General features: G+C 51.0%; 87 protein-coding genes and 1 tRNA gene (1 of these 88 cut by a window edge). 43 read left to right on the top strand and 45 right to left on the bottom strand.

Features of this window, described 5'->3' with window-relative positions:
• Both H6G21_RS15840 and H6G21_RS15835 read right to left on the bottom strand, forming a co-directional pair.
• The coding region (locus H6G21_RS15840) for a Uma2 family endonuclease (protein ID WP_190574390.1) at positions 1–568 on the bottom strand (568 nt) is incomplete at its 3' end.
• Between the two features lie 151 nt (positions 569–719).
• Complete coding sequence (locus H6G21_RS15835; protein WP_190574389.1) at positions 720–1,628, bottom strand: alpha/beta fold hydrolase; 909 nt, start codon at positions 1,626–1,628, stop codon at positions 720–722.
• A 195-nt stretch (positions 1,629–1,823) separates the two neighbouring features.
• On the opposite strand from H6G21_RS15835, the gene H6G21_RS15830 reads away from it, so the two are divergent.
• Together H6G21_RS15830 and H6G21_RS15825 are read left to right on the top strand one after the other, a co-directional pair.
• The gene (locus H6G21_RS15830) at positions 1,824–3,338 is read left to right on the top strand and encodes a bifunctional pantoate--beta-alanine ligase/(d)CMP kinase (RefSeq protein ID WP_190574388.1); all 1,515 of its coding nucleotides are present in this window, start codon (positions 1,824–1,826) and stop codon (positions 3,336–3,338) included.
• 269 nt (positions 3,339–3,607) lie between these two features.
• Positions 3,608–3,835, top strand: coding sequence for a DUF4327 family protein (locus tag H6G21_RS15825; RefSeq protein ID WP_190574387.1), 228 nt, complete (start codon positions 3,608–3,610; stop codon positions 3,833–3,835).
• Positions 3,836–4,135: 300 nt separating this feature from the next.
• Here the strand turns inward: H6G21_RS15825 and H6G21_RS15820 are convergent, their stop codons facing one another.
• The gene (locus H6G21_RS15820; protein WP_190574386.1) at positions 4,136–5,161 is read right to left on the bottom strand and encodes a serine/threonine phosphatase; all 1,026 of its coding nucleotides are present in this window, start codon (positions 5,159–5,161) and stop codon (positions 4,136–4,138) included.
• A gap of 905 nt (positions 5,162–6,066) precedes the next feature.
• On the opposite strand from H6G21_RS15820, the gene gatB reads away from it, so the two are divergent.
• Positions 6,067–7,557, top strand: a complete 1,491-nt coding sequence (gene gatB / locus H6G21_RS15815) for an Asp-tRNA(Asn)/Glu-tRNA(Gln) amidotransferase subunit GatB (protein WP_190574385.1) — start codon at positions 6,067–6,069, stop codon at positions 7,555–7,557.
• Positions 7,558–7,737: 180 nt separating this feature from the next.
• Here gatB and H6G21_RS15810 read toward each other — a convergent pair whose 3' ends face one another.
• Entirely contained in the window at positions 7,738–8,871 is a 1,134-nt protein-coding gene (locus tag H6G21_RS15810; RefSeq protein WP_190574384.1) for a hybrid sensor histidine kinase/response regulator, read from the bottom strand.
• 430 nt (positions 8,872–9,301) lie between these two features.
• Here H6G21_RS15810 and ruvC point away from each other — a divergent pair, with 430 nt between their 5' ends.
• Complete coding sequence (ruvC, locus tag H6G21_RS15805; RefSeq protein ID WP_190574383.1) at positions 9,302–9,820, top strand: crossover junction endodeoxyribonuclease RuvC; 519 nt, start codon at positions 9,302–9,304, stop codon at positions 9,818–9,820.
• Positions 9,821–9,967: 147 nt separating this feature from the next.
• Here the strand turns inward: ruvC and H6G21_RS15800 are convergent, their stop codons facing one another.
• Entirely contained in the window at positions 9,968–11,296 is a 1,329-nt protein-coding gene (locus tag H6G21_RS15800) for an outer membrane beta-barrel protein (RefSeq protein ID WP_242041858.1), read from the bottom strand.
• Positions 11,297–11,433: 137 nt separating this feature from the next.
• Positions 11,434–12,537, bottom strand: coding sequence for a hypothetical protein (locus H6G21_RS15795; RefSeq protein WP_190574382.1), 1,104 nt, complete (start codon positions 12,535–12,537; stop codon positions 11,434–11,436).
• Positions 12,538–12,965: 428 nt separating this feature from the next.
• On the opposite strand from H6G21_RS15795, the gene H6G21_RS15790 reads away from it, so the two are divergent.
• From H6G21_RS15790 to H6G21_RS15780, 3 genes are all read left to right on the top strand, one after another.
• The gene (locus H6G21_RS15790) at positions 12,966–13,526 is read left to right on the top strand and encodes a pyridoxamine 5'-phosphate oxidase family protein (protein ID WP_190574381.1); all 561 of its coding nucleotides are present in this window, start codon (positions 12,966–12,968) and stop codon (positions 13,524–13,526) included.
• 403 nt (positions 13,527–13,929) lie between these two features.
• Positions 13,930–14,178: a hypothetical protein gene (locus H6G21_RS15785; RefSeq protein ID WP_190574380.1), complete on the top strand. Its 249-nt coding sequence runs from the start codon at positions 13,930–13,932 to the stop codon at positions 14,176–14,178.
• Positions 14,179–14,510: 332 nt separating this feature from the next.
• Positions 14,511–15,110 (top strand): collagen-like protein, encoded by a 600-nt coding sequence (locus tag H6G21_RS15780; protein ID WP_199307243.1) that lies wholly within the window; start codon positions 14,511–14,513, stop codon positions 15,108–15,110.
• On the opposite strand, the gene H6G21_RS15775 is transcribed toward H6G21_RS15780, so the two are convergent.
• The 3 genes from H6G21_RS15775 to H6G21_RS15765 form a co-directional block, all read right to left on the bottom strand.
• Positions 15,095–15,844, bottom strand: a complete 750-nt coding sequence (locus H6G21_RS15775; RefSeq protein WP_190574379.1) for a TIGR04283 family arsenosugar biosynthesis glycosyltransferase — start codon at positions 15,842–15,844, stop codon at positions 15,095–15,097. The two genes, H6G21_RS15780 and H6G21_RS15775, sit on opposite strands and share 16 nt — an antisense overlap.
• 11 nt (positions 15,845–15,855) lie before the next feature.
• The gene (locus H6G21_RS15770; RefSeq protein WP_190574378.1) at positions 15,856–16,611 is read right to left on the bottom strand and encodes a type 1 glutamine amidotransferase; all 756 of its coding nucleotides are present in this window, start codon (positions 16,609–16,611) and stop codon (positions 15,856–15,858) included.
• A gap of 188 nt (positions 16,612–16,799) precedes the next feature.
• Entirely contained in the window at positions 16,800–17,357 is a 558-nt protein-coding gene (locus tag H6G21_RS15765; RefSeq protein ID WP_190574377.1) for a hypothetical protein, read from the bottom strand.
• A gap of 278 nt (positions 17,358–17,635) precedes the next feature.
• On the opposite strand from H6G21_RS15765, the gene H6G21_RS15760 reads away from it, so the two are divergent.
• The 3 genes from H6G21_RS15760 to H6G21_RS15750 all read left to right on the top strand — a co-directional run bounded on the left by H6G21_RS15760 (position 17,636) and on the right by H6G21_RS15750 (position 19,523).
• Complete coding sequence (locus H6G21_RS15760; protein WP_190574376.1) at positions 17,636–18,052, top strand: BlaI/MecI/CopY family transcriptional regulator; 417 nt, start codon at positions 17,636–17,638, stop codon at positions 18,050–18,052.
• Positions 18,053–18,054: 2 nt separating this feature from the next.
• Entirely contained in the window at positions 18,055–18,894 is an 840-nt protein-coding gene (locus tag H6G21_RS15755; protein WP_190574375.1) for a M56 family metallopeptidase, read from the top strand.
• Between the two features lie 65 nt (positions 18,895–18,959).
• Positions 18,960–19,523, top strand: a complete 564-nt coding sequence (locus tag H6G21_RS15750; protein WP_190574374.1) for a hypothetical protein — start codon at positions 18,960–18,962, stop codon at positions 19,521–19,523.
• Here the strand turns inward: H6G21_RS15750 and dcm are convergent.
• Positions 19,447–20,667, bottom strand: a complete 1,221-nt coding sequence (dcm, locus tag H6G21_RS15745; protein ID WP_190574373.1) for a DNA (cytosine-5-)-methyltransferase — start codon at positions 20,665–20,667, stop codon at positions 19,447–19,449. The genes H6G21_RS15750 and dcm overlap by 77 nt on opposite strands.
• A 456-nt stretch (positions 20,668–21,123) precedes the next feature.
• On the opposite strand from dcm, the gene hpnH reads away from it, so the two are divergent.
• Positions 21,124–22,143, top strand: a complete 1,020-nt coding sequence (gene hpnH, locus H6G21_RS15740) for an adenosyl-hopene transferase HpnH (protein WP_190574372.1) — start codon at positions 21,124–21,126, stop codon at positions 22,141–22,143.
• Between the two features lie 193 nt (positions 22,144–22,336).
• On the opposite strand, the gene purH is transcribed toward hpnH, so the two are convergent.
• Complete coding sequence (gene purH / locus H6G21_RS15735) at positions 22,337–23,890, bottom strand: bifunctional phosphoribosylaminoimidazolecarboxamide formyltransferase/IMP cyclohydrolase (RefSeq protein WP_190574371.1); 1,554 nt, start codon at positions 23,888–23,890, stop codon at positions 22,337–22,339.
• A gap of 98 nt (positions 23,891–23,988) precedes the next feature.
• Positions 23,989–24,240, bottom strand: coding sequence for a hypothetical protein (locus H6G21_RS15730; protein WP_190574370.1), 252 nt, complete (start codon positions 24,238–24,240; stop codon positions 23,989–23,991).
• Positions 24,241–24,505: 265 nt separating this feature from the next.
• Here H6G21_RS15730 and H6G21_RS15725 point away from each other — a divergent pair, with 265 nt between their 5' ends.
• The 4 genes from H6G21_RS15725 (at position 24,506) to coaBC (ending at position 27,822) form a co-directional block, all read left to right on the top strand.
• Positions 24,506–25,216 (top strand): glutamine amidotransferase, encoded by a 711-nt coding sequence (locus H6G21_RS15725; protein ID WP_190574369.1) that lies wholly within the window; start codon positions 24,506–24,508, stop codon positions 25,214–25,216.
• A gap of 100 nt (positions 25,217–25,316) precedes the next feature.
• Complete coding sequence (locus H6G21_RS15720) at positions 25,317–25,955, top strand: alpha/beta hydrolase (RefSeq protein WP_190574368.1); 639 nt, start codon at positions 25,317–25,319, stop codon at positions 25,953–25,955.
• Between the two features lie 173 nt (positions 25,956–26,128).
• Positions 26,129–26,341, top strand: coding sequence for a DUF2555 domain-containing protein (locus H6G21_RS15715; protein ID WP_190574403.1), 213 nt, complete (start codon positions 26,129–26,131; stop codon positions 26,339–26,341).
• A gap of 266 nt (positions 26,342–26,607) precedes the next feature.
• Positions 26,608–27,822, top strand: coding sequence for a bifunctional phosphopantothenoylcysteine decarboxylase/phosphopantothenate--cysteine ligase CoaBC (coaBC, locus tag H6G21_RS15710; protein ID WP_190574367.1), 1,215 nt, complete (start codon positions 26,608–26,610; stop codon positions 27,820–27,822).
• Positions 27,823–28,120: 298 nt separating this feature from the next.
• Here the strand turns inward: coaBC and speA are convergent, their stop codons facing one another.
• Positions 28,121–30,238, bottom strand: coding sequence for a biosynthetic arginine decarboxylase (gene speA / locus H6G21_RS15705; protein ID WP_242041857.1), 2,118 nt, complete (start codon positions 30,236–30,238; stop codon positions 28,121–28,123).
• A 188-nt stretch (positions 30,239–30,426) separates the two neighbouring features.
• On the opposite strand from speA, the gene ndk reads away from it, so the two are divergent.
• Positions 30,427–30,876 (top strand): nucleoside-diphosphate kinase, encoded by a 450-nt coding sequence (ndk, locus tag H6G21_RS15700; RefSeq protein ID WP_190574366.1) that lies wholly within the window; start codon positions 30,427–30,429, stop codon positions 30,874–30,876.
• Between the two features lie 213 nt (positions 30,877–31,089).
• Here the strand turns inward: ndk and H6G21_RS15695 are convergent, their stop codons facing one another.
• Positions 31,090–31,950: a DUF475 domain-containing protein gene (locus H6G21_RS15695; protein WP_190574365.1), complete on the bottom strand. Its 861-nt coding sequence runs from the start codon at positions 31,948–31,950 to the stop codon at positions 31,090–31,092.
• 578 nt (positions 31,951–32,528) lie between these two features.
• Between H6G21_RS15695 and psaM the strand changes: the two genes are divergently transcribed.
• The 3 genes from psaM to H6G21_RS15680 all read left to right on the top strand — a co-directional run bounded on the left by psaM (position 32,529) and on the right by H6G21_RS15680 (position 34,668).
• Positions 32,529–32,627, top strand: a complete 99-nt coding sequence (gene psaM, locus H6G21_RS15690; RefSeq protein ID WP_190574401.1) for a photosystem I reaction center subunit XII — start codon at positions 32,529–32,531, stop codon at positions 32,625–32,627.
• 383 nt (positions 32,628–33,010) lie between these two features.
• Complete coding sequence (locus H6G21_RS15685) at positions 33,011–33,433, top strand: hypothetical protein (RefSeq protein WP_190574364.1); 423 nt, start codon at positions 33,011–33,013, stop codon at positions 33,431–33,433.
• 467 nt (positions 33,434–33,900) lie between these two features.
• Entirely contained in the window at positions 33,901–34,668 is a 768-nt protein-coding gene (locus tag H6G21_RS15680; protein WP_190574363.1) for a hypothetical protein, read from the top strand.
• Positions 34,669–34,678: 10 nt separating this feature from the next.
• On the opposite strand, the gene H6G21_RS15675 is transcribed toward H6G21_RS15680, so the two are convergent.
• The gene (locus H6G21_RS15675; protein WP_190574362.1) at positions 34,679–35,761 is read right to left on the bottom strand and encodes an ATP-binding protein; all 1,083 of its coding nucleotides are present in this window, start codon (positions 35,759–35,761) and stop codon (positions 34,679–34,681) included.
• A gap of 672 nt (positions 35,762–36,433) precedes the next feature.
• Here H6G21_RS15675 and H6G21_RS15670 point away from each other — a divergent pair.
• Genes H6G21_RS15670 through H6G21_RS15660 form a run of 3 tightly spaced genes read left to right on the top strand, consistent with a single transcriptional unit; the run spans position 36,434 to position 39,955 of the window.
• Positions 36,434–36,685 (top strand): hypothetical protein, encoded by a 252-nt coding sequence (locus tag H6G21_RS15670; RefSeq protein ID WP_190574361.1) that lies wholly within the window; start codon positions 36,434–36,436, stop codon positions 36,683–36,685.
• Between the two features lie 23 nt (positions 36,686–36,708).
• Complete coding sequence (locus H6G21_RS15665) at positions 36,709–38,070, top strand: MltA domain-containing protein (RefSeq protein ID WP_347278032.1); 1,362 nt, start codon at positions 36,709–36,711, stop codon at positions 38,068–38,070.
• A gap of 10 nt (positions 38,071–38,080) precedes the next feature.
• On the top strand, positions 38,081–39,955 hold the full coding sequence (locus tag H6G21_RS15660) for a sodium:proton antiporter (protein ID WP_190574360.1): 1,875 nt from the start codon (positions 38,081–38,083) through the stop codon (positions 39,953–39,955).
• Between the two features lie 157 nt (positions 39,956–40,112).
• Here the strand turns inward: H6G21_RS15660 and H6G21_RS15655 are convergent, their stop codons facing one another.
• The 4 genes from H6G21_RS15655 to rpmI form a co-directional block, all read right to left on the bottom strand.
• Positions 40,113–40,640: a tetratricopeptide repeat protein gene (locus tag H6G21_RS15655; RefSeq protein WP_190574359.1), complete on the bottom strand. Its 528-nt coding sequence runs from the start codon at positions 40,638–40,640 to the stop codon at positions 40,113–40,115.
• 125 nt (positions 40,641–40,765) lie between these two features.
• Entirely contained in the window at positions 40,766–41,575 is an 810-nt protein-coding gene (locus tag H6G21_RS15650; RefSeq protein WP_190574358.1) for a transporter substrate-binding domain-containing protein, read from the bottom strand.
• Between the two features lie 249 nt (positions 41,576–41,824).
• Positions 41,825–42,178: a 50S ribosomal protein L20 gene (gene rplT / locus H6G21_RS15645; RefSeq protein WP_190574357.1), complete on the bottom strand. Its 354-nt coding sequence runs from the start codon at positions 42,176–42,178 to the stop codon at positions 41,825–41,827.
• Between the two features lie 227 nt (positions 42,179–42,405).
• Positions 42,406–42,603 carry a 50S ribosomal protein L35 gene (gene rpmI / locus H6G21_RS15640; protein ID WP_190574356.1) on the bottom strand — a complete coding sequence of 66 codons (198 nt, stop codon included), beginning with the start codon at positions 42,601–42,603 and terminating at the stop codon, positions 42,406–42,408.
• 218 nt (positions 42,604–42,821) lie between these two features.
• Between rpmI and rimP the strand changes: the two genes are divergently transcribed.
• The 5 genes from rimP (at position 42,822) to H6G21_RS15615 (ending at position 50,382) form a co-directional block, all read left to right on the top strand.
• A complete protein-coding gene (gene rimP / locus H6G21_RS15635; RefSeq protein ID WP_190574355.1) occupies positions 42,822–43,289 on the top strand; it encodes a ribosome maturation factor RimP in 468 nt (155 codons plus the stop codon).
• Positions 43,290–43,498: 209 nt separating this feature from the next.
• Positions 43,499–44,818 carry a transcription termination factor NusA gene (nusA, locus tag H6G21_RS15630; RefSeq protein WP_190574354.1) on the top strand — a complete coding sequence of 440 codons (1,320 nt, stop codon included), beginning with the start codon at positions 43,499–43,501 and terminating at the stop codon, positions 44,816–44,818.
• 97 nt (positions 44,819–44,915) lie between these two features.
• Positions 44,916–45,182, top strand: a complete 267-nt coding sequence (locus H6G21_RS15625) for a YlxR family protein (protein ID WP_190574353.1) — start codon at positions 44,916–44,918, stop codon at positions 45,180–45,182.
• 554 nt (positions 45,183–45,736) lie between these two features.
• Positions 45,737–49,042 (top strand): translation initiation factor IF-2, encoded by a 3,306-nt coding sequence (gene infB / locus H6G21_RS15620; RefSeq protein ID WP_190574352.1) that lies wholly within the window; start codon positions 45,737–45,739, stop codon positions 49,040–49,042.
• A gap of 173 nt (positions 49,043–49,215) precedes the next feature.
• Entirely contained in the window at positions 49,216–50,382 is a 1,167-nt protein-coding gene (locus H6G21_RS15615; protein WP_190574351.1) for an aldo/keto reductase, read from the top strand.
• Here the strand turns inward: H6G21_RS15615 and H6G21_RS15610 are convergent.
• On the bottom strand, positions 50,379–50,864 hold the full coding sequence (locus tag H6G21_RS15610) for a hypothetical protein (protein WP_190574350.1): 486 nt from the start codon (positions 50,862–50,864) through the stop codon (positions 50,379–50,381). The genes H6G21_RS15615 and H6G21_RS15610 overlap by 4 nt on opposite strands.
• Positions 50,865–51,238: 374 nt before the next feature.
• Between H6G21_RS15610 and H6G21_RS15605 the strand changes: the two genes are divergently transcribed.
• A complete protein-coding gene (locus H6G21_RS15605; RefSeq protein ID WP_190574349.1) occupies positions 51,239–52,036 on the top strand; it encodes a hypothetical protein in 798 nt (265 codons plus the stop codon).
• On the opposite strand, the gene H6G21_RS15600 is transcribed toward H6G21_RS15605, so the two are convergent.
• Both H6G21_RS15600 and H6G21_RS15595 read right to left on the bottom strand, forming a co-directional pair.
• Positions 51,984–53,210, bottom strand: coding sequence for an extracellular solute-binding protein (locus H6G21_RS15600; protein ID WP_190574348.1), 1,227 nt, complete (start codon positions 53,208–53,210; stop codon positions 51,984–51,986). The genes H6G21_RS15605 and H6G21_RS15600 overlap by 53 nt on opposite strands.
• 106 nt (positions 53,211–53,316) lie before the next feature.
• Positions 53,317–53,946, bottom strand: a complete 630-nt coding sequence (locus tag H6G21_RS15595; RefSeq protein WP_190574347.1) for a phycobiliprotein lyase — start codon at positions 53,944–53,946, stop codon at positions 53,317–53,319.
• Positions 53,947–54,525: 579 nt separating this feature from the next.
• Here H6G21_RS15595 and H6G21_RS15590 point away from each other — a divergent pair.
• Positions 54,526–54,882: a hypothetical protein gene (locus tag H6G21_RS15590; protein ID WP_190574346.1), complete on the top strand. Its 357-nt coding sequence runs from the start codon at positions 54,526–54,528 to the stop codon at positions 54,880–54,882.
• 36 nt (positions 54,883–54,918) lie between these two features.
• Here the strand turns inward: H6G21_RS15590 and cobT are convergent, their stop codons facing one another.
• The 3 genes from cobT to purT form a co-directional block, all read right to left on the bottom strand.
• Positions 54,919–56,112: a nicotinate mononucleotide-dependent phosphoribosyltransferase CobT gene (gene cobT / locus H6G21_RS15585; RefSeq protein ID WP_190574345.1), complete on the bottom strand. Its 1,194-nt coding sequence runs from the start codon at positions 56,110–56,112 to the stop codon at positions 54,919–54,921.
• Positions 56,113–56,193: 81 nt separating this feature from the next.
• A complete protein-coding gene (locus tag H6G21_RS15580) occupies positions 56,194–56,928 on the bottom strand; it encodes a DUF2232 domain-containing protein (protein WP_190574344.1) in 735 nt (244 codons plus the stop codon).
• Positions 56,929–57,042: 114 nt separating this feature from the next.
• Positions 57,043–58,275, bottom strand: a complete 1,233-nt coding sequence (gene purT / locus H6G21_RS15575) for a formate-dependent phosphoribosylglycinamide formyltransferase (RefSeq protein WP_190574343.1) — start codon at positions 58,273–58,275, stop codon at positions 57,043–57,045.
• Positions 58,276–58,492: 217 nt separating this feature from the next.
• On the opposite strand from purT, the gene petJ reads away from it, so the two are divergent.
• From petJ to H6G21_RS15560, 3 genes are all read left to right on the top strand, one after another.
• Positions 58,493–58,828: a cytochrome c6 PetJ gene (petJ, locus tag H6G21_RS15570; protein ID WP_190574342.1), complete on the top strand. Its 336-nt coding sequence runs from the start codon at positions 58,493–58,495 to the stop codon at positions 58,826–58,828.
• A gap of 543 nt (positions 58,829–59,371) precedes the next feature.
• A complete protein-coding gene (locus tag H6G21_RS15565; RefSeq protein WP_190574341.1) occupies positions 59,372–60,190 on the top strand; it encodes a hypothetical protein in 819 nt (272 codons plus the stop codon).
• 37 nt (positions 60,191–60,227) lie between these two features.
• On the top strand, positions 60,228–60,650 hold the full coding sequence (locus H6G21_RS15560) for a surface-adhesin E family protein (RefSeq protein ID WP_242041856.1): 423 nt from the start codon (positions 60,228–60,230) through the stop codon (positions 60,648–60,650).
• A gap of 268 nt (positions 60,651–60,918) precedes the next feature.
• Here H6G21_RS15560 and H6G21_RS15555 read toward each other — a convergent pair whose 3' ends face one another.
• From H6G21_RS15555 to H6G21_RS15545, 3 genes are all read right to left on the bottom strand, one after another.
• Complete coding sequence (locus tag H6G21_RS15555) at positions 60,919–61,389, bottom strand: hypothetical protein (protein ID WP_190574340.1); 471 nt, start codon at positions 61,387–61,389, stop codon at positions 60,919–60,921.
• A 111-nt stretch (positions 61,390–61,500) separates the two neighbouring features.
• Positions 61,501–62,034 (bottom strand): hypothetical protein, encoded by a 534-nt coding sequence (locus tag H6G21_RS15550; RefSeq protein ID WP_242041855.1) that lies wholly within the window; start codon positions 62,032–62,034, stop codon positions 61,501–61,503.
• Positions 62,035–62,036: 2 nt separating this feature from the next.
• Complete coding sequence (locus H6G21_RS15545; RefSeq protein WP_190574339.1) at positions 62,037–63,314, bottom strand: FGGY-family carbohydrate kinase; 1,278 nt, start codon at positions 63,312–63,314, stop codon at positions 62,037–62,039.
• 265 nt (positions 63,315–63,579) lie between these two features.
• On the opposite strand from H6G21_RS15545, the gene H6G21_RS15540 reads away from it, so the two are divergent.
• On the top strand, positions 63,580–63,924 hold the full coding sequence (locus H6G21_RS15540; RefSeq protein WP_190574338.1) for a hypothetical protein: 345 nt from the start codon (positions 63,580–63,582) through the stop codon (positions 63,922–63,924).
• 139 nt (positions 63,925–64,063) lie between these two features.
• On the opposite strand, the gene H6G21_RS26260 is transcribed toward H6G21_RS15540, so the two are convergent.
• From H6G21_RS26260 to H6G21_RS15525, 3 genes are all read right to left on the bottom strand, one after another.
• Entirely contained in the window at positions 64,064–65,455 is a 1,392-nt protein-coding gene (locus H6G21_RS26260; protein WP_347278031.1) for an ATP-binding protein, read from the bottom strand.
• Between the two features lie 912 nt (positions 65,456–66,367).
• Positions 66,368–66,586 carry a hypothetical protein gene (locus H6G21_RS15530; RefSeq protein ID WP_190574336.1) on the bottom strand — a complete coding sequence of 73 codons (219 nt, stop codon included), beginning with the start codon at positions 66,584–66,586 and terminating at the stop codon, positions 66,368–66,370.
• Between the two features lie 564 nt (positions 66,587–67,150).
• The gene (locus H6G21_RS15525) at positions 67,151–68,092 is read right to left on the bottom strand and encodes a ParA family protein (protein WP_190574335.1); all 942 of its coding nucleotides are present in this window, start codon (positions 68,090–68,092) and stop codon (positions 67,151–67,153) included.
• Positions 68,093–68,332: 240 nt separating this feature from the next.
• Between H6G21_RS15525 and H6G21_RS15520 the strand changes: the two genes are divergently transcribed.
• Together H6G21_RS15520 and H6G21_RS15515 are read left to right on the top strand one after the other, a co-directional pair.
• The gene (locus tag H6G21_RS15520; protein WP_190574334.1) at positions 68,333–69,823 is read left to right on the top strand and encodes a DUF3370 domain-containing protein; all 1,491 of its coding nucleotides are present in this window, start codon (positions 68,333–68,335) and stop codon (positions 69,821–69,823) included.
• 199 nt (positions 69,824–70,022) lie between these two features.
• Positions 70,023–71,990, top strand: coding sequence for a hypothetical protein (locus tag H6G21_RS15515; protein ID WP_190574333.1), 1,968 nt, complete (start codon positions 70,023–70,025; stop codon positions 71,988–71,990).
• Positions 71,991–72,008: 18 nt separating this feature from the next.
• On the opposite strand, the gene H6G21_RS15510 is transcribed toward H6G21_RS15515, so the two are convergent.
• Positions 72,009–72,593: a Uma2 family endonuclease gene (locus H6G21_RS15510; protein ID WP_190574397.1), complete on the bottom strand. Its 585-nt coding sequence runs from the start codon at positions 72,591–72,593 to the stop codon at positions 72,009–72,011.
• Positions 72,594–72,947: 354 nt separating this feature from the next.
• Between H6G21_RS15510 and H6G21_RS15505 the strand changes: the two genes are divergently transcribed.
• Entirely contained in the window at positions 72,948–73,442 is a 495-nt protein-coding gene (locus H6G21_RS15505) for a hypothetical protein (RefSeq protein WP_190574332.1), read from the top strand.
• 171 nt (positions 73,443–73,613) lie between these two features.
• Here H6G21_RS15505 and ilvD read toward each other — a convergent pair whose 3' ends face one another.
• The 4 genes from ilvD to H6G21_RS15485 all read right to left on the bottom strand — a co-directional run bounded on the left by ilvD (position 73,614) and on the right by H6G21_RS15485 (position 78,401).
• A complete protein-coding gene (ilvD, locus tag H6G21_RS15500) occupies positions 73,614–75,314 on the bottom strand; it encodes a dihydroxy-acid dehydratase (protein ID WP_190574331.1) in 1,701 nt (566 codons plus the stop codon).
• A gap of 218 nt (positions 75,315–75,532) precedes the next feature.
• On the bottom strand, positions 75,533–76,351 hold the full coding sequence (locus H6G21_RS15495) for a hypothetical protein (protein WP_190574330.1): 819 nt from the start codon (positions 76,349–76,351) through the stop codon (positions 75,533–75,535).
• A 168-nt stretch (positions 76,352–76,519) separates the two neighbouring features.
• On the bottom strand, positions 76,520–77,743 hold the full coding sequence (locus H6G21_RS15490; protein ID WP_190574329.1) for a PD-(D/E)XK nuclease family protein: 1,224 nt from the start codon (positions 77,741–77,743) through the stop codon (positions 76,520–76,522).
• A gap of 58 nt (positions 77,744–77,801) precedes the next feature.
• A complete protein-coding gene (locus tag H6G21_RS15485) occupies positions 77,802–78,401 on the bottom strand; it encodes a hypothetical protein (RefSeq protein WP_190574328.1) in 600 nt (199 codons plus the stop codon).
• Positions 78,402–78,648: 247 nt separating this feature from the next.
• Between H6G21_RS15485 and H6G21_RS15480 the strand changes: the two genes are divergently transcribed.
• Both H6G21_RS15480 and H6G21_RS15475 read left to right on the top strand, forming a co-directional pair.
• The gene (locus H6G21_RS15480) at positions 78,649–79,824 is read left to right on the top strand and encodes an L-dopachrome tautomerase-related protein (RefSeq protein WP_190574327.1); all 1,176 of its coding nucleotides are present in this window, start codon (positions 78,649–78,651) and stop codon (positions 79,822–79,824) included.
• A 144-nt stretch (positions 79,825–79,968) separates the two neighbouring features.
• Positions 79,969–80,655, top strand: a complete 687-nt coding sequence (locus tag H6G21_RS15475) for a hypothetical protein (RefSeq protein WP_190574326.1) — start codon at positions 79,969–79,971, stop codon at positions 80,653–80,655.
• A 57-nt stretch (positions 80,656–80,712) separates the two neighbouring features.
• Here the strand turns inward: H6G21_RS15475 and H6G21_RS15470 are convergent, their stop codons facing one another.
• Complete coding sequence (locus H6G21_RS15470) at positions 80,713–82,233, bottom strand: pitrilysin family protein (RefSeq protein ID WP_190574325.1); 1,521 nt, start codon at positions 82,231–82,233, stop codon at positions 80,713–80,715.
• Positions 82,234–82,585: 352 nt separating this feature from the next.
• Here H6G21_RS15470 and H6G21_RS15465 point away from each other — a divergent pair, with 352 nt between their 5' ends.
• Complete coding sequence (locus H6G21_RS15465) at positions 82,586–83,698, top strand: hypothetical protein (RefSeq protein ID WP_190574324.1); 1,113 nt, start codon at positions 82,586–82,588, stop codon at positions 83,696–83,698.
• Positions 83,699–83,808: 110 nt separating this feature from the next.
• Here the strand turns inward: H6G21_RS15465 and H6G21_RS15460 are convergent, their stop codons facing one another.
• Positions 83,809–84,861, bottom strand: a complete 1,053-nt coding sequence (locus tag H6G21_RS15460; RefSeq protein WP_242041852.1) for a tetratricopeptide repeat protein — start codon at positions 84,859–84,861, stop codon at positions 83,809–83,811.
• 613 nt (positions 84,862–85,474) lie between these two features.
• Here H6G21_RS15460 and H6G21_RS15455 point away from each other — a divergent pair.
• On the top strand, positions 85,475–86,674 hold the full coding sequence (locus tag H6G21_RS15455) for a M23 family metallopeptidase (RefSeq protein WP_190574322.1): 1,200 nt from the start codon (positions 85,475–85,477) through the stop codon (positions 86,672–86,674).
• Between the two features lie 50 nt (positions 86,675–86,724).
• Positions 86,725–86,797: transfer RNA gene (locus tag H6G21_RS15450), tRNA-Arg, on the top strand.
• A gap of 227 nt (positions 86,798–87,024) precedes the next feature.
• Here the strand turns inward: H6G21_RS15450 and psb29 are convergent.
• The 3 genes from psb29 to H6G21_RS15435 form a co-directional block, all read right to left on the bottom strand.
• Positions 87,025–87,747 (bottom strand): photosystem II biogenesis protein Psp29, encoded by a 723-nt coding sequence (psb29, locus tag H6G21_RS15445; RefSeq protein WP_190574321.1) that lies wholly within the window; start codon positions 87,745–87,747, stop codon positions 87,025–87,027.
• Positions 87,748–87,875: 128 nt separating this feature from the next.
• A complete protein-coding gene (gene grxC / locus H6G21_RS15440) occupies positions 87,876–88,184 on the bottom strand; it encodes a glutaredoxin 3 (protein WP_190574320.1) in 309 nt (102 codons plus the stop codon).
• A gap of 372 nt (positions 88,185–88,556) precedes the next feature.
• On the bottom strand, positions 88,557–89,027 hold the full coding sequence (locus H6G21_RS15435) for a tetratricopeptide repeat protein (protein WP_190574319.1): 471 nt from the start codon (positions 89,025–89,027) through the stop codon (positions 88,557–88,559).
• Positions 89,028–89,483: 456 nt separating this feature from the next.
• Between H6G21_RS15435 and H6G21_RS15430 the strand changes: the two genes are divergently transcribed.
• Positions 89,484–90,125, top strand: coding sequence for a hypothetical protein (locus H6G21_RS15430; RefSeq protein ID WP_190574318.1), 642 nt, complete (start codon positions 89,484–89,486; stop codon positions 90,123–90,125).
• 366 nt (positions 90,126–90,491) lie between these two features.
• On the opposite strand, the gene H6G21_RS15425 is transcribed toward H6G21_RS15430, so the two are convergent.
• The 3 genes from H6G21_RS15425 to def form a co-directional block, all read right to left on the bottom strand.
• Positions 90,492–91,898, bottom strand: a complete 1,407-nt coding sequence (locus H6G21_RS15425) for a PrsW family glutamic-type intramembrane protease (RefSeq protein ID WP_190574317.1) — start codon at positions 91,896–91,898, stop codon at positions 90,492–90,494.
• A 326-nt stretch (positions 91,899–92,224) separates the two neighbouring features.
• A complete protein-coding gene (locus H6G21_RS15420) occupies positions 92,225–92,422 on the bottom strand; it encodes a hypothetical protein (RefSeq protein WP_190574396.1) in 198 nt (65 codons plus the stop codon).
• 117 nt (positions 92,423–92,539) lie between these two features.
• Positions 92,540–93,109, bottom strand: a complete 570-nt coding sequence (gene def, locus H6G21_RS15415) for a peptide deformylase (RefSeq protein WP_190574316.1) — start codon at positions 93,107–93,109, stop codon at positions 92,540–92,542.
• A 357-nt stretch (positions 93,110–93,466) separates the two neighbouring features.
• On the opposite strand from def, the gene H6G21_RS15410 reads away from it, so the two are divergent.
• Entirely contained in the window at positions 93,467–94,366 is a 900-nt protein-coding gene (locus tag H6G21_RS15410) for an ABC transporter permease (protein WP_190574395.1), read from the top strand.
• 146 nt (positions 94,367–94,512) lie between these two features.
• Here H6G21_RS15410 and H6G21_RS15405 read toward each other — a convergent pair whose 3' ends face one another.
• On the bottom strand, positions 94,513–95,499 hold the 3' portion of the coding sequence (locus tag H6G21_RS15405; protein WP_347278030.1) for an LCP family protein. Its footprint extends 402 nt past the window's final position; 987 of the gene's 1,389 nt are visible here — the last part of the coding sequence; the start codon falls outside the window, past its right edge; its stop codon occupies positions 94,513–94,515.

Genomic DNA, 95,499 nt, shown 5'->3' with positions numbered 1-95,499 from the left:
AAATCAGCGGATTTTGAGGCGCGATCGCTTGTTCGGCATAACGTCCATCAACTAATCGGAAATACCGTAATCGTCGATCGGTTTCGTTAAACACCAAGTAATTAGGAATTTGCAGAATTTGCTCGTAGACGGTGAATTTGCTGGGTGGTTTGCCGGGTTGGGTCGGTGGTAGGGGTTTGGGTGCAAACGGCCCCAGGTCTTCTGCTTCGGTTCCGGGCGACAGAAATTCGATCGCCATCACCGGATTGACTTGCTCGTCCCAGGTCACATAGCTAGAACGGGTGGTTTTCCCCTGATACAGACGGGGGACGCCGACAACGAGGAACCAGTCGGGGCGCTTGTACCAGCCCGTATTATTCGGGTCGTAGTAGAGATTCAGGTCGAAGGCGTAAAATACTTCACTTTCAGCGTAATCCGTCAGATGTAACGTTTCTGCTAACAATTGCGGCTGTAAGCCATGAAATTCGTCGGGCAAACCGGGCTCCAAGGGGTCGTCGCTAGGAAGGTCATGCATGGTTGGCAAGGTATCCATGCAAGGCAGCGAGGTGGTAGCGATGGGTTGGTTCATGGGCGAACGGCTCCTGGGCTGCAATACCGCAATTCTAGCATCTTGCCCAATTGCCCATAGGGATGCGTTCCTCTAACACTATTGTTAACCAGCGGTGTTAAACAATATTGTGTATGTTATTTGCACTCACGATCGCGCACAACTGCGTCCTCTAAAACGTTGCCAACAGCCATTCCCGAATCTTTTGGTTCACCAATTCCGGCGCATCATCGTGGGGACAGTGACCAGCCGGAATAAAATCCTGCCGAGCCTCAGGATAATATTTGCTAAACTTGGCTCCCCGCTGCCGAGCATTCCCCACCCAAGGATCTTGCTCACCCCACAGTAAATAAAGCGGTTGAGTCAGCTTTTGCAACAGAGAATCATTCGATTCTCCCTTCGGTGCACGAAATACTAACGCAAACACCTTAGCTGCACCCCGATCGCAGGAAGGACGATAGATATCTTCCACCAACTCATCGGTAACTTCCGACTGATTCACATACACTTGCTTGAGGGTTTTACGAATAAACGCTTTATTTTGCACATATTTGAAAATAAACCAACTGAACCAGTCTTGATTGAGCAGCGTTTTAAACGTCGTGCCCATTAGCTTTTGTAAGGGAGTCGGCTGGGGACGATTCTGCAAATCCTCGCTAAATCCACCGGCAGGATTCAATAAAATAGCGCCCTTAGCCACTTCTGGAAAACGAGCCGTGGTTGCCAAAGCCACATACCCGCCGATCGAATTCCCTGCAATCACCGTCGGCTTCCCAATGACCTCTTGGATGAAATCATAGAGTTGATCGGCCCAAAGATCTCCACCATACTGCGTTTCAGCCTTATCCGATCGTCCAAAACCCAACAGATCGATCGCATAAACTTCAAACTCCTGTTGTAACCCCGCAATGTTCTTCTTCCAGTGATCCGTCGAAGCCCCAAACCCATGGACTAACAACAACGCAGGCCGACTAGTCTGAGACTCTCCTGCTCGCCCACCCGCCTTGACATAGTAAATTTTGAATCCTCGCCAAGACCAATATTGACCCGGCACAGCGACAACAGGGGAGGCAATGGTCATGATTGCAGGACTGTAAAGAACAGTAACGTAGTATGTCCCATTGTAAAGCTTCTCTGCCCAGAACGGACTATCCACTTTGCCGAAGTCACCCCCGACAACCTAGCCCAGCAATTGCGCCTTGGCTGCATTCCGATACACTTGAAGAGGTCTTTTTGTCGTCCACCTTACCAAAATCCTACCAAGAGGGGGTTCTCTGTGCGCCTGTTTACGACCGTTGCTGCGCTTCGTTGTTACTTAGCCCAATGCCGCAAACTGGAGGGAACCGTGGGTTTGGTCCCAACCATGGGGGCGCTCCATGCTGGACACCAAAGCTTGATCGATCGTGCCCGTCAGGAAAACCAATGGGTGGTGGTGACGATTTTCGTCAATCCTTTGCAATTTGGCCCCAACGAAGATTTTGACCGTTATCCCCGCACCCTAGAAGCCGATCGCGCCCTGTGCGAAGCCGCTGGCGTGGATGTAATTTTTGCGCCCCCGCCGTCGGAATTAGGCATTATTCCAGCGGCCAACGCAGAAGTGACCCAAATCGTGCCCCCGGCTGCAATGCAGTCAGGACTCTGTGGGGCATCCCGACCGGGACACTTTAACGGTGTTGCCACGATCGTCACCAAATTACTCAACCTCGTACAGCCCGATCGTGCTTACTTTGGCCAAAAGGATGCCCAACAATTGGCGATTATTCAGCAACTGGTTGCGGATCTGAATCTGTCCGTGGAAATTGTTGCCTGTCCCATCGTCCGGGAACCCAGTGGCCTTGCCCTCAGCTCCAGAAATCAATACCTCAGTCCCGCAGAAAAACAAGAAGCTGTCACCCTTTCCCAGGGACTCATGGCAGCGCAACAGGAATTTCGTCGAGGGGAACGCCAGCGATCGCTCTTAATCGATCGAGTCAAAGCCCAACTGGCCACTGCCCCAAACCTTCAGCCTGAATACATCGAATTAGTTGATCCAACAACACTAACCCCATTGACAGAAGTTGCAGAAACTGGATTGCTAACGATCGCGGCTCGATTAGGCAAAACACGACTGATCGACAATGTATTATTGCGCACCCGTAAACCCATTGTGGCGATCGATGGCCCCGCCGGGGCGGGCAAATCCACGGTGACTAAACAGGTGGCCCAAGCCTTGGAATTGTTTTACCTAGATACCGGAGCCATGTATCGTGCCATTACCTGGCTAGTGCTGCAATCGGGAATTTCCGTAACCGATGAACCCGCGATCGCAGAACTGGTATTTCAATGTCACATTACCCTGACGGACGATCGGGTGGAAGTCAACGGTCAAGAAGTGACCCAAGCCATCCGTACCCCAGAAGTCACCAGCCAAGTGTCCACGATCGCAGCTCAAACCGCAGTGCGCCAAGCCCTGGTCAAGCAGCAACGGGAATACGGCAAACGGGGGGGAGTGGTCCTGGAAGGACGGGATATCGGCACCCACGTTTTCCCGGATGCTGAACTAAAGATTTTTCTCACAGCCACGGTGGCAGAACGGGCACGACGACGGCAAAAGGATTTGGAACGGCTGGGCCAACCTGTGCCGGATCTGGAGGAATTGGTGCAATTAATTGCCGAACGAGATGCCAAGGACAGCACCCGATCGCTGGCTCCCCTCTGCCAAGCGATCGATGCAGTGGAACTCGTCACCGATGGCATGACGATCGAAACCGTTGTCAATCAGATCATCACCCTCTACCACAATCGCCCATAACGCGCTAGGCTAGTCATGGCAAGCGCACCCTGAAGAGCTTAGCAATCAAGACATCTTCTGGAATTCGGTGGCTAGCTTACAAAAACTGTGACGGTTTGTAATTGCCTGCACAATTAATCTGTAACTGCTGTCGGAAATGCGTTATCATACACGCCGAGCACTGAAATCACTGACTGAAATCACTGATCCTTGTGCCAAGAGGCAGGCATTGCAACATTGCTGAGCGTTGCTGACCTGATTTTTTAGAATTTACCCAGTTTGAACAACCTATGACTACTCAACAAGTCGCTTATCCGATGGAAAAGCTCCAGCGACAAGTACGATCGCTGGTGGACAAGAAGCTGTTGAAACCCAGTGATAGCCTCTGGAAAATTGCTTTACTTTACGGGGATGAATGGGCTTACTGGAAACAGGAGTTGTTATCCTTCGACTTTTCGATGCAGGATCCCGTGAGTGAGTTCCTTGCCGTGGAAACGTGGGAAGAAGATGAAGACTAGTATTGATGCAGGCTAGTCTGAGCGAGGACTCATGTTTTCGCTGGCCAATCAACTCCATCAATTTAATTTCATAAAGGCAAGCCAACCGAAGGGCGAGCTAACCGAAAACAGTCATTGGGGGGCGTAGATGGGCACCCCTAATCTTTCTCTACATCAACAATTTCTCTCCCCCATTCACCGCCTGTTGATCGCCCCCCATAATCAGGCTCTACCCATCTCTCCCAGCTAAGTCTAGCCAAATAAAACTTGGCTAAATAAAACTTAGGTGGGTTAGTCTTGGTGAGTTTTGGCCGCAGTGGGTTAAAACCGAATCGACTCTAGGTTAGGACGTACCTTGGCGCGAATCACGATCGCAGTAATGTTATCGTGCCCGTTGTATTCATTCGCCAAACTAATTAGCTCCCGTACCCCTTGATCAAGATTGGCTTGAGAGCTGATGAGGGGAGCCACATAATCCTTGTGATACTCTTCCAATAATTGATTATCCGTCAGCCCATCGGACGCCAGTAAAAACAGCGTGTCTTCGTTGATTTCGATGAACTGGATATCCGGCTCCACAAATTCATCATCCCGTGGCCCAAGCGCTTGGGTCAGTTGGTAGGCATCGGGACGAGCATAGGCGATTTCGGGTAGTACGCCTCGCTTGATCTCACGCTGGCCCACCTCATGATCACAGGTGATTTGCTCTAGGCCGTGTTTCCGGGTATAGCGGTAGAGGCGACTATCCCCAACATGGGCGACTGCCACCGTCGTATTGCTCACAATCGCCATGACAAGGGTGGTTCCCATGCGGGCACTGCCTATACGTTCTTCGGCTTGGTTACGATCGAAGATCACCTGATTGGCCAACAAAACGCCCTCTCGGATGACTTGACTGGGCGGCAGCTTAGCAGAAGTGGCATTACTGGCACGTTGCGATCGCCAATAGTCCTGAAAAAAGTTTTGCAGCGTCTCCACCGCCAATTGGCTGGCCACCTCCCCCCCCGCATGGCCACCCATCCCATCACAGAGGATGTAAATGCCCTGGGCTTGCACCGAGCCCCCAGAAGGCTTTTTAACTTGTTGAATTTCAGCCGCAATACCGTAATAGTCTTCGTTATGCTCCCGTTGCAAACCCACATCTGTTTTGGCCGCATCGTCCAGGTTAGAAAGATGCATCGGTAGCACGATCGTCGGCATATCGTCGGCTTCGTCGGTCGCCGCATCACTGTCTTCCCAAACTTCGATCTGAGTCACCGCCTCTGTAAGGGCTATATCCACGATCGGGAGATTTTGCGCAGGATTGTTAGAATTCCCGGGTTGCAGATTCTGGGGATCAGGTGCCATAGCAGATGTCAAAAAACAATGGGTGAACAGTGAGGGAAAGATAGAAAAACTGGGATCAAAGCGAACAGCGATCGTGTCTAGTCTGAGGGTGTCTAGTCAATGGGAAGGCCCCCAAATTTGCATCAATGGCTCCATACAGAAGACTCCTACTGCTCAAAATATTACGAAATGAACCGTGGCAAATCCGTTAACTCCAATAATTTCTTGATTTTAAATAGGGTGATGGATCACTGGGTAGGCGGATTGCGACCCTACGGGAATGTTCGTTACCCCTTAGGTATCACTTATAGGTATCACTGAGGTATCGCGACTTGAGTGTAGTTTGAGTGGTCTTTGCCTGAGTGTGGTCTTTGCCTGAGTACTGTCACCGAAAAGCTTAGCACCGGAAAACTTGAGTCACTGAAAAGTGTAGCCACTGAAAAGTGTAGTCACCGGAGTCCGTTGCCTTACCAGTTGCCTTATTACTAGTTGCCTTAGTTACCTTAATACAAAGTTGGATGAAGGCGTCTTAGATTTAAGGTGTCTTAGATTAAGAAGTGGTAGGGTAAACATACCACTTCAGCGGGGGAGTGCCGATGCAAGACCCTAACATTAGCAATCCCTAACCAATGTACAAATCAACCAAAATCGACTCGGGCAGGAATTACATCCGGAAAAACAGAAAACTATCCTAGGGGTCTCCGGGTAATGCTTCAACCATGCGGTTCAAACGTTATGTTTCAACCATACTAGACAGAATTCCTCAAAACGGTTGACTTCCTAGAAAAGTACCGATCTAGAAAAGTACCGATGACTGGCGCAGTTCTCGTTCGTCACGTAACCCCAACTTGGTGGGTGAGTTTTACCGCTTGGGAAGTGGAGGGAGGCGTTACAATGGGATACGTCAGAATTAGGACAGGAACTGTATGACGGCTGCGACTCCGGTGAAGACTCAGTACGAAGCCATTATTGGTCTGGAAACCCACTGTCAATTGAGTACGGAAACCAAGATTTTTTCCGATAGCTCGACGGTGTTTGGTGCGCCGCCGAATACCCACATCGATCCCGTATGCATGGGATTACCGGGAGTGCTGCCAGTGCTGAACCAAAAGGTACTGGAATATGCGGTCAAGGCGGGTTTGGCACTCAATTGCACGATCGCGCCCTACAGTAAGTTCGATCGCAAACAGTATTTCTATCCTGACCTGCCGAAGAACTATCAAATTTCCCAGTACGATCTCCCCATTGCAGAACATGGCTGGATCGAGATTGAACTCTACGACAAAAAATCCGGTACCTCTACCCGCAAAAAAATCGGGGTTACCCGTCTGCACATGGAAGAAGACGCCGGAAAGTTGGTCCATGGGGGCAGCGATCGGCTGGCAGGGTCAACGTTTTCTCTAGTGGACTACAACCGGGCTGGGGTGCCGTTGATTGAGATTGTCTCGGAGCCGGATATCCGATCGGGCCAAGAAGCGGCGGAATATGCCCAAGAGATCCGGCGGATTGTCCGCTATCTCGGCGTTAGCGACGGCAACATGCAGGAAGGATCCCTGCGGTGCGATGTCAACATCTCCATCCGACCTGTGGGCAGTACAACCTTCGGCACCAAGGTCGAGATTAAAAACATGAACTCCTTCAACGCCATCCAACGGGCGATCGACTATGAGATCGAACGGCAAATTGCGGCGGTGGAAGCGGGAGAACCGATTATCCAAGAAACGCGGCTGTGGGATGAAGGATCCCAAGCCACCCGCACCATGCGCGTCAAGGAAGGATCGAGCGACTATCGCTACTTCCCAGAACCCGATTTAGGGCCGATCGAAGTCGCTGACACCCAGCGGGAGCATTGGCGATCGGAACTGCCGGAACTCCCTGTGCAAAAGCGGCATCGCTATCAGGAAGATCTGGGACTCTCCCCCTACGACACCCGCGTGTTGACGGATGACCAGTCCATTGCCACTTACTTTGAGCAAACCGTGGCTGCGGGAGCCCCTGCAAAACCAGCCGCCAACTGGATTATGGGAGATATCAGTGCTTACCTGAACGCCAATACGGGGATGACGATCGCGGATCTGAAGCTTGCACCGCAGGACTTGGCGGAACTGGTTAACTTGATTGAAGGTGGTACCATCAGCAACAAGATTGGGAAGGACATCCTGCCGGAACTGCTGGAAAACGGTGGGTCTCCCAAGGCGCTGGTTGAGAAAAAAGGCTTGATCCAAATTTCCGATCCAGCGGTGATTGAAGCCGCGATCGATGAAGTGATTGCAGCCTTCCCCAACGAACTGGAGCAATACAAGGGCGGTAAGACCAAAATGCTGGGCTTCTTTGTCGGCCAGGTGCTGAAAAAGACTGGCGGGAAAGCTGATCCCAAGCTCACCAACCAATTGGTCGCGAAAAAGCTAAACAGCTAACCCGGTTGAAGGGCGAACTCGACCGCGCCTGGGGACGCACCGTTTATCTAACCCATCAGTTTATCTCTAAGTTCATCTCAATGCCTCCAGCGTTCTTTCAAGCACAGAAAGCCGGAGGCATTTTTTTATGGAAGGATAGCCATCTAAAGGCAGGAAGTAGTCTCATAGGCGGGAAGCAATCTAATAAGCGGGAAGCAGTACCGTAAACACACTGCCTTGGCCTACCTGAGATTTCACCTTAATCTGGCCTTGATGGGCTTCCACAATTCGCCGCGTCAGGTGCAGTCCCAAGCCACTACCCGATTTTTTGTGTTTGCCTTGCACAAAACTTTCAAAGAGTGAAGCCTGTTCTTCCGGCGGGATCCCTTGGCCGGTATCCTCCACTGCCACTTGAATCATGGGACGCAGCCCATCTGTGGAAAGGGGCGCAGCTGGGGTTACTGTAACGGTCACTTTGACGGAGCCAGCATCGGTAAATTTGATGGCATTGCCAATTAGATTCGTCAAAACTCGATACAGTTCTAGTCGATCGCCCTTGACTAAGAGCATGGCATCCTGGTCAGGAATCTCTGTGGTATCCAGATGCAACCCTTTATCGATCGCCAGAGGTGACAGCTCCTTAACCACATCTTGAGCTAACCCCGGCAAGTCCACCGGGGAAAAGTTTAAGGTTTTGCGACCCGCCTCATAGCGATAGACTTCTAAAAGAGTGTTGACTAGCGTCAGCAAGTTATTGTTGCTGCGACTCATGATCTCGATCGCTTCCAAGATATCCGGGGACAACTCCCCCATAACCCCTTGGGACAGCAAACTCAACATGCGATCGGCAGCCACCAAGGGCGTGCGCAAATCGTGGGTCAGCCGCGACACAAAGTCCTCCCGCTGACGGGCAATTTGATCCCGCTCATCTACACTGTGCTTCAAGCGCAGCAGCGATCGCACCCGCGCCAGCAGTTCATCAAATTCTACGGGCTTCCGAATAAAATCATCCGCTCCAATATCCAAGCCCCGTGCCACACTGAGTTGATCGTAGGCCGTAATTAACAAAATGGGAATAAACGGCAAAGCCGTATTCTGCCGAACGCGACGGGTCACTTCATAGCCATCCATCACGGGCATCATGACATCTAAAAGAATCAGATCGGGTTGCCAAGTCTCAATTTTGAGCAGCGCTTCCTGTCCGTTTTCTGCGATATCAATGTGATAGCCTTCTTCTTGCAGCAAACTCTGAATCAGAAAACTGTTATCCGCAGAGTCATCTACGACGAGGATGCGATCGACCTTGGTGGGTTTAGCAAAAGGTGAGTGATTCATGCAATCTCACAAAGCAGGGTGTCGCGATGAGACAAGCAGGACGAAAAACAGGAATGATAATTAGATTCAATCTTGAGCCAGTCAGCAGTTATGAGAAACAGAAAGATAAGGAACGTTAATCAATTAATACATAAATAGTTATCAGTTTAGGAAGAAATCACTATAAAAAATAGATCAATAGAGTCATCAATTGAAACCTGAGTGAATTTAACTTCATTAACTGTTTAATTCAGCAGTGGTGGAAGTTAACATCCAACGGAACTTTAGGCGAAGAAAACATGGAATAGACCGCAGCTTTAAGTCTTATGTCTGAGCCTTACCAATGATCTTGTCAGGTCAAGCACGCATCAGCAAGTCTTTTAAGATGCACTATCCCTTCTAATGTTACTCATTCAACTCCCTATTCGATCAAAAGAGCAAAATTTATTCCATGGCGCAATCGGCAACGACAAACTCGGCAACACAACGGATCCTAGGTTTGGATCCTGGATTAGCAACCTTAGGATTTGGAGCCTTGGACTGCCAACCCGCCTATCAACGCCAAGCAGCCGTCGTCACGGTCGTGGACTATGGGGTTGTACGCACCACGGCGGGACAGGAACTCGGACAACGACTAATTACGTTGTATGACGATCTGCATCTGTTAATCGACGCGATGCAACCCGATTTAGTGGCGATCGAAAAACTGTTTTTCTACAAGATGGGCAACACCATCCTTGTCGCCCAAGCACGGGGCGTCATTTTATTAGTGTTGGCGCAACACAATCTACCTTTGGTGGAATTTACACCTGCGCAAATCAAGCAAGCACTAACGGGTTATGGGAACGCCGAGAAGTATGCTGTCCAGGAAGCCGTAGCCAGGGAACTCCAGCTAGAAACCATTCCGAAACCGGATGATGCTGCCGACGGATTGGCCGTTGCCCTGACGGCTTGGTATCAGAATCTGTAGCGATCGAATGCGATCACGATCGGAACCTATCGTTCAATACAGCTAGTTCAATGCGGCTAGTTCAATGCAGCTAGATAAACGATAAATGCGCAAGCACAAGATTGCGATGGAAACATTGACGTTGATTGAAGCCGTCAGGACAATCCGTTAAAACAGTGGAATGTTAACACCCAAACTAACGCCAATGGAGAGGTTATTGGGATTGTTATCAGAGTTCGACGATCGACCAAATAAATAAGACACATTCCCTGCAACAAACACATCCCGACTCAGGTTGTAAATCGCCATGGCACTGACTTGATGCTCTGTGTCAAAACGATCGACCTGGGTATAGTCTTTGAAGCTGAGGCGATAGTCCAAAGCACCTTGTAACTGGGGAGTGATGTCATAACGGAGTCTAGCCCCCAAGGTATGGTTTAGCCGACTTTGATCATCCGGATCGGCAAAGCTAGCCCGCAATTCGTAGGAGGTATCTAGCCGCAATTTTTTCCCGATTTGACTTTGGTTGCCCAGGATGAATTGCAGGGAGTTATCCCGCAGCAGCCGATCGCCCCCGTCCGATCTATACAACTTCTCCTGTACCCAGCCCAATTGACCGTAGGTTCCTGGCGCTAGACGTTGCTGAATCGCGACATTGAAATTAACGCTGTTGTAATTGGAATCGCCTCGATTGGCAAACCGCACTAAATTACCCCCCGCTAAGGCAATCAAACGGGTAGAGTCACCTAATTTTGGCGTTGCCAGCAGCATTGCACCATTGACAAACACGGTATCGCTGGGTGCAAAATCCCGCAACGAAGTGATGTTGGAACTGGTGAACGCCGACGATCGCAGCAAGAGTTGTACCGTGGGTTGCTTCCGAGGGGATGGGGTTGGTTTTGCCGGTTGGGTCGGTTGGAGGGGCTGAATGTCTCCAAGTTCCGATCGCACATCCGATTCATCCAACGGTTGCAAATCCTCTTCCTCCGGACGGGTTGGATTGGTCGGATCGACGGCCTGGGCAACCACCTCCGATTTTTCGAAAGATGACTTTTCAAGCAATAACTTTTCTGACAAAAACTTTTCAGTGGGCAATTCTTCAGATGACCACTCTTCAGATGACAATTTTTGGGAGGCAACCGGCGGCTGGGGCAAAGGCGTACCCCCTGATGGCCTGATACCTGATGGCCTGATACCTGATGGCCTGATACCTGATGACGTAATACTGGATGGTGTAATCCCTGATGGCGTTGTCGGTTTAACCGGTTCTGGCGCGATCGCTTGGATTTCAGGTTGTGCGATCGATCGGGCAAGGACGATCGGTTTAGCAGATGAAAGCGCGATCGGATCGGGCACGGGTGAAGAATTAACCGTCTCAGGGGTAGGCGGGAGGGAATCGGCTTCCTGGGCACCCGCAGCCGCAGGCATTACAGCAACAGCTAGGCCATTCACAGCCCAAACACTCAGCAACGAGGAAATCAAAGTAAAGGGGCGCATAGGTCAGAGCCATCAAAGAGGGGCAGAGGCAGGACTGAAATTGAGACTGGTATTGAGAACTGGTATTGAGACTGGTATTGAGCAGTGAACAAGAGGACTCCGCGTGGGGGCAGGAGGGCAAAGCAACCCACTGCGAACTAGCGAATGACTGGAGTTTGGTTATTGGTATTGTTCGTCGGCTGGGGTTGCGGCACCAGAATCACCGTTACGTTGGGATTAGTCGTGGGGGGAGTGGTGGGCGGCGTGATGGGCGGTGTGACGGGCGGTATCGTCGGGGGAGTAGTAGGCGGCGTTGGCGGGGGTTGATCGATGACCGGAGGCTGTTCGCGAGGGGGGGGATCGGTGGTCACATCCCGATTATTTTGGTAGGTCGAGAGGGGATCATCGGTGGTGGTTGTGATGCAGTTGGTGGCTAGGGTACTGGCATTGCCCCGAGCGTTTAACGTACACAAGCCTTCAATTTGCGATTTCGCCACTGCGGCCTGTCGCCGTAAAACCGCCAAGGTGGAAGGCCGAATTAAGTTCAACGTCTTCTGAATTTCCAACGCTTCAGCCGCGATCGCCGTGGTATGACGATCGCCTTCGCCCAAACCTAAGGCCAAATTCGTCGAGCCATACAACAGCTTGAGATTAATCGTCGTAATTGGGCTGAAATTGCCGTTGGTAATCATCAGCATTTCACCGCCCTTGAGGATGATGGTTTCCCCTTTAATATTGGTAATTTTTAGATCAATATCTGCCAAAGCAAGAATTTGGACTTTGGGATTTTCCGGATTAGAGCCATCCACCACCATCAGCATGGCCATTTGCAGTTGGTCAGGTGATACGGCGGTGCCATCCCCAGGGGGCAAGGTAGCCACTGTGCCTCCAGGAAATTCCACCTGGGTAGCCGCTGCGATCGACTGGGATGGGCTGAGAATAAGCGCAGTGCCATGGCGCAGATAAAAACTACGCATTCCCGGTGTAAATCGGAAGATTGAGTTTGAACCGATGCGAGCGAGGGATCCTTCGTTAAATAGCAACTCCGATCGAGACTGGTTTCCCGTTTTGACGGCATCCCGAGGGGCCAGCACATCCCGAAGCGAGGCTTTGCGGGCGGGACGATTGTTGGGCAACAACTGCACCGTGTTGACGACTTTGTAGACTTCACCCCGCCGCAACAGATCCGACTGAGCCAAGGCAGGCGCTATCCACGGAACTACGGCTCCGACCAGGCAAATTGCAACGAATGGCATTTTCATAAATCGCATGTCCATGACTCGCATTTTCAGAAGAACGCAACGCCTAATTAATTAACAGCCAAGCCTCAAGGTGCGTGATCGTAGGATTCGGTCTCATTTCCATTAGAGCTAGGGAGGCGTCTTTATGCAAATTTTCAACTAGAAATTTTCAACTAGACACTTTCAACTAGACACTTTCAAGCTTGAGTTTGTCAGCAGATTCTTTTTGATCGGTCAATTAAATCTCTGAGGACAATTATTTGAAGGTAAATAATTGTTATGGAAAGCGTTGTCACTGCGGCCTTACCGATCTAATCTCAGTAGATCTACGATGCTTTTACGATTCATAGCGGTCGATCGCCCATCCGGACGATCGGGCCATCTCTGGCAAATTTCTGCTTGTACCACGCTCCATTACGCTTATACTCTGCACTTCCAACCTCTTGACCATGGCAAAGTTTTATCCCGAGCTGACTGAAGAACTGCAAGATTTTATTCAGCAACAGCATCTTTTTTTCACAGCGACAGCTCCTCACCAAGGCCGAATTAATCTCTCTCCCAAGGGGATTGATACTTTTCGGATTCTGGATGCCCACACCGTAGCCTATCTAGATGTCACAGGCAGCGGCAACGAAACCAGCGCCCACCTGATTGAAAATGGGCGCATGACCATCATGTTTTGCAGTTTTACTGAAAAGCCGTGGATTTTGCGCCTGTATGGCACGGGGCAGGTGGTACGACCTCGGGATGCCCATTGGCCGAGGCTGATGGAGCATTTCCCCACCGTTCCCGGCACCCGGCAGATTATTCAATTGACGATCGAGTCTGTGCAAACTTCCTGCGGCATGGGTGTCCCGTTGTATGAGTACCAGGGAGAGCGCCAGTCCTTAATCCATTGGGCTGAGAAAAAAGGAACAGAGGGTTTACATCAGTACTGGACAGAGAAAAATCAGCGGACGATCGATGGTTTGCCGACCTATCTTTTAGATCCCGAGCCCACAGACAAATAATATCGGTTAGTGAATGAGGGCGCGTTGGGCAATTGGGTTAAACCATCGATGGGAAGTGATGGAGTAAGGCTAATTTTTAATCTAGGACGACTGACTTTTCCCGTCACTACATTACTGAATGCGTTTATAACAGTTCGTTAATCCCACCACAGTTCCGAAAGCAGGGTTTGTATGATAAGAGAAATTCCCCGATCGGGTACTGTGGAATTTACGGAATTGTCCCTAGGATTGATGTAGTTAGGGGTGCTGGACGGTTCCAGGCTGGCTTCACCTAGAATTCCGCCTCATCATTCCAGCAAAAATCACAGTGAAATCTGCATAATTTTAAGCTCAGAAACCTAAATCTATTCTAAGCAAACCTAATCTAACTCTAACCTAAATATCTATCTGGAGGGTCACTGGTATGTCGTCCCACCCTAAGCCCCATTCCCAAACTGCAAACAATGTTGATGGGGACGTGACCCAAGTGGGTCATGACTATATTCAAAACACCCAAAAGTCTACTCAGTTCAATGTGGTACTGCTTGTGTTTGAAATTATCGCATTGGGTGGGCTAGCCTTGGGGGTTTATATGGGAGTCTTCCCGAAATCTAACAATACCCCAACCGCGCCTGCCAATCCATCGCCCACCGCGATCGAGCAGGGGAAATAGTTGAAATGAAAAGCGTGAAGCTGGCAGCAGCTGAACCGCGATCGTATCCTAATCACTTAACTCCAATATTTCGTAACTCTTTCTTAACTCTAATCTCTCTAAACTCTAAGCTCTATCTACGCAAAACGGTAATCTGTTCTAGTTCTTGGCTGACTGACAACTCTGTTCGCCGGTCAAGCAATTCACTAAAAATAGATCATGCAAGGAAAATCAGCGGTAGAGGTGCCAATCTGAAGTACCTCTACCCAATTCTTAGCTAAGAGAGTTCTTAATTAAGAGAATTCTTAACCTATGGAATCGCTAATTATAAATTAATCTAACGGGAGTCAGTCATGAATGACAACAATCCCCCCAATGCTAATCATAACGAACCTGATAACCTATCTAAAACAAATCAATCTGGTTCAGCAGGCCATGATTTGATTCAAGTGGGTCGAGATTATGTGCAATACCTCAACTATCACGTCGAACAAGGACACTGGGGTACTCTTATCGCAAATTTTGCAGTCGTAGGCGTAATGGCCTATGGGTTACTCAATGGATTACTGGGTAGTGCAGCCGTGGCAACACAGATATTCAGTAAATCATCCACCCATCCTTTAGCCATGCGGGAAACCACCTGCGATCGCATCACAGCGGAATTCAATGCACTAAGCAACAAGCTCACTCAACTGGAAACTACAATTCAGACAACCCCTACCGCAAAAGGGGAAAAGGGTGAGAAAGGGGATCCGGGACCTCGGGGGCCAAAGGGCGATCGGGGCCAACCCGGAGTCAAGGGTGAGAAGGGCGATCCGGGCACCCAAGGGATCCAAGGGCCTCCTGGTGAGAAAGGGGATCCCGGCGTCCAAGGCCCACCCGGTGAAAAGGGGGATAAAGGGGATCCGGGTCAGGATGCACCTCAAGTTAGAACCGTTCAGCCCCCCGGATGATCTGCATCGCGCCGGGATCGATCGCGTCGATACCAAGCTTTCAGGCGTTCCGGCGGAATGCCTAGATAAAAGCCCAGAATCATGACTTGATTCCAGAGCGTTGTTTGAAGAATGCCAAGGGTCTGCCAGCGGCGGCCTGAGGTAAGCACAGATGCGGGGACGATCGCGAGCCGTCCTCGCTTTCTTAATTGCCGCACCAAGACAAAATCTTCCATAATGGGCAACGCTGGAAAGCCTCCCAGATTACGGAAAAGGTCAGCCCGGAGAAACAGCGCTTGATCACCATAGGGCAGTTGAAACATGGACGATCGCCATTTCACCCCCCATTCCACCCAGCGCAGCCCCCACTGTGATCCCTCAATTTTCAACTCAAAGGCTCCAGCAATCACAGATTTTCGATCGAGGGTTTCGCAGATGAGGCGATCGAACTGTTGCGGCAATTGAGTATCGCCATGGAGAAATAACAAAATTTCTCCGGATGCCTGCGCGGCTCCCATATTCATTTGTTGTGCCCGTCCAGGAGTCGATCGAATCACCTTGCAACCCGCTGCCTGAGCGATTTCCACCGTACGATCGGTGCTCCCCCCATCAACCACAATGACTTCGATATCCTGAGTCGAAGCTGCTTGTAGAATCTCTAACGTTTTGCCCAAACAAACGGCTTCATTGAGCGTTGGAATAATCACCGAGATGCGCTCAGACGTTGGCTGCAAACCTTGCTCGAAAAGACTCATCGCAAACTGCCTTAATGCCCCGATCGATCCAACAGGATGCGATCGACAAACTTCGCCAAAAAGTCGTTAGAATCCGGCGTTTCCACCGCGCTATCCAGCACCTGTTGTAGGTGATCATCATTGTCCGTATAGGCTTGCTTGTAGATCGTTAGTCGCTGCACCAACGTCGCCCGATCGACCTCTGGATGAAACTGAAAGGCCCAAAACGGCTTGCCCTCCACTCGAAAGGCATGGCAACAGGCGGACGTATAGGCCAGCGGCTGACAACCTTCCGGAGCCACGATCGCCCGTTCTCGATGCACCGCCACGGCCATAAAGGGATCGGGAGCATCGTGAAATAGTGGATCCTGGGAAGCTGTCTCGGTTAATTGAATCGGAATCGTTCCCATCTCAAAATCCCGATCGTCCCGGATAATCGTCCCACCCAGGGCCACCGTTGCTAACTGAAACCCAAAACAGGAGGCAAAAACGGGCATTTCGATTTCTAAGCAGCGCAGCAATAACTGCTGGCTCGGTTGTAAAAATCGATAGATTTCCGGCTCCAACACACTGGCCTCACTCGCCCCACCGACAAATAACCCATCGTAGCCATCGGCAGCACTGGCAGGAAACTCCGGCGTATCAAAGACATTCAAAATATCAATCTGGCTCTGTTCTAGCCCGGTATAGCGCGCAAAACTAGCAATTTCTTCCGCCCGCACCCGTGGCTGATCTCGAATTTGTAATAACAAAAGGCGAAGCTGCTGACGTTGCTGCTGACGTTCCATGGGTGCCATCCAAGACTAACTTCCCATTGTAGAAGCTGGGGTTACAGTAAAAGCTAGGGTCACAGCCCCTAGAACGCTTGCAGCAAAAACAGGGCATCGATCGCTCCGATACCCTGTTCATGACGCCATGATCTAGCGCTTTTTCCTACCTCCCGTAGGCAAGTGCTGCCACAGATCTCTTGACAAGCCTATTTACAAGCTTCGAAGTTCTTAAACGGTGCCCCCGTAAACCCTTCGGAGACCCAGCCTTCGAGGGGCTTCACAATCTTCACCCAAGTCCGACCATCGCTGGCCTCTTTCATTTCCGCAGGGCTGGCAAGGGTAATTTTTTCATTCATGGCAACCCCGCCCACCACATCGGCAGACATGGGTTCTTTCCGGACAATGAGACCCAGCTTTTGGGTCACCACCCGGCAGGAACCCTCGACGGGCTTGACGGGAGGCTTACCAGGACACATTTTGAGGTTAGCAGTTTGCACAAAGCCTTTCGTCGGTGCGCTGACGGCAATTAAACCATCCTGCGCTGCATCTTCAGCTAACGTGACTTTGGCATCGGCCTTGAGAATGACAAGGGCCGCACTGGTCGAAGAGCGATCTTTAAAAACGGCAGTTTGTTGTTTGATGGCTCGGCATTGTCCTGAAATTCCTTGAGCCTGAGCCGAGGGGGCAAAACTCGTAGACGCTAGGGTCACCGCCACGATCGCCATTGCGGACTGGCCCCAACGAAATAGATGGTTCATTGACATTTTATCAAGCTCCTCAAACAAATAAGCAAGGGGGGTAAATGCTTGGATTATGGCATGGGATTAGCGGAAACCTGGGGGTTCCTAAAGGGATTCTTAACGACTCTGCTTGAGATCTTGAGATATTCTAAAAAGAAGCTATCACTCCGCTGGATTCCGAGCCAAACCTTACGTAGCCCAATTGATTGATTCACCCATGATTGACGATCGATAAATGATTGAATGTCCAATTGCATTCACTCCCGAACGACCCCTAAACCAAACTACCCCTGAACAAAGTTATGACGGGTTTGCCCAATTACCGACCTCGCCAACTGTCCCTCGGCCCACTGGAACAAGAGATCCTCAATATTGTTTGGGATTTGGGGACGGCAACGGTTAAAGATGTGCATCAACGCATCTTGAAGGACCCCGATCGCGAATTGGCCTACACCTCCGTCACGACGGTACTGAAACGACTGACCAATAAAGGTTGGCTGACCTGCAAAAAAGACAACAAAATTCACGTCTGGTCAGCCCTAATTACCCGAGAGCAGGCCCGATCGCTGCAAGCCTACGAGCAACTCAACCGCTTCCTCTCCGTGGGCAATGTGGATATGGTGGCGGCCTTTGCTGACGAACTGGATCAAACCAGCTTGGAAAAGCTGGATGCGATCGCCCAACGGCTGCGGGAAATTCGGCAACAACGGGAGGGATAGTCATGCATGAACTTTTGTTGGGGGCAACGCTCACCAGTGCTGTACTCATCCGCCTGTGCTGGCAACCCACCGCCCAGTTAAGCGACTACCGTTGGCATCGTTCCCTAGTAGCGTTCCTGCTGCCACCGCTGCTGCTGCTCAGTAGTGCGATCGCCATTCTCTGGATGGGGCCATTCGGATCCATGATGCACCACCAGGAAAGCTGGGTCAGCTATGCGATCGCGGTGGGATTTGGACTAGCCGCGATCGCGATCATGCTGGCTCTCTGGATCAATGCCCAGCGCACGCTGCATAACCTACGGCAAAACCAACCCACCACGGTGCACGATCGGCCCGCGTGGCTGTTGGAAACCCCTTTGCCGTTCATTGCCCAAATTGGCCTATGGAATCCTGAACTCGTGGTGAGCCAAGGGATTTTAGCCACGTTGGATGCGGAGCACTTAGAAGCGGTTCTGACCCACGAACAGGCCCACCATCACTACCGCGACACCTTTTGGTTCTTTTGGCTGGGTTGGTTACGGCGACTAACGATTTGGTTGCCCAAGACCCAGGAATTGTGGCTGGAACTGCTGACGCTGCGGGAATTGCGAGCCGATGCCTGGGCGGCGCAACAGGTGGATCCTTTACTGTTGGCAGAATCATTGGTCACTCTGGTGCGAGCCCCGATGGAGCAGCCAGAATTTGGCGCAGCCTTGAATGGCGAAATTCTGCACGATCGCTTGAGTGAACGGATTGAGGCACTCTTTAGCCCTTCGGTCGATCTTCTGGGTTGGGATTGGCAATCGCTAGGTTGGACGATCGTCTGTCTCATGCCGTTATTGTTAATTCCCTTCCATCACTAGTGCTTTGATTACTTTTCACGATTGAACCCAGCGTTCAGCGTTGAATTTTCTTTCATTGTTCTGTTGTGCTAAGTTTGCATCCCCAAAACGCCTACCAGTTCTATCGCACCTTCATTCTTCAATCCAGTCAGAAAAAGGCTAAGGTTTACAAAACCTATGGATTTACGATGCAAGGGAGCGTGAGTTCCAAGGATTGGGAAGTGTTTGCAGCCATTCTCCTGAACGATCGGGCCAACGGAACCGGCGGCGCGGATTTGATGCATTACGAAGTCAAGTCTGCGGTCATTGGGGGCAATTTTGAATACCAATACCATCGCCACCAGGGTTTAAATAAACTGGCGAATGATCAAGCAGTGGATCATGTGTTTGTGACGAGAAATGAAGCCTATACGCAGGTCGAAGTGTGGCTGGTCTCCCAGGGCAAGCTGCAAGCTACCTTCGATCGCTGGTTACCGGAACTACAACAAAACTATCAAACGGCAGGTCGGCAACGCTTTCGCCGTTCCGTTACCTATAGCTTTGTCAAAACCCAGGGGACTCTCCTGCTCACCATCATGGCAGGTAAACTGGCGTATGCACCGACATCGATCGAACTAGCGGATTCAGAATATTTGCAGCAATCCACGTAATCACTGGCACACAGACCGCATCCCCAAAGCCCGTCAAGGCCCGATTACTTTGTCGTGGTAAGGGATAGCTGTCGGGAACCCCCTGCAACCGGGCATATTCCCGCACGGTCATCACTCGCATTTTAATATTTCCCTGCCCTGCCCGTACCAGCATTTGCCGACTGCTACCGCCGCGAATCGTGCGCAGACAGCCTGCCAGCCCGTCTTTACGCAGTTCCGCCCGCTGATGGCCCTTGCGCACCCGCCGATACATCGCGCAGTAGGAATAATCCGGCCCATTCTGTAAGTGCCGTAGATAGTCTAAATTCAGCGGTGACATCATTTTTAAATGCCGTTGCACTTCCGTCGGGTTCCACCAACGATCGTCCGCCTCGGATAACAGTTCCACGACAGAACTTAACCCCGTCATCACCCGTTCGGGCAGGGCAGGCACCTCCAGAAAATGCCACTGTAGATCTCGGTTGGCCACGATCGCCCGATCGAGGGCCAGGGTGCGCAACGAAGGCGATCGTCGGATAAACGTCCCCAGGTTAGCATTGCCAGCCCCCCGCTCCCCCACATACATCCCAACCACAAAAACACGGGGCCGACTCTGGGGTAAAAAATGGGCCGCATCGATCGCATACACATCACAGGCATAGCCCAACTGATTCAACTCCTGAATCGTCGCCCGAAAGTCCTTGCCTCCGTTGGCAATCAACCAACCCATGACATTTTCCAACAGCACTAAGCGGGGCCGCTGGACTTGCTGTCGGAGAATCCGCGTAAACCCCCAAAATGCACTGGAGTAGGGGCCGCGAATACCCTTCAGTTTTCCTGCGATCGACAAGTCACTACAGGGAAAGGATGCCGTTGCGAGCACCGTACTGGGAATCTCAGAATGGCACACGGAAAAAATGTCTTGTACCCGGTAATGGTGACTGGCTTCTCCAAAAAACGCCGAATACATCTCAAACTTATCCGGGGCGCAATCGTTGGCAAATACCACCTTCCAGCCCGCCCGCTCCAGACCCAATCGCACCAAGCCAATTCCTGCAAAATACTCTGCACAGGTTAGAGGGTTGGTTAGAGGATGGGTTAGAGGACTGACAGCAGCATCCTTTCCGAAGGTTCGCGTTGTCCATTGTGTGACTGGAAAATTCATACTGCTCACACCATGCGGTTTAACGGCTGCTCCTTTTCCCAATGGCCGATCGAACCCTGTCTTCCATCCCATGTTTCATGGAGTAGAAGCTGATCCTCCCCTTCTGCCGCTAAAGATTGTCTCACATTTGCAGTAGATTTTGCAGTAATTTTTAACGGCGATCCAACCGCTTGAATCGGCCTGATCAACGATTTTCGATAATTTGTAGGCATCTATGGCGAAAATAAAGGAATTCTGATGCACGAACCCAAACATTCAGCCAATTTTTCAAGAATCCAAAATCCCTGCCTGGATCCCTGAGGAAATCGCGTAGACTGGATCTTATCGAAATGATCTCCGCCCTTCGTTGTATGAGTTCCTCTTAAAGGATTGCAGCGTTTTGGCGTTGCATGACTAGGGAAATCGACGCGCTAGGTACTAGAGGTCAACCCGTGAGGAGAACCAGACAAAATCCCTATGGCTATTCAACTGCAACAAGCGATCGCGGTCGGGTCGTATCTCGTAAAACAACGACTCTCAGGACGGAAGCGGTTTCCACTCGTGCTGATGCTGGAGCCGCTTTTTCGGTGCAATCTTGCCTGCTCTGGATGCGGGAAAATCCAACATCCTGCTCATATTTTGAAGCAAAATCTTTCTCCAGAGGAATGTTTTGCCGCAGTTGACGAATGTGGTGCCCCGGTGGTTTCCATTCCCGGTGGTGAACCGTTGCTCCATCCCCAAATCGATGAAATTGTCCGGGGTCTGGTGGCCCGCAAGAAGTTTGTCTATCTCTGCACCAACGGCATTTTGTTGGAAAAAAGCCTGGATAAATTTACCCCGTCTCCCTATCTGACCTTCAGCGTGCACCTGGATGGCCTGCGGGATCTCCACGATAAATGCGTCGATCGCAAGGGCGTCTTTGACACTGCCGTTGCTGCCATCAAAGCGGCCAAGCGCAAAGGCTTCCGCGTCACCACGAACACCACGGTGTTTGAAGGGACTAATCCCCCGGAAATGCACGCCTTTTTTGACTTCCTGAGCGACCTGAACATCGATGGCATGATGATTTCACCGGGCTATAGCTACGAGTGGGCACCGGATCAGGAACACTTCCTCAAACGGGAACAAACCAAGGCGCTTTTCCGGGAAATCCTTGCGCCGTACAAAACGGGCAAAAAGCCGAAGTGGAGCTTCAATCTGAGTCCGCTCTTTTTGGATTTCCTAACTGGGGAAAAGGACTACGCTTGTACGCCTTGGGGTAGCCCGAGCTACAGCGTTTTGGGCTGGCAGAAACCCTGTTATCTGCTGAATGAAGGTCATGTCAAAACCTTTAAGGAATTGATCGAGACAACGGACTGGGATCAGTACGGGAACAAGAGCAACAATCCCAAATGCCAAGATTGCATGGTACATTGCGGTTTTGAACCGACTGCCGCTTTGGATGCGATGCAGCCCTCTAATATGGGCAAATCGATCGGGGCACTTTTTGGTGCATAGATATTGGCAGTTCGCAAAAATTAGATAAAAAATTGAGCCACTCTGCTGACAAAATCTGCGGAGTGGCTCAATTGCTGATGGAGTTGTTGATTGGATTGCCTACAGGACTAGGAGATTGATGCTTTTAGCGATGTGCTAAGCAATAGCGTAGTAACCTCCAGTGCATCAAGAGTAGTGCATGAGTGCATCAAGACTAGTGCATGAAGTGGCGAATTCCCGTGAGCACCATAACAATCCCTAACTCATTAGCAGCATTGATCGAATCCTGATCGCGCATACTGCCCCCCGGCTGCACGATCGCCGTAATGCCTGCCGCTGCCGCCGTGCGCACGGAATCATCAAAGGGGAAGAATCCATCACTCGCCAACACAGCACCCTGGACTTTATTAGCCGCCTGTTCTAGGGCAATTTTTGCGGAGCCGACGCGATTCATTTGCCCCGCGCCCACTCCGATCGTGGTGCGATCCTTGGCAACGACGATCGCATTGGACTTAACATGCTTACAAATCTTCCAGGCAAAGAGCAACTCTTGCAGTTCCGCTTCCGTGGGTTGTTTGTCCGTCACGATTTTCCAGTCAGCGGGATTGGCCACGATCGTGTCAGCCGCTTGGACTAGGAAACCACCCGCAATATCTTTCACCAGATAGTCCGAACCACCCCGCAGATCGGGTAGGACAAGAACGCGCACATTTCCCTTTTTCGCTAGAATCTCCTGGGCATCGGCATCACAACCCGGAGCAACAACGCATTCGAGAAAGGTTTTCGTCAATTCGTTAGCCGTAGCAGCATCGATCGAACGATTCAGCGCAACAATACCACCAAAAGCAGAGGTGGAATCCGCATTAAAGGCTTTGGTGTAGGCTTCGAGAATCGTAGAGCCCATGGCTGAACCACAGGGGTTCGTGTGTTTAATAATCGTTGCCGCAGGATCGGCATCCACGAATTCAGTAATGATCCGACGAGCCGCTTCTAGATCAACTAAATTGTTGTAACTCAGTTCCTTCCCTTGTAACTTAGTAGCCGCTGCCCAGCCCGTTGCGGTTGCTCCGGTTTGATACCAGGCGGCGGGTTGGTGGGGATTTTCGCCGTAGCGGAGGGCTTGGAGTTGCTGCCCTGCGATCGCGAAGGTTTGTGGCAACGGCGATTCGCTCGCTTCGGTAATTTGCTGCTCTAGGTAGGTGGAAATGGCGCGATCGTAGGCAGCGGTGTGTTGGAAGGCTGCGAGGGCTGATTTTTGGCGGAATTGCAGGGAGACGTTGCCCTGGCTGCTGCGGAATTCTTCTAAATAGGTAGCGTACTGGGCCGGATTGGTCAAAATCGTCAGGTGGGCGTGGTTTTTCGCCGATGCCCGCACCATTGCAGGGCCACCGATGTCAATCTGTTCGATCGCATCTTCCAGCGTGACGCCGGGTTTCGCGATCGTTTGTTCAAAGGGATAGAGGTTAACCACCACAAGGTCGATCGGGCGAATGCCATTAGCCTCCAAATCCGCAACATGATCGGACAAATCCCGTCGAGCCAGGATGCCGCCGTGAATTTTAGGATGGAGAGTTTTCACCCGCCCCCCCAAAATTTCCGGCGACCCTGTGTAATCAGACACTTTCGTAACCGGCAGTCCAGCCTCCTTCAAGGTTTTCGCAGTGCCACCACTACTGATGATATCGAAACCAAATTCGTTCACCAATTGGGTCGCAAACTCAACCAGCCCGGTTTTATCCGAGACACTCAAGAGGGCCAGACGTGCCATGATGGGTTCCTTTCATTGCAGGTTCAACAAGGAACTAGGGTACAGGGTTTGGGGAACGGGGGGAAGGGTTGATGGGTTGATTCGTTCATCAGTGGCTTCTAGTCCTGCGGCTCTTGCTTGAGGTTGAAATTCCCCACGATCGACAGCACCGTGCCAATAACCGCCATCAGTCCACCGACCCCGATCGCCAGGTTGGGATAGTACCCCCCCCGTTGCAGCGTCCCCATCCAAGTGGCTGTCAGTTCCGACTGGGTAAGGTTGTGGGCGATCACGGGAGAGAGGTAAATCAAGGCTGCCCCCACAATGAGCCAAGAGGCCATGGAAGCCAACAGAAAAACGGATTTCAGCATAAAACTTTTCGCCCAGGATTTTTTTAAGACAGGAGGAAATAGGGATTCTGGTCAATCTGCATTTCATCCTACCAAACCCGATCGTAGAAATACGTTACTCTAGTGGCCTATCAGCTTTTCAGCCTTGACTGGACAGAGGGGACAGGGTCGAACAGGCGATCCAACCGACTCAGCCCATTCCTTGCAACCTGATGGATCAGCCTGAGGGTGTGCAGTTAATGGAGTATGAAGTCCATAGCATGTGAAGTCAATTCGGATAAGAGCAATGTCCAAACTGTTGGTGATTAAGACAGGAACCACAATGGCCGATCTGCGGGAGCAGCGGGGAGACTTTGAACAATGGATTATTGATGCCATGGGAATGGCTAACCACGAAGTCATCGTCGTCGATGTGAGTCAGGGGGAGGAATTGCCTGAATACCATCAGATTAATGGCGTTGCGATTACTGGATCCCATGCAATGGTCACAGAACATCGCGACTGGAGCGAATACACCGCAGAATGGCTACAAATCGTAGCCGAAAAGCAAATTCCCACGATCGGGATTTGCTACGGCCATCAATTGCTTGCCTATGCCCTGGGCGGGAAAGTTGATTTTAATCCGAAGGGTCGGGAAGTGGGCACGATCGCGGTGACCTTACAACCCGCCGCGCAGACTGATCCCTTATTCCGGGGTTTACCGGACACGATCGCGGTACAACTGAGTCACCGTCAAGCGGTTTTGGAACTGCCGGAGCAGGTGGAATGGTTAGCTTCCAGCGCCATGGCAGAGAATCAAGCCTTCCGCTACGGGGAAGTGGTATGGGGCACCCAATTTCATCCGGAATTCGATCGTCACATTACCCAAGCCTACACAGAATACGCCCGAGAAGGACTCCAAGCAGAAGGATTTAACGCCGATGAGATTTACCACAGCATCCAGGAAACGCCGATCGGCCTAGAGATCATGCAGCGGTTTGCCGCGATCGTTCGATAATTCGAAAGTGTGATTGAATGAATGGGGCCGGTCATTCTCTGCAAGAACACCTGCCGCCAGACTCGCCATTCCTATTTGACTTAATTATTTGACTCCGGTTATGACCCTAAAAGTCATTACAATTCCACCCAAGTCGGGACAATCCCCTACAGGCACGATCGTGGTGCTGCACGGTTGGGGAGCCAACGCCGAAGATGCCGCCTACTTTACCAGCCTGCTGGACATTCCCAACTATCAACTGCTGCTGCCCGATGCGCCCTTTCCCCATCCCTTCAATCCCGTTGGCAAGATGTGGTACGGCTTTCCTGAAACCTTTAATTTCACCGGAGAATGGGCGCATTTAGCCGACCTGCAAAACAGCCGATCGCGCCTATTGAACTGGCTGCAAACCTTACCCACCACCACCGGGGTCCCCCTAGAACGCACGATTTTGGGTGGCTTTTCCCAGGGGGGAGCCATGACGATCGAAGTTGGTTTGGAGTTGCCGCTCGCAGGGTGTATGGTTCTCAGCGGCTATCGCCACGGCCCCATTCCTACGCTAACCCATCCGCCTAAAACCTTGATGGTGCACGGTCAGATGGACAACGTCGTCCCCCTTGCCGCTGCCCAGGAAACCCGCGATCGCCTACTGGAAGCAGGGGTCAAGTTACAGTACGAAGAATTTGCCACGATGGGGCACGAAGTGTCCAATCCAGTCCTCGATCGGATGCAAACCTTTATTCAGCAAATTCTGGGTTAGGGCTGGGGAGCGATCTCCCAATTCCCACACGATCGTTGAGTAACCATTTATCAACCTTCCGTTAAAGTTCACCAGGATACAAAAACATCGCATAAAATTTACTCAGAGGGGTAATGCCGATAACCCTTGGGTTGGTTAACGTAGAGGCATCGGTTGCGAGGGAGGTGACGGCAATGGCGACGGTCAATTTCGAAACAATGGATGTCACCCAGTTGACAGAAGAAGATGTAGCAGAACTGGCAGTGCGACTGGAACAGGATGATTACGAAAGTGTGTTTGATTGCCTGAATGATTGGCATCTCATGCGCGCGATCGCCTTCCAAAAACCGGAGCTAGTGGAACCCTATATGTATTTGCTGGATCTGGAAGCCTTTGATGAGTCCTAGTCATTGACTGGTGTTCGATCGGTTTCCAATATTCAATTAATTCGTAATTGCAAGCCAGAACGATCCCCCTAAATCCCCCTTAATAAGGGGGACTTTGAAAAATTAAGGGGGACTTTGAAAAAAACTGGCTGAATTCCCCCCTTAATAAGGGGGGCTAGGGGGATCGAATCTATAGCATTGATCGATCAATTTGGTATAACCCATCAAGATTAAAAGGTTTACAGAAAGGGTGTGCGTAACACCCTTTTGTTTTGGGAGAAAACCTCATGCTGGCTGGAAAGCATATTCTCATTGGTATTGGTGGCGGGATTGCTGCCTACAAAGCTTGCCAAGTTGTTTCTCATTTAGCCCAAGCTGGGGCAGAGGTGCGCGTCATCCTCACCGAAGCAGCCCAGCAGTTTGTCACGCCCCTCACTTTTGCCACCCTGAGCCGCCATCCCGCCTATACCGATCGCGACTTCTGGCAACCCAACCAGGGCCGCCCCTTACATATCGAATTGGGCGAGTGGGCCGATCTGTTTGTCCTGATGCCGCTGACGGCCAATACCTTGGGCAAGCTCACCTACGGACTGGCGGATAACTTACTGACCAATACCGTTTTGGCCTCGACCTGTCCTGTGCTGCTGGCTCCGGCGATGAATACGGATATGTGGGAACAACGGGCAGTCCAACGCAACTGGCAGCAACTCTTCCAAGATCCCCGCTACCATGCCGCCAATCCGGGGGCGGGACTGCTGGCCTGCGATCGGGTGGGCATGGGGCGCATGGCGGAACCGGAGGAACTGTTACCCCAGATCCAATCCTTGCTGTATACCCGAGGTCGGTGCGATTTATCGGGTAAGCGAATTTTAATCAGTGCAGGGGGGACGCGGGAATTCCTCGATCCCGTCAGGTTCTTGGGAAATCCTTCCACGGGAAAAATGGGAGCCGCCTTAGCCTTGGCCGCCCTCCATCGCGGTGCCCAGGTCACCTTTGTCTACGGTTCCGGCACGGTCAATCTGGTGTTGCTGAAATCGGCCAAGGTGTTAGTGACGCCCTCCGCAGCAGAAATGGAAGCCGTCATGCAGCAGGAACTGCCCCAGGCCGATTGGATTATTCTTTGTGCAGCGGTTGCTGATATGAAACCTGCGGAGTACCGAGATTACAAACTCCCCAAGGCCGAGTTACCCAAGGCCATTCCCACGATCGCAGTACCGGACATTGCCGCCGGGTTAGCCCAACGGAAACAACCCCAGCAACGCCTGATCGGCTTTGCGGCTCAGACGGGAGATTACGTCACCCCCGCCTTGGAAAAATTGCACCGCAAAGGACTCGACGCGATCGTCGCCAACCCGATCGATCAACCCAATAGCGGCTTTGGCACAGACCAAAATCAAGCCGTCATCTGCGATCGATCGGGCCACCAAGTCGCGATCGAACCGTGCAGCAAATTAGAAATGGCCCACAAAGTTTTCGATTTCCTGCAAGCAGGCAAAGTCTGATGATGGGAGTGCAATCAACAAACCTGTCACTCACAGATCCCCTGTCCGTAAAATGGAGAATTCACTTTCGGGGGGTGTCGGGGGAGTAGAGTCCCCTGACATGTCAGGGGGCAAGGTAGTTTCTCTGACGCTCTGCCAGAGCAAACTGCCTTGAGGGGAGAAGTTCCCCGATCTTCGCTGCGAAGCAGCCCCGACGATCGCGCCACATCACAAATCCATGCTGCGAAGCAGCCCCGACGATCGCGCCACACCCCGAACCCCAATTGGTACACCACCCTCTCCGTGCAGGAAAACCCAACTACAACGAAGACAAATAGGTATACCCACTCAAACACCGCTCATAATGCTGCAACAGCATTTGCGATTCCTGAAGGGAAATCTTGCCATCTTCCATCGCCACCTCCGTTTGCTGGCGGATACTTTCAATCAGATCCTCACTGTCGTACTGCACATAGCCCAACACCTCCTTCATCGTGTCACCCTTCACCACATGCTCGATCGTGAACCCCTTAGGGGTGAGTTGGATATGCACCGCGTTCGTATCCCCAAACAGGTTGTGCAGGTTACCCATGATTTCCTGGTAGGCTCCGTTCAGGAACATGCCTAGGTAATAGGGCTGCTCCGGTTGCAACTGGTGAAGTTCCAACACCGACTTCACATCCCGCAGATCAATAAATTGGTCAATCTTGCCATCGCTATCACAGGTCAAATCCGCCAACGTTGCCCGTTTAGTCGGTTCCTCCGTCAAGCGGTGGATCGGCATGATGGGAAACAGTTGATCGATCGCCCAACTATCCGGGGCCGATTGGAACACAGACAGATTGATGTAGTAGATGGAAGCCATAATTTTTTCCAGGTCTTCCAACTCCTCCGGCACAAACTCCAACTGGTGCATCAGAGTTTGAATCTTATGACAGCAGGACCAATACAGCCGTTCCGCCCGCGCCCGTTCCGGCAAACTGAGGTAGCCAAAGCCAAACAGACTCACCGCCTCTTCTTTGAACTGGGTGGCGTCGTTGTAGGCTTCTTGCAAGTTGTCTAGGGAAATGGATTCGTAGGTTTCAAACAAGTTGCGAACGATTAAATGTTCACTTTCTTGCACCGGATCGACAACGTCCATGCCCGGAGCATCACTGGATCCCAGCACATCAAACACCAGTACCGATTGATGGGAGGCGATCGCACGGCCACTTTCACTGACGATCGTTGGAACTGGAATATTCGCTTGGGTGCAGGCATCCTTCATGGCCGCCACTACGTCATTGGCATAGTTCTGCATGTTGTAGTTTTTGGAGGCGTGGAAGTTCGTCTTGGAGCCGTCGTAATCCACCCCGAGGCCACCGCCCACATCGATGTAACGCATTGGTGCCCCCAAACGCGCCAGTTCCACATAGATCTGCCCCGCTTCCCGAAAGGCTTCCTTCAGGACACTAATCGCTGAAATCTGGGAGCCAATGTGGAAATGCAGCAGTTGCAACGATTCCAGTAACCCCGCTTCCCGCAACTGTTCCACGGCGGTTAACACTTCCGGGATCGTTAAGCCAAATTTGGCCCGATCGCCCGCCGAGGTGCCCCAACGCCCAATCCCCTTCGCACTCAGTTTGGCCCGCACGCCGACGATCGGCTTGATCCCCAGCCTGTGGCTAGCTTCAATTACGCAGGCCACTTCTTCCAACTGTTCCAGCACGATAATGGCCGTTTTACCCAGCTTTTGCGCCAAGATAGCGGTTTCGATATATTCCCGATCCTTATAACCGTTACAGATCACCAAAGCTCCCGGCGTATTCAAGGAAGCCAAGGCAATTAAGAGTTCCGGCTTGGATCCCGCTTCCAGGCCAAATTGATAGGGCTTGCCATACTTCACCAACGTTTCCACTAGGTGGCGCTGTTGGTTGCACTTCACCGGAAACACACCTTTGTACACACCGGGATAGCTATACCGGGCGATCGCCTTAGCAAAGCAGCCGTTGAGTCGCTCAATTCGATCTTCCAAAATGTCAGAAAAGCGAATGAGTAAAGGCAATTCCAAATTCCGCTGCTGTAAGGAATTAACCAAGTCAAATAAGTCCAGCGATCCCCCCCGCATTCCCTTGGGCGACACCACCACATGGCCAGCGGCATTAATCGAAAAATACGGCTCTCCCCAGCCCTGGATTCGATAGAGTTCCTCACTGTCTTCGATCGTCCAAGCCTCTGCATTTGTTGGGAGTTGCGGTTCTGGCACAGATGGGTGGGACTTTAGCGAAGTGGAGAGAGCCACAGGTTGAGCCATGGACGGGGAACTAGTTTGAGCACTCGGTTGAGACACGGTCGGTTGAGACACGGTCGATTGAGACACGGTCGATTGAGACAGTGGCTGAGTCGCCTGTTCTGTCAGTTCCTGTGGTTCAGTGGAGGATGCCGCAAATCCTGTCATGGTTATTCCTTCTGCCCTAAACGACCCGTTGAACCAATCAGTCTATCGCATTTGACTTGGGCGTCACTGTATCCAACTAAGTTGATTTAAGACCACGGAAAATCTGGGTTAATCCTGATCCCTTCCCACTCAAGCTGCTAATCTGTTTTAGGAAATAATTGATTCCTTCAATTGCTTGGGAGACGCAGATGGAAAGAACATTTGTCGCGGTTAAACCCGATGGCGTACAACGCGGCCTCGTGTCGGAAATTATCGGTCGCTTTGAAAAAAAAGGATTTAAGCTCGTTGGGCTCAAGCTGATGAGCGTCAGCAAGGAACTGGCAGAAAGTCACTATGATGTGCACAGAGAGCGCCCCTTCTTTGCAGGCTTAGTCGAATTCATCACCTCTGGCCCGATCGTAGCGATCGTGTTGGAAGGGGATGGCGTTGTTGCAGCGGCTCGGAAGATCATTGGTGCCACCAACCCCTTGACGGCTGAACCGGGTACCCTTCGTGGGGACTTTGGGGTCAACATTGGCCGTAACATCATCCACGGTTCCGACGCGATCGAAACCGCTCAGCGGGAAATCGCCCTGTGGTTTAAGGAAGAAGAACTGGTTTCCTGGACACCTACCATTTCGCCTTGGTTGTATGAATAGATGAATGACGGCCTTTGACTAGTGGTCTTTGACTAGTGGTCTTTGACTAGTGGTCTTTGACTAGTGGTCTTTGACTAGTGGTCTTTGACTAACAGTCTGGGCTGTTAGCATACAACCGCTATTGGCCTACAAACAAAAAGCGATCGCGGTTTTCGCGATCGCTTTTTTGCTAAAGCAGACAATCTGATCGAACTGAAAGCGATCGCTTGCCCCCTAAGAAGTTTCCGAAGGTTCCTTCTCCGTTCCACCGGGGATCGCAACCTTTTCAATTTCAGGATTGGGCAGCCCTTGAGCCAGATCCTTAGCAAGACCTTCCCCAGGCAAACTCTCCGTAGATACATTTCCCGTAGATCCCCCTGTAGATCCAGCCTCTGTGACTGACGGCTGCAAATCTCCATGGGCTGGATGCTTTTTCTCCGAAAATCCCCAGGCGAATAGCACTGCGATCGCGGCAACCATAATCCATTCCGGGGGAACTAAACTGTCATTCACCACCCGCAGCAATAGGCGAATCCCCACAAAGGCTACGGTGATGTAACCTGCATTTTCCAGATGGGTATATTCTTCCAGCCACTTGATAAATAATCCCGCCATGAAGCGCAGGGCAATGATCCCGATCGTACCTCCCAGCAGAATCACCCAAGTATCTTGCGCAACGGCGATCGCGGTAGTCACGCTATCCAGGGAAAAGGCTAAATCCGTAAAAGCAATCACGGGGATCGCTTGCCAAAGATTTTGGAAGCGTGGCCCATGGTGCTCACCCTCTTCATCCTCTGGGGACGTGAAAAATTGGTAGACCAACCACAACAGATACAGCGCCCCTGCCAGTTCAAATTGCCACTGGTTCACCACCTGGGATGCCACCAAAATCAAACTCATCCGCAACACATAGGCCAAAATTAGACCAATGTTCAGGGCACGACGTTCCAACTTTGGATCCTGCAATCCTTGGGTCAGAGCCGCAAGCGCGATCGCATTATCAGCAGACAGAACCGCTTCCAACACCACCAACACGGGTAGTAAAGCTAGTGTTTGCAAACTAAAATGCGACGGAAAGTCTAAAAAATCCAACATTGCCCGCTCTTTGACCTACAGGATTATACGTTTTAGATAGGATTAGCCAAGTGCCAGTGACAGGGAGTTGATCCCGCCCAAGGGGAGGCTTTGCCTCTTCATCTTGCCACCTTCCTTGCCTAGAACACCTGTCTTGCCTAGTAAAACTTGTCTTGCCTAGTAAAACTTATCTAGTCAAAGTACCTAGCAGCAACTTTTTAGTCATACTTCTTAGCCATACTTCCCACTCATACTTCCAACGATTGCGGGATCATAATGTTGCGGGATCAACAGGGATCAACGTAGTAGGGATCAACGGATTATTGTCCCTACAGCTTAGTATTGTCCCTACAGCTTAACATTCTCCCAGGCTCGACCATGACGCGGACGATCCTAGGCCAGTCTCGGAGATAGAGTGAATTCTTCAAAATGCCCTTCTTCTTAGGCTCGAAGGGACTCGGTCAAACTGGCCCCTCTCACCGGAATATATTGGGTTGGCTTCCCCTAAGTTTTGCCTTTTGTTACAAACACTTTCCCCTGACCCTAACCCTTAGGGTTTAATCAACTGTGAGGAATTATCCCAATCCTGATAAGGAGTTATAGCAATGTCTGAATCTCAAGTATTGATGGCACTGTTCATTGCCTTGATCCCCGGTATCTTGGCATTCCGCCTCTCTACTGAACTCTATAAAAACTAAAATCATTCACCACAGGACAGCAAAAATTGGTGTAATCACTGATTTTTTCAGCGTTCTAGGTTGATTGATACTTTTTCTCCTGTCTCGGTAATTTAGTCGTCGATTTTCGCAAAATTTCACCCTCAAACTTGGGCGATCATTTTGGAAGAACTAGGCTAAACTATCGAGACAGGTTTTTTGTTCCCTTGCTTGTAACGACCAGCAAGTTGAGTGGATATACGGATGATTTGACCGAAAGAATTTGATTTTCTAGTCAGACATCTATGCATCTACTCGGATGATCAGCTGGGGCGATTGCAGGGATCCTGAGGGGTTCAGGTTCTCCATAAAAGTGCATCCAGCCTGAAAGTCGTCTGCTTACCTGAAAGGAATTTGTTTGGTTTATGAGCGCACTGCACCAATTATCTCAACCCTCTCCTCGGCGATCGCCCGATCGCGCCCGTCGTCCTAACCCTCAAGCTCGACAACGGCAGCAACAGCGGATGTACCGCTTGATGGCAGCAGAGACGCTGATTAAGCTATCAGTGAATGTTGGGATCTCGGCAGTTGCGATTACATCCTTATTTCAGTTACTTCCCTATCGCAGCGTCCAGCAAGCCAAGCTCCAGGAAGTTCAGGCGGAATTGAAATCCACGGAAACGCGAGTCGCCCAACTACAAGCCCAATTCAGCCGAACCTTTGATCCCAACGAGACCAAAGCAATTCTTCAGGAACAAACTCACTTAGTGGATCCCACTGAAAAGGTGGTTGTCTTTGACGATCGGGCTGATTTAGAACCGCAGAAGACAGCCAGCAACCCTGAGTAGGGCGTCCTCATTGTCTGCCACAAGGGTCTGTCCAAGAGCAAGCATTGGGTGGCTCAATCTAAACAAGTGCTGCCAGTGACACTTACACTAGTGACACTTACAAAGGTTGATCCAGCTTTATCAGTGGCTCCGTTTTGCATTAGTGAATCTTCATCAGTAAATAGAAGTTAGGTTCCCCATTCTCCCAATGAACTTGATGGAGAGATGGGGAGTTTTTTTTTGAGAGTCATCCCGAGTTGCAACGGCTGAATAATACGCCTGCACCTATAATATATTTGTACTTATAATATATCTGTGCGATTTGAGCAAGCCTATATACAATGACCAAACAGAATCACCTAACTCACCTGTGATACCACCTGTGATGCGACCTGTGATCTAACCTGTGATCCAACGATTCCTGCCGTAGCAGTCCTGTCCGATCCCCTCTTTGCACCCGCCACTTTACTTCTAAGAGACATAAATCAATGGCGATTATTGCCCTCAAAGCTTGGTATCTCCAGGAATACGAACCCATTAAGCAGCTAGAAAAGCGGCCCCATGATTTGCGCCTTAGTAAAAATAGTTTGCTGAAGTCAGGACTGCGGGCCGATTTCTTGGATGATGCAGCGGAGGTGAAAAACGCAGTTTGGTTTCAGCGCTATTTGGAAGGAGAAGCGGTTGAGTTTTACATCGAAGGCAGTGGAGGCTACGCGATCGCCAACATTGACCTGAGTAGCCATGAAATTTACTTCACAAAGCGAGAAGTGATGGCAGGACTGGAACCTACGATTTTTCTTTGCTATCAGCAGGAATTTCCAGAATCCAGCCAGCTTCTGCGGGATGAACTCAACGCCCTTCTAGAAACCATTAATCGCAAATCCCGCATTACCCTGACGCTCAAGGAATCCCATCGGCTGAGCGATGGCCCAGTGCGCCTTAACAGTTCACTGATGCGATCGATTCGCCAAAGCTTGCTGTTCATTGCGGATGGAACTTCGATCTCGCAGATTGATACGGCCACACCACCCCTGTTGATTCCCAGTCCTAAGGTTTGTGTGGAAGTGGGTTATGCCCTTCAAAGTAAGCGATCGGAGCAAATTTTACTGACTCAGATGGAACGACCTGATATGCCAGGCCAGTTCCCCTTCGATATCTCTTTGAACAACCGCTTGATGTTTAAAGACAAAGCGCAGTTGCGTAAATTCCTACCCAAGGCGATCGAGGCTCAGTTACAGCAATTTAGTTTGTTCTAGTGAGCGGGTTCTAATGAGCGGGTTCTGAGTCGCTCTGCGCTGATAGCTGAGCGATCGGGAGTGTGATGATGAACTGGGTACCTTGGTTGGGCCTAAATTGGTACTTTAAAGTCCCCCGATGTCGTTCGGTGACAATTTGTTGGCTAATAGCAAGTCCCATCCCACTGCCTTTCCCCGCAGGCTTGGTTGTCCAAAAGGGATTAAAAATCTGGGTCTGAGCCTCGGCGGGAATCCCACAACCATTGTCGGTAATGCAGATAGACACAGCGCCATTACTGTCCAGATGGGTTCGAATGCGAATTTCTGGGTCGTAATCTGCCATTGGAGCGGATTCTGCGGTATTCAACACCTGTTCGATCGCCTCGATCGCGTTACACAGCAGGTGCATAAAAGCTTGATTGAGTTCACTGGCACAGCATGGCACCGCAGGAATTTCGCCGTAGGCTTTGACCAGCCGAATCGCTGGACGTTCATACTGGGCCGCCAGCCGATGTTGGAGCAGCATGATCGTACTATCTAGGCCCGCATGGAGATCCGTTGCCTTCCATTCAGTTTCGTCTTGGCGGGAAAAGGTACGGAGCGACTGTACCACTTGGCTCATGCGATCGGCTCCAACCCGCATAGAAGTTTGTAACTTCTGGATATCAGCAACAACGAAGTCGAGATCTAGATCGTCCAAGCGCGCTTGGATTTCAGGTACAGGCTCAGGATAGTGATGGCGATAGCATTCAATCAAGTCAATCAATTGACTGACATAATCCTCGGCATACTTTAAATTACCGGCAATGAAATTCACTGGATTGTTAATTTCATGGGAGATCCCCGCAACCACCTGACTGGTGCTGGACATTTTTTCTTGATGGATCAGGTCAGCAGATGCACTGCAACAGCCTGCACTTCTAGAGCAAGTATCAGGCAAGGATCCAGAATTCGGTGAGGGAGCCTCAGGGGGAGTGGCCTCCAAACCGCACAGGGGAGAGCTGTTGCGATCGGTGGCTGTTTCTCGGATGACAAGGGCAGGAGGATACCCTCTGTGATCTCGGATAGGCATGGATGTGAGTTGAAAAAAAGGGTGCTTCCCAGATTCAGTCATGATTGACACCTCTGGTGGATTGAGGGAACACAGACACAAACAGATGACAAGACACAAACAGTAGGGAACAGGAACTGGCCACAGTGCGGCTAGCTAACCCAACGTAGATAGCTAACCCACAAGGACATCAACAAACGAAACAATAAACAACACAAAAAACACAATGGGAGTGGGTCAATATCAAGAACTTCAGGGAGGAACACAGACTGGCACCAGGCTCCCAACCCCCAATTGCATTATTTTTGCGTTTGTGTGATCTAGATCACTTGGTGGTGTGACTTAACCACTTGTGCACTAGCTTATCCGCCTTGATAACAGACGTAATCCGTTAAAACCACGAAGGAACCTGATTAATAGGGAATCCCGTTATCTTGCTGAAGTGACTCAAGCCATTATGCGGACGTGATCTAATCGGTTCTACTAATGTGATCTCAGCGAAAGCCTGTTGTGACGTAGATCACTTTTAATCAGGGGACTTCCTTCAGAAAATTTTGTGCCTTTCACCCACCCCCACGGCATTGAACGATCGCGCGTTTGAATCTTTGTCAGTTCCTTAAATGCACGGTTGACAGCGATCATCGCCACGCCTATTCGTCCGGATCGATTAGGTTATCCGTTACTTCCGTGCCAATCCAGCCCATAATGATGTTCGATAGGTTATGAGAAGCAGCTATGCCTAGAACGCCGAGCGAATACGCAGTTCATCTGCTGATGGAAGGGGGACATCGAGAGGAAGTTCGTTTTCCCTCCATCCAAGACTTTCAGAAGTGGTACAGCACTGACCTCGTTCCCAAGTCCACTTCCACCGAATTTATTCAAGTGCCGATTAAAAACATCCAAGGGGAATACATGGTCGTTCGCCCCAGTTGCATTTTGGGTATCCGGGTAGAACCTGTGTTCTCCGGTAGTGTCGATCGCTATTAATTCAACCACTGAGGGCAGGGGAAGTGAGTCAGCGTCAGAGCTATAAGAAGCAACGCAGCCAGGGATGTCGCATCCTAGCAATCCTGGGAGGGCTCACGATCGCCCCTGCCCTCAGTCCATGGAGTCTCCTCGCCCAAACGGCTCCCCAGCCCTCTCCCGCACCTACGACGTATCCATCGTCCCTTCCCGCTGGAAATCATTCCTCCCTTGGATCGTCCCGACCGACAGCGTCTCCCAAGACCACAGCGTCTCCTAAACCGACAGCGTCTCCCAAACCGACAATGACGCCAGCGCCTAGCCCAGTTCCGCTCCGTCGGACACAAGAGGTCCCTGCGGAAGCGAGTCTGGATTCTCTACTGGCGGAAAAGCCAATCATGAGTCAGGTGCCTGGATTAATCCGATCGATCGATCACAGTTTGCGCTATCTCCAGTCCGATGCCTCAGCGGCAGACTATTTGCGGCTTCGGATTCCAGGAATTACGCGCGATCGGGTCAAGCGGAGTCTCCAACGTTTCCGCGCGTTGTTACTGGCCGCCGAGACGCCACAACAACTGCAAGCCAGTGTCCGCAAAGAATTTGAGTTCTACACCACCGTAGGCAAGGATGGTCAGGGCACCGTCGATTTTACGGGGTACTTTGAACCTGTCTATCCCGCAAGCCGTACCCCCACAGCAGAATTTCGGTATCCGATTTATCAACGCCCGCGCACCTTTGCCCAATGGCCCAAGCCCCACCCCAGCCGCGCTGAACTAGAAGGGAAGGATGGACTACAAGGTAGCAAGGGTTTGTTGAAAGGCTCAGAATTGGTGTGGCTGAGAGATCGCCTAGATGCGTTTTTAATCCAAGTGCAGGGATCAGCCCAACTGCGCTTTGCCGATGGCTCGAAGATGACGATCGGCTATGCCGGCCATACCCAGCACCCCTACGTGGGCATTGGGCGTGAATTGGTCAAGGACGGCAAACTGAAGCTCGAAGAACTCAGTCTCCCTAAGGTGGTTGCATACTTTCAGCAACGCCCGGAGGCCCTGGATGAGTATCTGCCCCGGAACCAACGATTCGTCTTTTTCAAAAACACAGAGGGATCCCCCGCCTTGGGCAGCCTTGGCGTTCCAGTGACGGCAGAACGATCGATCGCGACCGATAAAAAGTTGATGCCCCCCGGCGCGCTGGCGATTATCCAAACGCAATTGCCGAACGCGAAACTACAACAAGAATCTGTGAGTCGATTTGTCCTGGATCAAGATACGGGTGGGGCGATTATCGGCCCAGGGCGGGTGGATATTTTTATGGGTACGGGAGATGGGGCGCGCGATCGGGCCGGACTGATTCACTCGACCGGCAAGCTTTACTATCTTCTGCTCAAAGACGATCGCAAAGGACGATAAACTGGAGACTATGAGTACCCCGCTCCAGCTAACCCTGCAAATCATCTTTACAGTCCTCGCAGGGATTAGCGCTCAGGTACTGGCAGAATTTCTCAAAATTCCAGGGATTGTTCTCTTACTGCTCTTTGGGATCGCCCTCGGGCCGAGTGGGCTTAGCATCATTCACCCCAGCAGCCTCGGGGATGGCCTAGAGGTGATTGTTGCGTTGCTAGTCGCCATCATCCTGTTCGAAGGGGGGTTTAACCTGCGATTGCAGGATATCGATCGGGTTTCCAGCAGCCTGCGGAATTTAGTCACCTTGGGGACTCTCATTACCCTCCTGGGGGGAGGCATGGCGGCTCACTGGCTGGGCGAGTTTCCTTGGTCGATTTCTTTTCTCTATGCCTCACTGGTCGTAGTGACTGGGCCGACGGTGATTAACTCGCTCCTGAAACAGGTGGAAGTCGATCGCCAGGTGTCTACATTGCTGGAAGGGGAAGGGGTCTTAATTGATCCCGTCGGGGCGATCCTGTCCGTCGTGGTGCTGAATGTGGTGCTAAGCGGCGGCAATCCAGAGCCCTTGGTGGTTTTGAATGATTTACTGCTGCGGGTGGGGATTGGAGCGGCGATCGGGGTCTCTGGAGGCTGGCTGATGGGGGTTCTCCTCAAGCAAGCAACCTTTTTATCAGAGGAACTCAAAACCCTAGTGGTTTTAGCAGGGGTCTGGGGCTGGTTTGGGTTAGCCCAGTTGCTGCGGAGTGAAGCGGGCCTGATGGCAGCGGTGACTTCAGGGATCGTCTTGCGGGCCTTAGAGGTACCCCAGGAAAGACTGCTCAAACGCTTCAAAAGCCAGCTTACGGTGCTGTCTGTTTCAGTCTTATTTATTCTACTGTCAGCCGATTTATCGATCGCGGGGGTCTTTGCCCTGGGTTGGGGCGGCGTCTTCACCGTGTTGGCGCTGATGTTTATTGTCCGTCCGATCGGCATTTGGCTCTGCACCTGGCAGGATGACCTGAACTGGCGGCAAAAATTGTTTATGTCCTGGATTGCCCCTCGGGGAATTGTTTCGGCGTCTGTGGCCTCCCTATTTTCCATCCTGCTGACCCAAGGGGGGATTAATGGGGGGGACTCGGTCAAAGCCTTAGTATTTTTGACCATCATCCTCACTGTATTTTTGCAGTCCCTCACCGCTCAACCAATCGCGAAGCTGTTGGGGATCACGTCTCAGGAAGTGACAGGCGCGGTCATTGTGGGTAGTCATCCCCTCAGTGCATTGTTGGCTCGATTTTTTCTAGAACGGGGAGAAACTGTCACTGTAATTGATACAGCCCCGGATCCGACGCTCTTCCCTCCGCAGGAGAATCTGAAACTCTTAACCAGCACAGCCTTGGATACCGCAGTGTTGGAAGAAGCGGGGCTAGCGGCGATCGGGACTTTTTTAGCCATGACCGACAATGGTGAAGTCAATGCTGTATTGGCACAACGGGCAGCGGAGGAATTTCAGCCCCCCCGGGTTTTAGCGGTCTTTCCCCGCGAGGGCACAACCGCCAATGGTCAGGTCAGCCAAGCCTTTTCAACCCAGGCATCCTTGAAAACTTGGAATGAGTACCTGCAAAACGATGCCGTTCGTTTAGGCGAAACTATCCTCCACGAAGGCGATTTCGAGGGGCAACGGCTGCGGCTACTGAAGTTGATTGGCCAAGGAGAATTGCTGCCTCTCCTGCTCGATCGCAAAGCCTGTCTGCAAGTCATCCCTGCGGAACTGGAGTTTAAGGTGGGCGATCGCATCACTTACTTGTTGCACGATCCCCGCCCTAAATTACTCAAACGCCTCTCAGGTGCCACCCAACCTCGCCTCATGGTGGAAAAACTACCGGACGTGGAAGGGAGTATCCAATCGGCTTAACTTCCCTTGACGGTTCCAGTCCTTTTGGGGTTCTAGGCCGTTCTGGGAGCGCATTGCTAGGATTGCAGCCTTGACTTCAAGCTTAACTGCAATCCCAACACCCGATGGGCATCTTAGGCAAACACAACGGGGCAGCAGGTCTGGATCGAGAACTGGTTTAGGCAGAGGGTACCATCCGTTTCTTCAGCGAAGTCAAACGCCGCTGAGCAGTCTCATTCTTGGGCTCGTAGGTTAACGCTTGCTCGTAGGCTTCCAGCGCTTTGTTATCCAAGTTTTTGCGCTCGTAGGCGTGGCCTAGGTTATTCCAGGCCGTGGGATATTCCTCATAGGCCTTCAGCGCATCCTTATAGGTGCGGATAGACAAATCGTATTGTTCCTGAGCAAAGTAGGCATATCCCAAGGCATTACAGACAGCAGCAAGGTCTTGGCCTTCTAGCTGATTGGCTTTAATTGCCTTTTGGAGCTGGGTTACCGCCTGGGCAAATAATCGCTTATCGAGATAAATACTTCCGAGTTCGTAGTGCTCTTGAGCCGTTCCCTTGCCTTGGGCTAATTTGCTTTGCAAACGGGACAAGGCTTTTTCGAGTTTGCGTGTTTTGATGACCTGAAGTAACACGAACACGCCCGCCACCACCAGGATGACAAGCAAAATGCTGATGTAAAAAATAGGTAAGTTATCCTGCATACCGTAGCGATACCAAACAGTGTTTTGAGTTCAGGGTTATTTTCCCATTTCCCGATCGCTCCTATCCAGGAAAGGGGCGGAAGATTTTTGAACGGGAGTGGGGTTTTGACGCTGAGTTGTAACGCTTAACGGATCGTTGTAACGCTTAACGGATCTTCGAGCCCCCAATGGCGTAGCCGATCGCCCACCCACCCCTGCTGTTTAAGGTTCTGGAGCGCTTGATTGACCCGATTACGGAATTCGGCAAATTGTAGCCCTCGGGGCATAGCAATGCCTAGGGGATACCGACCAAGGGGGTCGGGCAGAATTCGATCGCGGGGAGATTGCCGCAGCCAAGCCAGGGCGGTTGTGAAATCCAAGGCCATCACAGCAATTTTGCCGGAGGCTAACTGGTCTTGGCCCACGGCATAGGAGGGCAGTTCGACGACAACGGACTGGGGAAACTGGGCTTTGAGCAGGGCGATCGCACTGGATTGGGGCAGAACGCCAATGGAAAGACTCGTAGATTGGGGCAGTCGGGAAAGATCGGGCTGATTCGTCAACAGAACTGTGCGGTTGTAGTAGTAGGGGGGGCTGAACTCAACCACACGCCGCCGCGAAGCCGTTGCGGTGACTTGGGCGATCGCCAGATCAGCTCGATCGTCCATGACCGCTTGCAAGCGATCGCGCGATCGCACCACTTGAAATCGCACAGCCTCCGATTTCCCCAAAAGCGCCTGGGCCAACTGTCGAGCTAGGTCAACTTCAAACCCTTGGAGCTGCCCTGCCTCATCCCGAAAGGCCAGGGGAAACGCGTTGTCCGCCACCGCAACCTTCAAGTAGCCTCGTTTTTGAATGGTGGGCCAATCCGCAGCCCAGGTAGGGCCGATCACAACATTAGCCCCCATCAGGCCAGCAAGAGCCGCGATCGTAACCCGTAAGGTTGTTCCCATCATGGTCTTCGCCTGAACGTTTTGCCCTAATGTTTCCCTTCAAGCTGAAAAGGGTGAACCAGAACGGCTTCTTGGTCTGACTCCCATCAAAACCCAGAGACCTTCATGATTCACCCTTCCAATAATCGCATTGACTGAGTTAGCAATTTGGCTGAGCAACCGGTGGATTGTCTATGCAACCCCAGAGATTTTTTACAATCTCTCAACCGTATTCTCTAACCTTTCTCTAACCCAAGGGGCTAACCCCTCTGCCTAGCTAGCGTTCTTCGCAAGTTCAACCACTTGGGCAAATCCTGCGGGATCCAGAACAGCTAGTTGAGCCAGCATTTTGCGGTTGATTTGGATATCAGCCTTCTTCAGCTTACCGATCAGTTGGCTGTAGCTAATTCCATGCATCCGAGCTGCGGCGTTAATCCGGGCAATCCACAGACGACGGAAGTCGCGCTTTTTCTTACGACGATCGCGGTAGGCATTGCGCAATGCCTTCATGACTTGCTGGTTAGCAGTCCGGAACAGCCGAGAGTGAGAACCCCGGAAGCCCTTGGCCAGCTTTAAAATCTTCTTACGACGCTTGCGGGCAACATTCCCGCGTTTTACACGTGCCATGAGTAACCTCTACTTTAGGGTATGGGTGAAAATTGTGACCGGGAACCAGGCAGTAGAAAGCCCTAGCCCAAGTCTCAGAGCAGCGATCTGAATCAAGATCAAGTCTTCATTCAGTCAATCTGCCTAGGAAGCGAGTCTTCAGATTTCATCTTACTCGTCCCATCGTTCTACTCGTCCTAAATGGACTTAGTCAGATCAGCCAGATCTGCCTTGGACGAAAACCTACCTTAGAGGTAGGGCAGCATCTTCCGAACGTTTTCGGCATCCCGCTCATTCACAACCGTCATACCAGCAAGACGACGCTTGCGGCTGGGGCTCTTGTGTTCCAATAAGTGGGCGCGCGAGGTCTTGCGACGCAGAATCTTGCCACTGCCGCTGGCTTTAAAGCGCCGAGCCGCAGATTTCCGTGATTTCAGCTTAGGCATGGATGAAAATCCAAATCGACACAGTCTCTAATCCTACTGTGGTTTTTGGCCAGAAAGCAATAGGTGATCCGATCGGATGCACAATTTCTCCACTTCTGAGAGAATCCGCTAAACTAAATAGCAAGACGAACAGACATCTGTTCACGACCAGACTCCATGAAACCTATTTAGTTCATGAGAAGTGGGCCAAGCCCCACTTTTTTTATTGCCATCGTCCTATGACCCATCCTCTCATCCCTCAAGTAATCGACCTTGCTGCACCCGTTGCCGCTGAACTCGGGTTAGAAGTGGTCTCAGCGGTATTCCGGACAAACCAAACCCCACCAGTGCTGCGGGTGGATGTGCGAAATCTGCAACAAGATACGGGCTTAGACGATTGTGAGCGCATGAGTCGCGCGTTTGAGGCAGTTCTTGATGAGGTGGGCATTATTCCCGATGCCTATGTTTTAGAAGTTTCTAGTCCTGGAATTTCTCGGGTACTGAAGACCGATCGTGAATTTATCTCTTTTAAAGGCTTTCCTGTCATAGTCACCCTAGATGGCCCGTTAGATGGCAAAGCCGAATGGGTGGGTAACTTAGTGGGACGAGATGACGGGTTTGTTTACCTGAATCAAAAGGGCCGCACGATGAACTTGCCGCGCGATCGGGTCACCCAGGTGCAACTGGATGAGCGGAAGAAACGCTAGTGGGCTCCGCGATCTCTCTGAGGGGGAGATGCAACTACCTGCCTGCTCCAGATAGCCCGCTTGCTTTAGATGCCTGCCTGCTCCAAATAGTGAGCCTACATTTTCTGAGTATTTCATCCCCTACTAAATCATTAATTTCTTCTTAAATTAGCCCTTTGAAGTTCAGGCTCTGAGTCTACATTGTTCTTCCCAATTACTGGAGATTCCCCATGTCAAGTATTCCTCTGCCCGGTCTGAAAGAAATGATTGATGGCATCAGCCGAGAGCGGAACTTACCCAAGGTGGCCGTGCAGGAAGCTCTGCGCGAAGCCTTAATGAAAGGGTATGAGCGGTTTCGACGGACCCAGAAAATGGATGCTTTCGACGAAGAATATTTCAATCGCTTTGAAGTAGAGCTAGACATCGATGAAGAAAGTTTCCGGGTGCTAGCCACAAAAACGATCGTTGCGGAAGTGACCAATACGGATCATCAAATCGGCCTCTCGGAAGTCCAAGATGCGGGGCTGCAAGAAGCGAGGGAAGGAGAAGAGGTGCTGGTGGATGTGACGCCCGACCAAGGGGAATTTGGTCGGATGGCCGCGATCCAGACAAAGCAAGTCTTGGCACAAAAGCTACGGGATCAGCAGCGTAAATTGATTCAGGAAGAATTCCAGGAACTGGAAAATACCATCCTGCAAGCCAGGGTACTCCGATTTGAGCGTCAGTCGGTCATCATGGCGGTCAACAGTGGCTTTGGCCAGCCGGAAGTCGAAGCTGAGTTACTGAAGCGGGATCAATTACCGAATGACAATTACCGGGCCAATGCCACCTTTAAGGTCTATTTGAAAAAAGTGAGTGAGGGAGCCCACCGGGGCCCCCAGCTTTTGGTATCCCGTGCGGATGCGGGTCTCGTGGTTTATTTGTTCGAAAATGAAGTCCCAGAAATTCAAGACGATGTCGTCCGCATCGTTGCCGTCGCGCGGGAAGCCAATCCCCCCTCTCGGTTTGTCGGCCCCCGAACCAAAATTGCGGTAGATACCCTAGAGCGCGATGTTGATCCCGTAGGTGCTTGCATCGGTGCGCGGGGTTCTCGGATCCAAGCTGTTGTGAACGAACTACGCGGCGAAAAAATTGATGTGATCCGCTGGTCCCCCGATCCTGCCACCTATATTGCCAATGCGCTCAGTCCTGCTCGGGTCGATGAAGTTCGTCTAATGGATCCCGAAGGTCGTCAAGCCCATGTTCTAGTGGCTGAAGATCAGCTGAGCCTCGCGATCGGCAAAGAGGGCCAAAACGTTCGATTAGCCGCTCGCCTCACAGGTTGGAAAATCGACATCAAAGATGGGGCGAAGTACGATCGAGCGGCTGAAGATGCCAAAATTGCGGTCGAACTGAAGCAACGGGCTGACGCGGCGGCAGCGGCAGCAGCTGAAGAGGAAGCCGATGAGGAAGATTTCGAAGAAGAACCCCTAGAAGAAGTCACCGCTGGGGCCGATCGGGAGGCCGAACAACCGGAAACCGACGAGCAAGCAGATAGTGCAGAGGAATAATGCCCAGCAATCATGCCCAAAAAGGGGGTGAATGGAGCCTTGCGATCGGGAATCGCCTGTCATGTCTAGTCCCTGTGATAGAGGTCCCTTGTAATCTATGGAACCCAACTACCGTCGATGTGTGAGTTGTCGGAAAATTGCTCCCAAAACTGATTTTTGGCGGGTTGTTCGCACATTTCCCGATCAAGCCGTGCAAGTGGATGGGGGGATGGGCCGATCGGCCTATCTCTGCCCCAATGCAACTTGCTTGCGGGATGCGGAACGCAAGGATCGCCTAGGTCGATCCTTGAAGGTACCGATCTCAAAAACGATCTATCAAACCCTCTGGAGCCGTCTTACCGAAGTCTCAACCCTCTCAAACTAGGAACAGTTAGATTCAGAGTCTTATACCATCCAGCTATTTGAGGTTCCATCGGTTAGACTCTGGTCGTGAGACTGGGAGATGTTTAACCTGAAAACTTGAGATTTCCTCGATTGGACTGTCCCAACCGGGTCAGTCCAGCAATAGAATGATAAGAGTCAGGGGAAATTTAGTCTTCTAAACAAGTTGACAAGCCGCTGTTTGCGCTCTAGGCTAAAGCGACTTCCGATCGTTTAGCAACAGCAGTGATTCTCCCCTCTGCCTAGTGATGCCTAATGATCAAGAAACAGGCTTCCCGGTCAATTTTCGCTTAAGGTCTAGCTACCCCTAGCAAAGCCGAGGAGTTCTAGAGCGTACCTTCAGCGTAGGCCGATTGTATTTATGCTTCGCCCGTGATTATGCTGGTAAAGGTTGAACGGAAAAGGTCAGTTGAACTGAAGAGTTCAATGGGAGCCTAATCGACTTAGCGGAAGCGCTGAGGTTCGGCCTGAGTAGTAGTTCTAGTCAAGTACAGAAGGCGACTTATGTGAAATCTGGATTGAACGAGGGATTAGTGGATGAACAACGGAAAAGTGAGAATTTACGAACTATCAAAGGAACTAAACTTAGAGAACAAAGACATTTTGGCGATTTGTGATCAATTGCAGATTGCATACAAGAGCCACAGTAGTACGATTACAGAAGCAGAGGCAGAAGGCATTCGCAGCGCAGCGCAGCAATATTCATCCACTCAGGTCAATCCCTCGACAGCGTCTCCTGTCCGTAAATCCAGTGCGCCCACCGTTAAACCTAGGAACAACACGCCCTTGAATAGTCAGAAAAAGCAACAAATTTTGGAAATTCGTCGCCCTGTTACGCGGTCTGACGCTTCTGGTAGTGAGAAGCCTGAACTGCTAGGGCCACCCGCCTTGCAAACTTCCCTGACCTCGGAAGCCACGATTGCAGGGATGCCAACGGAGCTAGAACCTTCCGATCGAGTTGCCATCGCTGCACCAACGGCGGATGCACCTCTTACGGTCAAGCCTGCGTCTTCTCGAGGAGATCAGGGGGAACTCAATGCGACTGAACCAATTGCTCCAGTCGTCCCGGCCAAGCCACTGCACCCTTCCAAGGCAGAGCCTAGCCAGTCGGCTGATCATCCCGTGGCTGAGGATGCAGCTAAGTCCATAGAAGTCAAACCGGCGGCAGTCAAGCCAGCAGAAGCGAAGCCAACAGAAGCGAAGCCGACAGAAGCAAAGTCAGCAGAAGCAAAGCCTGTAGTTGCAGCAAAACCCCCAACGCTGAACGCAGGCCCGGTGGGTGGTACCACCACTGCTAGCAAGCCAGAGGCTAGCAAACCGGAGGCTAGTAAGGCAGATGCGGTTAAATCGGAGAGTCCGAGTAAATCCAACAGTGGCCCCAAGCCAGAAGCCCCTGCTAAACCGGCTACTCCTGCACGGCCTGTGCTGAACAGCAAACCCATTCTCAAAACCAAGGCAGCTAGCAGTGGGGAAAAGGCAGCCCCTGCCTCCCCCGGTAAGCCTTCTGGGGATGGGAAACGATCGGGAGATCGCCGTCCCGCAGCACCGAGCAAAGCACCGATCGCCCCTGCTAATAAACCGCAGATTGTTGAACTCAAACGGCCCAAGCCGATCGCACCTACTGAAGAGGGAGCGGCAGAAGAACCCACAAGAGAGCAACCTGTTCTAAAAGGTCGGCCCAGCCGCAATGCAACTCCCGAAAAAGAAGCGGGATCCACCGTTGAACTACTCGCGAAGCCAACTCCCCCCAAGGCTCGACGGAAGGTGTGGGAGGACGAGGACGAAGAAAGCGCAGAAAAGGCTAAGGTTGGGCCAAAAGCCAAGCGTCGCGGGCCTCGCATTGAAGAAGATGATGATGAAGACTTTGATCTGCTAGACGACGATGATTCCGCCGTCACCCCCGCGCAGGTCAGTCTGTCCTTGGCACGACCTCCCAAGCCGAAGTCTGCCAGTGCAGCGAAGCCGGTTGCCACTTCAACGCCAACCAGTCAACCTAAGCGACGCCAGTTTACCCGTCGCGATCGGCGAGATCAGAACTCCAGCAAGGTTGAGAAGCCGGAAATTATCACTTTGACAGGGGGCGTTACCGTCCAAGAATTGGCTCAAATGATGGCGGTTTCCGATACTGAAATCATTCGGAACCTCTTCATGAAGGGAATTGCGGCAACGGTGACCCAAACCCTCGATGTGTCGACAGCAACGATGGTCGCCGAAGAGATGGGTGTCTTGGTGGATCAGGCCGAGAAGGAATCGGAAGCCAAGAAAGTAATCGAAATGATCTCCGAGGAAGATCTGGAGAATCTCCAGCGCCGTCCGCCGGTGGTCACCATTATGGGTCACGTCGATCACGGGAAAACAACACTGCTCGATTCGATTCGCAAGACCAAAGTGGCAGCGGGCGAAGCGGGCGGGATTACCCAGCACATTGGGGCTTACCACGTCGATGTGGAACACAATGGCGAAATGCAGCAGGTCGTCTTCCTGGATACCCCCGGTCACGAAGCCTTTACCGCAATGCGGGCACGGGGCGCACGGGTGACGGACGTGGCAATCCTGGTGGTAGCCGCCGATGATGGGGTGCGTCCGCAGACAATTGAAGCAATCAGCCACGCGAAAGCCGCAGGTGTGCCGATCGTGGTTGCGATCAACAAGGTCGATAAGGAAGAAGCCCAACCCGATCGGGTGAAGCAAGAACTCACCGAGTTTGAGCTGGTACCGGAAGAGTGGGGCGGCAGCACCGTCATGGTACCTGTGAGTGCAATGACAGGGCAAAACTTGGATACCCTTCTGGAAATGATTCTCCTGGTATCCGAGGTCGAGGATCTCCATGCCAACCCGAATCGCCTTGCGAAGGGTACCGTCATTGAAGCCAACCTCGACAAGGCGAAGGGCCCGGTTGCAACCCTTCTGGTACAAAATGGCACCTTACATGTGGGCGATATTATCGTCGCAGGCTCCGCACTGGGTAAAGTGCGCGCCATGGTGGACGATCGGGGTCGTCGCGTCAAGGAAGCCAGCCCATCCTTTGCCGTAGAAGTTCTGGGCTTAGGTGACGTACCCGCCGCTGGGGACGAATTTGAAGTCTATAAGGACGAAAAAGAAGCCCGCGCTGTCGCAGATAGCCGTGCGGAAGCGAAACGTCAGTCGCGCTTGATGGCGGCAATGTCCTCCCGTCGGGTCAGCTTGAATACCTTGTCCAGCAAGGCTCAAGAGGGTGAACTCAAGGAACTCAACATTGTCATGAAGGCGGACGTTCAAGGGTCTGTCGAAGCCATTTTGGGATCCCTGAAGCAGTTGCCCCAGAACGAAGTGCAAGTCCGGGTTCTGTTTGCAGCCCCTGGGGAAATTTCCGAAACAGATGTGGACTTGGCTGCCGCATCGGAAGCGGTTCTGATTGGCTTCAACACCACACTGGCAACGGGGGCTCGTCAAGCCGCCGATCGGGCCGGGGTCGATGTCCGGGAGTACAACATCATCTACAACTTGCTGGATGATATCCAAGCTGCCATGGAAGGTCTGCTGGAGCCAGAACTGGTGGAAGAACCGCTGGGTCAAGTGGAAGTCCGGGCCGTCTTCCCAGTGGGCAAGGGCGCTGTGGCGGGTTGCTACATTCAGTCCGGTAAAGCGATTCGGAACTGTAAGATTCGCGTTAAGCGGCGCGGCAACCTGATCTTCGAAGGTAACCTGGACTCCCTGAAACGGATGAAGGAAGATACCAAAGAAGTCAATGCTGGGTATGAGTGCGGGATCGGGATTGACAACTTCAATGCCTGGGAAGAGGGCGATATTATCGAAACCTTCCGCATGGTCACGAAGCGCCGTACCTTGACGCCTTCTCGCTAGGAATCGGACTCCTGGAAGTACGCTCTAGCTAGCTGACTTTTAGAGACATCCAATCTACATAGGACTTAAAAGAGCAGGTGTCTATCCCTGCTCTTTTGTTTTGAAAACTTTGGGGAGTTCTCAGATTGGGGGAGCTCTCAGATCCCTGTCCCTCGTGATTCCACAGTCGCGCTATGCAGTATCGTCGGTTTGGCAAAACTCAGCTTCAGATGTCCGTAGCCTCCCTAGGCACGATGCGGTGTTTAGCGTCGCAAGCGGTGATGGAGCAAACGGTGCAGACCGCGATCGCGGCGGGGATCAATCATCTGGAAACGGCCCAAGGCTATGGCAGCAGTGAGCGCTTTCTGGGACAAGCCTTGCAACAGGGAAACTGGCCGCGATCGGACTTGATTTTGACCACCAAACTCACGCCCACTCCAGATGCAGCGGCCATGGAACGGGCCCTTGATCAATCCCTAGAAAGACTGCAAACCGACTACCTCGACTGTTTAGCGATCCATGGGATCAATACCGTAACCCACCTCGACTGGATTCGGTCTGCAACGGGTTGTATGCAGGCGGTGCAGCGGGCGATCGCCGATGGACGAGTGCGACATGTCGGTTTTTCAACCCATGGATCCTTAGAGGTGATTCTGGGGGCGATCGGGACGGAGCAATTCTCCTTTGTAAATTTGCACTATGGCCTCTTTTTCCAACGGAACCGGGCGGCGATCGCCCAAGCCCAAGCGCAGGACATGGGGGTATTTATTATTTCTCCTGGAGATAAAGGTGGAATGCTCTACACCCCTCCGGAGACCCTCAAGCAGCTTTGCCAGCCTTGGTCACCCTTGGCGGCGAACTATGGCTTTTTACTCACGGATCCTAGAATTACGACCCTGAGCCTAGGCCCTGCCAATCCCCAGGAACTTCAGGCAGCTCTGGAACAATTAGACATTGCAACGGGAGAGCAGGATGGAGCCCTAGGCCATCCCCCAACAATCGCTCCCACCCTTGCCACCACGATCGCCCAGCGACTAGAAAGCCATCAACAACAAGCCTTAGGGGACGATCGCTGTAGCCAATGCTATAAATGCTTACCCTGTCCTGAGGAGATCAATATTCCCGAAGTGTTGCGATTACGGAACCTGGCTGTAGCCTATGACATGCAGCAGTTTGGCGAATATCGCTATGGCATGTTTGAAAATGCAGGGCATTGGTTCCCTGGCAAAAAAGCGAGTCGTTGCACCGATTGTGGGGATTGTTTGCCACGCTGTCCCGAACAGCTCGAAATTCCTAAATTACTGCGCGAGACCCACGATCGCTTAGCCGGTAAACCCCGCCGCAGACTCTGGGGCGACTAACGCCAGTACCGACCGCCCTTAATAAAGATCCCCACTGTCCAACCAAGAATATCCTCCAGAGTCAGGGAATTCTTTACCTGCCCCAACAAAACCTTCAAGTTGATGGTCTGCGCGACAAAAACTTGCAGCACCCCCCTTGGGGTAATCGGCAGAATTTCCTTAAGGATCCAAGCCAAGAGCAAGCAGGGAACTAATCCCCACAAAATTTGCGTCGTAATGCTCAATCGCCAAAAGCGCTGATGTTCCAGGATGAAAACGGCCAATGCACCGATCGCCAGGGCGATCGCAAAGGGCACAATTCCAACCAAGGGAGACTTCAAAACAAGGTTGAGTAAACTTCCTAACAAATTAGGCCATAGCATCAAACCGATAAAAAACAGCCATTCCAGCACAACCACTCCCAGGATCGTCAACAATGCGACCCCTAGCAGGGCATCCCAGGGTAAATAACGTAAAGGCCCCCACGGGCTTCGTCTCAGCACAATATCAATTCTCCGTGTAAGCTGAATTTACCCAGATCAGCTAGCGCTGTGACCATGGGCAATCAGGGTTTGGGGATCAAGATTGGGGATGAAGATTGCGTAATCAGGATGTTAGAGGATTGTAAACGATGGGCTTGATGGACTCCAAATGCCAACCTTGTTCTCTCGGGATTACTCTTGGGATTGCTCTCGGGATTACTAGTTTCCCCCCGCACCACACTCAGCCTAGGAGTTCGATCGACTGGGCCATCCAGTTAGGTATCAAGTTGAGATTCATCAATATCAAATCGGGATCCAATCAGCGTCGATCGGCGAATTGTGCTTCTTTCAAGGGCAGTATTGACAGCAGCATTAACAGCAGTATTGACAAACGAATGTGGCAAAGACTTGCGATCGCAGGTGCCTTTTTAGGGGTAATGGGCTTAGGTGTGCGCCCAGCGATCTCTGAACCTCTGCCCCAGAGCCCCAAAATTGAACCCACCATTGCGCCCGAGGCGAATTCAGTGGCCGATCCCTTTCATCCCCCTATAAATAATTCGGATCCATCGTCTCCCAATCAACTAACGAATAAAAGCGATAGCAAAGGCGATAGCAAAGCGATCTTGCCGAATAAAGCAACAAATCCGGCAAATGAGAGCAATTCCATTGCTGCACTCCAGCCCGATGTCACACCTTTCAACATTAAGCAACTGAATCAGGGGTTATGCGAATCCTCCATCCCTGGTGTCCGGGATCTCATTGATTTCCAGCCCAACCTGAGTCTGCCTAGCCTTTGGTTAGCGCGAGATCAATTTGCGGCCCAAGCCAAGTTTGGTAGCAAGCTCCTAGAGGGGTGGCTCGCCTGCCCCAGAAACGCGATCGCCCAGCCTAAAGTCAGTGTCATCATCAATGAGCAGCTTTGGAGCCTCCTGGATTATTTGGAGCGCTACCAATTCCTCAACCAATTTGGCACCGCTGCCCAACAAGAAGGCTTTAATCTACGCCTCTTCAGCCGTCAAGGGAACTTGTTAGCAGCCTACACCTGTGCGGTACCCGGTCGCACTGAACCCACAAGCGATGGCCAACGCCCCTGCGCCATGCAACTGGATGCCTTAGGTCGGGGTAGTGTTCGGGGTCGGTCTAACGGTCTTTTCGGATCGATTCCCACATCTGGCGGTATTGCTCAGCCGTAGCAGGAGAGAGGGGCTGGAGAAATTCACTTTTGCTAAACCGATCGCGATCGGGGTATAGCAATGGATTCCGCCGCAGCGCTTCTGGGAGATCGTCCGGGTTCAGGGTCAGCAAACTGGGGGAAGTACCTTGACTGATCAACGTGAACTGGGGGGCCAGTTTTGCTTGTAACCCCAAAGTCGTCCATTGGGCAATGAGGCGATCGACATTGGAATTGGCCGGGGCTGGCTGGGCTAGAGCAGGTTGTACCCAAAGATCGGCCCAGAGCACCGTACCAGAGGCCGGAAAAACAGCGGCAAGGTTGGGATTACGGCGCAGTTGGGTCATCATTTCGCTAGAGGAACCTACCGCAATCCAGGTATCGCCTAGGATTAACGCCTGTAGATAGTGCTGAGAACTATAAAACTTGACATTATTTTGTAGCCCTTGCAATTCTGACCTGAGATTAGGAATTTTCTGGAGATCAACGGGATTACAGGATTGCCCCAGTTTTTTCAAAACTAGGCCAATGACCTCGCGGGGCTGATCCGGGAGGGAGAGGTGTCCCTGAAACTCCGATCGCCACAGATCGGCCCAATCCGTCGGGGGGGTAATGCCTTTTTGTGCTAGCAGATCCTTGCGATAGACGATCGCCAAACTCCCCCAACGGTAGGGAATGGCCCAGATTTGCCGATTGCCTTCATTCATCCCGTCATCGTTACGCCGCACCAGATCCTGGAAGAGGCTGGGTAAGCTGTTCCAAGCATTCCAGGCTTCAGGTGCAGCATTTTTCCAACCGTCCACCACGATCGGTTGAATCAATTTTTGCCGAATGGCCACGGCGAGCCAAGGATCCCCTAAGCTGATTAAATTAGCGGCCTGCTGGTTGGGGGACGTCCCAATCCAAGGAATCGGCAACGGCACGATCGGCTTCGGAGTCGGGATTTCGCCCGTAGCTTGGCGCTTCCAGCGTTGGAGGAGATCAAATAGATCCTGCAACTGTGCCTCTGGTCGGACATCCAAATGGATCGAATTCCCTTGGCCGAACTGCTGGCGAAACTCTTTGGTCAGTAATGCAGGCACCGAGCCCCGCAGAAGCCGAATGCGCAAAGCGGATTGTTGCGTTGACTGGCAGCCACTCAGAACCGTGCCCAGCGCTAGGGCAGTCGTGCTCGACAGAAAAGTTCGACGATCCATGTTTCAAGGGGGAGGCATTTCATGCCGTTGCAGCATCCAGCATTTTAACTGTTGTTTTTGCTGAATTGCGCTGAATTGGCGATCCCCCTCCTGCCCATTGTTGCCCTCACCCCGCTGGGAGCGGTTGTTTATGTTCCACACCAAAGCCCACTAAAAGAATCTCCGACGGGGGAACCGCTGTGGTGGGCCGTCGATAGGTGACGATCGTGCGCAACCGAGTCTCCGGGCTGATGAAGCGCATCTGATCCACTGCAACCGATTTCCGATAGAACGTCGTCATTTCCAAAATCTGGCGGCTGGGTTGGTAGGTGAAGCGCCCCGCGATCGATCCCCCTTCGGAATAGCCTTCATCCCGAAGGTAGAAGCCGCGAATAATCGAGGCATCCTGGTCTGCGGTGGCCGCTACCACTGGGATCGGTAACTCACCCGGAAGTTGATCGGTATTGAGGAGCGTTTCTGGGACAAATAGAGCTTTGAGACTCATCTCCACCCGATCGCCCTTTTCAGACAAGGTATCAAAGTGGATGGAAAATCCTGGACAGGCGTGGGGAGCATCATTTTGAGCCTGATCCGACAAAACGGTTTTCAATAATTTCTGCTTGGTTAAATCATCGAGAGGGTTGGCTTGGAACTCAGTGTGCGATCGCTCGATTTCATTGTCCGCAAAATAATGATAGGTACGCTCTGTGACCCAACGCCCTGCACAGGCTGCAAAAAACGCTTGAAAACTCAGCATTCACGATCCAAAAACTCAACTAGGCTGATCCTAGAAGATCGCTCTAGGAGAAAGCAAATCACACGCACCCAACTTCCGTCGCGGAGATTGTAACGACAAGTTGCTATTTGGTTAAAAATTCTTGCGTTGTATGCGAGTTCCGTAGACAAGCAATCCCAACCTAATCAAAATATAGACATAACACAGTCTTAAAATAATCCAGACAATTAGTATTGTTCTAGTATTGCTCCAAAGCCCTCAGGATCATTAGCTTGATGGCATTTACAGCAAAAAGTGGTACTACGGAAAGTGGTACTACGGCGAAACAAGTGGTACTACGGCGAAACCACTAGTCCGGTGAAACATGGTTCGAGTCGTTAGATCGATTGAGTTGTTTGACTGATTCTTAATTTGACTGATTCTTAATTTTTGATTCCTGCCTGATTAATACTTAGATTAAATATTTCACAACGTAAACTTGGTTTTGCGTTTTGGGTAACGATTTTTCCATAAAACGTTAAATGATTCCGCAGGAAATCCACCTTCGCTTGAATCCCTTCCTAAGATGGGGGGTATTACACGGAGCATGGGGTCGATCGCATGGACACGCTACATACCCAAGTTACGTTGCTCAATCAAAAAATGGATGCATTATTCCAGGCGATTGAAGAACTAAGTCGTCAGGTTTCTAATGCACTCGGAGAGATGCGAGCAGCAACACATACGCATTCGCGCCCTTATGGTAGCGAAACACATCATCACCATCATGTCCTTGATGATCTTTCTGACCATAAAGATATCCTGGTTGATAGTTACGGCATGGAAACGATGACGAGCAGTAATGATCGAATCATGTCGCCGGAGCTACAAATTCAACGGCTCACGGCACAACTAACCGCCGCTTACAACCGGATTGCGGCCTTGGAAGAACAATTACTCGCCCGTCGAATTTCCTAATCATTTTTCCGAATCCTTGAATAGGCTGCAAACAGGCTAAAAGCGGTCTAAAAGCTGTTCAATGGCCTCTAGGAATTGTTGATTATTCCACTGACGGTACAGGTGAGCTGCGATCGCGCAGCCTCCTGCCCCAACCCCTTCTTTGACAAATCCCTGTTCATAGACTTGCAATTGGGGATAACGGGATTGGGTAAAATCTAGGGCTGTCGCTATCAGCGGCACCTTGCCAATACTGGAACTCAAGCCGATCGTATCACCCGTCGGATCTTCAGCGACCCAGCGCGTGGTTCCAATGATAATGTTGTCAGGGTTCCAGACAGGGTTATCAGGGTTCCAAGCAGGTTTCTGAAGATTCCGTCCAGCCTCCTCCTCGGTTCCACCTACCGCGATCGCCCCTGTTGTGATCGTCGATGTAAGATATTGAGCCTGAACGTGTTGAATGCGTTGAGCGAGGACGTAGACGGCCAGCATTTGTGTGCCTCCCGCCAACAAGACACCACAGTACTGACTGGCAGCAATCATCATTCCCGCCACCACCGGTTGCATAGGATCGCCGATCGCCGCCAACAGTTGTAGGGGATCTGGAGCATCGCTAGTCGATAATGGAAGAGATTGCAGCGCAGATAGCACCAGTTGTTGCTTTTGATCATGGTTACAGGTGGGGTGGCTACTATTGACCTTGCCTAGGGCTGGAATCCCTAAGCCCAACAGTAATGCCAATGCAGTCGTCGTTCCACCGACAACGCATTCTCCAATAATCAAGTAACGGTTTTTAAGTTTTTGGCCGAATTGCTGCCCTAACTGAAGACCCGCCTGAAATAATTGCTGCACGGTCGCGAGATCCATGGCTTGGCCCGTACTGAGGCAGCGAGCTGCTTGGCCCCCACAGTCAATACAGGGAACGGGGGGAGTTTCTAGCAGTCCTGCATTCACTAAATGGGTCGGAATGGAGAGCTGTTCAACGATCGCGCGGGAAATCAAGGCTGGTGAAGCCCCAGCCACGAGCGGTGGCAGCGGATAGCGGGGTTGGGCTTGCACACCGTAGTACAGAAATTCAGCATCCGCAAGCGCCGTTTGACGGCGATCGTCGGGAGTGGCTCCGGCGGCAGAAATGCCTGGAATCAGTCCCGTTTCCGTAAAACCTAGCACACAGACAAATTCTGGTGATTGCCCTCGATAGCGTTGCAGCCAACGTTCTGCCTGCGATCGTTGGGTGTAGATGTTAATCATCTAGTACTCATCATCTAATCTCATCATCCAGTCCTGATCATCCATGCATTCATCAACGGCTGAAACCAGCTGGATAGACAACTACTCATCCATTAACACTTGTATCCACTTAGGCGGATCGGGAATGGGATTCCCTAGGCGATTGCATAGAATGTAAGCAACCACGTGCACTAAACCAACGTAGACAATATTCTTGACCACGATCGCGGCCACCGTAATCCCCTGCACTAAGCTCAGACTAGGCTGTTGCAGAATTCCGAGGAAGTTGAAAATCCATTCCACGAAACCCGTCACCTGAATCGTGGCATAGAGCCAGAGGTCATCCCCTAGCAAGATTGAGACCAGCCAAATCCGGAAAAACGTACCAAAGGTCATCAGTACAGTTCCAATGAAAATGGCTCCGCTCCATCCACTGCGCCGCGACCACAAACTCCCCAACGTCCAGCCCAAGACGCCATAGGGCACCAAAAACTGAATCGCCCGCACCGGTCCCATCAATACACTCAACAGCAACGATGCGACAAGCACGCCCATGCCTGCCGCCCGATTGCCCCAGCGCAGATAGACGATCGCAATGGGTAACGGGAAAAAGATCAGCATGGGGCCGAGGGGAAAGTAAAAATTCACCAACCACAGCAACCCAGCCGCACTGGCAAGGAATGCCGTTTCCACCATGACGATCGGGCTGTGAGGATCAACCCCCTGCCGTTTAGTTTCGGGGGATTTTTCCAAATTAGGGACAATATCGTCCAGCCAGCCACGATCGTCGTCAGCGTCAGGAGAACCTTGAGAGTTGTTGGGGATAGGAGCAGTCATGCCAGCGGCTTGAGATTCAACAGATCTACTGTAACGTTAGTTCGAAATTGTCACATTCGTAAAAAAAATAACGTCCCCTCCTACCCGTTCTACCCTCCTACCCGTTCTACCCTCCTACCCCTTGACCACCTGCACCTGTGCCGCACAAGCCTTAGCCCGATCGCGGGCTTCTTCGATCGTGGATCCTAGGGCCAGTGCTACCCCCATACGACGGTTGGCATAGCTTTTGGGTTTACCAAAGAGCCGTAACTTACTCGTGGGAACCTGTAAAGCGTCTGCTACGCCCGTAAATTGCGGATTCTCCGTCGGTTCCGTGCCCAGAATCACCGCCGAGGCACCGGGTTTAATCAGGTCAATCTCGCCGATCGGCAAACCCGCGATCGCCCGCACATGTAACTCAAACTCGGACATGTTTTGGCTAATCATCGTCACCATGCCCGTATCGTGGGGGCGGGGGCTGACCTCGCTGAAGTAAACCGTTTGTTCCCCAGCGGGATCCCCTTCGATGAACAATTCCACCCCAAAGAGGCCCCATCCGCCCAAGGCTTCCGTGATTGTGGCCGCGATCGCCTGACATTTGGCGAGGGTAGCTTCTGACAGCGGGCAAGGTTGCCAAGATTCGCGATAATCGCCGCTGATCTGGACATGGCCGATCGGCGGACAGAAATGGGTGCCATCGATCGCCCGCACGGTCAGCAATGTAATCTCAGTGTGGAAATTGACGAAGCCTTCGATAATCACCCGATCGTTCTGCGTCCGGCCCTTAGCGTGGGCATAGTCCCAAGCAGGCAAAATATCCGCCTCTGTTTTCACGGTACTTTGGCCTTTGCCGGAGGAACTCATCACCGGCTTTACCACGCAGGGCAAGCCAATCTCCGCGATCGCCGCTTGGTATTCCGCTTCCGTATCAGCAAAGCGATAGGGCGAGGTTTTCAACCCTAAGGTTTCCGCCGCCAACCGCCGGATCCCTTCCCGGTTCATCGTGAGAAAGGTCGCATTGGCCGTCGGAATGACTCGCCAGCCCTGCTTTTCCAATTCAATCAACGTCGGCGTGGCGATCGCTTCCACTTCCGGCACGATGAAGCTGGGTTGCTCCGCTTCAATCACCGATCGCAGGGCTTCCCCATCCAACATACTGATCACATGGGAACGGTGGGCAAACTGCATGGCCGGGGCATTGGCATAGGAATCGACTGCAATCACTTCTAGGCCCAGGCGCATGGCTTCGATCGCCACTTCCCGCCCCAATTCCCCTGAGCCGAGCAGCAATAGGCGTTGTGCCCCTGGTTGTAACGGGGTGCCCCAGGGGGCGAGGGTTGCCGTAGCGGGGGCAGCAGGTTGATTCATAGCGTATTCTCCTCAGCATTCTCCTAAGCAGGTGCACGCTGGATTATCTCACTCCCTGGGCACTCCACCGATCGCAACTGGCTTTACGTAGCGCAATCTTTGACAATATGTCTTATTGCAAGCTTGCAATCTTTGACAATATGTCTTTTGACCCAGGAAATCCCTTCTCAACAGAATGGGGGACGGTAATCCTTGAGCGTAGAACACTGGTATCAAAATGTTAAGAAAGCTTTTTCTGGGCTTGATCGCGATCGTTGCCACCATTTCCTTTGCCCTGCCCGCCTATGCTGCTGATACTGCGGCAGGTGCTAAGGTGTTTGCAGCCAACTGTGCTGCTTGCCATGCGGGTGGACGCAACGCCGTCAACCCCACCAAAACGCTGCAACAGGCTGACCTCGACCAATACGGGATGGCCTCCGCAGAAGCAATCATCAAACAAGTGACGAACGGCAAGAACGCAATGCCTGCTTTTGGCGGTAAGCTTCAACCCGAACAAATTGAAAACGTGGCTGCTTATGTCTTGGCCCAGGCTGGAAATGGTTGGGCGAAGTAATCCTCGCATTACCCCTGTAAATAATCCTGTTGTAAATAACCCTGTTGTAACTAACCCTGTTGTGAGCAGCAGGTTGTAGGCAATAGGCTGTAAGCAGCAGGTTGTGAGCAGCAGGTTGTGAGCAGCAGATTATGGGTGAGAGTCCTGACTGATTTTTCAATACTGACCCTAGGGAGAGGCTTAAATTCTTAAGCCTCTTTTCTCTATCGCAAGTCTCTGCCACAACGCTTGATCACAACATCACAACGCTCCCAGCCTGGGCAGTCAGACAATGGAAGCAGTCGGCACGGAATTTCCCCGATCGGCCGCTTTTCCAGGTCAGTTTTGCAAGTCAGGTTTGCAAGTCAGTTTGGCAGGTCGGCAACTTTTCGAGTTGCACATCGGTCTATTTTCTTGCCTTGGCACGGCGTATCCTAGGATGGCATCCTTTTGAAATCCATCCTGAGATTGATGCCGAAATATAGGTTTTCGGTAAAGACGATCATTCTGACCAGGATCGGTCTAGATTAGTAAGAACTTAAGTTGATTTGGACTTTATAGGATATGCGATCGCAGTTTCTGGGTATTGTGGGCGGGGTCGCACTCAGCCTCAGCTTCAGTGGAGTGGCTACGGCGGCCATGACAGATAGTCAAGTTGCGCGGGTTGTAGAATCTCTTCGACAGGTGGGCGTGCAAAGTCCAAAGAGTGAGGGTTTGCACAGCGACTGGCGCGTTAAGGCCACCAATATTCCCATCTGGGCCAAGTCCTGTTTGGGCAAACCCCTAACTCCGCAGCAGTTCAACGATAGTCCCGCCACAGCCCGCAACATTATCAACTGTGTGATTAAGGACGTGGCAGCCACGGAAGACCAGCAGGCCAACGGGGATGAAGCACTGACCGTACGGCGGATTGCCGCTTGGTGGATGACAGGAGATAGCAACCTGTATAACAGTGCGGGAACCGCCGCCTATACCAATCAAGTTCTGAGTCTGTATCAGCAACAGGCAACTGGCAAACCCCAAGGGTCACCGACGGATTCCACCAAACCAACGGGGAACACCAAACCCACAGACAGCAGCACGTCCAGTAGTTCTAGTGGCTCCTCCAGTTCTGCTGATAAAACGGTGAAAGTCCCCGCCGGACGCAGTACCGCCTACGATCGCTACATGCAGGTAGGCTACACCGCCACCCAAAAACGCAATCACCGCACTGCCTTATTATTCTTCCGACGGGCGTTGGATGAACGGCCCAACGATACCTACGCCATCCAAGCGATTAAGAATGTAGAAGCTTACCTGGCGCAAAATAAGGGCGGCACCCCCTCTCCAACACCGAGTCCATCGGAGACACCTCAGCCTGCCCCGGAACCACCTAAACCGTAAGTAGCTAGTTAATCGCAATATTGATGAGGGGAAAATCATGATGAAACGTTTAACGGCTTGGGCGATCGCCTGTTCAGTGCTGGTGTTACCCAATGCCGCGATCGCCGCAGAATGGAAGAAGATTACTGAAAATTCAGTGAAGGATCGTTTTTTCATCGATACCAGCTCCATTCAGCGCAAGGGCAACAGTGTGACCTACTGGGAATATCGTGAATTTCCAGAACCGAATAATCCCTTTTTGGAAAATACGATCGAGGAGCCGCTCCATGGCGTGGTCATCCGGTGGTCTGCGGATTGCAATTCCAAAACCCAGCGTCTTCGCAGGGTCAATGCCTTTGCCAAGGATCGTAAACTGATTCAACGGTTTGACTATGGAGAAACGGGAACCTTAGTGCAGCCGCGCCAAGGCAGCAGTGGCTACGAAGTTCTACAATATGCCTGCGCTCAGCCCAGCACTTAATTCACTTGACTCAACACTGAATTCTCCCCTGAATTCTCCCCTGAATTCTCATGAGTTGATTGCCTTGAGCTTGTCCCCTCACCGCCCTTCACATCCGGCCTTCCATCCGCAATGGCTCAGGGGGATAAGCTAGACCAGGGGCATGGCTCCCATTGCAAAACTGAGCGCCAAGCAAAAAATTAAGCGCCAAGCAGGAAATTGAGCACCAAGCAAAAGATTGAGTGTCGAGCTTAGTGCTAAGGCAAGGGATTCTCTAGCATCTAGAGATCTATTCTTCTGTTTTTTTCTTGGGTCGGTTCAGTTCCTGCGTCTTTGCTTTGGCTGCTTCGTAGGCGATTTGGTAAGCCTTATCTCCCAGCATGACATCGCCATAGTACTCGTAGGGCATGGCTCCGTAGATAGGTAGAGGATCATCTTCGGGATAATCCTCTTGGGCTTCTTCGATCGCGGCTTTGAGTTCCTTCAGGGTCAGCACTTGGGCAGGAAAGTAATAGAGATCTTCTGCCTTCTGTTTGAGTTGATTAATATTGGGATCCACTAAGCAATCGGACAGTTCTAACCAGCCATGCTCGATCGGTTGGAAAGGCGTGCCCGGAAATACCAGAAAGCCTTGCACATAAAGCACCTCTTCTCCCATCTCCAAGGCAGCTTTGTAGGCAGTTTCAAATGGAGATTTGCCCTTACGACCGATTTGTTGAGCGATCGCGCGGGATTGTTCGAGATTTAGAGGTTTATTCATAGAGACTGCAAACACTGAACCACAGGCTAATTCGGCTAATCTGATCCGGCTAATAGCGTAGCGCAGGGGCCGGGGCCGATCAAGCCACGATTTTTAGCCTGAGTCACCAGTCTACTGAATTAACTTTTGGTTTAAGTAGAGAAATAAGTCCTTTAACGTGGTCAGCTCACTCAAATCAAAGGTCGGACACAGTTCGATGCCAAAGTGATTTTCGAAGGCTTCACAGAGATCCCATTCCCAGTCATACCAACAAACCAGGGGAATGTGTAAATCCTCAATCAGGCGATCGCTGGGGAGCAAACGAGCCACTTCTAAACCGGAATACGCAGCCAACTGGCTATAGAGAAAATTGGCAAGTTCCGGTTTAACCCCTAATGGTTCCCAAAAGCAGCGATACCAATCATGGGATCCATAGGCAGAGCGATCGCGCAAGGTTTGATTAATTTTTCGGCGCAGTTGCAGGTCGGGCCTCATGTCGGGATAGGTCCGTACCGCTTGCCACCAATTGTTTAACTTGCGCCACATGCGTATAGAAAAATCGAAGTTTGCTGCATTATCCACGCCCCCAGTATTCCCCGCCCCTTTGGGAGAATTGAGATAGTTGGGGAATTGAACCGGGCGCAAAAGTTGAAAAAACTTTACCATGCTCACCGATCGGGAATCATACCCAAGTCCGCAGCCAGTTTTGCAGCACCATAGGCTGCTTCTGGGTAAGACGCAGCTTTCACCGGAACGCCGAGGAATTGGGCACGAATTTGCGTCCAATTCCTATTTTTTGCCCCTCCTCCAGCGGTATGGACGGAGGTTAGGGGAGTGGCCCCCAGCTGGGCCAGTAAGCGATAGCCTTGGGTTTCGATGCGAGCGATGCCTTCCAACAGTCCCTGCAAAAAATCGCGGGGACTCTCTGGGCGCGGTTCCAAGCGGGGCAACAAGGTTGGATCGTTGATGGGAAAGCGATCGCCAAGTTGGAGCAAGGGATAGTAATCGTACTCAGTCGGCTGGTTCGGATCAATTTGTTGACTGAGTTGGGTGATTTCGGCATCGGTAAAGAATTTCCGCAACACCGCGCCCCCTGTGTTGGAAGCCCCACCTACCAGCCACAAATTTCCCAGGCGATGGCTATAAATGCCGTAGCGAGCCTCTTCTAACCGGGTGGAACTGAGCAATTTCAGCACCAGGGTGGATCCCAAGGATGTCACGGCTTCCCCTGGCTTTTGGGCACCACTGGCTAAAAACGCGGCAATACTATCGGTTGTACCTGCATGGATCAGGCAATTAGCTGGAATTTGCAACCGTTGTGCCAGGGCAGATCGCATGGGCGCGATCGGCTGCCCCGGAACCCAGACCTGCGGCAGTAGCTCCCGGAGGGGATGGTTTTCTAGCCAGCCTGGATAGGCCAGATTTTCTACGTCATAGCCCAGCTTGAGGCTGTTGTGATAGTCGCTGAGGCCGAGTTGCCCATGGAGCAAGAAAGCGAGCCAATCGGCTTGGTGGAGCAGGTGGGCCGCTTGGGAAAAATACGGTTGATCCGCGTACCACAGAAGCTTGGCGAGGCTGGAGGTGGCACTGAGGACGGTGTGATTGGGGGGCGCAAGGGTTTGGAGGATGGCGACTTTGGCAGCGGCGCGACCATCGTTGTAGAGAATGGGATCCGCGATCGGTTGACCTTGTTGATCACAGAGAAGGACGGTGGATGACGTGCCGTCGATCGCAATACCTGCTAAGCGGGCTCGCACGGGCAAGGGTAACTGGATCAGTAAGGCATCCAGGGTTTGTTGCCAGCTAGCCGCTAGGGGCTGATTGGCCTGGGGTTCGGGATAGGGGAGGGCCACCTGAGCTTGAATGTCCCCCTGGGTATCGATCGCGATCGCCCGTGCCCCCGAGGTGCCAAAATCAATTCCTAAAAACAAAGCACTCGATCGCATAGCGGAGAAGAGGAATAATGCTCTACTGGGAAAAATTTAGAAGGGGGCAAATTTAGAAATCGAGGGCTCATTAAATTTGCTGTATTCCAACTAACCAATCATTGCTAATTTGTTGAATTATTTACACTTTTTCAAATTTTATTGGATAGAATCTATCAATTCGTAGCAATGATTAAAAAATATTCGCATACCCTATACAATTTCGTTGCAATTTTCTAGAATAAATACTTTCAAAAACCATTGTTTTTCTTATCAAGATTTGTCCATGAAGTATTTATTTGGCATTGTGGGCGTTGCACCAATTTTATACTTTTTTGAACAACAACAGGAACGGTCAAGCAAGATACATCAAGCACAAGTGGAATATGTCTGGAGTCATCGTTGCACCCTAGATGCAGTCTTAGCCTCGATCGAACAAATTCCCCAGAACCATGATTGGATTTTGGATGAGGTAGTGGATTCGGTGGTGCAATTTTGGATGAATAATTTAGAGGTCATCCAGCACTGGAAAACGCGCCTAGAAGATGGAGGTAAGGAACAGGTTCTCATCAGTCGTGTCGGTGATTTGAGCAGCTTGCGCAATGAACTCAATTCCCTCTTCCATCAGTAGGAAATTGCCAGAACATTAATTGCCAGGGCATTAGTGAGCAATCGCTCGGGAGTGGAACCGCTCGGGAGTGAAATCGCTCGGGAGTGGAATCGATCAGACTATCCGTTTCACAGTCAGTTCCGATCGATTCCATAGCGCTTTAGGGCATCACCAAAGCGTCTTCGATCGCGCGCGCATAGGTGCGGACGGGGGAACACGATCGCGTTTGGCAAATGGGAATTTGAATCCGAAATTCTGTGCCTTGAGAATTGGATTGGCAGGTTAGCTTACCATGGTGTTTTTCTCGAATGATTTGGTGGCTAATGTAGAGTCCTAAGCCAGTGCCTTTCCCGACTGCTTTGGTGGTGAAAAATGGCTCAAACAATTGATTTTGAACATTTTCAGGAATGCCAGAACCATTGTCGGCAATCGTGATCATAATCCATTGATTATCCAACTGTTGGGTACGAATCTGGATCTGTCCCTGGAAAACAGAGTCTGCCTGTGGTGATTCTTCGATCGGTTCCTCGATCGCATCGATCGCGTTGGACAGAATATTCATAAAGACTTGATTCAGTTGACCTGCGTAGCATTCCACTAAAGGTAATAAACCGTAGTCTTTGGTGACTCGAATTTCAGGCCGCCTGGTTTGGCTCTTGAGTCGGCTGCGCAGAATCATCAGGGTGCTATCGATGCCATCATGAATGTCCACCGCTTTGTAATCGGATTCATCCAACCGTGAAAAGTTACGAAGCGATTTCACAATCTCGGTAATGCGCTCCGCCCCCACACGCATCGATCGCACTAGCTTCACGATGTCACTGGCCAAGAAATCAAAATCGACTTCCTGTAACTTGGCTTGCACCACGGAAGATGGCTGGGGATATTCCGCTTGGTACAGGGCAATCACTTCCAAAAAATCACGAATGTAATTATCCACATGATTCAGATTTCCATAGATAAAGCTGGTGGGGTTATTAATTTCATGGGCCACCCCGGCCACGAGCTGCCCTAAAGCGGCCATTTTTTCAGTTTGGAGGTGGCGAGAATAGTTGTACTGAAGTTGTCGTAAGTTCTCTTCCACTAATTGGGCTTCCTGTTGGGCTTGCTGGAGCGATCGGAGTGAAAGGGTGTGAACTTGCGAGTAAGCCAGCAGTAATTCGTGGAAATCTAGGACTCGATAGGTTCCTGGAGCCATTTCTATCAAGATGGGTTCATAGAGACAATCCTTCGATCGCTGTAAACCCTGTTGAGTTGCTTCCACGATCGAAGTGGTTCCGGGCAAAGTGAGGGGTTCCGTAGCCCACGCTTCACAAAAGCGCTCCAGCGGATGGCGGGAAAATAACTCTAAACTGTAGGGACGACTCATTTGCTCAAAAAAGTGTCGCCTTGAGATCATGCCCTGATAGTGGCGATCGCAGGTGAGCACCACTCCTGGCAAGAGAGGATCTTCATCAAAAAGTGCAATTAAGCACTGTCCAATCTCTTGAATCTCTAATTGAGCTTCCCAAGATTTCAACTCAGATATGGTTGAAGTCAATTCAAAACGCACAGTCCCAATATTCCTTACCATCGTTGGCCAATTGAAGTCCTATCTTAGGCGGCGGAAACAGATTCTATAGATTGGAATGGATTGCTATAACTCAATATCTGATGAACACGAATACAATAATTCCCACTAGACTAACGATCTAACTAGAAGGTGCATTATGACACTCAAAGGATTAACGCGATTTCAAATGATGCATTGCAGAATGATGCATTGCAGAGTCATGGGTGATTCATACAGCTTTTTGGCTAATACAGTTTTGTAGCTAATACAGCTTTGCGGCTAATACAGCTCTTTAGCTAATACAGCCTTGTGATTAATACAGCGTTAGTGATTAATACTTATGACTTTTGGAGAAGTATCAACAGACACCCTGACACCCTGATCAAACCCAATACTTTTTAACACAAAGGACGACATATATTCAAGGGATTAGTGGGTATAAAACCGCGTTGTACAAGTATTTGCCCCTGACAAGCAGCTTTTCATCGATGAAGAAGGACGACGATGCTGCTTCCGTTGCTCGATCGAATTGAGAGAATACCTCTATTCTACAGAGTCACGATGTCTCAGTTGCTGAATTTTCCATACTCTTTACGATGGAGTGTCTTATCCAATTCATAACCTTGACTGTGGCTACAGCATTTCAAGTTTAATAAATGAATGGTTTAGGATTAAGTTTTCGTTAAATCCTTGTGCAGATTTTTATTGGGTAAAAGATTCCAAGCTCAACCTTTCTGTATCGTTAATCGAGTTGGCTAGCCAATCGTTGGATGGCTAGCCACTCAACTCGCTGCATCGATCGCCCCTCAGATCTCTCCAATATCCCCCCAATGCCTCAGAATTGAAGGAAGAGAAAGACATCCCACAGATCGCAGAACGATCGCCCCCTGGGGGATGCCCCAGCGTCATCCGTTATCGCTGACGTTCGCGACTGAGAATGCTGATGTATTGACCATCGGAATGCACAATTTTCATCGGCTGACTCCAATGAATCCTGTCCGCGTAGTGTAACGCATGGAATTGATTAATCGTGTCCTGCACAAAGTCTTTGTGACCGATTAAGTGGATCTGTAAGCGTTGTTTCTCAGGTTGAACTTCACGATCGCTGCGATCGCTAGAACCTTTTGCCATGATTGAGCTTCTCCTTGTAGTGAGTCTTTGCCCTCACCCGCACCCTCTCCCGGAGGTAGAGGGAACCAGATCTCCTTCTCCCTTCTCCGTCGGGAGAAGGGCCGGGGATAAGGGCATCTTAAGAAGCCCAAAAATTTAGAGCCACCCCGTTTGACATCACAAACAAGAGTGGCTCGATCGAATGTTAAAATTCTCAACAAGCCGCCTTGCTGCTTAACCAGCGAGGGGGAATAGCTACTTGGGGTTGTGTCCGCAATCCCAGGTAGTGGCCTAAATTTTTGGAACCCAGCGACCCCATGCTTCATGCCGACCCATTGAAAGAAGGATGTCCATGGCAATCGCTTGAGAAACTACACTACGAGTAAACTAGCGGCACTGTCAATCCGTAATTTAAATCTCAACTCAAGTATTATTTGATACCCGTATGCGATCGAAACGGCCCGATCGCCAACCATAATAAACCGCGTGTCTCGATCGAGGCCCCAAAACACGCGGCTTTTAAATTACTGCTAAACCACTCCACAGACAAGCTCTCAATTGAGAAGCTCTCAATTGAGAAAGCCCTTACTCCAGATTGGAAATCGCAAATCGAGAAGGCGGTTCATTGACCCGTGCCGAAGTGGTGAGCTTTTGTAGAAACTCTTGGCTCAACTGTTGAAACGCTTTCCCACCAGAACAGCCCGGATTGCTCAGCACCACTGGGGTGTAGCTATCCACCGCCTTTGACACATTCACATCCATCGGAATGCGCGTTTTAAATAACTTAGCTTCACTAAAGTCATCATTCAGACGTTTCATCACCTGATTGTAATAACGTCCCGTTAGCAAATTCCCCGACAACGAAAATGCAATTCCCAACAGATCAACCTTCACACTGGAGTCTTCTCGATGGGCTTCCCGCAGGCGATGGATTCTGCGTTCCAGTAACTGAATCCCAATCAGCGATAACGGCTCCGGTCGGGCCGGAATCAAGTAATAATCACTCGCCAACAACGCACTCCGCGTGATCAAGTTATACCCAGGCGCACAGTCAAGAATAATAATGTCGTAGTCCGGCGAAATCGGCTCGAGAATATTGCGAATTAAATTCTTCTCAAACTCGTTCCAGACCTGCTCAAACTGCTCTGCTCGGCCCTGCTGCATCGATCGCTTGTGCAGCATTTCCGACACCAAATATTCATCGTAAATTTCAATATCCCCCAGCATCAAGCTCAACCCAGGGACATTGCAGATATAGCTCTTAATCGAATCCCGCGTCAAATTGGGCAGATCGGGATTGCGGGCGATCGCTTGGTGCACGAGGTAACGCAACGTCCGTTTGTCATTACGCAACTTTGCAAATTCTCCCGGCGGCATTAAACTAAGCGTCGCACTGATTTGGGTGTCCAAATCCACAATCAACACCCGTTTTCCTTGATTTCTCGCCAGGGAGGCAGCCAGATTCACCGTGAGCGTCGTTTTGCCCACGCCTCCTTTCATATTGGTTGTTGCAATAACAAACGCCATAGGAGTGCCCCTCGATAGATCTGACTAAACCATGGATCTTCAATCACCATTCCCCCGCCGGATCAAACTTGCTTCAGCAAGGGACTGGGCATCAATATACATTAACTTCCCTACTCTTGCAGCATCAGTTTATATTCCGGCTCACCCGCCTGTTTTTTTCTCTCTTCCTTGCAATCCCTGCGGAACTCTTTAGTTTATGACTGATTCTATCTAGCGTAGGATGTTTGAATCTGGACAACTATGCAATTTCGGAACTGGATCACCCTCGCAGGCATCACGATCGTTAGTCTGGGATTCCCCCACAGCGTGACTTACAGCGGCACCAACCCGGCACTAAACCCGCCTACCCCCTCACCAACCCTCTCACCCTCACCGACCCTCTCACCCTCACCCACGCCGACCGCCTCGCCCAGTCCCAAACCCCCACCCAAGGAAATTGCCATCGAAGGCGAAGTGCGATCGCTGCCTGGAAGCCTCGATCGGATTCCCATGTTCAACAGCAACAGCCCGGAATGGATCAAGCAAGGCGGCATTCTGCTATCCACCTTTCCACCGGAGGGCAAAAAAACACCTACTGCCCACTTAAATTACGCTTTCCAAGGGAAATTCAACCTCTTTGCCCACCACTTCACCCACACCCCCAAAGACTTACAAACCCTCTACATCGGCATTTTGGTTCACAACCCTAGCAATCAACCCATCACGGTGGAAATTCCCGCCGCCGCCAGCTATCAAATGGAGCCGGATGCCCCCTTCAAAACCCAACCGATGATGCTGGACAATCCAACGGGCGCTATCTTTTCTGGGCCGGGAATTCGAGCCGTGGATGACGTGCTGCGAGGTAAACGCACAGCGGAATTTGCAGCCAAAATCGTCATTCCCGCCCAGGGCTACCACCTGTTGATGAATGCCCCCATTCCCACGAAAGGCTTAGCCCGCCCGGTTAATGGCCGATCGAGTTTTGCCAACCTGACCAGCACCGGCAAAGTTTACCTCGCCAGTTTAGCCATGTTCGCCCCCAAAACCGCCCAGGGCAACGAACGACCGCCCACCCTGGCCGAGTGGCGCAACCTGCTGGAAACGGGTGCCCTCGCCATGCCCAGGGACAAACGGCCAACCCCCTTGGATCAAACCAGTGGGCCATTAATTTATAGCCGGGTGGCGGGGGTACAAATCGGCTCGACCTGGCAGGCCCATCTCACAGACCCCGGCAAAACAACCTTAGCCTTACCCCGATCGGGCCAAACCCTGTCCTACCCCATCAGCACCCTACGGCGCGGACGCCTGGGCACCCCGCAAAGCCAAGCGGCACCCCTCGCAGTGCGCTATCCCGATACGGCCTACGAGGCTCACGGCAACTACGGTGTGCGCTATGACCTCACCATGCCCTTGGTCAACCGCAGCGATCGCGCCCAAACCGTCGCCATCACCTTGGCTACCCCGATCAAGGAAGATCAACTAGCCCAGGGCAAAATTCGCTTTCGGCACCCCCCCCAGGATTTCCCCTATTTTCGCGGCACGGTGCGACTGCGCTATCGCGATGACGCTGGCAAAGCCATCACTCGCTATATTCACCTCTGGCAACGCACGGGGCAACAGGTCGCGCCCTTGGTAACCCTCCAGTTGAAGCCCCAAGAGCAGCGATCGGCGCGGCTAGATTTCCTCTACCCACCGGATGTCACGCCCCCGCAAGTGCTGATGATTTCAACCCAATCAGCCCCGAACCGTTAGATCGAGGCCAATTCACTTCGGGGGATATTTTGGCAATACAGATTTTTTCGGAAAATCCGATCGGATTTTAAATTTACCGCTATTATAGTACAAAAGTACTTTATCGAGAGTTTCCTTCCACGCCAGGGGCAACCTACGGGGATGCCAGGGGCGATTTTCCTAAGGAGTCACGCTAGATTGCAAATCCGCCGTTGCCGTCATGTTCAAACCGATCGCGCTAGGAACCCTACTTGCCAATCGTTATTACCTATTGCGTCACTTAGGTAATCGTGAATTTGGCTGGCAGTATTCCGCCGTCGATCGCGATCGGGATAATCGCCTCTGCCTACTAGAAGACTGGCTACCACCCGCCGCCTTAATGCCCCAGCTTCCCAGTCAATACCGCAGCTTTCAAGCCCGCCTCCAGCCGTTCCTCGCCCTGCGTCATGCCCAAATCCTCAGTCCCCAGGCTACCATCCTGGCGCAGAACCGTTTTTGGCTCGTGTACGACTATCCCGAAGGTCAAACCTATGGCAAACTCCTGGACGATCGGCGATCGTGCCAGGAAGCTTTTACAGAAACGGAAGTTGTGCAACTCTTGCAGCAAATTTTGCCATTACTCCAGCATTTGCACGACCAAAATCTAATGCATTGCAATCTTCATCTAGATAGCTTGTTTTTACCCAATACTGAAGCGTTACCCTATCTGACCAACTTGGGCCAAATTCGGGACATTGCCCTAGATTTGGGATTTGAGTCCCTGTCCCCAGATTGGATCCCCCCGGAATTACCCGCGACGATCGATCAAGATCTCTACGATCTCGGTGCGATCGCGTTGCAGTTACTCAGTGCCACGCCGCCAACCACCTCCTGGGAACGCTATACCACTGCGGTCTACGCCAGCCTCAGCCCTGCCTTTGCCCGTGTGCTCAAGCGGATGCTCTTGCCCAATCCCCTCGCGCGCTATCCCAATGCCCAAGCTGTCCTAGAAGCCCTCCAACGCCAACCGATCACCTACGGTCGCTCGGAGCCCTTCGCCGCATCCCTACCTAGCCTGTCGTCTGCCGTTGCTGCAAATTCTGAGGTGCCCACCTCCAGGATCGGCGATGAGGCATTCGCAAGCACGATCGATCGATTGCCCCCAACCCGCTCCCTGGCACGATCGTGGGAACAGTCAATGGTGCGATCGAGAGCACGATCGAGCACGCGATCGACCAGTACTCCCTTCTGGCAAGATATCTCTTTCATTGTGCTATTAACCCTTTTCCTGGGTTTATCCGGAGTTGCAGGCTGGCGTATTTTTCAAGGCTTCCAGGCCAAACCGACCGCTAACCGAGTTTCTCAACATCCTAGAACAGATTCCGAGCAATCAGATCTGTCTAAGACTAATCAAGCATCCCAAGCTTCTGACAATGCTAGTCATGAAGCAACCCCGCCGAATTCAGAAACTTCAGTCCCCTCTGTTTCACCCACAATTTTTCCAGAATCCCAACGATCGCGCATTCAAGCCTTGCAAATCAACCCCAATTGGCTAGTGGGTGCAGTGGATGAACTCTCTAATTTATCGGCTCATCAACAAATTCCCGATCGACAAGGCCAACGCTGGCAAGATAACTTAAAAGCTTTAATGAAAACTCTGGAAAAATTAAGTGAACAGGCTCGTAAAGGATTGGGAAGTTATCGCCGCGAGAATTTGGAACAATGGCTCCAGCAATCTTCTAGCCAACGCATTAGCGAATCCACAATCAACCTGATCACCGATACGCAATTTTTTCTGTGGTTTCCGACTCAAATCGGGCAGGTGCTCAATCCCCGGCAACTAGGACAAATTTGGTACGCGATCGCGCAAGATCAACTGACGCAACTATCCACCCGCCTGACTGCCATTCCTGGGAATCAGAGTCCCTTTGAGCACCAGGGCCGACTGGATTCAGGCGAAAGTCATATTTATCAATTCTCCCGTTCCGCTGGGCAATTTTTGCAGGTGCAGCTTAAAACCAGTCAGGGACAACCACAATTCGCGATCGTGCAGGGGAATCAATTCCTAGCGCGGAATGTACGTGAGTCCAATTGGTCGGGCTTAACGGCAAAAGCGGGAACCTATGAAGTAATTATTTCTGCGGCCAATCAACCTGTGAATTACGCCATCTCGATTCATGGAAGCAGTTCCCCAGGATTGAAGGAGTAGAAAAGTTCCTGTAGCGCCCTACTTATCGTCATCTCCATCCGTCTGAAAGTCCACCCGATCGTACAAATCCCGCACCGCCATCTGTACTCCGATCGACTCCAACTCAATTACATCCTCCATCCCATATTCTGACAATACCCACTTCCCTGCCGCATTCTTCGTATACACTTCCACCCCCGGCTCCTCCATCCCCACCAGCACGTATTCCCGCAGCGTCGTAAAACGGCGATAACAAGCAAACTTCGCCCCTCGGTCGTACAATTCCGTCGAAGGCGACAACACCTCCACAATCAAGCAAGGATAATTCACCAAGCGCTCATCCTGATCCCGCGCATCACAAGTCACCACTACATCTGGATAAAAGAACTTACGATTGGCCTGTACCTGAACGATCACATCGTTAATATAGACCTCACAATCCCGATCTGCTAAAGCATCATCCAATAACTTGAAACAATTCCCTGTAACCCGATTATGCCTTTTCGTCCCACCGGTCATCGCCACTAACATACCGTCCCAAAACTCATGCCGTTCCTGCTGCATGGACTCCCAGGACAAATAGTCTTCAGCACTCATCAACCCTCGATCGGGCAAGGCAACCATCATTCCACCTCAACAGTGTGCGTAGATAGTGTACGTAGGTGTGATATTTCATTTTACTGCACGACCACAACAGCGAAAATCAACTACTGCATCCTCATTTCCAATCTCCCCCAAAAGCATGATCTTTAAGATTTTCAAAGTATCAGATTTCAGGGCTTATTCTCAGGGAGCGAAGCCATTGTCTGATTTGTTAATTCTCAGTCTTCGAGACAACGATCGATCGTGCAAGGCAAATGAATCGAGCTAGGATGAACATAGGTCATCAACCGTCAGTTCATGAAATTTTCAGTCATAGCGATTGGGTAACAGACGATGCAACAAAAAACTTTAGCGTTCGTTGGAATTGGATGTTTGGTGTCTCTGGGATTGGTGGGCTACGCTGCGCCACCCCGATCGTCTAATCTATCGTCACCCTCACGACAACCGCTAGAACTGCCCACCGCCCAAACGAATCCCCAGCAAATCGCACTCACCGTCGGCTATCTCGATGAACTCAAAGGCGACAAAACCTGTGACGGGACGGGCGGACTGATGACCTACGCCGAAACGCAGAATTACAAAATCTACATCTGTGCCGATCGTAAAGATTCCACCCAACCCCGTTACTACCGCAGTCGCGATCGCCAGGGCAAAGGCGGACTGAACCTAGAAGCCAAAGATTACGACCCACGTTTACTGCGAGGTGTGGAATTCAGTCACAAAGGTTACGTCTACACCCTGCAATATCCCACCGCCCAATCGCCCAATCCCCGCTTGACAATCACCTTTCCCAGTGGCAAATTCACCCAAGAAAAAATCACCCGCTATTTAGCCAAAATTCGATTTAACCGTTCCAAAACGCGGCCTTAAAAGCCACTCTAAAAAAGTTTTCAACGCTTATCAAGACACCAAACAAAACACTAATCTAAACGTTAAAAAAGGTAGGTTGTTCACAGAAAGTTTCCGATCGTGAATCTCAACCTACCTCATGATGAATAAACCGTCAGTCAACCGATCGATTGAATCGATCGCGAGTCAGGACTAACCCAAACCCATATCGGTCACAGCTCCCAAGTGGCTGGAAGACACCAACTTGGCATACTTCGCCAACACGCCCTTGGTGTAACGCGGTGCGCGGGGTTGCCAGTTCGCCTTGCGCTGGGCCAACACATCCTCCGACACATTCAATTGCAGCAGTCGTTGGTGCGCATCGATCGTAATCGAATCGCCCTCTTCCACTAAACCGATCGGGCCACCCACAAAGGCTTCCGGTGCAACGTGACCAACCACCATCCCGTAGGTACCACCGGAGAAGCGCCCATCGGTAATCAAACCCACGGAATCGCCCAACCCAGCCCCAATAATCGCTGAAGTGGGAGCCAACATTTCCCGCATCCCAGGGCCACCCTTGGGGCCTTCATAACGGATGACAATGACATCACCCGCATTAATCTTGCCCGCGAGAATCGCATCCAGGCATTCTTCCTCCGATTCAAAGACCCGCGCAGGGCCAGTAATAATCGGATTTTTCACGCCGCTGATTTTCGCCACGGAGCCTTCTGGAGCCAGGTTGCCCTTGAGGATGGCCAAGTGACCTTGCTTGTACATCGGGTTATCCCAAGGCCGAATCACCGGATGACCCGCGATCGGTTCATGGGGGGTGGGTTCGTCGGGGATATCCTTAAGCCGCTCGGCGATCGTTTCACCCGTGATCGTCATGCAATCACCGTGGAGTAACCCATGGTTCAACAGCATTTTCATCACCTGGGGAATGCCACCCGCCTTGTGTAAGTCGGTAGCAACATAACGACCAGAGGGCTTCAGGTCGCACAGAACAGGCACGCGCTGACGAATGGTTTCAAAGTCATCGATCGTTAAAGGCACGCCAGCGGTATGGGCGATCGCCAAAAAGTGCAGCACGGCGTTGGTTGAACCACCCACAGCCATGATCACGGAGATGGCATTTTCGATCGATTCGCGGGTGATGATGTCGCGGGGGCAGAGATTATTCTTAATGGCTTCCACCAACACTTTGCCCGCTGCTTCGGTGTTCACCGCTTTTTCGGGATCTTCCGCTGCCATCGTGGAGGAATACATCAAGCTCATGCCCATGGCTTCAAAGGCGGAGGACATGGTGTTTGCGGTATACATCCCTCCGCAGGAACCCGCACCAGGGCAGGCGTTGCGCTCGACGGCGGTTAAACGCACTTCATCAATGCGGCCAGCGCTGTACTGACCCACCGCTTCAAAGGCACTCACCACGGTCAGGTCTTCGTTTTCCAAGTGACCGGGCTTAATCGTACCGCCGTAGACAAACACTGCGGGAATGTTCATTCGAGCCATGGCAATCATCGCTCCGGGCATATTTTTATCACATCCGCCGATCGCCAGGATGCCGTCCATGCTTTGGGCATTACAAGCGGTTTCGATCGAATCTGCAATCACATCGCGGGAGACGAGGGAGTATTTCATCCCTTCGGTGCCCATGGAGATGCCATCGCTCACCGTAATGGTTCCGAAGATTTGCGGCATGCCGCCCGCCGCCCGAATCCCAGCCTCCGCCTTGGCCGCTAGGGGAGCGATCCCCATGTTGCAGGGGGTGATGGTGCTGTGGGCACTGGCGACCCCGACGATCGGCTTCTTGAAATCACCGTCTTGGAAGCCAACGGCCCGGAGCATGGCGCGGTTGGGCGATCGCTGCACCCCTTCGGTAATGGCACTACTTCTGAGCTTGTCTGACATGGTTCTCTCCCCCAATGGCGGCAAAGTGTTGTAAAAACTACAGTCTGTTATTGTAAGACTTCTGCTGGTGCCCTCAGGTATTTTCCCTGGAGTTCTTTGGCTTGGTCGGAAGAAAGAACTGGAGCGATCGGGCCAGCAGGGAGATCATGCAGGATAATGCTCCGGTGACCTGTAAAGTTTCCTCAAATAGTCCTCAAATCAGTAGAGTCTAACGGTGATCACAGCCTGATCTCTCCAGCCCTGCGATCGAGGTAAGGCTGCCAATCGAAGGAGCGATCGGTGACGGCCAGAATGCCGCGAATAGTGCGGCGTAGTTCTCGCTCATAACCTTCCTGCCCAAATACCAATTGTAAATTCATAATGCGCTCAGCTAAATACCGCATCCGACTCGGTAAGGCACGCTGGTAGCCGGAATAGAGCCAAAATCCCACTTGACGGGTCTCATCCCAATCGTTGGTTTCGAGCCAATGCTGAACATGGCGCTCCAGAAGTGCCTCATCGACCACACCATCGGGCACAGGAAGATACATAAAAGTGGGAAAATCTGGTTCGGGGCACCACTCATTAGGCTCAGGTTGCACAGCATTCTCCGCTTTGCCGCGCAAACTTTTGAGCACGAATTTAGCGTCTGGAAATTGCTTCGCGATCGCCTTGGGACTATGAAAGGATAAATCTGCACATCCAAACCATTCCAGGAATTCCACACCCAGAATTTGGCCCAGTTGCTGCCGTAGGTTTGGTAAATTCGTATAATTTACTGGAAATGCCTCAGACCGTAGGGATTGCAACGCTTCCACGGCATTCTGATCTAGCAATCCTAACCGCAATAATTCACGGGTAATCAAATCCCAGTCATTCTCATCAGCGCAATCATTGTTGAATGCGATCGTGCAGCATTCTTGGGAAGCTTCATAAAACCGGAGCCAAATGCCATGATCTGAGCCATAGAAATAATGGAGCAATACGCCTGAGTTCTGCTCTACTGCTAAATTAATGCATTGTCCTGCATCATTCGCCCCTTCTATCAGAAAGGGCACATAACGTCCAATGATTGGCAAAATCAAGCTGTAGCGACGAATTTTCTTCGCTAATTTGACAACATCTTCAACCGTTGCATTGACTCAATAGTAGCAATCACTAAACTCACTCATAATGCAGCATGGATGGTTTTCTAAAACACTTCGCTTGGGTCTGAGTGCTCCAAGCTAGGAAGGAAGATTTTGCAGGTAGATTCGATCAACTTGTGGATGAATGGATTTCAGGTTAATCTGGCGTATCGTTTGCAGGTCTGTTTTGAGAAAATTTTGGAAGAAGTCAGAAATCTTTCTTTGTATTTCCTCTAAGTCACCATCTTCGTAATCTGATGCCCCGAGAATTTGCACGGCAAATAGCTCATTCCATCCAGAGGCTTTGATTTTGCTCTTTTTAATTCCACGAATCTCAAGTTGTTTAATCAGGTCATAAATACTTCTCTTGAGATGTTCATCACCGGGGCCAATACATAAGCCTAGACCAAGATAATCTGGCACATTCCAAAACTGAAAAAGTATCATACGACCGCTGCTTGTCCATCCTTGACAAGTTTTTTGAAAATCTAACTCATCCCACTCTTGCAGCGCAAATCGAATCATCTTTTTAACGGAGTCATCTTTCACAATGTTATGCTCTTGATTATCTTCAATCATCTGCTGCAAGAAGTCAGAGATTTCTGATTGAAAGTCAGGACGATGCTCGTAAATTAAATCGAGTGCTTGGCGATGTTGCTTGTAGATTTTACGACAGAGTTGTGCTATTTCGGAATCGCTCATAATATGTCTCTTCAGTAAATTACTGTAATGGGTCATCAGTCGGCGAACATCATCATTAATCTTGGCCGCATATTGCTCACAGAGGCCATCAATACATTGCGCAATCAGCTCGTAGCTAACAGGGTACCAAGCTTGATTAGATGGAGCATTTCCTTCTTTTGTCAAGTAAATGAACACTGTTCGATAGTTAGGGAAATCATGCTGGATGATAGTCTGGTAACGATTCAACTGATTATCATGTTCACCTGAATCTACTTTATTCTCGATCGCGACTACAATCTTTTCATTAGGCGAATAAATCAGAATGTCGATATTTTTGTATTCTCGCTTGACTTCTGCATCTTCTAGATTCGCAACATTAATGGCGATCGCGCTAATGGGAGGGTTGTCCAGACTGCGCAGTGTTGTAATCAAAAATCGTTTAAGAAAAAGATCTCCAAAATAATGGGATTCTGATGGATTGAGTAAAAAAGCAAGGAAATAGGAATGCCTGATCTCCTGTCGAGTCATACCAACTGCTTCAAAAATATTAAAGCTAGATAATTTAGATTCCAGTAAATCCAGATCTGGATTGTGGATCACTAGATCTTCTAATAGAGAATAATCTTTAGGATTGATCATTAGCTGATTGTTTGATCTTTAATTCATGTAACTACTCCATATTTAGAATACCCTAGTCTTACCTGAATGGTAATGACAGGATTCCTAAAATTTTTGGCAATTGCAAGATAAAGTATTCAGTTAGATCAATTTCGATCGTTGAGCCACTGAGTTTGAGAAACTTCCAGTTCGTCCCAGTCGAAACTGCACCATAAATGGTCTGACCGGGCTGGCCATGACGATCGTTAAATAAACTCGCCGCATACATTTGTGCAACGCATTGTCCTAAGCCAATCCGTAAATCATTATCCTTGGCTTCTACTAACGTTAGAACCGGAGCCGTAATGATTGATTGATTGCGTGAGGCACTCATCAGGAAGTCAAACGCTCCCGTTAGTCCTTTGGTGTCCTCGACGTTAAACGTATTCCCAGAAAACAGACTGATATGGTCAAGAAACATCCGACGAATTTCTAGCAAAATTGGCGTGATAAGCAATTCCGATCGTGCCTTCTCTGTACTGATGCTAGAAGCTAAATCCAAAGTCTCATCTAGAGTTTCCTGAAGTCGCGCCGACGGTGCCACTGGAGGAACGTTCTGGAAAAGATGGGGTTGATCGATTACGGTTAGCTCAAGTCGTTCGATCGCCTGCTCCAAGGTTTTAAAATCACTGTAAGCCATGCTGAATTATCTCAGTTTATCTTTTATTTTACTATTTCGCATTCAACAACTAATACGTCTTATCAATTGAGACAATGTAATTTTTATCTGATTTGTATCCTCAAATCTATTATAGCTTCTTCATTTTTCAGGTCAGCAGTTCTCTCTAGAAAGCATCCGCATTGAGAAAATGAAATAATTTGCAAAAAATGTTGGTAGCAAAATTTGTAGTAGGTTATAGAAGAACGTCCCCGTTTGGGTATTGATTATGTCAGATTCCCACCGCATCCTCTTCCGCATTGCACTTCTGAGTAGCTTGACGGCTGCCCAATTGCCCCTCCATCCAACACAACCCACGATCTCCCAACCACCGACTCAACGATCGTCCTCCCAATCCGCTTTACCTAAAGCCGTACAAGTGGTGGCCAAATTGCAGGAACTTCCCGGCAACCTCACCGTGACGCCTAGCGGTCGCATCCTCGTCAGTATGCATCAGTTTGCCAGCCCCCCATACCGCGTCATGGAATGGCTCCCCCAACGCCAACAACTGGTGCCCTTTCCCAATGCGACTTGGGCCTCTGGCCGTAAAGCAGACAGTAACAAAGGTTTGGATGAAGTGTTGGGCATCCAATCGGATCTCCAGGGGATTGTCTGGATGCTGGATAACGGGGGCAGAACGGGAGCCCCGCCCCAACTGGTCGGCTGGAATACGAAAACCAATCAACTCGATCGCATCCTCCCCATCCCCAAACCCCTGGCCAGCGATCGCACCTTTCTGAACGACCTCGCGATCGACAGCGATCGGCAACTGGCCTACATTGCCGAAACTGCCATGGGCAATGCTGCTCCGGCGATCCTAGTGGTGAACCTCAAAACAGGTCACACCCGCCGCCTACTCTCCGGCCACCCCAGCGTCAGCCCCGAAGCCGTGGAACTGGCCGTCGAAGGCCAACCCATCCAAATCAAACAACCCAATGGCCAATTGGTGAAACCGCGCATCGCCATTAACCCGATCGCCCTCGATGGCAAAAACGAATGGCTCTACTACGGCCCCATGAGTGGCAAACGTTTGTACCGCATCCGTACCGCCGATCTGCGCAATGAAGCCCTCACCCCAGACCAACTGGCACGGGCCGTTCAGGACTACGCCGCTAAGCCTAACTGTGATGGCATTTCGATCGACCAAGCAGGCAACATCTATATCAGTGACTTCGAGCGTAACGCCATTGGAGTGATTCGGCCCGATCGCACCTATCAAACGATCGCTCAGTCCCCGGAACTCTCCTGGATTGATGCCTTTAGTTTTGGCCCCGACGGCTATCTATATACCGTAGCCAACCAACTGCACCGCACCGCCGCCCTCAATGCAGGCCAATCCACCCTCCAGCCCCCTTACCTCATCCTGCGGCTGAAACCCTTAGCCCCAGGGATTGTTGGCCGTTGAGCCTCCCTTGTAGGAAACAATCTCCAAAAATTTTTCGCTCCGCCTGCATAAACCCCACAGGTCTCCCCTATCCGGTAAATGTCAGAGGTTAACCCCTCAACGAAATTCCTCCCATTAACCTAGACATTTCAAGGAGACCTGACAATGAAACTTGCACAACTGACCTCTTCTCTGGTAATCGCTTCTACCCTGTTTGCTGCCTTCGTTCCCACTGCCAAAGCCGATGACTTAGCGAGCCAAATGGTGGGTAAGGTGCAATGCAGCACGGGCGATGTGGCTCTGGGAAATAACGTTCAAAACAACGTCAATAAGAGCGATCGCACCTGGGATTTGTCTAAGTCCGGTAACAGTGCATCGTCCGGCAATTCCAGCAGCAGCAGCGCTAGCCAATCCAGCAGCAAAGCCGGTGGCGGTGGCGGATTCAGCATCTTCGGCATCGGGGCCAACGGCAGCGGCAGCTCTGAGAAAAATCAGTCCTCTAAATCTAGCCAATCCAACGGCTTCAGCAACAAGAGCGCTTTCAGCAACTTGAATAAAGGAACTTCCTCTTCCTTCAGCGATAAGAGTTCCTCAACGGTTGTGGTGGGTAAAATGACCGATTGCGATTCTAACAACGCTGCCATGGCGGATATGTTCAAGTCCCAAAAGGCGTCTGAAATGAACGCAGACAACAACCGAACCGATATTCAAATCAATAATACTAACAACGAAACAGCTCGCAAGCGGATTGATGCGGATGTGGACATGAACCGCGACAACAACAAAACACGGGTGCAAATGCTAGATATGCAACGCCGCGATGGTCAACTACAAAACTTGATCAAGTGGTAGAAATAATCAGAAGGGCATCATATCGATGCCCTTCTGATCTGCTGATTGATTTGCTGATTATGTTTGAGGTATAGCAGGTTTAGCGGGGGCTGGAATTGTAATATCCACCGTTTTCACAGGCTTTTTCAGAGCCGTTAAGGGTGGATTAATTTCTGCTTGATTTCCCACCACCATCGTGATTAAGCGATCGGGCTGTAAATGTTTTTGGGCCGCCCGCTGCACATCTTGAATCGTGGTTGCTTCGACCCCTTTACGGTACTGGAAAATGTAATCCTTGGGATAGCCAAAGTATTCATAGCGCAGTAAGCGAGACAGAGTTTGGGCGGGATCTTGGAAATTGAAAATAAAGGAATTCAAGACCGAATCCTTAGCCCGTTGTAATTCCTCTGCGGTGATGGGCGCTTTGCGAATCCGTTCAATTTCCGCGATCGCCGCTTTGATAAAGGGCACCGTAGAAGCGGACTTGGTTTCTCCCCCCGCGACAAACAGGCCAGGATAATCAAACTGAGGACTCCAAGCCGCATAGACCGAATAGGCTAGCCCTTGGCGCGATCGCACCTCGTTAAACATCCGTCCCCCAAAGCCGTTCAGCACCTCATTCATGACAGACAACGCGGGGTAGTCAGGGTCTTTGACAATCCCCCCTAAATGGCCCATTTGAATGTAGCTTTGACTGATACTAGGTTGATTGGCAAAATAGACTTCCCCTTGCTTCTGTTGCGTCACTGAGATCGTTGTTGAGGTCGCTTTGTTTGGAGAGGGATTCCAGCGACCAAAGGCGTTCTCAATTTTTTGCCGCATTACCCCTGGATTAAAATCTCCCACGATGCCAAGAATCATGCGATCGGGGGTGAAATAGCGGCTGTAAAACTGCTTGATATCCGTTTGCCCAATGCGATCGAGGGTGGCGTACTCCACTGTCCGGGCGTAGGGACTCTCATTGCCATAGACCAGTTTGCGGAATTCGCGGGAGGCAATCCCCCCCGGTTGATCGTTCCGCCGTGCAATACCGCCGCGCAGTTGAAACTTCGTTAAATCGATCTTGTCCTGGGGAAAGGCAGGCTGCTGAACCACTTCCGCAAAGAGATCGAAAACCTGGGGTAAATCCTCACTGAGGGCACTGAACGTCACCGAGCCAGAATTGACCGCAATGCCCGCTTCGATCGCTGCGGCCTTTTGTTCCAGAATTTGGTTCAACTGATCCGGTGGATGGACTTGAGTGCCGCCCGATCGTAGAACTGCTGCGGTAATATCCGCCAACCCGACCTGACTCACCGGTTCCTCCCGATCGCCCGTCCGCACAAATAACGAGCCACTGACCAACGGCAATTCGTGATCTTCCATTAAGTAGACCACCAAGCCATTTTTCAGCACAAAGCGTTGATAGTCAGGAACTCGTACCTCTGGCAAGGGGCCAAATTGCAAGTCTGTATAGTGTTTCGGCCCATCCGCCACCGCAGGCCGCATGGCTAGCAGTACCAGGATTAACGGCACTACCACAAAGCAGAACATCAGCGTCACTATTTTCGCAATGCGCTGTTTTGTCCTACGTTCAAACTCTGGCTGGAACTGACTCATAGCCGATCGTACCCTCTGCGTATCCGAGATCTCTTACCATCTTAATAATTGAATCTCCATTCTTCCGTTTTAATTCCGTCGGCATTCTCCTAGGACCTGGGTTACTCCAGAAGTGCCAACCGATCAGCACCCACCGACTGAAGCACCCACCGACTGAAGCACCTACCGACTGAAGCACCCACAGAATTCCGTAATTTTCCTGAACTTCCGATTAAACGTCTGAGATTTTCCGGTGAAATGAAGAAAAACTAGTAGAGGGAATACATTACGGCACTGGGTTTGATTCCATCGTGCAGTGAGTTCCGAGTGCAATCTGGCCCATGCCTGATTCCATCTGTTTGCTTTATCACCTATGAAACGTTCATCCCTTCGGCCTTTCAATACTGCCACTGTTTGCACGTTGTCGCTCTTGGCCACCTGTGAACTCCCCCAAGCGGCCCAAGCGGCCCACCTTCCCTCGGAAGCGACCCCTCCCAGCACTGAAGCCAATCCCTTACGATCGAGCGAACCGATCCCAGCAAAAGTGGTTGCCATTGCCACGCCGGAAACCACGGCTTCCCCAGCGATCGCAGCTTCATCCCAGCAGACCAGTTCCAGCGACGCTTGGCAGATGTCCCCCTCTGTACCAGCATCGGCGGAATCGAGTCAGCAACCTCTCGCGGCGACGGCCCTGGAAACGGCTCAAACCGCGATCGCCCCCGTTGCCTCCCCCGAAACCTTACCCAACCCGGTATCCCCAGTGTCCAGTGGGATCCTCGCGGTACCAGAAGCCGCCAGCCCAACTTCAACGATCGTGGCTACCACGGGGGATGCCTCTACAGAGAATGTTGCTAAGGTTGAAGTTAGCGGCCCCGTCAAAGTTGAAGTCAGCACCCAGGGGATTCCGCCGATTACAGAATTGCCACCGCGCGTTGCGTTGCCCTCCAAACCCCTCCTCCCCGGCAACTTTGAATTTCCAGTTCAATTGGGTCAAACCGTCGATCGCACGATCACCAGTTCTACCCCGATTACGGATCAAACGGGCGTCACCGCATCGGCAGCGAACCTCTCTCCCCGGCTGATGGTGCTGATGAAATTCCTGAAAACAGTGCCGCCGGAGATCAACATCCCCTGTAGCCGCTTCCAAAGTACCGATTGCAGTCCTGTGGTTGGGCGAGCCGACTATTTTTCCGAACCGGGACTTTCGTTGTTACAGGAGGCCCCCAATGTCATGCCGCAAATTCCAGCCAATACCGCACCGTTGGCTCGCCGTCGCCTACGAATGACGATCGAAGAATTGCAACAACTGGAACAACAGCAGAGCCAGTCTCTCCAAGCCTGGGCAGGCCGGATTCAGCAATGTTTGACGGAAAAACCGAAGTTGTATGTTCTGAGATCGGACGGAGCGCAATTACCCGTCTACTTTGATGGCAAGGAAGGCACGATCGTCCGCAATGGGGACGGTCGTGCGGTGTGTCCTGGCTAATTCAGGCCAGTCTCATTGCAAGTTCCATGGACGAACGCTAGGTACCGCAAAAAATCCCTCTACGCATTGTGTGGAGGGATTTTTCAGGGTCTGAGCTGGGCAATCCAGGGTTACGATCGATAGATCGCCCGAGTTTTAGGGCCAAAAATAATCGTGTCACCATTCTGAAGGTGGGCCCCAGAAATTCTCCGACCGTTGACTAAAATGCCGTTCGTACTGGGTTTTCCCTCTAAGCCCCCATCGGTAATTTGATAACCAGTTTGGCCACCGGGGCGTTCGATTCGATGCAGCACTGCATGGAAGCGTGATGCATACTGCGATCTCAGGCAAATTTCGTTCTTGAGATCCCGACCGATCGTGTAATAGTCCTGGGTTAGAGCAATTTCCCACTCCCCTTGCTCATCTTCCACAACCAGCCGAGGCTGTAACAGTGGCACCTCCAAAGCAGGGGGCACCAAATATTCTTCAAATGTTGTTTCTTCACCGTCCACCAAGGTTTCTTCGGTATAGCCGGCCCCATACCACACCGGCTTGGTGGTGGGAGGTCGCACCGTCAAACCACATTGCTGCACCGCCAGGGTTCTGGCTTGGCGGGTCAGGGGATCATCTGGATGCAACTCCAAGGCAAAGTCATAACTCTCGATCGCCTGCGCAAAATCCTTCAGTTCGACCCAGGCATTTCCTCGATTGCGCCAAGTGACCGCATTATTCGGATCCAGATCGATCGCCGCTTGATAACTGCTCAGGGCCACTTCCGGCTTTTTCGCCCCATAGAGCAAGGCATTTCCTCGATGGTGCCAAGCCGAAGCGTAGGTAGGCCGCTGCTGGATCACCCGATCGTAGCAAGCGAGTGCCGAGTCATAGTCCCCTAACCCGTATTGGAACGCATTCCCCCGATGCAGCCAAATTTCCACCCTGGCATCCTGGGAGGGTTCATAGGTCAGGGCTTGCTCATAGCTGCGAATAGCTTCGGCAAAACACCCCACTTCCTCAAGTGCTAAACCTCGCTCATACCAGGCTTCCCAATAGTCAGAGCGAACTCGAATCACCTGATTAAAATGGGCCACTGCCTTATCAAAGTCACCGGCAGCCACACAATCTAATCCCTGACGAAACCACGTGAGAGACTGACCTGTCAGTGGAACACGACCCGTGTCAAGCATGACAAAATCTGAAAAATTCTTCAGCAGTTTGGAACATTTAGTTACTAACTAGCATCTTCCTTAGGAAGGGTTCTTGAGAACTCCATCTAAAGATATTTGCTTGATCCCTGACTGGCTTAGTGCTGACTCAATGCTCACGTGCCGACGCAATGGCTGAATGCTCACGTGTCGACGCAATGGCTGAATACTCACTTAATGGTTGAATGCTAACCCAGGTGCCACCCTAAGATCGACCTAAGTGCATTCTCTTAAGTACATTCTAATAAGTGCATCTTAAACGGTTAATACCTCGATCGTCGAATTCACGACCGTAGTCCCACGATCGTAGAACTACGATCAATGTAGCGCATTTCTTTTGGGGTGCGTAGAGAATTACTCAGGAATTACTTAGGTTTCCCCCCGATGACAATCTTGCAGAATTGCACCATTGCAGAGGCCGTCAACGATCGGAGGCTCACACGGGGGGCTTCCAGGGACTGCGCTAAGAATAATTGCCTGATCAGAAACTGCGCTAAATTAAATTTGCTAAATTCAGCAACCTGGGGATAATAGTGCTTGCTGTTACAGTTGGGTGGGTTCCGTTTGGGGAACGCCCGTCAATGGGGTCTGCGTCATGGTGAAGTTCCTGGGAGTTCAGACAAAGATCCACGGTCAGGCAATTGTGCGTGGAGGCATCCAACTATTGTGTGGGTTGTGGATGCTTTGGTGGGCGATCGGGCTGTCTGGTACACCGGCCATGGCCCAAAATGCCCAGACAGAGATCGATACACTACAACAGCAGCGCCAGCAAGTGGAACAGCAGCGCCAGCAAATCCAACAGCGGCATGACCAAATTAAAACCCTTGAAGGCATTACCCAGAAGGATCTCTCCGGGCTAAATCAAAAACTGAAGGTAACAACGCAAAAATTGCAGGCGACCCAGGCGAATCTTGAGCAATTGCAGGGGACCCTCAAAAATTTGGAATCCGAGTTGGCGCAGGTGGAGGAGCAGTATCGTGCTCGCCAGCAGGCGATCGTGGCACGGCTGCAATTTCTGCAACGGCAGCCCCATCGCCAAGGTTTGGCGATTCTGTTGCAAAGTCAGACGATCAGCGATTTTCTGAGTCAGCGTTATCGTCTGAAACGGCTCTATGAGGCCGATCGCAAGGCCCTGGTAGCTCTTAAGCAACAAACGGATCAACTGGAACAGCGGCGCAACCAAGTGGAGGCCCAGAAAAATCAAATTGCCGTCGTAACGCAGCAACTGTTGGCGCAAAAGAATGAAACCCAAGCGCAAGCAGACTACCAAAAGCAGATGATTACTCGCCTGAAGAACGATCGACGGGCACTCGAAGCGGCAATTGGCCAACTCGATCGGGATTCTGAGGCCATCACCCGCTACATTCGCCAGTACCAGGGCAAGGACTTCGGCGGAATTATTGTGCGGGGCAATGGTCAGATGAGTTATCCCATCGATGCACCCATTACCAGCTATTTTGGCTGGCGGATACATCCCATTTTGGGCTACGAAAAATTCCATGCAGGCATTGATTTTGGAGCCGATGAGGGAACTGTGATTCGCGCAGCCGCAGCCGGGGTGGTGATCTATGCCGGATGGTACGGAGGCTATGGCAATACGGTGATTATTAACCATGGCAATGGCATTACAAGCCTCTATGCCCACACCCAGGGGTTTTATCCCCAAGAGGGACAAGTAGTCCAAAAGGGGGAACCGATCGCGATCGTCGGCTCGACTGGGCTTTCAACGGGGCCGCACCTCCATTTTGAAGTGCGTCAAAACGGAGAACCGATCGATCCTGCCTACTATCTCTAATTTTTTGGCAAAGCTGTGCTATAATTAACAAGTGCGTTGAAAAACGTCAAGGGCATGTAGCTCAGGGGATAGAGCATCAGATTCCGGTTCTGAGGGTCGCAGGTTCGAATCCTGCCATGCTCGTTTATATAAAAAAGCGTCTGAAAACTTGAATTTCGGACGCTTTTATTTTGGCTCTCAATTCATTTTGTTGAACTCATGGAAGACCCCAGCCGCCTAAGCGGTGGGGCGTATCCAAACTGTGATGCATCCAATACAGACAATGAGACCCTTAAACAATCCAGTCAACAAAACAATCCAGTAAACAATCCAGTTTCTAGGTTGTTTGTTTCTAGGTTGTTGGAGAGGCCCTAGGATTCCTGGGAAGAGGTTTCGGATCCTGAGTCCTGGGACACTTCAGCCGCTCCACTGGCCTTGGCTGCTTTTTCCTGTTCCCGTTGTTCCCGCTTCTTGCGTTCGGCTTCTACGAACTCGGCCATAGCTGCTTGAGCTTGGCTCACTTTCTCTAGGTTGCTACGGTAGAGTTCCAAGTCTTTTTGTAACTTGTCTGCTACCACATTTAAGCTAGTGCCCAACTTTGTCAAGGCTGCTTGTAGTTTCTCGCTATCTTTGATAGCTTCAGCATCCAGTTTTTCAAGTAGGGTATACAGCCCGATCGCAAAGAGACGACTGTATTTAAATTTCGAGTGGGAAGCAATCTGTTGCAGGGAGGCGAGGGCTTCTCCACCTTCTGTTAAGCCAACCAAGCCATCCCAGGAAGTGCCCCCCAATGCATTGATCAAGCGATCGGCGTCCTGGCGATATTGTTGGGGATTTCCATCGACCGCTTTACAAATGGCAGTGAAAATCGAGTCCACATCCTGTTCGGGTCGATAACCTTGCATGAACCGATCGAAGGACGTTACCACACCGAGCGCATAGATGGGATCATAGTGAAACTCAACGTTGACGGTCAGAAGATGCATTTCCACCATCAGTTCTTCCACAATACGACGGTAAATTGAATTCACCGGACGGGTGTGGAGACTATAAAACGTGCGCTTGGCATCGGAAACGGTACGGACAGTATTCACGGTAACTTCATGTGGGCAACATTCCCCATTGTGTCGCTTTGGGGGGAGTTTTGCCAAGGGAAATTTCCGGGGATGGGGATCAAACGTAATTCGCTGATCCCCCACGATCGTTGATTTTATGTTGACCTCTATTCTGCTGTCGCTTGGAGCAACTGATCCAACTGCCCCGATCGATCTAAGGCATACAGATCGTCACAGCCGCCGATTCCTTGGCCATTAATGAAAATTTGAGGGACTGTACGCCGCCCATCAGCTCGCTCGGCCATTTTGACGCGGGCAGCCCCATCCCCATCAATTTTATATTCGGTAAAAGGAACCCCTTTCCACCGCAGCAATAATTTAGCCCGAATGCAGTAGGGGCAGGTTTGCCAGGTGTACATTTCTACGATCGCGCGAACTTGGTCAGAGGTCTGGCCGGTCAAGAAATTGAATAGCATATTAAACTTTTATGCTGAAATCTTGTACTGAAACCTTGGAATGTCTCTCTATAACTGTACGCGATACTGCACACGCTCCATGGCAATGCAACACTACCTAGAATGCAGTATATGTAGTTTTTGAAATTGAGGGATCTACTGTGAGCGATCGGGGGATGAACCGCTAAATCATCAACCTCGTAATCGGCTAGCAGGCTAAATTGAGTCCCAATTCAATATCATTCACGTCACAGCCATTAATGTTTAGACAATTTCGCATAAATAGCAAAATCAATACTGAACCGTTGGCTTAACGTGCTGATCTACAGCACATCTATTCGCAATCATCAGCATCCACGAAAGATGCTGCAAGGGATTCACCGCTGGTGGGGATTAGGTTAATTTAACCGTACATTCCAAGAGCATTCGCTGATTTTCTAGGGAATAGGGATGAACCGTCAGGGCTTGCTGAAAAGCATGGATCGCTCTTCTATAGTCTTCCAACGCAACATAACAGAGTCCCAAGCCATGGAGCGCACCAAAATGGCTGGAATTTAACTGAATTACTTGCTGACAGTCTGAAATTGCTTGGTAATACCGTTGTTGCGTAAAGTACAAAACTGCTCGGCGATTCCAAGCTTCTGCGAAATCGGGCATGTTAGTAATCAACTGCGTCAAAATATTCTCCGCTTGATTGAACTCACCCGCTTGGAGCAGCACCTGAGCACGCTGCAACGCTTGATAGCCAATCATACCTTTCTGCTCAAACCAAATTCGCCACAACTCTTGCGTCGCAGATTCTCTTACGGTTTCTTCTTCATGTTTCAAGTTTTGCAGAAGAGAATCAATGTAAGCACTATCCATAGTTGGAACACACCAGAATTAGGAATTCAATCAATCAAAAAATCAGTTCAGTTATTAATAACTGTTTAGAAAACACAAACTTTAGAGATGAAGATTTGCAGATTGCTTAAGTTCCCACCACAGTTGACGAGAATTCCTGGGAGGGATTTAGTAACCGTTGATTCTGAACGGTATACTGACCAAGGTTAATCTAGAATTAGGCAAATTTAGAGCAAAGACACTCAGTATAAACACGGAATTTGCCAACTAATTAGACCGTGACATTACGTAAATCACCGTAGATACACGTAGAAAATGGAGGCTTGTATCGGGCTACCATCCGATCGGATGAGCCAGTAGAATGACGGTCAAAACGAAGGAAAACAAAATTTGGTTGTTGTTACGGAATCTGTAACGAGGTATCTGTAGGTATCGGTAGCAAATTTCAATCCAGCAGTCCACAAGGGAGTTATGGTTATGGTAAGCGGTGCAAATCATTCTCGTATTAGCAAAGTTCGCACTCAAGCTGAGCAAGATTTACTCAATTTATTGCTTCAGTCCGAAGGTACTTCTGTTCAGCAAACCATTGAGGATGTCGAGGTTACCATTCAGGAAGAGCCGAGTCATAAAATTGCCTATCCCTGGAATCCAGACCAATCACCGGAATTCTTTGCTGAAATAGAATCCAATCATCTTTTGCATGGGCTGGACGATCAAGAAATTACTGAACGAGCAGAGACCTTTTTCACAACCCTTGACCACCTATGGGACACTTCACTCCAAGCCAAATTGACCCGTAAGTTTGCGATGGTGCCTAAAAGCATTCTAGTCGCGATCGCTCAACGGGCAGAGGTCATCACCCAACAGGCAGAGGCGTTCGTTAGCAGTTCCAGTGATTTTGCAGGTCAGCTAGTGCAATGTGTGCAAACGAGTCTCCCCCTTTGGTCAGAGGAAGATTTGTACGTTTTTGCTCGGCCTGTTGCCTATGCGATGCGTGGCGAAGAACCCAAGTACGACTTTCCCCAGGATTGGCAAGCTCTCTCCGAGATTGATCAAGCCAAGTTGACACTCGCGATCGCGAAATATGCTCTCAATCTTGCCCAGCAAGAACAGGACTAATCATTTCCAGCTTGTTGACCAACGGAGTTCCGAATTCTTTGTCACAATCTTGATCGTCAAGGTTTCATTACAGGTCTTGTCTTTAAGGCTTGGCTCGCTTGGACGTAGATGATTTGTCATCGTAAATACATCATCTCTGTCAATGCATGGCAGCAGCATCGTAAGTTGCTACGATCGAGTCACTCGAATCGTGTATCAGCAACTGATTGACTCCAACTGATTAATTTCAACTGATTAATTCCAACTGATTAATTCCAAGCTATCCAGCCATCCAGCCAATTGGACAGTTCATTGGACAGTTCAGCGGAATCATTCCACTACTTAAAAATTGATTTGGGAATAAGAGATATTACTCAGCGGGATCTCTTATTCCGAAGGTGCTTTTAAACGAGTTGCAAAGTTGTTTGAACGGGTAGGAGACAGAGCGCGGGCCTTCAGAATGGCGGCTCCTAACCAAGCGTAGGACAGTAGACCCACCAGTACAAGGCCCAAGGGATTCACCGTTCCCAAGGTATTCCATAGCGCATGTAGCCCTGCGGCGGTGAGATACCCAATCCCTAAAGTTAACCAGGCCCGATCGGGTTTGAGGATACTGAGACCGATCGCATATCCCAGATATCCACTGTAGGCCACATGGCCAGAAATGGAACCCAAAAGCCGGGGAATCAGTAGGTGTAACCCTTGAAGCTGACTGATATCACCATTGGCTTGCGTGGCAGTGTATTCAACGATCGCAGGAACATATTGCCCAAGGGTTTCAAGGAGCGTAAATCCGATCGCCGAGGCCGCCCCCAGCAAAATGCCATCCAAGGGTTCTCGAATGCCAAAACGATCGCGCCAACTGTTCGATCGGGGATAGCCAATCAGACACAGCAGGATCAGGGGAAGGGCCTTAATCAACTCTTCCATTAACCCCGCCCCAAAGAACATACGGGTTAACAAACTGAAGAAGCCAATGGATTCTCCCGCTGCTGGTACCTGTCCCGGTAAGATGTTCCGGAAAATGACGGTGAACAATGGCAGAATTGGGCTTCGCAGAATCCCGATCGTCAATACAGCCGTGCCAAATAAAATCACCCAGGATTTGGTTTTGCCACAGAGCCGATAGACGACAAAATAGGCTGCAAAAGCTAAATAATTGGCCAACACAAAGTTGAAGGCCAGGGGTCGGCCCACGGTGACAAACAGGGTGACAACCGCTGCGATCGTGACTAAGGCGGGCAAGACATAGGCTTTTTGAGTAATTTCTAGCCCTGTAGAGAAAATTGGGAAGAGCTGGGTTAGCGTGACAGCATTACTCTTGAGGGAGGCACCGGAGTTGGGACTGGACGGAGCTTCGATCGCGGCAACGGGCAAATTAGCTGCTGGGTGAACGGATCCTCGATGGGAGACGGGCTCCGATAGTTGAGTAGCAGGATATTCAAATCGAAATTCTGGCCCCTGCTGCCCTAGGATAATGCGATCTCCAGGATGTAGAGTTTGGCAGCCCACAACACGGTGGCCGTTGACATAGGTTCCATTGGAACTGTTGAGATCACAAATCCACCAACTCGGCACCACGCCAGGCTCAGCAGCGGTGGGCCGAATTTCCGCATGGTACCGCGAGACGGTTCCATACAGAGAGGAATCAATTACAATTTGACACCTTGGATCCCGACCGATCGTAATGGACTCAGCAGAATCAATGGGATAGAGAGGTTGGCGTTCCTGGTGGGCACCAGTGGCATGCATCTGCCTGAGCAATGGGAGTGGGAGATGGTCATCGCCAGTCATGGGTGCTCCAGAAAAGCCCTGGGTAACTGGAAAGATGATGAGAAAACATGCTCTGCATCACCGGATACCATAGGGAGCTTGGGTTAAATGTCTTGAACACATTTTATAAGTTCCTGCTCCCATATTTATGAGGGATCTTTCCCCTTAATCTGGAATCGTTCTTCAACCATTGCGGCTGACTATCAGAGAAAAATGCCCAGTCTTTCCGGTGAACTGGGCGCAATCTAGGGTAGAACCTATTAAAACCTATGAAATTGAGTGAAATTGAGCAATTTTATCCAATTGATTTTATCCAATGGAGGGATTGGATAAACTGAGCTCAAACATTAGAAATTGGCCCGAGCGTCCTTAACCGCAGCCAGAAAAGCAATTACGGTGACAGGAAGACTGCCAATCAGGATCGCAGTCGTGGCCGCTTGGCCCCACTGGGGTATCCCAGAAGACAATTCAAAAACGCACCCTACCGCCGCGATCGCCGCAACACAGGAAATTGCCAGAAATAGACCACTCTTAGGCGTTAGCACAGGGAAACTCGCTTCTAAATAAATCACTTTACAAATTACAACTACTCTGACAGGACTGCCAATACAGCCCTGAACCATGGGGGACTCACTTCAGGAAGCGGTCACTGTTCGGTTACCTTAAGCAACTGGCTTTACCGCTTTGGCTGAAAATCCTTTTTTCGTTAACTCTTGGCCCAGAACTAGTTGATTATCAACGCGATCGACAAACAGCACGCCATTTAAGTGGTCAATCTCGTGCTGGATCACCCGTGCCAATAACCCGTCAGTTTGCAAAGTTTGTAATCGACCAAACTCATCTTTAAAGGTCACTTCGATCGCTTCAGGCCGATCCACGTCCATGTAAACACCGGGAACGCTCAGGCATCCTTCTTGCTCGCGGCAGACATCTTGGCTGACCCGCTTAATTGCGGGGTTGATCAGCACCATCGGAGGTTGCTTAGGATCATCGGGTTCAATATCCACCACAATGATTTGCTTGTGAATGCCTACTTGGGGCGCTGCAAGGCCAATCCCATTTTCGCTATACATGGTTTGCAGCATCTTGCGTGCAATGTCCCGCACTTCTTCATCCACCTTAGCGACTCGTTTAGCGGGCTGACGCAGCACCCGATCGCCCAAATGGTGAACTTCTAAGGGGGGTTTTTTGAGCTTAACTTTTTCGACAGCGATCGTGGATGTGGTACTCATGGGTGGTCAACTTACCCCAGAAATGATCTTGCTTACACCAATCAATCGGATTCAATTAAATCGGATTCAATCCGGATTAGTTTTATCTTAGCGGGTGTTTGAGCGTCGTTACCAGTGATCGGCCTACAATCCTGACCAATCTGGATCAACCTTCCTATAATGGCAGGCGGTAGCTGTCCAGGAAAAGTATGGGTTCGCTGTCCAGGAAAAGCATGGGTTCCAATCCCTGCTCCATCAGCCAGACTGACCTGTTTACTGACCTGTTTACTGACCTGTTTACAGCTTGCATGAAGCTGCTTGTGGGAAGCTGCTTGCTACTTGTCATCTCCCCATGGTTTTACTCACCGCTATATCTCTATGCTGCGATCGCTGACCAAATTGGACTATATCCTACGAGAAACCTGGCTAGGACTAAGGCGGGGGGGATGGATGAACTGGGCTGCCATCAGCACAGTTACCGTTTTATTGTTTCTCTTTGGCCTGAGTTTACAGACTAGCTGGCAGGTCGGACAGTTTCTTAATCAATTTGGCAATCAACTGGAGGTGACGGCCTTCCTGGAAACAGGGATTGCCGCCAAGGATATTCAGCCGATCGTCCAGAAACTGCCTGACGTGTCAAAGGTCGAGACGATCGGCAAGGAGCAAGCCTGGGCAGACCTGGTCAAAGAGTTGGGCATGACGGATTTGCAAGGGGCGACTCAACAGTTATCCGGAAATCCTCTAGTGGATGAATTACGGGTACAGGCTAAGTCAGCACCCACCGTTGCCACCGTTGCCGCCGCCCTGAAGCAGGTCAAGGGGGTGGAAACGGTGCAGTATGCAGGCGAAGCCGTCAAACAGGTGGCGGATTTGAACCGGGGCTTAGGGTGGATCAATTTAGGGGTAACAGGATTTTTAACCATCAGCGCGATCGCGGTGATTACGACTACTCTGCGCTTAGTAATTGCTGCACGGCGACAGGAAATTGAAGTGATGCGTCTTGTGGGAGCCACCCGTGCCTGGATTTATTTGCCCTTCATGCTGCAAGGAGTTGCCTTCGGCTTGGTAGGAGCAGCTACAGCTTGGATCTTGATCCACGGACTGCAACGATCGCTGACTCAGTTTTTAGTCCAGCAGGGAGACTTACTGCAAAGTTTGTTGTTACAAAATACGCCCTGGCAAGTGTGGCTCCTCCCCGTGATCCTATTGGGATTCGGCAGTACGATCGGGGTGCTGGGCAGCTTACTTGCAGTGCGGAACCTGGGACTACGGTCTTGACAATCCCCCCAGCATGGCGGATAGGGTATTTCGCGAAAATCGATAAAATGCAAGGCCAACGACTGGACTCGTTGAATCACCTCCAGCCGTTGGCCACGACCGTTAGGAACAATCGTCTGAATATTGCCTAAATACAGACATCTGTCCTACTTTTTAGAAGCTTGGGTGGAATCCTTCCCTAACTGAATCGTTACATCGGATTCAATATCACCAGTATTTTCGATGCGGACTTCCCCAAATCCTAACGCTTTGCGTATGGCTTCTGCCTGCTGACTATCTCCCCGCTGGGCCACAATCCGAGTCACACTGAGCGACTCATTCCAAGGTTGACCAATCCCCACATCCCCATACCCCGACTTTTGCAACTGTTTTACCACTGACTGGGCGGTATTAGGCTGTTTGGTACTGTCTTGAATGGTAACCCGCAAATTCTCAGGACTATTGTTATCGATCTCGTCAGCGGAGCCAAAGTCAAAGTGCCTTGCCATCAGGCCCTGAATCCGGCGATAGGTCGGAATCCAATAACTCGCGTCAAATTCTCCAGGATGGCTAAATTCCCCAGGCAGCATCAGCATTTGGGTATTAGATCGATTCGTCTGCGCTGCAAATCCCACAAGGGCAGCAATTTCTTCAACCGAAAGATTGGTATCAATGTGGGACTGAATCACCGAAAGAATTTTGGGGAGGCGAGTAATCGTTGCGGGGTTCAATGCCTGTTCCATCAAGGCTCGCATCACCATTTGCTGGCGTTGGATCCGACCAATATCACCATATTCATCGTAGCGGAACCGTAGTAACTGGAGCAACTGCTCCCCGTTCAAATGTTGCCGACCCGCTTTCAGGTTGATATACAAGTGCTGGCTGTCGTCTCGGTATTTCATGTCCTTGGGAACATGTACCGTGACTCCACCGAGGGCATCGACCAAGGCTTGTACCCCTTGCACATTGATCGTCACATAACGATCGATTCCTACGCCCCCTAACAGTTGACTGACCGATCGGGCGGATAGTGCAGGCCCTCCGTGGACGTTAGCCGAATTCAGCTTAGTCACCCCATAGCCTGGAATCTCTGCCCTAGTATCCCGAGGCAGGGACAACACCGAGACTTTCTTGTTTTCTGGGTTAAACCGCAC

It is taken from the genome of Alkalinema sp. FACHB-956 (assembly GCF_014697025.1).
Classification (GTDB): domain Bacteria; phylum Cyanobacteriota; class Cyanobacteriia; order Leptolyngbyales; family Leptolyngbyaceae; genus Alkalinema.
The sequence above is the reverse complement of the archived record's forward strand: the minus strand, read 5'-3'. Positions and strand labels throughout refer to the sequence as shown.

What these genes read in the sequence shown, in the direction of transcription:
- H6G21_RS15835 (WP_190574389.1), bottom strand. Translation starts at nt 1,628, where the DNA reads ATGACCATTGCCTCCCCTGTTGTCGCTGTGCCGGGTCAATATTGGTCT.
- H6G21_RS15825 (WP_190574387.1), top strand. Translation starts at nt 3,608, where the DNA reads ATGACTACTCAACAAGTCGCTTATCCGATGGAAAAGCTCCAGCGACAA.
- H6G21_RS15820 (WP_190574386.1), bottom strand. Translation starts at nt 5,161, where the DNA reads ATGGCACCTGATCCCCAGAATCTGCAACCCGGGAATTCTAACAATCCT.
- gatB (WP_190574385.1), top strand. Translation starts at nt 6,067, where the DNA reads ATGACGGCTGCGACTCCGGTGAAGACTCAGTACGAAGCCATTATTGGT.
- H6G21_RS15810 (WP_190574384.1), bottom strand. Translation starts at nt 8,871, where the DNA reads ATGAATCACTCACCTTTTGCTAAACCCACCAAGGTCGATCGCATCCTC.
- ruvC (WP_190574383.1), top strand. Translation starts at nt 9,302, where the DNA reads ATGGCGCAATCGGCAACGACAAACTCGGCAACACAACGGATCCTAGGT.
- H6G21_RS15800 (WP_242041858.1), bottom strand. Translation starts at nt 11,296, where the DNA reads ATGCGCCCCTTTACTTTGATTTCCTCGTTGCTGAGTGTTTGGGCTGTG.
- H6G21_RS15795 (WP_190574382.1), bottom strand. Translation starts at nt 12,537, where the DNA reads ATGAAAATGCCATTCGTTGCAATTTGCCTGGTCGGAGCCGTAGTTCCG.
- H6G21_RS15790 (WP_190574381.1), top strand. Translation starts at nt 12,966, where the DNA reads ATGGCAAAGTTTTATCCCGAGCTGACTGAAGAACTGCAAGATTTTATT.
- H6G21_RS15785 (WP_190574380.1), top strand. Translation starts at nt 13,930, where the DNA reads ATGTCGTCCCACCCTAAGCCCCATTCCCAAACTGCAAACAATGTTGAT.
- H6G21_RS15780 (WP_199307243.1), top strand. Translation starts at nt 14,511, where the DNA reads ATGAATGACAACAATCCCCCCAATGCTAATCATAACGAACCTGATAAC.
- H6G21_RS15775 (WP_190574379.1), bottom strand. Translation starts at nt 15,844, where the DNA reads ATGAGTCTTTTCGAGCAAGGTTTGCAGCCAACGTCTGAGCGCATCTCG.
- H6G21_RS15770 (WP_190574378.1), bottom strand. Translation starts at nt 16,611, where the DNA reads ATGGAACGTCAGCAGCAACGTCAGCAGCTTCGCCTTTTGTTATTACAA.
- H6G21_RS15765 (WP_190574377.1), bottom strand. Translation starts at nt 17,357, where the DNA reads ATGTCAATGAACCATCTATTTCGTTGGGGCCAGTCCGCAATGGCGATC.
- H6G21_RS15760 (WP_190574376.1), top strand. Translation starts at nt 17,636, where the DNA reads ATGACGGGTTTGCCCAATTACCGACCTCGCCAACTGTCCCTCGGCCCA.
- H6G21_RS15755 (WP_190574375.1), top strand. Translation starts at nt 18,055, where the DNA reads ATGCATGAACTTTTGTTGGGGGCAACGCTCACCAGTGCTGTACTCATC.
- dcm (WP_190574373.1), bottom strand. Translation starts at nt 20,667, where the DNA reads ATGAATTTTCCAGTCACACAATGGACAACGCGAACCTTCGGAAAGGAT.
- hpnH (WP_190574372.1), top strand. Translation starts at nt 21,124, where the DNA reads ATGGCTATTCAACTGCAACAAGCGATCGCGGTCGGGTCGTATCTCGTA.
- purH (WP_190574371.1), bottom strand. Translation starts at nt 23,890, where the DNA reads ATGGCACGTCTGGCCCTCTTGAGTGTCTCGGATAAAACCGGGCTGGTT.
- H6G21_RS15730 (WP_190574370.1), bottom strand. Translation starts at nt 24,240, where the DNA reads ATGCTGAAATCCGTTTTTCTGTTGGCTTCCATGGCCTCTTGGCTCATT.
- H6G21_RS15725 (WP_190574369.1), top strand. Translation starts at nt 24,506, where the DNA reads ATGTCCAAACTGTTGGTGATTAAGACAGGAACCACAATGGCCGATCTG.
- H6G21_RS15720 (WP_190574368.1), top strand. Translation starts at nt 25,317, where the DNA reads ATGACCCTAAAAGTCATTACAATTCCACCCAAGTCGGGACAATCCCCT.
- H6G21_RS15715 (WP_190574403.1), top strand. Translation starts at nt 26,129, where the DNA reads ATGGCGACGGTCAATTTCGAAACAATGGATGTCACCCAGTTGACAGAA.
- coaBC (WP_190574367.1), top strand. Translation starts at nt 26,608, where the DNA reads ATGCTGGCTGGAAAGCATATTCTCATTGGTATTGGTGGCGGGATTGCT.
- speA (WP_242041857.1), bottom strand. Translation starts at nt 30,238, where the DNA reads ATGACAGGATTTGCGGCATCCTCCACTGAACCACAGGAACTGACAGAA.
- ndk (WP_190574366.1), top strand. Translation starts at nt 30,427, where the DNA reads ATGGAAAGAACATTTGTCGCGGTTAAACCCGATGGCGTACAACGCGGC.
- H6G21_RS15695 (WP_190574365.1), bottom strand. Translation starts at nt 31,950, where the DNA reads ATGTTGGATTTTTTAGACTTTCCGTCGCATTTTAGTTTGCAAACACTA.
- H6G21_RS15685 (WP_190574364.1), top strand. Translation starts at nt 33,011, where the DNA reads ATGAGCGCACTGCACCAATTATCTCAACCCTCTCCTCGGCGATCGCCC.
- H6G21_RS15680 (WP_190574363.1), top strand. Translation starts at nt 33,901, where the DNA reads ATGGCGATTATTGCCCTCAAAGCTTGGTATCTCCAGGAATACGAACCC.
- H6G21_RS15675 (WP_190574362.1), bottom strand. Translation starts at nt 35,761, where the DNA reads ATGACTGAATCTGGGAAGCACCCTTTTTTTCAACTCACATCCATGCCT.
- H6G21_RS15670 (WP_190574361.1), top strand. Translation starts at nt 36,434, where the DNA reads ATGCCTAGAACGCCGAGCGAATACGCAGTTCATCTGCTGATGGAAGGG.
- H6G21_RS15660 (WP_190574360.1), top strand. Translation starts at nt 38,081, where the DNA reads ATGAGTACCCCGCTCCAGCTAACCCTGCAAATCATCTTTACAGTCCTC.
- H6G21_RS15655 (WP_190574359.1), bottom strand. Translation starts at nt 40,640, where the DNA reads ATGCAGGATAACTTACCTATTTTTTACATCAGCATTTTGCTTGTCATC.
- H6G21_RS15650 (WP_190574358.1), bottom strand. Translation starts at nt 41,575, where the DNA reads ATGATGGGAACAACCTTACGGGTTACGATCGCGGCTCTTGCTGGCCTG.
- rplT (WP_190574357.1), bottom strand. Translation starts at nt 42,178, where the DNA reads ATGGCACGTGTAAAACGCGGGAATGTTGCCCGCAAGCGTCGTAAGAAG.
- rpmI (WP_190574356.1), bottom strand. Translation starts at nt 42,603, where the DNA reads ATGCCTAAGCTGAAATCACGGAAATCTGCGGCTCGGCGCTTTAAAGCC.
- rimP (WP_190574355.1), top strand. Translation starts at nt 42,822, where the DNA reads ATGACCCATCCTCTCATCCCTCAAGTAATCGACCTTGCTGCACCCGTT.
- nusA (WP_190574354.1), top strand. Translation starts at nt 43,499, where the DNA reads ATGTCAAGTATTCCTCTGCCCGGTCTGAAAGAAATGATTGATGGCATC.
- H6G21_RS15625 (WP_190574353.1), top strand. Translation starts at nt 44,916, where the DNA reads ATGGAACCCAACTACCGTCGATGTGTGAGTTGTCGGAAAATTGCTCCC.
- infB (WP_190574352.1), top strand. Translation starts at nt 45,737, where the DNA reads ATGAACAACGGAAAAGTGAGAATTTACGAACTATCAAAGGAACTAAAC.
- H6G21_RS15615 (WP_190574351.1), top strand. Translation starts at nt 49,216, where the DNA reads ATGCAGTATCGTCGGTTTGGCAAAACTCAGCTTCAGATGTCCGTAGCC.
- H6G21_RS15605 (WP_190574349.1), top strand. Translation starts at nt 51,239, where the DNA reads ATGTGGCAAAGACTTGCGATCGCAGGTGCCTTTTTAGGGGTAATGGGC.
- H6G21_RS15600 (WP_190574348.1), bottom strand. Translation starts at nt 53,210, where the DNA reads ATGGATCGTCGAACTTTTCTGTCGAGCACGACTGCCCTAGCGCTGGGC.
- H6G21_RS15595 (WP_190574347.1), bottom strand. Translation starts at nt 53,946, where the DNA reads ATGCTGAGTTTTCAAGCGTTTTTTGCAGCCTGTGCAGGGCGTTGGGTC.
- H6G21_RS15590 (WP_190574346.1), top strand. Translation starts at nt 54,526, where the DNA reads ATGGACACGCTACATACCCAAGTTACGTTGCTCAATCAAAAAATGGAT.
- cobT (WP_190574345.1), bottom strand. Translation starts at nt 56,112, where the DNA reads ATGATTAACATCTACACCCAACGATCGCAGGCAGAACGTTGGCTGCAA.
- H6G21_RS15580 (WP_190574344.1), bottom strand. Translation starts at nt 56,928, where the DNA reads ATGACTGCTCCTATCCCCAACAACTCTCAAGGTTCTCCTGACGCTGAC.
- purT (WP_190574343.1), bottom strand. Translation starts at nt 58,275, where the DNA reads ATGAATCAACCTGCTGCCCCCGCTACGGCAACCCTCGCCCCCTGGGGC.
- petJ (WP_190574342.1), top strand. Translation starts at nt 58,493, where the DNA reads ATGTTAAGAAAGCTTTTTCTGGGCTTGATCGCGATCGTTGCCACCATT.
- H6G21_RS15565 (WP_190574341.1), top strand. Translation starts at nt 59,372, where the DNA reads ATGCGATCGCAGTTTCTGGGTATTGTGGGCGGGGTCGCACTCAGCCTC.
- H6G21_RS15560 (WP_242041856.1), top strand. Translation starts at nt 60,228, where the DNA reads ATGATGAAACGTTTAACGGCTTGGGCGATCGCCTGTTCAGTGCTGGTG.
- H6G21_RS15555 (WP_190574340.1), bottom strand. Translation starts at nt 61,389, where the DNA reads ATGAATAAACCTCTAAATCTCGAACAATCCCGCGCGATCGCTCAACAA.
- H6G21_RS15550 (WP_242041855.1), bottom strand. Translation starts at nt 62,034, where the DNA reads ATGGTAAAGTTTTTTCAACTTTTGCGCCCGGTTCAATTCCCCAACTAT.
- H6G21_RS15545 (WP_190574339.1), bottom strand. Translation starts at nt 63,314, where the DNA reads ATGCGATCGAGTGCTTTGTTTTTAGGAATTGATTTTGGCACCTCGGGG.
- H6G21_RS15540 (WP_190574338.1), top strand. Translation starts at nt 63,580, where the DNA reads ATGAAGTATTTATTTGGCATTGTGGGCGTTGCACCAATTTTATACTTT.
- H6G21_RS15530 (WP_190574336.1), bottom strand. Translation starts at nt 66,586, where the DNA reads ATGGCAAAAGGTTCTAGCGATCGCAGCGATCGTGAAGTTCAACCTGAG.
- H6G21_RS15525 (WP_190574335.1), bottom strand. Translation starts at nt 68,092, where the DNA reads ATGGCGTTTGTTATTGCAACAACCAATATGAAAGGAGGCGTGGGCAAA.
- H6G21_RS15520 (WP_190574334.1), top strand. Translation starts at nt 68,333, where the DNA reads ATGCAATTTCGGAACTGGATCACCCTCGCAGGCATCACGATCGTTAGT.
- H6G21_RS15515 (WP_190574333.1), top strand. Translation starts at nt 70,023, where the DNA reads ATGTTCAAACCGATCGCGCTAGGAACCCTACTTGCCAATCGTTATTAC.
- H6G21_RS15510 (WP_190574397.1), bottom strand. Translation starts at nt 72,593, where the DNA reads ATGGTTGCCTTGCCCGATCGAGGGTTGATGAGTGCTGAAGACTATTTG.
- ilvD (WP_190574331.1), bottom strand. Translation starts at nt 75,314, where the DNA reads ATGTCAGACAAGCTCAGAAGTAGTGCCATTACCGAAGGGGTGCAGCGA.
- H6G21_RS15490 (WP_190574329.1), bottom strand. Translation starts at nt 77,743, where the DNA reads ATGATCAATCCTAAAGATTATTCTCTATTAGAAGATCTAGTGATCCAC.
- H6G21_RS15485 (WP_190574328.1), bottom strand. Translation starts at nt 78,401, where the DNA reads ATGGCTTACAGTGATTTTAAAACCTTGGAGCAGGCGATCGAACGACTT.
- H6G21_RS15480 (WP_190574327.1), top strand. Translation starts at nt 78,649, where the DNA reads ATGTCAGATTCCCACCGCATCCTCTTCCGCATTGCACTTCTGAGTAGC.
- H6G21_RS15475 (WP_190574326.1), top strand. Translation starts at nt 79,969, where the DNA reads ATGAAACTTGCACAACTGACCTCTTCTCTGGTAATCGCTTCTACCCTG.
- H6G21_RS15470 (WP_190574325.1), bottom strand. Translation starts at nt 82,233, where the DNA reads ATGAGTCAGTTCCAGCCAGAGTTTGAACGTAGGACAAAACAGCGCATT.
- H6G21_RS15465 (WP_190574324.1), top strand. Translation starts at nt 82,586, where the DNA reads ATGAAACGTTCATCCCTTCGGCCTTTCAATACTGCCACTGTTTGCACG.
- H6G21_RS15460 (WP_242041852.1), bottom strand. Translation starts at nt 84,861, where the DNA reads ATGCTTGACACGGGTCGTGTTCCACTGACAGGTCAGTCTCTCACGTGG.
- H6G21_RS15455 (WP_190574322.1), top strand. Translation starts at nt 85,475, where the DNA reads ATGGTGAAGTTCCTGGGAGTTCAGACAAAGATCCACGGTCAGGCAATT.
- grxC (WP_190574320.1), bottom strand. Translation starts at nt 88,184, where the DNA reads ATGCTATTCAATTTCTTGACCGGCCAGACCTCTGACCAAGTTCGCGCG.
- H6G21_RS15435 (WP_190574319.1), bottom strand. Translation starts at nt 89,027, where the DNA reads ATGGATAGTGCTTACATTGATTCTCTTCTGCAAAACTTGAAACATGAA.
- H6G21_RS15430 (WP_190574318.1), top strand. Translation starts at nt 89,484, where the DNA reads ATGGTAAGCGGTGCAAATCATTCTCGTATTAGCAAAGTTCGCACTCAA.
- H6G21_RS15425 (WP_190574317.1), bottom strand. Translation starts at nt 91,898, where the DNA reads ATGACTGGCGATGACCATCTCCCACTCCCATTGCTCAGGCAGATGCAT.
- def (WP_190574316.1), bottom strand. Translation starts at nt 93,109, where the DNA reads ATGAGTACCACATCCACGATCGCTGTCGAAAAAGTTAAGCTCAAAAAA.
- H6G21_RS15410 (WP_190574395.1), top strand. Translation starts at nt 93,467, where the DNA reads ATGCTGCGATCGCTGACCAAATTGGACTATATCCTACGAGAAACCTGG.